This window comes from Paenibacillus sp. Y280, from assembly GCF_056786335.1.
The window spans coordinates 1-115,343 of record NZ_JBXCIW010000003.1 but is presented as its reverse complement, the minus strand read 5'-3'; the positions used below and the strand labels follow the sequence as shown (position 1 = coordinate 115,343).

General features: G+C 46.0%; 117 protein-coding genes and 4 pseudogenes (1 of these 121 running past the window's edge). 34 read left to right on the top strand and 87 right to left on the bottom strand.

Going from position 1 to position 115,343, the window contains the following annotated elements; all coding sequences use genetic code 11:
* The 4 genes from AC1TPC_RS05075 to AC1TPC_RS05060 form a co-directional block, all read right to left on the bottom strand.
* A protein-coding gene (locus AC1TPC_RS05075) for a methyl-accepting chemotaxis protein (RefSeq protein ID WP_482065768.1) crosses the window boundary here: on the bottom strand, nt 1-399 show its 5' portion. Its footprint begins 1,269 nt before the window's first position; only the first 399 of its 1,668 coding nucleotides appear in the window; the start codon lies at nt 397-399; its stop codon lies beyond the left edge, outside the window.
* A gap of 23 nt (nt 400-422) precedes the next feature.
* Nucleotides 423-1,415, bottom strand: coding sequence for a BMP family lipoprotein (locus tag AC1TPC_RS05070; RefSeq protein WP_482065767.1), 993 nt, complete (start codon nt 1,413-1,415; stop codon nt 423-425).
* Nucleotides 1,416-1,685: 270 nt separating this feature from the next.
* Nucleotides 1,686-2,258, bottom strand: coding sequence for a DUF305 domain-containing protein (locus AC1TPC_RS05065; RefSeq protein ID WP_482065766.1), 573 nt, complete (start codon nt 2,256-2,258; stop codon nt 1,686-1,688).
* Nucleotides 2,259-2,429: 171 nt separating this feature from the next.
* A complete protein-coding gene (locus AC1TPC_RS05060; protein ID WP_482065765.1) occupies nt 2,430-2,828 on the bottom strand; it encodes a hypothetical protein in 399 nt (132 codons plus the stop codon).
* A 323-nt stretch (nt 2,829-3,151) separates the two neighbouring features.
* On the opposite strand from AC1TPC_RS05060, the gene AC1TPC_RS05055 reads away from it, so the two are divergent.
* The gene (locus AC1TPC_RS05055) at nt 3,152-3,535 is read left to right on the top strand and encodes a hypothetical protein (RefSeq protein ID WP_482065764.1); all 384 of its coding nucleotides are present in this window, start codon (nt 3,152-3,154) and stop codon (nt 3,533-3,535) included.
* 444 nt (nt 3,536-3,979) lie between these two features.
* Here AC1TPC_RS05055 and AC1TPC_RS05050 read toward each other — a convergent pair whose 3' ends face one another.
* Complete coding sequence (locus AC1TPC_RS05050) at nt 3,980-4,354, bottom strand: RrF2 family transcriptional regulator (RefSeq protein WP_482065978.1); 375 nt, start codon at nt 4,352-4,354, stop codon at nt 3,980-3,982.
* Between the two features lie 109 nt (nt 4,355-4,463).
* Complete coding sequence (locus tag AC1TPC_RS05045; RefSeq protein WP_482065763.1) at nt 4,464-5,342, bottom strand: AraC family transcriptional regulator; 879 nt, start codon at nt 5,340-5,342, stop codon at nt 4,464-4,466.
* Between the two features lie 222 nt (nt 5,343-5,564).
* Here AC1TPC_RS05045 and AC1TPC_RS05040 point away from each other — a divergent pair, with 222 nt between their 5' ends.
* On the top strand, nt 5,565-5,993 hold the full coding sequence (locus AC1TPC_RS05040; protein ID WP_482065762.1) for a VOC family protein: 429 nt from the start codon (nt 5,565-5,567) through the stop codon (nt 5,991-5,993).
* 102 nt (nt 5,994-6,095) lie between these two features.
* Here the strand turns inward: AC1TPC_RS05040 and AC1TPC_RS05035 are convergent, their stop codons facing one another.
* The 4 genes from AC1TPC_RS05035 to AC1TPC_RS05020 form a co-directional block, all read right to left on the bottom strand.
* A complete protein-coding gene (locus AC1TPC_RS05035) occupies nt 6,096-6,272 on the bottom strand; it encodes a DUF7002 family protein (RefSeq protein ID WP_482065977.1) in 177 nt (58 codons plus the stop codon).
* A 165-nt stretch (nt 6,273-6,437) separates the two neighbouring features.
* Entirely contained in the window at nt 6,438-6,842 is a 405-nt protein-coding gene (locus AC1TPC_RS05030) for a rhodanese-like domain-containing protein (protein WP_482065761.1), read from the bottom strand.
* 39 nt (nt 6,843-6,881) lie between these two features.
* Nucleotides 6,882-7,382, bottom strand: a complete 501-nt coding sequence (locus tag AC1TPC_RS05025; protein ID WP_482065976.1) for a DinB family protein — start codon at nt 7,380-7,382, stop codon at nt 6,882-6,884.
* A gap of 32 nt (nt 7,383-7,414) precedes the next feature.
* The gene (locus AC1TPC_RS05020; protein WP_482065760.1) at nt 7,415-8,356 is read right to left on the bottom strand and encodes a catalase family peroxidase; all 942 of its coding nucleotides are present in this window, start codon (nt 8,354-8,356) and stop codon (nt 7,415-7,417) included.
* 318 nt (nt 8,357-8,674) lie between these two features.
* On the opposite strand from AC1TPC_RS05020, the gene AC1TPC_RS05015 reads away from it, so the two are divergent.
* Nucleotides 8,675-8,986, top strand: a complete 312-nt coding sequence (locus AC1TPC_RS05015) for a hypothetical protein (protein WP_482065759.1) — start codon at nt 8,675-8,677, stop codon at nt 8,984-8,986.
* 48 nt (nt 8,987-9,034) lie between these two features.
* Here the strand turns inward: AC1TPC_RS05015 and AC1TPC_RS05010 are convergent, their stop codons facing one another.
* Nucleotides 9,035-9,577: a DUF1697 domain-containing protein gene (locus tag AC1TPC_RS05010; RefSeq protein WP_482065758.1), complete on the bottom strand. Its 543-nt coding sequence runs from the start codon at nt 9,575-9,577 to the stop codon at nt 9,035-9,037.
* Between the two features lie 33 nt (nt 9,578-9,610).
* Here AC1TPC_RS05010 and AC1TPC_RS05005 point away from each other — a divergent pair, with 33 nt between their 5' ends.
* Nucleotides 9,611-10,093 carry a hypothetical protein gene (locus AC1TPC_RS05005; protein ID WP_482065757.1) on the top strand — a complete coding sequence of 161 codons (483 nt, stop codon included), beginning with the start codon at nt 9,611-9,613 and terminating at the stop codon, nt 10,091-10,093.
* Nucleotides 10,094-10,158: 65 nt separating this feature from the next.
* On the opposite strand, the gene AC1TPC_RS05000 is transcribed toward AC1TPC_RS05005, so the two are convergent.
* The 3 genes from AC1TPC_RS05000 to AC1TPC_RS04990 all read right to left on the bottom strand — a co-directional run bounded on the left by AC1TPC_RS05000 (nt 10,159) and on the right by AC1TPC_RS04990 (nt 12,389).
* Nucleotides 10,159-11,070: a hypothetical protein gene (locus AC1TPC_RS05000; protein ID WP_482065756.1), complete on the bottom strand. Its 912-nt coding sequence runs from the start codon at nt 11,068-11,070 to the stop codon at nt 10,159-10,161.
* Between the two features lie 75 nt (nt 11,071-11,145).
* Nucleotides 11,146-11,601 carry a hypothetical protein gene (locus AC1TPC_RS04995; RefSeq protein WP_482065755.1) on the bottom strand — a complete coding sequence of 152 codons (456 nt, stop codon included), beginning with the start codon at nt 11,599-11,601 and terminating at the stop codon, nt 11,146-11,148.
* A gap of 179 nt (nt 11,602-11,780) precedes the next feature.
* Nucleotides 11,781-12,389, bottom strand: coding sequence for an acyl-CoA thioesterase (locus tag AC1TPC_RS04990; protein WP_482065754.1), 609 nt, complete (start codon nt 12,387-12,389; stop codon nt 11,781-11,783).
* Between the two features lie 171 nt (nt 12,390-12,560).
* Between AC1TPC_RS04990 and AC1TPC_RS04985 the strand changes: the two genes are divergently transcribed.
* On the top strand, nt 12,561-13,469 hold the full coding sequence (locus AC1TPC_RS04985) for a LysR family transcriptional regulator (protein WP_482065753.1): 909 nt from the start codon (nt 12,561-12,563) through the stop codon (nt 13,467-13,469).
* A 239-nt stretch (nt 13,470-13,708) separates the two neighbouring features.
* A complete protein-coding gene (locus tag AC1TPC_RS04980; RefSeq protein WP_482065752.1) occupies nt 13,709-14,740 on the top strand; it encodes an HD-GYP domain-containing protein in 1,032 nt (343 codons plus the stop codon).
* A gap of 81 nt (nt 14,741-14,821) precedes the next feature.
* On the opposite strand, the gene AC1TPC_RS04975 is transcribed toward AC1TPC_RS04980, so the two are convergent.
* Both AC1TPC_RS04975 and AC1TPC_RS04970 read right to left on the bottom strand, forming a co-directional pair.
* Nucleotides 14,822-15,661 carry a vWA domain-containing protein gene (locus AC1TPC_RS04975; protein ID WP_482065751.1) on the bottom strand — a complete coding sequence of 280 codons (840 nt, stop codon included), beginning with the start codon at nt 15,659-15,661 and terminating at the stop codon, nt 14,822-14,824.
* Between the two features lie 237 nt (nt 15,662-15,898).
* On the bottom strand, nt 15,899-16,084 hold the full coding sequence (locus AC1TPC_RS04970; RefSeq protein ID WP_482065750.1) for an LrgB family protein: 186 nt from the start codon (nt 16,082-16,084) through the stop codon (nt 15,899-15,901).
* Between AC1TPC_RS04970 and AC1TPC_RS04965 the strand changes: the two are divergent.
* Both AC1TPC_RS04965 and AC1TPC_RS04960 read left to right on the top strand, forming a co-directional pair.
* A pseudogene (locus tag AC1TPC_RS04965) lies at nt 16,062-16,184 on the top strand (LysR family transcriptional regulator); the annotation flags it as partial. The gene AC1TPC_RS04970 and the pseudogene AC1TPC_RS04965 sit on opposite strands and share 23 nt — an antisense overlap.
* Before the next feature lie 156 nt (nt 16,185-16,340).
* The gene (locus AC1TPC_RS04960; protein WP_482065749.1) at nt 16,341-16,700 is read left to right on the top strand and encodes a hypothetical protein; all 360 of its coding nucleotides are present in this window, start codon (nt 16,341-16,343) and stop codon (nt 16,698-16,700) included.
* A gap of 131 nt (nt 16,701-16,831) precedes the next feature.
* Here the strand turns inward: AC1TPC_RS04960 and AC1TPC_RS04955 are convergent, their stop codons facing one another.
* Nucleotides 16,832-17,323, bottom strand: a complete 492-nt coding sequence (locus tag AC1TPC_RS04955; RefSeq protein ID WP_482065748.1) for a hypothetical protein — start codon at nt 17,321-17,323, stop codon at nt 16,832-16,834.
* Nucleotides 17,324-17,668: 345 nt separating this feature from the next.
* On the opposite strand from AC1TPC_RS04955, the gene AC1TPC_RS04950 reads away from it, so the two are divergent.
* A complete protein-coding gene (locus AC1TPC_RS04950; RefSeq protein ID WP_482065747.1) occupies nt 17,669-18,457 on the top strand; it encodes a hypothetical protein in 789 nt (262 codons plus the stop codon).
* A gap of 331 nt (nt 18,458-18,788) precedes the next feature.
* Here the strand turns inward: AC1TPC_RS04950 and araA are convergent, their stop codons facing one another.
* Both araA and AC1TPC_RS04940 read right to left on the bottom strand, forming a co-directional pair.
* Nucleotides 18,789-20,279, bottom strand: a complete 1,491-nt coding sequence (gene araA, locus AC1TPC_RS04945) for an L-arabinose isomerase (RefSeq protein ID WP_482065746.1) — start codon at nt 20,277-20,279, stop codon at nt 18,789-18,791.
* A gap of 182 nt (nt 20,280-20,461) precedes the next feature.
* Complete coding sequence (locus tag AC1TPC_RS04940; RefSeq protein ID WP_482065745.1) at nt 20,462-20,647, bottom strand: hypothetical protein; 186 nt, start codon at nt 20,645-20,647, stop codon at nt 20,462-20,464.
* A gap of 215 nt (nt 20,648-20,862) precedes the next feature.
* Here AC1TPC_RS04940 and AC1TPC_RS04935 point away from each other — a divergent pair, with 215 nt between their 5' ends.
* From AC1TPC_RS04935 to AC1TPC_RS04925, 3 genes are read left to right on the top strand one after another with little or no spacing between them, the layout of a single operon-like run.
* Complete coding sequence (locus AC1TPC_RS04935; RefSeq protein WP_482065744.1) at nt 20,863-21,729, top strand: class I SAM-dependent methyltransferase; 867 nt, start codon at nt 20,863-20,865, stop codon at nt 21,727-21,729.
* Nucleotides 21,729-22,472 carry an RluA family pseudouridine synthase gene (locus AC1TPC_RS04930; RefSeq protein ID WP_482065743.1) on the top strand — a complete coding sequence of 248 codons (744 nt, stop codon included), beginning with the start codon at nt 21,729-21,731 and terminating at the stop codon, nt 22,470-22,472. Before AC1TPC_RS04935 ends, AC1TPC_RS04930 begins: the two co-directional genes overlap by 1 nt.
* Entirely contained in the window at nt 22,462-23,730 is a 1,269-nt protein-coding gene (locus AC1TPC_RS04925; protein ID WP_482065742.1) for a CapA family protein, read from the top strand. Before AC1TPC_RS04930 ends, AC1TPC_RS04925 begins: the two co-directional genes overlap by 11 nt.
* A gap of 17 nt (nt 23,731-23,747) precedes the next feature.
* Here the strand turns inward: AC1TPC_RS04925 and AC1TPC_RS04920 are convergent, their stop codons facing one another.
* Nucleotides 23,748-24,152 carry a MarR family winged helix-turn-helix transcriptional regulator gene (locus AC1TPC_RS04920; protein WP_482065741.1) on the bottom strand — a complete coding sequence of 135 codons (405 nt, stop codon included), beginning with the start codon at nt 24,150-24,152 and terminating at the stop codon, nt 23,748-23,750.
* Nucleotides 24,153-24,356: 204 nt separating this feature from the next.
* Here AC1TPC_RS04920 and AC1TPC_RS04915 point away from each other — a divergent pair, with 204 nt between their 5' ends.
* Complete coding sequence (locus AC1TPC_RS04915; RefSeq protein WP_482065740.1) at nt 24,357-24,524, top strand: hypothetical protein; 168 nt, start codon at nt 24,357-24,359, stop codon at nt 24,522-24,524.
* On the opposite strand, the gene gyrA is transcribed toward AC1TPC_RS04915, so the two are convergent.
* The 17 genes from gyrA to leuC form a co-directional block, all read right to left on the bottom strand.
* The gene (gene gyrA / locus AC1TPC_RS04910; protein ID WP_482065739.1) at nt 24,505-26,967 is read right to left on the bottom strand and encodes a DNA gyrase subunit A; all 2,463 of its coding nucleotides are present in this window, start codon (nt 26,965-26,967) and stop codon (nt 24,505-24,507) included. The genes AC1TPC_RS04915 and gyrA overlap by 20 nt on opposite strands.
* 12 nt (nt 26,968-26,979) lie before the next feature.
* Nucleotides 26,980-28,950, bottom strand: a complete 1,971-nt coding sequence (gene parE / locus AC1TPC_RS04905; RefSeq protein WP_482065738.1) for a DNA topoisomerase IV subunit B — start codon at nt 28,948-28,950, stop codon at nt 26,980-26,982.
* A 46-nt stretch (nt 28,951-28,996) separates the two neighbouring features.
* Nucleotides 28,997-29,983, bottom strand: a complete 987-nt coding sequence (locus AC1TPC_RS04900; protein WP_482065737.1) for an ABC transporter permease — start codon at nt 29,981-29,983, stop codon at nt 28,997-28,999.
* The gene (locus tag AC1TPC_RS04895; RefSeq protein WP_482065736.1) at nt 29,976-30,929 is read right to left on the bottom strand and encodes an ABC transporter ATP-binding protein; all 954 of its coding nucleotides are present in this window, start codon (nt 30,927-30,929) and stop codon (nt 29,976-29,978) included. Before AC1TPC_RS04895 ends, AC1TPC_RS04900 begins: the two co-directional genes overlap by 8 nt.
* 62 nt (nt 30,930-30,991) lie before the next feature.
* Nucleotides 30,992-31,816, bottom strand: coding sequence for a GDSL-type esterase/lipase family protein (locus AC1TPC_RS04890; protein WP_482065735.1), 825 nt, complete (start codon nt 31,814-31,816; stop codon nt 30,992-30,994).
* Between the two features lie 570 nt (nt 31,817-32,386).
* Nucleotides 32,387-32,662, bottom strand: coding sequence for a YqkE family protein (locus AC1TPC_RS04885; RefSeq protein ID WP_482065734.1), 276 nt, complete (start codon nt 32,660-32,662; stop codon nt 32,387-32,389).
* 753 nt (nt 32,663-33,415) lie between these two features.
* Entirely contained in the window at nt 33,416-34,600 is a 1,185-nt protein-coding gene (purT, locus tag AC1TPC_RS04880) for a formate-dependent phosphoribosylglycinamide formyltransferase (RefSeq protein WP_482065975.1), read from the bottom strand.
* Nucleotides 34,601-34,734: 134 nt separating this feature from the next.
* A complete protein-coding gene (locus AC1TPC_RS04875) occupies nt 34,735-36,558 on the bottom strand; it encodes an ABC transporter ATP-binding protein (RefSeq protein ID WP_482065733.1) in 1,824 nt (607 codons plus the stop codon).
* On the bottom strand, nt 36,558-38,345 hold the full coding sequence (locus tag AC1TPC_RS04870) for an ABC transporter ATP-binding protein (RefSeq protein ID WP_482065732.1): 1,788 nt from the start codon (nt 38,343-38,345) through the stop codon (nt 36,558-36,560). Before AC1TPC_RS04870 ends, AC1TPC_RS04875 begins: the two co-directional genes overlap by 1 nt.
* A gap of 295 nt (nt 38,346-38,640) precedes the next feature.
* Nucleotides 38,641-42,300 (bottom strand): dynamin family protein, encoded by a 3,660-nt coding sequence (locus AC1TPC_RS04865; RefSeq protein WP_482065731.1) that lies wholly within the window; start codon nt 42,298-42,300, stop codon nt 38,641-38,643.
* A 10-nt stretch (nt 42,301-42,310) separates the two neighbouring features.
* A complete protein-coding gene (locus AC1TPC_RS04860) occupies nt 42,311-42,583 on the bottom strand; it encodes a hypothetical protein (RefSeq protein ID WP_053376335.1) in 273 nt (90 codons plus the stop codon).
* 5 nt (nt 42,584-42,588) lie between these two features.
* Nucleotides 42,589-43,284 (bottom strand): endonuclease III, encoded by a 696-nt coding sequence (gene nth, locus AC1TPC_RS04855; protein WP_482065730.1) that lies wholly within the window; start codon nt 43,282-43,284, stop codon nt 42,589-42,591.
* A 163-nt stretch (nt 43,285-43,447) separates the two neighbouring features.
* The gene (locus AC1TPC_RS04850) at nt 43,448-45,931 is read right to left on the bottom strand and encodes an S-layer homology domain-containing protein (RefSeq protein ID WP_482065729.1); all 2,484 of its coding nucleotides are present in this window, start codon (nt 45,929-45,931) and stop codon (nt 43,448-43,450) included.
* A 128-nt stretch (nt 45,932-46,059) separates the two neighbouring features.
* Nucleotides 46,060-46,641: a GerMN domain-containing protein gene (locus AC1TPC_RS04845; RefSeq protein ID WP_482065728.1), complete on the bottom strand. Its 582-nt coding sequence runs from the start codon at nt 46,639-46,641 to the stop codon at nt 46,060-46,062.
* Nucleotides 46,642-46,660: 19 nt separating this feature from the next.
* Complete coding sequence (locus AC1TPC_RS04840; RefSeq protein ID WP_482065727.1) at nt 46,661-48,070, bottom strand: N-acetylmuramoyl-L-alanine amidase; 1,410 nt, start codon at nt 48,068-48,070, stop codon at nt 46,661-46,663.
* Between the two features lie 157 nt (nt 48,071-48,227).
* Nucleotides 48,228-48,827: a 3-isopropylmalate dehydratase small subunit gene (gene leuD, locus AC1TPC_RS04835; RefSeq protein ID WP_482065726.1), complete on the bottom strand. Its 600-nt coding sequence runs from the start codon at nt 48,825-48,827 to the stop codon at nt 48,228-48,230.
* A gap of 28 nt (nt 48,828-48,855) precedes the next feature.
* The gene (gene leuC, locus AC1TPC_RS04830; protein WP_482065725.1) at nt 48,856-50,271 is read right to left on the bottom strand and encodes a 3-isopropylmalate dehydratase large subunit; all 1,416 of its coding nucleotides are present in this window, start codon (nt 50,269-50,271) and stop codon (nt 48,856-48,858) included.
* Between the two features lie 163 nt (nt 50,272-50,434).
* On the opposite strand from leuC, the gene AC1TPC_RS04825 reads away from it, so the two are divergent.
* Nucleotides 50,435-51,331: a LysR family transcriptional regulator gene (locus AC1TPC_RS04825; protein WP_482065724.1), complete on the top strand. Its 897-nt coding sequence runs from the start codon at nt 50,435-50,437 to the stop codon at nt 51,329-51,331.
* On the opposite strand, the gene AC1TPC_RS04820 is transcribed toward AC1TPC_RS04825, so the two are convergent.
* Entirely contained in the window at nt 51,328-52,128 is an 801-nt protein-coding gene (locus AC1TPC_RS04820) for a carbon-nitrogen family hydrolase (RefSeq protein WP_482065723.1), read from the bottom strand. The genes AC1TPC_RS04825 and AC1TPC_RS04820 overlap by 4 nt on opposite strands.
* A 142-nt stretch (nt 52,129-52,270) precedes the next feature.
* Here AC1TPC_RS04820 and AC1TPC_RS04815 point away from each other — a divergent pair, with 142 nt between their 5' ends.
* The 8 genes from AC1TPC_RS04815 to mtnB all read left to right on the top strand — a co-directional run bounded on the left by AC1TPC_RS04815 (nt 52,271) and on the right by mtnB (nt 60,214).
* A complete protein-coding gene (locus AC1TPC_RS04815) occupies nt 52,271-52,732 on the top strand; it encodes a hypothetical protein (protein WP_482065722.1) in 462 nt (153 codons plus the stop codon).
* Nucleotides 52,733-52,820: 88 nt separating this feature from the next.
* Nucleotides 52,821-54,011, top strand: a complete 1,191-nt coding sequence (locus AC1TPC_RS04810; protein WP_482065721.1) for an aminotransferase class I/II-fold pyridoxal phosphate-dependent enzyme — start codon at nt 52,821-52,823, stop codon at nt 54,009-54,011.
* A gap of 338 nt (nt 54,012-54,349) precedes the next feature.
* Complete coding sequence (gene proB, locus AC1TPC_RS04805; RefSeq protein ID WP_482065720.1) at nt 54,350-55,456, top strand: glutamate 5-kinase; 1,107 nt, start codon at nt 54,350-54,352, stop codon at nt 55,454-55,456.
* Between the two features lie 17 nt (nt 55,457-55,473).
* Nucleotides 55,474-56,724 (top strand): glutamate-5-semialdehyde dehydrogenase, encoded by a 1,251-nt coding sequence (locus tag AC1TPC_RS04800; RefSeq protein WP_482065719.1) that lies wholly within the window; start codon nt 55,474-55,476, stop codon nt 56,722-56,724.
* Between the two features lie 61 nt (nt 56,725-56,785).
* Nucleotides 56,786-57,655: a pyrroline-5-carboxylate reductase gene (proC, locus tag AC1TPC_RS04795; protein WP_482065718.1), complete on the top strand. Its 870-nt coding sequence runs from the start codon at nt 56,786-56,788 to the stop codon at nt 57,653-57,655.
* On the top strand, nt 57,652-58,881 hold the full coding sequence (locus AC1TPC_RS04790) for a 2,3-diketo-5-methylthiopentyl-1-phosphate enolase (protein WP_482065717.1): 1,230 nt from the start codon (nt 57,652-57,654) through the stop codon (nt 58,879-58,881). The genes proC and AC1TPC_RS04790 overlap by 4 nt, the downstream gene beginning before the upstream one ends.
* Nucleotides 58,881-59,564 carry a 2-hydroxy-3-keto-5-methylthiopentenyl-1-phosphate phosphatase gene (locus AC1TPC_RS04785; RefSeq protein ID WP_482065716.1) on the top strand — a complete coding sequence of 228 codons (684 nt, stop codon included), beginning with the start codon at nt 58,881-58,883 and terminating at the stop codon, nt 59,562-59,564. The genes AC1TPC_RS04790 and AC1TPC_RS04785 overlap by 1 nt, the downstream gene beginning before the upstream one ends.
* Nucleotides 59,561-60,214 (top strand): methylthioribulose 1-phosphate dehydratase, encoded by a 654-nt coding sequence (mtnB, locus tag AC1TPC_RS04780; RefSeq protein ID WP_482065715.1) that lies wholly within the window; start codon nt 59,561-59,563, stop codon nt 60,212-60,214. Before AC1TPC_RS04785 ends, mtnB begins: the two co-directional genes overlap by 4 nt.
* Nucleotides 60,215-60,558: 344 nt before the next feature.
* On the opposite strand, the gene AC1TPC_RS04775 is transcribed toward mtnB, so the two are convergent.
* Nucleotides 60,559-61,110: a hypothetical protein gene (locus AC1TPC_RS04775; protein WP_482065714.1), complete on the bottom strand. Its 552-nt coding sequence runs from the start codon at nt 61,108-61,110 to the stop codon at nt 60,559-60,561.
* 206 nt (nt 61,111-61,316) lie between these two features.
* Here AC1TPC_RS04775 and AC1TPC_RS04770 point away from each other — a divergent pair, with 206 nt between their 5' ends.
* Nucleotides 61,317-62,336, top strand: coding sequence for a MerR family transcriptional regulator (locus AC1TPC_RS04770; protein ID WP_482065974.1), 1,020 nt, complete (start codon nt 61,317-61,319; stop codon nt 62,334-62,336).
* A gap of 48 nt (nt 62,337-62,384) precedes the next feature.
* On the opposite strand, the gene AC1TPC_RS04765 is transcribed toward AC1TPC_RS04770, so the two are convergent.
* The 21 genes from AC1TPC_RS04765 to AC1TPC_RS04665 all read right to left on the bottom strand — a co-directional run bounded on the left by AC1TPC_RS04765 (nt 62,385) and on the right by AC1TPC_RS04665 (nt 82,559).
* Complete coding sequence (locus tag AC1TPC_RS04765; RefSeq protein ID WP_482065713.1) at nt 62,385-63,065, bottom strand: DnaD domain protein; 681 nt, start codon at nt 63,063-63,065, stop codon at nt 62,385-62,387.
* Between the two features lie 25 nt (nt 63,066-63,090).
* Complete coding sequence (locus tag AC1TPC_RS04760; protein WP_482065712.1) at nt 63,091-64,302, bottom strand: acetate/propionate family kinase; 1,212 nt, start codon at nt 64,300-64,302, stop codon at nt 63,091-63,093.
* Nucleotides 64,302-65,174: a 3-hydroxyacyl-CoA dehydrogenase family protein gene (locus tag AC1TPC_RS04755; protein WP_482065711.1), complete on the bottom strand. Its 873-nt coding sequence runs from the start codon at nt 65,172-65,174 to the stop codon at nt 64,302-64,304. Before AC1TPC_RS04755 ends, AC1TPC_RS04760 begins: the two co-directional genes overlap by 1 nt.
* A gap of 145 nt (nt 65,175-65,319) precedes the next feature.
* A complete protein-coding gene (locus AC1TPC_RS04750; protein ID WP_482065710.1) occupies nt 65,320-66,813 on the bottom strand; it encodes an AAA family ATPase in 1,494 nt (497 codons plus the stop codon).
* A 1-nt stretch (nt 66,814) separates the two neighbouring features.
* Complete coding sequence (locus AC1TPC_RS04745) at nt 66,815-67,345, bottom strand: hypothetical protein (RefSeq protein ID WP_482065709.1); 531 nt, start codon at nt 67,343-67,345, stop codon at nt 66,815-66,817.
* A 114-nt stretch (nt 67,346-67,459) separates the two neighbouring features.
* A complete protein-coding gene (locus AC1TPC_RS04740; protein ID WP_482065708.1) occupies nt 67,460-67,990 on the bottom strand; it encodes a cell wall elongation regulator TseB-like domain-containing protein in 531 nt (176 codons plus the stop codon).
* Nucleotides 67,990-69,291: an amidohydrolase gene (locus AC1TPC_RS04735; protein ID WP_482065707.1), complete on the bottom strand. Its 1,302-nt coding sequence runs from the start codon at nt 69,289-69,291 to the stop codon at nt 67,990-67,992. The genes AC1TPC_RS04740 and AC1TPC_RS04735 overlap by 1 nt, the downstream gene beginning before the upstream one ends.
* Nucleotides 69,272-69,928 (bottom strand): redox-sensing transcriptional repressor Rex, encoded by a 657-nt coding sequence (locus tag AC1TPC_RS04730; RefSeq protein WP_482065706.1) that lies wholly within the window; start codon nt 69,926-69,928, stop codon nt 69,272-69,274. Before AC1TPC_RS04730 ends, AC1TPC_RS04735 begins: the two co-directional genes overlap by 20 nt.
* Nucleotides 69,925-72,831 carry an ATP-dependent DNA helicase DinG gene (dinG, locus tag AC1TPC_RS04725; protein ID WP_482065705.1) on the bottom strand — a complete coding sequence of 969 codons (2,907 nt, stop codon included), beginning with the start codon at nt 72,829-72,831 and terminating at the stop codon, nt 69,925-69,927. The genes AC1TPC_RS04730 and dinG overlap by 4 nt, the downstream gene beginning before the upstream one ends.
* Before the next feature lie 16 nt (nt 72,832-72,847).
* Nucleotides 72,848-73,549 carry a hypothetical protein gene (locus AC1TPC_RS04720; RefSeq protein ID WP_482065704.1) on the bottom strand — a complete coding sequence of 234 codons (702 nt, stop codon included), beginning with the start codon at nt 73,547-73,549 and terminating at the stop codon, nt 72,848-72,850.
* A 122-nt stretch (nt 73,550-73,671) separates the two neighbouring features.
* On the bottom strand, nt 73,672-74,055 hold the full coding sequence (panD, locus tag AC1TPC_RS04715; RefSeq protein WP_482065703.1) for an aspartate 1-decarboxylase: 384 nt from the start codon (nt 74,053-74,055) through the stop codon (nt 73,672-73,674).
* Nucleotides 73,982-74,932, bottom strand: a complete 951-nt coding sequence (panC, locus tag AC1TPC_RS04710) for a pantoate--beta-alanine ligase (RefSeq protein ID WP_482065702.1) — start codon at nt 74,930-74,932, stop codon at nt 73,982-73,984. Before panC ends, panD begins: the two co-directional genes overlap by 74 nt.
* Nucleotides 74,929-75,843: a 3-methyl-2-oxobutanoate hydroxymethyltransferase gene (panB, locus tag AC1TPC_RS04705; RefSeq protein WP_482065701.1), complete on the bottom strand. Its 915-nt coding sequence runs from the start codon at nt 75,841-75,843 to the stop codon at nt 74,929-74,931. Before panB ends, panC begins: the two co-directional genes overlap by 4 nt.
* 257 nt (nt 75,844-76,100) lie before the next feature.
* Nucleotides 76,101-77,075, bottom strand: coding sequence for a biotin--[acetyl-CoA-carboxylase] ligase (locus tag AC1TPC_RS04700; RefSeq protein ID WP_482065700.1), 975 nt, complete (start codon nt 77,073-77,075; stop codon nt 76,101-76,103).
* A 41-nt stretch (nt 77,076-77,116) separates the two neighbouring features.
* Nucleotides 77,117-78,406, bottom strand: coding sequence for a CCA tRNA nucleotidyltransferase (locus AC1TPC_RS04695; RefSeq protein WP_482065699.1), 1,290 nt, complete (start codon nt 78,404-78,406; stop codon nt 77,117-77,119).
* A 32-nt stretch (nt 78,407-78,438) separates the two neighbouring features.
* Nucleotides 78,439-79,602 (bottom strand): N-acetyl-alpha-D-glucosaminyl L-malate synthase BshA, encoded by a 1,164-nt coding sequence (gene bshA / locus AC1TPC_RS04690; RefSeq protein WP_482065698.1) that lies wholly within the window; start codon nt 79,600-79,602, stop codon nt 78,439-78,441.
* A gap of 64 nt (nt 79,603-79,666) precedes the next feature.
* On the bottom strand, nt 79,667-80,362 hold the full coding sequence (bshB1, locus tag AC1TPC_RS04685; RefSeq protein ID WP_482065697.1) for a bacillithiol biosynthesis deacetylase BshB1: 696 nt from the start codon (nt 80,360-80,362) through the stop codon (nt 79,667-79,669).
* Nucleotides 80,359-80,781: a methylglyoxal synthase gene (gene mgsA / locus AC1TPC_RS04680; RefSeq protein WP_482065696.1), complete on the bottom strand. Its 423-nt coding sequence runs from the start codon at nt 80,779-80,781 to the stop codon at nt 80,359-80,361. The genes bshB1 and mgsA overlap by 4 nt, the downstream gene beginning before the upstream one ends.
* A 30-nt stretch (nt 80,782-80,811) precedes the next feature.
* Nucleotides 80,812-81,618: a 4-hydroxy-tetrahydrodipicolinate reductase gene (gene dapB / locus AC1TPC_RS04675; protein WP_482065695.1), complete on the bottom strand. Its 807-nt coding sequence runs from the start codon at nt 81,616-81,618 to the stop codon at nt 80,812-80,814.
* Nucleotides 81,619-81,623: 5 nt separating this feature from the next.
* Nucleotides 81,624-82,169, bottom strand: coding sequence for a tetratricopeptide repeat protein (locus AC1TPC_RS04670; protein WP_482065694.1), 546 nt, complete (start codon nt 82,167-82,169; stop codon nt 81,624-81,626).
* Nucleotides 82,170-82,223: 54 nt separating this feature from the next.
* Complete coding sequence (locus tag AC1TPC_RS04665; protein ID WP_169081701.1) at nt 82,224-82,559, bottom strand: nucleotide pyrophosphohydrolase; 336 nt, start codon at nt 82,557-82,559, stop codon at nt 82,224-82,226.
* Nucleotides 82,560-82,742: 183 nt separating this feature from the next.
* Here AC1TPC_RS04665 and AC1TPC_RS04660 point away from each other — a divergent pair, with 183 nt between their 5' ends.
* Entirely contained in the window at nt 82,743-83,606 is an 864-nt protein-coding gene (locus AC1TPC_RS04660; protein WP_482065693.1) for a YitT family protein, read from the top strand.
* 6 nt (nt 83,607-83,612) lie between these two features.
* Here AC1TPC_RS04660 and AC1TPC_RS04655 read toward each other — a convergent pair whose 3' ends face one another.
* From AC1TPC_RS04655 to AC1TPC_RS04600, 12 genes are all read right to left on the bottom strand, one after another.
* Nucleotides 83,613-84,485 carry a sporulation protein YpjB gene (locus tag AC1TPC_RS04655; protein ID WP_482065692.1) on the bottom strand — a complete coding sequence of 291 codons (873 nt, stop codon included), beginning with the start codon at nt 84,483-84,485 and terminating at the stop codon, nt 83,613-83,615.
* A gap of 42 nt (nt 84,486-84,527) precedes the next feature.
* Nucleotides 84,528-85,160, bottom strand: coding sequence for a DUF1405 domain-containing protein (locus AC1TPC_RS04650; RefSeq protein ID WP_482065973.1), 633 nt, complete (start codon nt 85,158-85,160; stop codon nt 84,528-84,530).
* Nucleotides 85,161-85,247: 87 nt separating this feature from the next.
* On the bottom strand, nt 85,248-86,117 hold the full coding sequence (locus tag AC1TPC_RS04645) for a c-type cytochrome (RefSeq protein WP_482065691.1): 870 nt from the start codon (nt 86,115-86,117) through the stop codon (nt 85,248-85,250).
* A gap of 18 nt (nt 86,118-86,135) precedes the next feature.
* Nucleotides 86,136-86,807 (bottom strand): menaquinol-cytochrome c reductase cytochrome b subunit, encoded by a 672-nt coding sequence (qcrB, locus tag AC1TPC_RS04640; RefSeq protein WP_053376377.1) that lies wholly within the window; start codon nt 86,805-86,807, stop codon nt 86,136-86,138.
* A gap of 16 nt (nt 86,808-86,823) precedes the next feature.
* Complete coding sequence (locus tag AC1TPC_RS04635; RefSeq protein ID WP_482065690.1) at nt 86,824-87,354, bottom strand: Rieske 2Fe-2S domain-containing protein; 531 nt, start codon at nt 87,352-87,354, stop codon at nt 86,824-86,826.
* Between the two features lie 241 nt (nt 87,355-87,595).
* Nucleotides 87,596-88,018, bottom strand: a complete 423-nt coding sequence (locus AC1TPC_RS04630) for a DUF2487 family protein (RefSeq protein WP_482065689.1) — start codon at nt 88,016-88,018, stop codon at nt 87,596-87,598.
* 195 nt (nt 88,019-88,213) lie between these two features.
* Nucleotides 88,214-88,396 carry an IDEAL domain-containing protein gene (locus AC1TPC_RS04625; protein WP_169081707.1) on the bottom strand — a complete coding sequence of 61 codons (183 nt, stop codon included), beginning with the start codon at nt 88,394-88,396 and terminating at the stop codon, nt 88,214-88,216.
* A 22-nt stretch (nt 88,397-88,418) separates the two neighbouring features.
* Nucleotides 88,419-88,925 carry a gamma carbonic anhydrase family protein gene (locus AC1TPC_RS04620; protein ID WP_482065688.1) on the bottom strand — a complete coding sequence of 169 codons (507 nt, stop codon included), beginning with the start codon at nt 88,923-88,925 and terminating at the stop codon, nt 88,419-88,421.
* 102 nt (nt 88,926-89,027) lie between these two features.
* Nucleotides 89,028-90,203 carry a hypothetical protein gene (locus AC1TPC_RS04615; protein ID WP_482065687.1) on the bottom strand — a complete coding sequence of 392 codons (1,176 nt, stop codon included), beginning with the start codon at nt 90,201-90,203 and terminating at the stop codon, nt 89,028-89,030.
* Between the two features lie 198 nt (nt 90,204-90,401).
* Nucleotides 90,402-90,980 carry a histidine phosphatase family protein gene (locus tag AC1TPC_RS04610; RefSeq protein WP_482065686.1) on the bottom strand — a complete coding sequence of 193 codons (579 nt, stop codon included), beginning with the start codon at nt 90,978-90,980 and terminating at the stop codon, nt 90,402-90,404.
* A gap of 71 nt (nt 90,981-91,051) precedes the next feature.
* Nucleotides 91,052-91,651, bottom strand: coding sequence for an anti-sigma factor (locus tag AC1TPC_RS04605; RefSeq protein ID WP_482065685.1), 600 nt, complete (start codon nt 91,649-91,651; stop codon nt 91,052-91,054).
* Nucleotides 91,648-92,244, bottom strand: a complete 597-nt coding sequence (locus AC1TPC_RS04600; RefSeq protein ID WP_169081711.1) for an RNA polymerase sigma factor — start codon at nt 92,242-92,244, stop codon at nt 91,648-91,650. The genes AC1TPC_RS04605 and AC1TPC_RS04600 overlap by 4 nt, the downstream gene beginning before the upstream one ends.
* 530 nt (nt 92,245-92,774) lie before the next feature.
* Between AC1TPC_RS04600 and AC1TPC_RS04595 the strand changes: the two genes are divergently transcribed.
* The 3 genes from AC1TPC_RS04595 to AC1TPC_RS04585 are packed head-to-tail and all read left to right on the top strand — an operon-like array spanning nt 92,775 to nt 96,635.
* Nucleotides 92,775-94,307 carry a spore germination protein gene (locus tag AC1TPC_RS04595; protein ID WP_482065684.1) on the top strand — a complete coding sequence of 511 codons (1,533 nt, stop codon included), beginning with the start codon at nt 92,775-92,777 and terminating at the stop codon, nt 94,305-94,307.
* Nucleotides 94,308-94,347: 40 nt separating this feature from the next.
* Nucleotides 94,348-95,442, top strand: coding sequence for a GerAB/ArcD/ProY family transporter (locus tag AC1TPC_RS04590; RefSeq protein WP_482065972.1), 1,095 nt, complete (start codon nt 94,348-94,350; stop codon nt 95,440-95,442).
* Between the two features lie 5 nt (nt 95,443-95,447).
* Entirely contained in the window at nt 95,448-96,635 is a 1,188-nt protein-coding gene (locus AC1TPC_RS04585) for a Ger(x)C family spore germination protein (protein ID WP_482065683.1), read from the top strand.
* 183 nt (nt 96,636-96,818) lie between these two features.
* Here the strand turns inward: AC1TPC_RS04585 and AC1TPC_RS04580 are convergent, their stop codons facing one another.
* On the bottom strand, nt 96,819-97,307 hold the full coding sequence (locus AC1TPC_RS04580) for a CBM96 family carbohydrate-binding protein (protein ID WP_482065971.1): 489 nt from the start codon (nt 97,305-97,307) through the stop codon (nt 96,819-96,821).
* Between the two features lie 141 nt (nt 97,308-97,448).
* A pseudogene (locus AC1TPC_RS04575) lies at nt 97,449-98,612 on the bottom strand (family 8 glycosyl hydrolase); the annotation flags it as partial.
* Nucleotides 98,613-99,154: 542 nt separating this feature from the next.
* Here AC1TPC_RS04575 and AC1TPC_RS04570 point away from each other — a divergent pair.
* On the top strand, nt 99,155-100,486 hold the full coding sequence (locus AC1TPC_RS04570) for an ArsB/NhaD family transporter (protein WP_482065682.1): 1,332 nt from the start codon (nt 99,155-99,157) through the stop codon (nt 100,484-100,486).
* A 361-nt stretch (nt 100,487-100,847) separates the two neighbouring features.
* Here the strand turns inward: AC1TPC_RS04570 and AC1TPC_RS04565 are convergent, their stop codons facing one another.
* The 5 genes from AC1TPC_RS04565 to sdaAB form a co-directional block, all read right to left on the bottom strand.
* Nucleotides 100,848-101,294: a MarR family winged helix-turn-helix transcriptional regulator gene (locus tag AC1TPC_RS04565; protein ID WP_482065681.1), complete on the bottom strand. Its 447-nt coding sequence runs from the start codon at nt 101,292-101,294 to the stop codon at nt 100,848-100,850.
* Nucleotides 101,295-101,357: 63 nt separating this feature from the next.
* The gene (locus AC1TPC_RS04560; protein WP_482065680.1) at nt 101,358-101,714 is read right to left on the bottom strand and encodes a DoxX family protein; all 357 of its coding nucleotides are present in this window, start codon (nt 101,712-101,714) and stop codon (nt 101,358-101,360) included.
* Between the two features lie 293 nt (nt 101,715-102,007).
* On the bottom strand, nt 102,008-102,226 hold the full coding sequence (locus tag AC1TPC_RS04555) for a hypothetical protein (protein ID WP_482065679.1): 219 nt from the start codon (nt 102,224-102,226) through the stop codon (nt 102,008-102,010).
* On the bottom strand, nt 102,213-103,133 hold the full coding sequence (sdaAA, locus tag AC1TPC_RS04550; protein ID WP_482065678.1) for an L-serine ammonia-lyase, iron-sulfur-dependent, subunit alpha: 921 nt from the start codon (nt 103,131-103,133) through the stop codon (nt 102,213-102,215). Before sdaAA ends, AC1TPC_RS04555 begins: the two co-directional genes overlap by 14 nt.
* Nucleotides 103,130-103,810: an L-serine ammonia-lyase, iron-sulfur-dependent subunit beta gene (sdaAB, locus tag AC1TPC_RS04545; RefSeq protein ID WP_482065677.1), complete on the bottom strand. Its 681-nt coding sequence runs from the start codon at nt 103,808-103,810 to the stop codon at nt 103,130-103,132. Before sdaAB ends, sdaAA begins: the two co-directional genes overlap by 4 nt.
* Nucleotides 103,811-104,144: 334 nt before the next feature.
* Here sdaAB and AC1TPC_RS04540 point away from each other — a divergent pair, with 334 nt between their 5' ends.
* A complete protein-coding gene (locus AC1TPC_RS04540; protein WP_482065676.1) occupies nt 104,145-104,267 on the top strand; it encodes a YjcZ family sporulation protein in 123 nt (40 codons plus the stop codon).
* 131 nt (nt 104,268-104,398) lie between these two features.
* The gene (locus AC1TPC_RS04535) at nt 104,399-104,569 is read left to right on the top strand and encodes a hypothetical protein (protein WP_482065675.1); all 171 of its coding nucleotides are present in this window, start codon (nt 104,399-104,401) and stop codon (nt 104,567-104,569) included.
* A gap of 210 nt (nt 104,570-104,779) precedes the next feature.
* Here the strand turns inward: AC1TPC_RS04535 and AC1TPC_RS04530 are convergent.
* Nucleotides 104,780-105,885, bottom strand: a pseudogene (locus AC1TPC_RS04530) (MFS transporter).
* Nucleotides 105,886-106,108: 223 nt separating this feature from the next.
* Between AC1TPC_RS04530 and AC1TPC_RS04525 the strand changes: the two are divergent.
* Nucleotides 106,109-106,930 (top strand): SDR family oxidoreductase, encoded by an 822-nt coding sequence (locus AC1TPC_RS04525; RefSeq protein WP_482065674.1) that lies wholly within the window; start codon nt 106,109-106,111, stop codon nt 106,928-106,930.
* 601 nt (nt 106,931-107,531) lie between these two features.
* Nucleotides 107,532-109,307, top strand: coding sequence for a glycoside hydrolase family 2 protein (locus AC1TPC_RS04520; RefSeq protein WP_482065673.1), 1,776 nt, complete (start codon nt 107,532-107,534; stop codon nt 109,305-109,307).
* A 53-nt stretch (nt 109,308-109,360) separates the two neighbouring features.
* Here the strand turns inward: AC1TPC_RS04520 and AC1TPC_RS04515 are convergent, their stop codons facing one another.
* Genes AC1TPC_RS04515 through AC1TPC_RS04505 form a run of 3 tightly spaced genes read right to left on the bottom strand, consistent with a single transcriptional unit; the run spans nt 109,361 to nt 110,635 of the window.
* Complete coding sequence (locus tag AC1TPC_RS04515) at nt 109,361-109,990, bottom strand: alpha/beta fold hydrolase (protein WP_482065672.1); 630 nt, start codon at nt 109,988-109,990, stop codon at nt 109,361-109,363.
* Nucleotides 109,938-110,273 carry a hypothetical protein gene (locus AC1TPC_RS04510; protein ID WP_482065671.1) on the bottom strand — a complete coding sequence of 112 codons (336 nt, stop codon included), beginning with the start codon at nt 110,271-110,273 and terminating at the stop codon, nt 109,938-109,940. Before AC1TPC_RS04510 ends, AC1TPC_RS04515 begins: the two co-directional genes overlap by 53 nt.
* Complete coding sequence (locus tag AC1TPC_RS04505) at nt 110,246-110,635, bottom strand: DUF5412 family protein (protein WP_482065970.1); 390 nt, start codon at nt 110,633-110,635, stop codon at nt 110,246-110,248. The genes AC1TPC_RS04510 and AC1TPC_RS04505 overlap by 28 nt, the downstream gene beginning before the upstream one ends.
* A 74-nt stretch (nt 110,636-110,709) precedes the next feature.
* Here AC1TPC_RS04505 and AC1TPC_RS04500 point away from each other — a divergent pair.
* Nucleotides 110,710-111,771: pseudogene (locus AC1TPC_RS04500) on the top strand (type I restriction-modification enzyme R subunit C-terminal domain-containing protein); the annotation flags it as partial.
* A gap of 25 nt (nt 111,772-111,796) precedes the next feature.
* Nucleotides 111,797-112,627: a type I restriction-modification system subunit M gene (locus AC1TPC_RS04495; RefSeq protein WP_482065670.1), complete on the top strand. Its 831-nt coding sequence runs from the start codon at nt 111,797-111,799 to the stop codon at nt 112,625-112,627.
* A 116-nt stretch (nt 112,628-112,743) separates the two neighbouring features.
* Here the strand turns inward: AC1TPC_RS04495 and AC1TPC_RS04490 are convergent, their stop codons facing one another.
* The 4 genes from AC1TPC_RS04490 to AC1TPC_RS04475 form a co-directional block, all read right to left on the bottom strand.
* A complete protein-coding gene (locus AC1TPC_RS04490) occupies nt 112,744-113,376 on the bottom strand; it encodes a hypothetical protein (RefSeq protein ID WP_482065669.1) in 633 nt (210 codons plus the stop codon).
* Nucleotides 113,363-113,854 carry an RNA polymerase sigma factor gene (locus tag AC1TPC_RS04485; RefSeq protein WP_482065969.1) on the bottom strand — a complete coding sequence of 164 codons (492 nt, stop codon included), beginning with the start codon at nt 113,852-113,854 and terminating at the stop codon, nt 113,363-113,365. Before AC1TPC_RS04485 ends, AC1TPC_RS04490 begins: the two co-directional genes overlap by 14 nt.
* A 129-nt stretch (nt 113,855-113,983) precedes the next feature.
* Nucleotides 113,984-114,658 carry a hypothetical protein gene (locus AC1TPC_RS04480; protein WP_482065668.1) on the bottom strand — a complete coding sequence of 225 codons (675 nt, stop codon included), beginning with the start codon at nt 114,656-114,658 and terminating at the stop codon, nt 113,984-113,986.
* Nucleotides 114,659-114,686: 28 nt separating this feature from the next.
* Nucleotides 114,687-115,172 (bottom strand): DUF7689 domain-containing protein, encoded by a 486-nt coding sequence (locus AC1TPC_RS04475; protein ID WP_482065667.1) that lies wholly within the window; start codon nt 115,170-115,172, stop codon nt 114,687-114,689.
* Nucleotides 115,173-115,343: the final 171 nt, after the last annotated feature.

The following is a 115,343-nucleotide window of genomic DNA, read 5'->3' as shown; positions in this document are numbered from 1 at the left end:
CAGTGATTGCCGCTTTGCTTCCGCACTATTCCCCTCGTTTAGCGCTTTGTCCGCATCAGCCTTTAGCTTCTGGAATTTCACCGAAATCGCGATAATTCTCTTCTGTTCATGAGGATCTGTGATCTGTCCGTTTAATGCTTCGATTTGCTGATTCAACTGATTGAAGATGCTTGTTGCTTCCGATTTATTATTTTCACTCGTCACGAAGGAAAAGTTGCTTAGTGATTGCTGACTCAAAATCATCGTTCCCTTTAGTTGTTGAATGTTCATCATCGTTTCGACTTGTCCATTGCTAGAGGTCTGCAAGCTCGTCATACGAACGATAATATAAACAATAATTAAAATTGCAGGAACTAAGGAAGCTAATGCGTTCATTAACAATTTTTCGCGAAGTTTCAATGTCCATTACCTCCATTTTCCGCTTAAGGCTTGCTTGTCGTTATTGTAATTCCTCCGCTGAGCAGTGTGCTTTTGAGGCTTTCAAACGTTTTCTTTTCTTCCGGCGTAAATGAAGTGATTCGGAGCGGTGCCATTCCTACGCCATTTTCTTTGAGCCCGTAAACGATCTGCTTTTCCGGGAAATTCTTCTCCTTGAGAAACGTTTCAACAGCGGAATAGATGGCGACATCCACATTTTTCATCATAGACGTAATGACCGCTTTTTCAGCAATAAAAAATTGATCATTGTCAACGCCAATAGCAAGCTTGCCCCGCTTCTGCTCCTCTTGCAGTACGCCTACGCCCGTATATCCGGCAGCAGCGAAAATAATATCGACGTTTTGATCATCATTCATTTTGGCTGCAAGCTGGCTGCCGAGCTCAGCATTGCCGAAGTCGCCGGCATATTCGACAATGACTTTTGCATTCGGATTCGCGGCCTTAACGCCGGATACAAAACCTTGACCGAACTTATGTATAACGGGAACGTCCATCCCACCGATGAAGCCGACCGTATCGGTACGTGTTTTCAATCCGGCGACAACCCCGACTAAGAAACTGCCTTCATCGTCTTTAAAGGTTAATGATGCAACATTAGGCAGCTCGGAAACATCGTCAATTAAAATAAATTGCTGTTCCGGATATAGCTCTGCTACCTTTTCCAAACTTTCTTTTACTGCGAAGCCTAGCCCTACAACCAGATCACATTGTTCGTTAACAAGCTCAGTTAGTCCTTGTTCAAAGCTTTCTATATCCGCCAATTCTCGATAATCTAATTCAATGCCTAGCTCGTCGCGCGCTTTCGTCAGTCCCGAGAAAGCCCCGTCGCTGAAAGATTGGTCTCCTAGACCGTCATTGGAAAGCATAATGCCAACTTTCAGGCGTTTGGGTGCGGCAGGCTCTTCCTTTAATCCGCATCCATTCAGTAAGATGGTCATCATAAGCGGGAAAAGAATAAGGAATCGAAATGATTTCATATTACTACATGCCCCCATTGAGTATAATGTCGAATTAAACAGAAAAATGTCTAATTAAGGTTATTGTAAGTTTTAATTAAGCTAGTTGTATTATGGGGATATTAAGAGATTGTAAAATCCGGGACTTTAGTGTCGATGAAGTGAGATAAGGGAATAGAACTTTCAGCTCAACTATTCCGCTCTAAGAACTATTTTTAATAGATAGCATTGCCCTTGAATTGAAAAAGAAGACCATTATTCAATTGAATAATAAGGCCCTCTTCTTGAGTTTTAACAGTTATCAAGCTGTAGAAGCAGCAATTTCATTTTTTCTATACCCTCAGACTGAGAAGTGATAATGGCATTTAGAATAGACTGAAGTGCTGGACAGATCGGAAACGCAAGCGCGTTGTTTGACATTTGAACAGCGCCCTCGTGGTGAGGAATCATTTCTCGTACAAAATTAGCATTTACACCATTCGTAACAGGAGCTGACGCCATTTTACTAAACATCGATTCAGCTATCTCATTGAAATGATTATGATATCGATAGAGATCGGGGTTCGTATTTGTCATCAAGCTGCAGCTATATTGTATGGCCTGCATGCTGGAGATGCTTTTTGTTTGTTCAGAAATAATTGATGTGGCAATACTTTGCAGCTCAAGATTTGTTGTGTACTTAAGTATATTGTTGGACATTTCAATCGCTGCAAAATGGTGAGGAATCATCTGCTTAATAAAGTTGCTCGAAATACTTGTAGTGAGGGGTACAATGGTCATATTCCTTATCATCGTACTCAAGATATTGTAGTAAGTTTCTAAATAAACACTAGTCACATGGCTTAATGCGTAATTTCTATTCATTAGGATGAAATCCCCTTTCAGAATAGTATATGCATGGCATGAATGTCCGGTGCTCCGGGACAAAGCTAAGCTGAGACAGATTGTTTTTTTCATTGTGACTTAGTTACGGTTTCTTCTATCCAGACCTAGGCGGTTCGGATCGTGTTATTCGTATCCTTTTCATTCTTCCTTCTAACGATATTTTTTAGAAACGATAAACTCTGTAATCGGAAGTGTTATAAATGCAAGCCCAATTGCGATGACTAGCGGAATATTTTTAATGTTATTTATTTCGAAAACTCTTTCCGAAACAATTAATACGATTAGCATGAATAGAAGTAATACATAATAACTTATTTTTGAACTTATCAATGTGATTTGTTTATCCAATTCATCCTTTTTACCTTCATGTTTTCCATTCTGTTCTCCCCAAGTCATAGATTGAAACAAAAATACAATGCCTAAAAAAACAAAAAAGATTGTGGAAGAATTTATTGTCTCCTTGGTCATCCATTCAAATACAGCTAAACCACCGGTGCTAATGATTATAATCAGAGAGCAGATAACACTTATTTTTTTTACGATTGTCACTTCTCACTCATTACTCCCTTCGAATGAAATATAAATAATTTCTCTATAGGAAGACCTAAGACTCTGGACAAAGTAAGTGCAAATTGTAAACTAGGATCATACTAGTTATTTGCGACAAGCCCTTCGTCTTTTTTGATCTCTAATGGTATTTTTCGACACAAACACCTGCATAATGGAAATATATTTTCACATTCAGAATAGCATTAATTGATAAAATGTCAAACATCTTTTACATAAGTTGCTTCGTTCAGCAACAAATATACGACCAAATCTTAGGAGTGTGAATAATGTCCAATACTCAACTCAAAAACGGAGAGCTAAACGTGATTTGCGCTGAAGATTGCGGAAATGCGCCTAAAAAAATGCTGATCAAGGATTTTAACATCGCTTTTGCAAATTACGATATTGGCTTTATTAATGAAAATATTTCGGGTGAGGTTCGCTGGAATTTAGTCGGTGAGCAGCTGGTTATTCAAGGGAAAGAAGTTCTAGCCGCAACGCTGGAACAAATGAAAAATAATAAAGCGATTGAATTACAAATCAATACCATCATTACGCATGGAAATACCGGAGCTGCAAACGGAATAATCAAATATGAAAAGTCCAAAACCTATGCTTTTTGCAATGTATATATGTTCAGCAGTGCAGCCAAAAATGCCAAAATAATAGAGATCACCTCTTACGTAATTGAAGTCCCGTCACCATAAGCTTCCCACATTAAAAAAGAGGCGGTCCAAAGCCTTATCATGGTTTCTTTCGTCCACTGTTGAAGTGAGGATTATAAAAGAGCTGAGCCTCCAACTCCACTGTCAAGGTGTGGTTGGAGGCTTTTTCAATTAAATATTTGAGTCTGGCTTATTCCGTATTTCGGTTTTGTGTCAGAGAAAGAGCGGACAGGAGATCCGTTATATTTATGTATTGACTATTTAGACGTAATAGGCGGACAGGAGATCCGTTATCTCCACTTAAACAAGGTTAAAATGGGGTTTTCTGAGTGATTAGCGGAACCTGAGTCCGCGAACGCCACAATAATCGTTGAATTAGAAAAAATAAAGGTTTCTCTGTCCGCTGAAGTCCCAGTTTACGCCTCCGCCAACTATGTGCTAAATGCGTATTGGTTTGACTGCTGTTGATAAGCGCTTTACTAGCGCCTAGATGTATATGGTTAAATCGCAAAAAAAATCAACTCTCTTCATCACATCAACAATGGTATACTGCTGTAAATATTCAATCGTTCTCTGCTCGGCTTCAAAGAGAATCTTCTCTAGTTCCGTATCCAACTGCTGTCCGGCTTCTCCACAATCCACATCGACTTCGGGCTCAGCAGCCGAGTATATCTCCCCTAGTGTAATCTGATCTGCGGATTTCCTTAATGTATATCCTCCCTCTCTCCCTCCCTTGGACTCTACGATACCTGCTGTCGCAAGCGCCTGCATCACCCTGCGTAAAAAAGTAGCATGCGAATTTACTTGAGTGGCAATCATCGCGCTTGATAAAATGTTGCCGCATTCCGCTAACCAAACGATCGAATGAACCGCCTTTCATGTTCAAGTTTCACTCCCCTCCCCATCTCCAAAAAAACAAGAGCAGATGAGTCCCATCTTCTCAGGAAAATCATCCGCTCTTATCGTCCACTTACATTCCTTTTTTTAAAACCGGTATCCATATTTCGCTTCTAAAAGCCGGTGAGCTTACATCCTTATGCTCGTTCCACAGAAGTTCTGGCCCCATTGTTTGTTCGTAATTTGAGGATGGGAACCATTCGGAATAAATGCGTCCCCACACCTCTTGAAGCGCAGCAGGAAACGGTCCAACCGCTTCGAATACGGCCCATGACAATGCAGGCACTTCAAGCTGGGACAAGTCAGCTGGGCACTCGCTCGTCGTTGCAACGCCGATATAATGATCAAGCTCCCCCTTTTCCTCCATTCTGCCTTCAGAAAAGTTGGTGGATGCGCTAAGCAAACCAAGCGGAGCGACATTTGACAAGCTTTTAAGCACATTAATCAACTCTTCATTTAAGCTTCCCCACATCGAAGCAATTTCCTGGTTAACGCCATGGAATACAATCGGAACCCTTTTCTTAAGCCCGATGATGCGAAATGCTTCTTTTTCTTCAATGCGATAGTTCATTTCACGGCCTCCTTTTATAGATAATTGAAAGCTCATTCGCGGAAAGGCTTTTAATGGCTGACCATTGTTTTTAGCATCCGTAGGATTTACCCCATGCAAGCTTTGAAAAGCACGTGTGAAAGAGTCCGGTGAGCTGTAACCGTATTTAATCGCAAGATCAATTATTCGAATGCTGCTGCTAGTCAGCTCGAGTGCTGCAAGAGTAAGACGTCTACGGCGAATATACTCCGATAGCGAGACACCCGCAAGGAATGAGAACATTCTCTTAAAATGGTATTCCGAACAATAAGCTCGCCTTGCCACTTCTTTAAAGTCAATCTCATAAGTGAGATTCGCTTCAATATAATTTATTGCTTCGTTCATGTTCTCAAGTGAATTCATCTAAAACCTCCCTCCCACACCCTTAGATTAGCATAAAGTTGCATCCATATATCCGACATTTGGTGCACAATAACGAAGGGTAATGATACGCATGACGGATGCTTCTATCAACCTGATTATTTACAATATATATGAAATCGTATATTTGAATTATTTCTTGTAAATGATACAATATGAAAGCGATATACCTATCAATACTAAACTATTGAGGAGTTGAAACAAATGGCTGTCGATCCGTATCTTAACTTTAATGGAAATTGTCGTGAAGCGGTTGAATTTTACGCTGAGGTTTTCGGAACAGAAGAACCAAATTTTATGACCTTTGGAGACACTCCGCCTAGCCCAGAATATCCTTTGCCAGAGGAAGCGAAAAGTTTAATTATGCATACACGCCTTAACATCGTAGGAAGCAATGTGATGTTTTCTGATGTTTTTCCAGGCATGCCTTTTGTTGAAGGAAATAACATTAGCCTCGCAATCGTCCACGAGGACGTAGAAGAACTCAAGTCTTTATTTCACAAGTTGAAAGAAGGCGGCAATGTAGTCATGGAGCTTCAAGAAACGTTTTGGAGCAAATGCTACGGCAGCTTAAAAGATAAATTCGGAATTGAATGGCAATTCAACTATGACAATGGTGAAATGAACTTCTAAATGTTTCCATACAGCTAGTTTCAAAAATAGGGTATAGTACTTTTCTTTTTTGAAAAGCGCTGTACTCTTTTTTATTTATCCGAGCTCACTCCTCGTCATCCCTCATACATGCTTGAATGTCAAATCTGCAAAAGCTCTGCCAGCGTTTTCCAGCGCACTGGAATAACGTTGCATTGGCAAAAACATATCCGGACTTTTCCTGTAGGAACAACGTGCTGGGAACCGTGGCGCGCTCCCCAAGTCGTATTTAGATAACTTCACTGCTTGATAATGCTCCAACAATAAAAGAATAGGTATCGAATGCAAGTATGGCAAACTCTAAATGCAACTGCTTGTGGATTCATTGATTTTTTTGGGGAAAATAAAACGGTTAGCAAACAAGAAAAGGAACTGCACACCGGCAGCTCCTTTTATTTGCGATATATAGCCTAATAATGAAGCCTATTATCCAACGGTCAGCTCTTCAACATCAAATCCGGCTTCTTTCCAAGCAGCTGTTCCGCCGTCGATATAAGCTACGTCTTGAAAGCCCATTTGCTTAAGCAGGTAGGCACCTAAAGCTGCTTGTCCGCCAGCACCGCATGTCACTAGGATGGAGCGATTTCTGTCTGAAAGCCGTTGATCCCGCAGATGCTCCGGCACACCTAAGTCCGCGCGGATGGGCAGCATGCCTAAGGAAATATGTGCGCTGCTTGGAATGAGACCGCATGCCCCAGCATCTACAGCATCCTGTACATCAATGACCAAAGTCTCAGGGTTAGAAAGCATTTTTTCTCTGGCTAGCTTTGAAGAAACTCCTGGTACTTGCTCCCGCGCTTCCGTTACCATATCTTTAAATGTTTTTGCCATTTTGGTTGCAGCTCCTTTTTGTATAATTGGACGATACTCTTATGCAGGGTATCCTCCGCCTGGCGGCGGCCAAGCTCCATTTATTCGGCGAAGCAGTACAATTTCACCCAAATGATAGGAATTATGTGAGGCAATATTGCGCAAAATACCTGCCTTCGTTTCCGTAGGATAATGTTCAATCTTCTCATCCAGCTGCGTCTCTCGAGCAATCTGGCAGGCTTTATCTACTCCATTTAGAAAATGCTGAACAACCGCTGCCCATTCCTCATCATTCTCCGGACGTTCCTCATTAGGCCAACTCTCCATGACATGCGATGGCAATTCAGGTTTGCCTCCCTCCAGGAAGGTTAACAAAAAGCTTTGCCAGTAGCTCATATGCTTTAATAACTGATAGATGGTGTAAGGTGCTTCGCCCGTTCGTTTGCCTGCTAGCTCTGCAGTAATATCAGGCAATGCTCTAGCAATTGGAATATGACCGCGCTCTCCTATTAGTGATTTCACTAGCGCTTCACCAAAAGCTTGATTGGATTCATTAAACATCATCGTTGTTTTCCTCAACCTTCTGGCAGGAATTATTTTTGACTGCGACGAGCATGTGATTCTGAGTAAGCAAATCTACGGAATAGAAGAATAGGATCATCCGAGCATTCAATCCCTGCGGTAAGAGAAGTCGGGTCAAAAACTCGCGCCTCGCACTCTTCTTCTTGATTTTCCAGTTCTGCTGTGATGGATAAGCGGCCAACCATTATTTCTTTGCGATCATCCGGCCAAGCAACGGTTGAATCGTCGGTAGGATCTCCCTCTTCACCAATCTGCAGATGCAAGGCGAATTCTACCGGTGATTTGCTTAAACGCTCAGACAGTTCTATATCCATATAGTTGGCAGCGCGCTCTGCAGCTTCTTCTTTGGTTAGTGTCGCTACACCCGCAGCCGGCTCCCAGCGATAGCGAACAGGTTGACGCTTTCCTTCACTGTTTATCAAGAAGAATGCATGAATGGCATGGTAGCGGATAGTTGCAAAGCTGGCAGGAGCAAGCACTGCTTTAGCTGTTACAAGGCCCGCTTGGCTCTCAGGATGCCTTTGCAAAAATGCTTTTAACTTCTCCTGATTTGGGGTGCCCGATTCAGGGTCGATCTCAATAGAACTAAGCAAGTCAATAAAGGCTTCAGCCGTTTTGGCAATGAAAATCGGTATCGTTGCTGATACCAGATCCGTCGTGCTTCCGTCAGGCAATTGGAACTTCACAGCCATTCCTTTAACTGGTGAAAGAGCGTCCGGTAAACCAGGAATTGGAGAACTATTGGACAAACGAACAACTGCAGGTACAGGTGTTGTTTGCAAATGTGCAGCAGTAGTTAGGGAACTGGCCTCGCCCGTAGGTGTGAAAACAGCTTCGTAGCATTTTCCTTTGGCGTGAGCGCGTCGATGGCGCGGATAGGTTCCAGCAACCTTCTCGATTGCTTGGATTGCCTCTTCCGCTAATTTGGTTTGTGAATTTGTTGTTTTCTCCATTTCATCATCTCCTAAATTAACCATTAAAGTCATCTTCTTCTTAATGGATTGTGTAAAATTTAATTTAATAAAATCATATTACATCATATTTATTCCAAATGTCAAGCAAATTACACTCATAGCTCCATTATCAATCAGGCAAAAAAGTAGCATGCCCTCAAGGTTAATAACCTTGCTAGTCAGCTCCAGCTTTTCTTCATCTATAAAGCAGCATTGCCTGTACAAAGGCCCTTTTCATAGATTCAGTACAAATGTACAAGCATAAATCTATCAATCTCCATATGATGCTATTAATTCTAATTAAGGGAGATGATCGAATTGCCAAAGAACAAAAGTGATGGCAACAGAACTGGCGGCAACAGAACTGGCGGCAACCGTACTGGCGGTAACAGAACCGGTGGCAACCGTACTGGCGGTAACAGAACAGGCGGAAACAGAAGTGGTGGAAATGTTCAACGTATCTTGTCTCAAATTGGTGTTGGTACTCCTAATATCCGTATTCATTTTGATGGAACTTTCCACACAGGCACTTTCTTAGGATTTAGCAATGGATCCGTAGTCGTTCTTGATAACGGAGTTCCGCGCTATATCAAGGTTTCAGCTGTAACTGCCGTCGATGTTGGCGTGTAAATCATCTCTAAAGGAGTGCCTGAGCAAGGCGCTCTCTACATATGCTTCTCAGCGAGCCTCCACAGCAGCTGCCATAGCGGCTAGCTTGAGGACTGTTTTCCAATTGCGGGCCGTTGCAGGCAATAGCTTCTGAAATTTTTTGGGGAGATTAGAATCGAGCATGCTTCTGCTGTAAAAGAAATAAATGTCTCTTCCATCAATGAGGTATTCGTCTTGATTAAGCTCAACTTCAGGGAGATTATCGATCACTTCTTGGGCAGGAGCCTTCTTTAAAAAGGTAAGATGAATGCTCTGTCCTTCTGTCAGCGCTGCAAAATCGAATGGGCATCTGTCGATAATGCTTGCAACCTCTGAGGACGTACGGAGAATAACAGCGATATTGAATTCGAAGTTTTTGCTGATCTCGCTCTCAATTCTCTCTTCCAGAATGCCCTCTGCTTCCTCCGATTCGAACATCACGTTACCGCTATTTATGTAGGTTTGCACACGTTCGAACCCCATCGCTTCGAACATTTTTTTAAGCTCAGCCATCTTAATCATATTGTGACCGCTGACATTAATTCCTCGCAATAACGCAAAATAAATGGTCATGCCTGTGCTCCCTCTCTTCCTTATGGAGATGTATTGGAAATCATCCTTATTATAACCTGTACACAAACGAAAGTCCTGCGGCGTTATTCGTCAAATCCTCCTATAAAAAGCCACGATCGTTTGACAGTCTTTTTCGCCGAAATGCTATATTCTTGTTTTGTTCCTATGCAAGGCGCGGCGGAAATATTCCAATTATTTTTAGAAAGAAAGAGGAGATGGATGATGCTAATTAAAAAGAAAACGGACATTGCTTTTATTTTAGAAAACTTTAACTCCTTGGCACAATGGGATGCTTCCGGCGAAAAGTTTTACTTCGTGTTTGCCGATCGCAAACGCGGAGGACAATGGACGCTCATGAGCTACCCGGAGGACCGTTTCAGTATACATGGGTTTGGACAGGATTATGTGGACGATGCCGAGTGCTTTTTTGAGGAGCAAAATCAAATTCATGCCTTTCTATGGGAACACCGAGCTGCATTCAATGCTGCCTTAAAACCATCAACGATGTGCAGCTAAATGTTTTGGCTCAAATGAAACAGAAAAACACACATCCATGACGTGTGTTTTTTGCTGTTTTATAATTAGACAGCAGCTGTCCCTTTATAGCTGAGTCTTTGCTGCAGCATGGAAGCCAATTCTTCCGTCGTATCCCACACAAAGGGTCGAATCGGATGAGCTTGGACGAGCTGATCATCGACGGCGCTGCGACTCACCGTCCATATGATCGGAATATTTTTACCTAGCGCATATCCTGCTGCAAAATAAACCTCTGCAGATTGATTAGTTAAATCGGCAATGATAAGCTTGCTATCCGAAATGTCCGAAATCGAATGATGCTCGCGATTATCCTGTTCGGATTGAACAAATAAACGCGGCAAATACCCGCATTGCTCGACTCTCGGGAAGATATTCTCCAGCCAATCGCTCCGCAGCCCGCTATCCTCTGGCAGAAGCACGAAGCAGGACTTTAATCTCCGGCCTCCAGCTCTAGCTGCTGCCTCGCTCCACCCTTTCTCCGTCAGCTTAAAGGTCATCCCTTCTCTAGCGACTAGCTGCGACTCTTTCAGCGTCTCAATGATGTATACGAGCTCCTGCAAATTCGGCGAATAGGTCAAGTTATAATTTTGCGACAACGGATGGATGACAACAGGCTCTAAAGGCCCATCCGAGCGCCTATATAAAAATTGAAGCAGACGACCAGCCTTTTCTTCAACGGTCACCGGTATTTTCGGAGAATTAACAATCGATTCTATATCATCGCTTGACAGTTTAACCAACACGCCGCAATCGCTTTGTTCCCGAATATATGCGGATAAGACCGGAAATTGCTTGCTTTTCTTCTGATACGAAATTGAATTAATCGCATTATAGCTGCCCTTCAACAGACTATAACCGCCGTCCGGCGCGCAGTAACAGCCCAAATAATGATCATGCTCACCCTTCGCCTCAATTGGCACGATCTCAGAACAGAACAAGCATCGTTTCTTTTCCATAATCGCAACTCACCCCTATACTGTATCTTTCGCACATCTTAACGGATATTAGGGGCAATGTGCGATTAATATTCTTTAATATGGGGTGGTAATATTTTCATTGCATGAGCACCTGCTCTCCATGCGATCACATTTGCAGCAATAATAGGGATAAAGCTCGGATTCATGATTTGGCACTGCTTCAACGATCATATTGTAAAGCACGTCGGCTTCCCCATGCTGAAGCTCCATATCACGATAGATGTCGCTTAAAGGCGGTGGATTCTGATTGTGAAAAGCAGATAAAGATACCGGTCCTATCTCCCAGCTGTTTGCAGCATATTTTTTCAATCGGCGCGGTGTAGGCTGGATTTCGCTATTTATTCGCACAATAATGATTAGAATTAACGATGATACAAGCATAACGGTTCCTGATTTCCAAGAATCCGTTAGTCCGAGTACAAGAACAGAGAAAATAATGGCTGGAAAAATAAACAGGAGCGAAAAAAGAGCGACAGCAAGCTTCACTAATATTCTCCCTATTTCGTCCATGGCTTACTCCTTTTTAATGAAACTAATGACTTTAACTCATAATATGCAGCAACAGGTTATCCCTATTTTCAGTTTTTGCATATGTCTTCTATGTGCTGAATCGAAACAAAACAGGCCACAGCGAATAAACCGCGGCAGCCTGCTTGAATCTTAATTCGCATCCAAATTTCAACCTATTGCTACCAATCCACGCCCCATGCTGACTCATATCCTTTATTCGCGGATGTCTGCGGCCTGGAATGAGCGCTTGATTCTTTGACAACTCGATCCGTACCCATAAAGCTTGCAAAATGTTTGCTTTCCTGTCTGCGGATCCGTCTTGCTTCCTTACGCTCTGGCGCCGTTTCATATAATAATCGCTCCTCGTCCGATTCCGCGATTACTCCCGGCACCTCCGTCGGCTTGTCGTCTTCGCCTAGAGCGACAAAGGTCAAGAAAGAGGTTGCGCATACTTTGCGACCGCCTGTTAACAAATCCTCGGTCACAACGCGCACAAATACTTCCATAGAGGTTTTATGCGACCAAGTGACGAATGCGTTCAAGCTTACGGCATCGCCTTTTTTAACGGGATAAAGAAAGTCTACCGAGTCGGTTGACGCCGTAACGACAGGCCGACGAGCATGCTTAGTTGCGGCAATCGTAGCCACATCATCTATATAAGCCATTAGCTTGCCTCCAAAAATCGTACCGTGATGGTTCGTATCCGGAGGAAGCACAATAGCCTCTTTTATGGTGAGTGAAGCTGATGCAGGTCTTGTTTGCAAGGGTAAAGCTAATTTTTCCAACATGTTCATGGTAACACCTTTTTTCTTTATTAAATTTTTCGATAACGTTAAGTTTACACCCGAATCACATATAGGTAAAATACATATATCGAATAGTTTTCATTCCTTTTCATTATAATTCCTCATTTTGTTGCATATAAACGATTGCTGCCCACAACTCAGGAGGCTGCCCCGATGGATCTTAAACATTTGAATTACTTTGTCGCCGTTGCTGAAGCCGGCAGCTTCACGCAAGCGGCACGCAAGCTGCATGTCACCCAGCCTTCTTTATCCAAGATGGTACGTCTACTGGAGGAAGACCTTGGGGTTCAACTGATCGACCGCTCCACCAAAAAGATCGAATTGACGGATGCCGGCGTGACCATTCTTCGTTCTGCCAAGCATATCATCCAATCATTCGAGCATATGTCCAGCGAGCTAGAGGAGGTCGTCAAATTAAAAAAAGGAATGCTTCGACTCGGCATTCCCCCAATGGTAGGCAGTTATTTTTTACCGTCCATTATTGAAAAGTTTTTGACCCATTATCCGCAAATTCGTCTGCAGGTCATTGAACAAGGCGGAAAAAGCTTAGAGCAGGATATTTTGCAAGGCGATCTCGATTTCAGCATGGTCATTCTCCCTGTCAAAGATGTGGAGAAATATCATGTCCTCCCCTGCATCAATGAAAATTTGCGGCTTGTCGTACATGCCGGGCATAAGCTGGCTTCTCTTCCATCCATCCGTATGGGTCAGCTGGAGCAAGAGCCTTTTATTATGTTTCGAGAGGACTTTACGATCCATCATCTGATCAAAGACCAATGCGCTGCTGCTGGCTTTGAACCAAAAGTCGTATTTGAAAGCTCCCAGTGGGATTTTATGACGGAAATGATTGCTGCAAAATACGGCATAACGCTGCTGCCTGAACGAATATGCCTACAGCTTGATCCCAAACGGTTCGCATCCTTAGCCGTTGTTCAGCCATCAATTCCGTGGCAATTATCGATGATTTGGCGAAAAGACAAGTACATGAGCTTTGCCTCCAGAGAATGGATTCGCTTCATGGAATCGGAGCTGCCGAATACAAATAATGAACTGCCCGAATAGGCCTTCTTGCCTACTTTATCAGATTGCGCAGCACGTTCACATGAAACCGATACCTTGTGTCTAAAATTGATATTAAAAAATTAAACTGTTGATAATTTGCAACACTTAAGTAAAATAGGTATGTAGACATATATATCCAATATAAATGAACCTTTTATCATAGGAATCAAAGGAGGCTTAAACCTATAACCAAGGCATTTAGAGACAGATGATATTTTACAGACAAGGGAGTTTAGGTGATGAGTACTCGGCAAAATGTTCAGCGTGCTGCAGAATTGATAGCTTTACTAGCTGCTTGTTGGTTAGCAGTGTATGCAAACAATGGAACAAGCGGTGTATGCGTGCATTTATTTTATTTTCCTACGATTTTGGCAGCAAGGTTCTGGGGTTGGCAAGGCGGTGTAGTTGTTGGTTTTTTTGGAGCGATTACAATAGGACCTTGGATGCAGCAAAATATTGATATGAACATAGATCAATTAACTTATAATTGGACGACTCGCATCTTTTTCTTTATCGCATTTGGTGCGTTAACCGGGGTATTGTTCTCCTCATTAAAAAATAGCAGAAACCAAATTCTGCTCCAAAATGCCGAGCTGGAACAAATGAACAAGGAAATCGTCAGTCAAAAAAACAATATCCTTCAGCAGAAAAATGATATTGAACTGCAGCGCAATGAAATTGAGACTACGAAAAACCAAATCAAACAGTTCGGCACGGAAATCATCAAAGCGCTGGCGCAGGCCATCGAAATTAGAGATCCATATACAAGCGGGCATTGTCAGCGTGTTGCGGAGCTTGCCTATATCATCGGTGAGCGTATGGGACTGAGTGAACGCGAGCTGCTGAGCTTAAAGTGGTCAGGCCTCGTACATGACGTTGGGAAAATAGGCATACCCGAGCATATTCTCAACAAAGATGGACGACTGACCGATGACGAATACGAAGCGATGAAACAGCATCCCGAGCTTGGCGTGCGCGTGCTCACCGGCATTCAATATGCTGAGCATGTGATAGATGGTGTTCTCCATCACCATGAGCGATTGGATGGCAGCGGTTATCCCGATGGGTTAAATGGCGATAAAATCGCATTGCAAGCTCGCATTATCGGAGTGTGTGATGTTTGGGACGCGCTTACCTCCAACCGATCTTATCGGAAGGCAATGTCAAATGAAGAAGCAATGACGATTATGAATGCCGGAAGAAACATCCATTTCGATGCTGAAGCACTCGATATTTTGATGGATTTTGTTAGCGAACAAGCTGCAAGTTAAAATCGTATTTTATGTATATACCTATTGAAATGGGCTGCGGCCAGCAAGTCATAATTGCTGGCCGCATTTTATTGAAAAGGATTAGGTTGATCGAATAATCCGCTTCTCTTTCGCAGCCTTCAGCCAGCTTGGAAACTCATTTAACAGCTGATCATACAAGATTTCATCTGATACTGCAGCAATATCATCCAAATGAATGAAATTAGCATTATCAACGATTCGACCTTCCATACTATCAAGCTGCCTCAGGACTTCAAAGTCAGAATGGCCGATGCCAACGAACTGCCAGAAGATAGGTTGAACCGCTGCGTTGAAAATGACCTTCTTGATTGGCTTCACTACGCCGCCATCATTAATGAATATAATAAAAACGGGAGTTTCACTATCCTCTTCCACCGTATATTTACGGATGACATCCTCCATAACCGGCGGCTCGTTGTTGCGGCTAAACTTATGAATGGCATCGTTGTTCATAATCTGATTTTGAACATAGTTCCCAAAGTCCTGTTCCGTTACCGATGGCAGCCGGCTAAAATGTGTATCGTACACCCATACGTCCAATGTCCCATTATCATCAAATTTGCTGGCAACAGCCAAAATACGTTCGACCACTTCCTGAACGGTTCCATTTTTGTATAACGGCAGCATGGAACCTGTTATATCAAGCACGATTCCGACTCTCGCTGTGACGTTCGTAAGCTTCTTTTTTTCCAACGTCATTTGAACGAGCTTCTTTCGCAAATCGATCGGTGTTAGGACCGCCTCTTCAATCGCAGCGGCAGCTTCCGAGTCATCTGCCTCGATTTCTAGCCCGAAGCTTGTACATAACGCTGCTAAGCCGCCATAAAAGCCGCCGCCAATCGCATTAAACTTCCATTCACCGTTATATCGATATAGAGGATTGATGCGCCGTTCAACCAAAGCGCAGGCTAATCGTAGTTAGCGCTCGTCCTTTCGTAACGTCAATCTTTTGTCCTTTTAACAGCAGCATACAGCCAGCCCCATTCATATGCTAGATTATTATTATTTGAAAGTCTCAGCTCAGATGAATACGAATCTACGAATTGATACCAAAAAATGACTCCTACTCCGATATTAATTCAATCCGTATGAGATATCAATATTATGCTTCTGAACGGACTTGGCGCTCACCTTTGGCTATCCAAAAAATCCTATCACCCAAGGTGTCGCAAGCAGCGTAACGAAGGCTGTGACCATCATCGCAATGCCTGCAACGGAGCCGGTAACCGCATCATATTCGAGCGCTTTGCTGATGCCGGCCGAATGAGCGCTTGTTCCAAACAGGACGCCTCGCGCAACCGTTCCACTCGTAGATCCGGTCATTCCTTGGCGTCTTGCCATGGTTTGGAAGCGGACAGGCTATCTCTCTTTGGCCACAAGAGAATGGATTTCGTTTAATAAGGAGCGTTTTGCCAAGCTTTAGCTTTCTATTAATATCTTAAATCTATGGCTAAAGCCCCCCTCCTATATATCCAATTCTTTTTAAGAATTCGTTTACAAAAGGACTATTTTATTATAGAATTCTTAATAACGAACGATCGGTTCGTAATTGATTATTGTCCGGGGAGGTGTTGATGTCATGCCCAAATTCCACAAAATCTTATGTCTGACTCTGCTGATAAGCGTATGTATGTTCCCGGCTTCCGCATTCGCTTCATCAAATAATGCAGCTTCAGAAAATAAGAAAAGCTTTCTATCCAATATTTTATCCGTGTTCTCAGGGTCAAAGAGCAATAGCAGCAACAATCAAAATAATAATAATTATAAACAGAATAACAATCATTCCAATCGATCCAATAAGCATAAGGTCGATAAAGATTGGGACTCCAAAGGTTGGTATGATTGGCGGGATGATGATGACTGGTGGGATGACATCTGTTGGTGGGATAAGAACAAAGGCGATTCCTACAAGCTTTGGGAGCGATTTTATTGTTATTAAACCGTCATTGTAGGAGAAACCGTTGGCTAAAGCCAGCGGCTTTCTTTATTCCCAATGCATGGAAGGTTACAAAGAAAGCGGCATAAGCCCCCTAAGGCTATGCCGCTTTCTTTGTTCGGTATTAAACGAAGCTATTCTAATCGATAGGCTTTGCAGTGCAATCTAACACCTAAGACAGCCACCCAATCGTCAAAAGCCCTCATCATTCGTCCGGTCCGTTTCTCATTCTTATAGCCGCGGTAATCCTTTAATAATGGAACAAGCCAGCTGCTGAGCGGTGATGCTGCATTTCCAATTGAATATCGGACCAAACAGCCATTAGCATGCGGACTAAGCTCATAATCATTGCGGTACCACCAGCCTCCAAATACCGTAAAATGCCCGTTTGCAGCATCGATATCCATATACGCGATACGAATGGCAGTTGACTCGTCGCCTGTATAAATCGTAAATAGCTGAGGGCCTCCTTTTACCTGCAAAGCCCCCTCGCTTCCGCTAGCACCTGTCAAGATAAGCGGCAAATGATTTGCCGTTATCCGTCCTGTAGGCATCGTAGATAAATAGCTGACAACCTCGTCATATGGTTTCTCTATCATTCCCGTGTAACTTATTATTTCTTTCAATGCGATAGCCCCCCATATGCATATATATCCTCATTTTGACACATATGATTAAGCTTACACTCGCACCTTAGCTCGATTTTCACTCCGTCTAAAGACTGATCTATTCAAAAAAGAAAAAAACCGTCCGAGCTTTAGCGGTCCAATGGCAATAATCGTAACGATCGATATCGAGCGCAAATTGTTATTGATATTTGCCATATTAAGAAAATTGTCCGTAGCAGTGCCAAAAAACACGACCAGCAGCAAAACGGTAATCAGCGTGCCATAACCGTCAATATAAAGATACCGACTTACATCCAAAAAAATGATAATATATAATGGGACAAACAGAAAGGCGGAGATTATATGGTACATAGCTTCATTATTGAGCCAATAACGTACATTGCCTTCGAAAACGAAGCAGAGCACATAGAAAAATGCAAGGAATGGGGCTTGCTGTCGGATAAGGCATCGAAGACCAAAGCTTTTTACTACAAAGGGAACGGGATGAACCTGCCCTGCACCATTATAGGTCATGTTGATAAGATGACTGCTGTTATCGCATTCGACAACGAGCAAAAGCATTGCATCCATCCTTCCTATCTGAAGGAAATGCAGGCATCGAATTATGGTCAAAAGAACGTGGCTGCCGCTGAGGAGATTTCGGGTACAGAACTAGAAGTGCAAGCAGTAATTGTGAGCAGTGAGGTTGAGCTCGTTTTGCCTGAATCAAAGCTAGAGCCGCTGACGGAGACAGCTTCTCCTGCGGAAGAAGCTAAACGCCAAGAGCCTGAACCAGAGCCTGCAGCTCCGCCAAAAGGAAAAGCAAAAAAAGAAAAAGCGCCTAAGCTGCAGCTTCCAGAGGAGAAGGTTAAAATGTCCGCTACGGTCAAAGACTTTACGACTGTTCCGAACAATTTCTCAGATACCGAGGATGAAGTGGTCATCTATGAAGCGGTATCGATCGCCGATCCGGCAGCCGATATAGGGGAAGCATGGTCCAGCCATAGCGCCACGCTCAAAAAATTAGAGCTTGAAATCGGGGATACGATCCATTTTGAAGGGAAAATAGTAGCTAAGAAGCTCACGAAGCACCCCATCCCTTACAAAATTAACAATCCTGCAAAAATACAAAAAGAAACATCCGAATCGTAAATGGGGCTGTCCCAAAAGCTGTATGCTCGCTCGGAAAATAGCTCGCTTTTGGAAGTGAAAAAATAGCGGTACAGGGGGCTATTCCTGTACCGCTATTTTTCTATTCAGGTCAATGGTTGCTTGGCTTCATGATATTGCGGGCAAGCGAAAGTCTCCCCATCTCCAGGCTTACCCATGGCAAGCCACGGAGCAGAAATCGGCGACAGCCCATCTTTTATCATCCAACGCCATAAGTGACTTTGCGGACTAAATAGTCTAATTTCTCATTCATACTTTCAATGCTATTGCCGATCGAATTGAGGGCCATCGGTATTCCGAGCTTGGTATGAGCTTAACGAATTCGGTAGCTAAGATCGTTCCAACGAAGCTCATTGCGAATGCCGCGAACCGTCAAATGCTTATCGATGACAACGGTTTCGATGCCAACTTGATCAGCCCAGTCCACAAGCTGCTCAGTTGTTACAACATACGAGAATACAGTATGGTGCGCGCCGCCGGCATAGATCCAGCTTTCAGCAGCATCGCGGAGCGATGGCTCCGGCTTCCATAATACACGAGCAACAGGAAGCTTCGGCATATTGTGAGTCGGTTTAACCGCATCTACTTGGTTAATGATCAAGCGGAAACGGTTGCCTAGATCAATGAGCGAAGCGTTAAGCGCTGAACCGAAGCGTCCGTCGAAAACGATACGCGCTGGGTCGGCCTTGCCGCCGATGCCAAGCGGGTGAACCTCGATTTTTGGACGGCTATCCGCAATCGTAGGACATACCTCAAGCATATGCGAGCCAAGAACCAGCTCATTGCCTTCCTCAAGGTGGTACGTGTAGTCCTCCATGAAGGAAGTACCTTTGTTGCTTGCGATCAGCTTCATCAGACGGGTAAGCGCAGACGTTTTCCAGTCGCCTTCGCCGCCGAAGCCATAGCCTTGCTCCATCAAGCGTTGAACCGCAAGACCTGGAAGCTGCTTCATGCCGTGCAAATCTTCAAAGGAAGTTGTAAATGCAGAGAAGCCGCCCTCTTGCAGGAACCCTTTAAGACCAAGCTCAATACGAGCCTGCTCGCCGATCGATGCCCAAGATGCTGCATTGCCGCGCGTCTCCGTTGAAATGTCGTACAGATCGCTGTACTCTTCCAGCAACTGCTTCACTTCTGCATCCGAAACCTCGTTCATGCGGGCAACGAGATCGCCAATGCCGTAGCCGTTGATCGACCAGCCGAATTTAATTTGCGCTTCGACCTTATCGCCTTCTGTTACGGAAACTTGACGCATGTTATCACCAAAGCGAGCAACCTTCAAATGGCGTCCTTCATTTACAGCAATAGCGGTACCCATCCAGCTTGCAATACGCGAGCGGGTAATGCCATCCTCCCAGTGGCCTGTTACTACTTTGCGCTCGAGGCCAAGGCGGGAGAAAATATGGCCATATTCACGGTCGCCATGCGCCGATTGATTCGTATTCATGAAGTCCATGTCAATCGTTTCCCACGGAATATCGCGATTAAATTGCGTATGGAGGTGAAGCAGCGGCTTGCGAAGCTCCGATAAGCCATGAATCCACATTTTAGCCGGGGAAAAGGTATGCATCCATGTGATAAGGCCCGCACAGCTCTCGTCCGCTTTCGCTTCTATACAAAGCTTATAAATTTCTTCAGGAGTTGTAACTACAGGTTTAAATACGATCTCGGACGTAAAAACAGAATCTTCATTCAATGCCGCCGTAATGATGCGTGCATGCTGTGCGACTTCCTCTAATGTTTCTGGACCGTACAAGTGTTGACTGCCGGTAACAAACCAAAATTGATATGGCTTAACTTGCAACATGGGATCGGTTCCTCCTTAAGTATACGCATAAATGCATAACGCACGCATTAACTTGTACGGACATTAGTGCTAGTTATCACGGGAATGACGGAGCACTTGTACATACAACTTGACGTACGTTTATCATATACCGAAAGGTTGAGGTTTTCAATATCATTCCTTATTAAAATTAAAATCCGTTCTTATATTTGCTCCAAACGATAGGTGTAGCCGCAGAAGGAACAGCGAAATAGAACGCTTTTGTCGCCAATCGTAAAGGTTAACCGCTCGTCGTCCTCAATCTCAATATACTCTCTTCCCTGCTCGTCCCGATCTCCGGTTGCAAACATTAACGTCTTATTTCCGCATTCGCATTCAAAGCTCATCATGATAAGGTTGCTCCTCTTTTGTTAGGGTTGGCATTCAAAAAAATCATCATCATCAGGCTGATCACGGCAATTCCTGCCGTACCTTTCCATTGCTTAAGAATAAATACCAGGCTCCATTTGCTTCGGTTTCATTGCTTCATCGTGTTAGCTTCGATATAATTAGCGATGACATTATTATATTACAAAAACAACGTCAAGGAAGGGTTACGAAAAACATGTACATAGCAGATAAATGGGTCGATTACGAGGTAATAGATACAGGAGACGGAGATAAGCTTGAGCGCTGGGGCAACTATACCCTTAGGCGTCCTGATCCGCAAATTATTTGGCCAATTGCAAATGAAACAGGTCTTTGGAAAAAAGCAGACGGTCATTACCACCGCAGCAACTCCGGCGGTGGTCAATGGTCGATGAGTCCCGCGCTTCCTGAACGTTGGACGATTTCATACGGCGAGCTTAACTTCCACATTAAACCGACAAACTTTAAGCATACCGGCTTATTTCCAGAGCAAGCCGTTAACTGGAGCTGGATGATGGACAAAATCAGATCGGCAGGCCGTCCTATCCGCGTGCTGAATCTATTTGCATACTCAGGCGGAGCTACCGTTGCTGCTGCCGCAGCAGGCGCTGAAGTATGCCACGTAGACGCAGCAAAGGGAATGGTTCAGTGGGCTAAGGACAACGCTCAGCTGTCTGGGCTTGAATCCGCTCCCATCCGCTTTATAACAGACGATGTATTTAAATTTGTTCAGCGCGAGCAGCGCCGGGGCAAGCAATATGACGCGATTATTATGGACCCTCCTTCCTATGGACGCGGCCCGAACGGCGAGACGTGGAAGCTTGAAGAAAACCTGTTTCCGTTTTTGCAGTCATGTACGTCTATTCTATCCGACAATCCGCTGTTTCTGCTCATCAACTCCTATACAACCGGCCTATCGCCTTCCGTGCTGCACAACCTGCTGCATATGACGATGAATGCCAAATACGGCGGCGAAATTAATTGCGGCGAGATCGGATTGCCGATTACAAAGTCCAGCTTAAACCTGCCTTGCGGTATATTGGGACGGTGGGAGTCTAAGTAATGGCCATTACCGTTTTATATGAAGATAATCATCTGCTGGCTGTCGTGAAACCACCAGGCATTCTCTCGCAAGAGGATGACACAGGCGATGCTGACATGCTGACGCTGCTTAAGCAGGATTTAAAGGAAAGACACAACAAGCCGGGAAATGTATTTCTCGGCCTCGTTCACCGTCTTGACCGCATGGTTGGCGGCGTAATGGTTTTTGCCAAAACCTCGAAAGCAGCCTCCAGATTGTCCGAATCCGTTCGCAGCCGCCATTTTGGCAAAACATATGTGTGTGTCGTTCAGGGTGTCCCAAGCAAGCCTCAAGCCCGTTTGAAGCATTATATTCGCAAGGATAATAAGCATAATCAGGTCACTGTCTATAACAAACCAGCGGATGAGGCGAAGGAAGCTGTATTAGATTATGAGGTCGCAGCAGTTAACGGTCGTTATGCCTTAATTGCAGTCAAGCTGCATACGGGAAGACCGCATCAAATACGAGCACAGATGGCGCATATCGGCTGTCCGCTCATAGGCGATCTGAAATATGGCGCAAAGCCAGCTGGTGGAATGAGCAACATCGCGTTGTGGTCAACCTCGGTATCCGCTCCACATCCAGTCACAAAGGAATGGATCAGCTTCCGTTCTATCCCAAGCGGATCGGATGCATGGACCTGGTGGTCTTCTGAGCAGCTTGAGACTGCCTCCAAAATGTTAAGCGATGCCTTACAGGAAGGACGATCGCCAGATGCGCCGTAAAAGGCACCGAAAAATACAAGCCGTTTTATTGGCATTAAGCTTAATTGGTTTGCTCATTATTTTTTTGATGCCGTCCATTGCCGACAGAGCTTCTCCACCTGCTGTTCCGGCAGCGACCACTGAAACAGCGGAGGATGAGCAGGCTGATATCACGCCATCGCCTTTGCCTTCTCCATCCCCTTCCCCTTCCCCCATACCGACGGAGCCGCCAAAGCCCGTATTTGCCGACGCGGTGTGGATGGCAGTAGGCGATGTCATGATGCATACGCCGCAGCTTCCTGGCGCTTATGACAAAGTCTCAAATCGCTACAACTTTGATCCTTTTTTTGCAGAGGTTAAACCTATTTTGGAGCAAGGAGACTGGGTCATCGCCAATCTGGAGACGCCGATTGCCGGTGTATCGTATGGCTATACCGGTTACCCGTCCTTCAATGCACCGATTGAGCTGGGCGAAGCGCTTAAGAATGCTGGTTTTAACTTGATCACCAACGCCAATAATCATTCTCTCGATAAAGGCGAATCTGGCGTGCTGCGGACGCTTGAGAACCTGAAGGCGCTTAATATTCCGTCTAAGGGAACAGCCTCATCGCAAGAAGAAGCGGATAGTCTCTTATTATCGGAGAAAAACGGCATTGTCATGGGATTGCTTGCGTACACCTACGGAACGAACGGCATCCCTGTTCCTGAAGGAAAGCCCTATCTGGTCTCGCTCATCGATGAGCAAAAAATGAAAGCCGATATCTCCAAGCTTCGGGAAGCGGGTGCCGATCTCGTTGCCGTCTCCCTTCACTTTGGCACCGAGTACCAGACTGCACCCAATGACGAGCAAAAACGTTTGGCAAGAGCGCTTGTCGCAGCGGGTGCGGATATTATTGCTGGCTCCCATCCCCATGTCGTACAGCCGTACGAGGTCGTAGAATCAGCAGAAGAGAATGGCCATGTAAGAAAAGGACTTATTATTTATTCTATGGGTAATTTCATTTCCAATCAGCGGGGCGAAACGAAGGATTACGGGGTTATTTTCAAAGTAAATGTTCGTAAAAATTTGACGGATGGTACCGTTGACCTTACCGAAATCGAATCGATTCCGACATGGGTGCATCGCTACAAGCCGGATCGTTCATTCCGCTATCGCATTTTGCCAATCGAAGAAACGATAGCCGCGGCAAGCGACACCTTGCTAACACAAGCCGATTACGATATGCTTCAAAAAAATTACGATTTGCTGCGCAATCGGCTTAATTCCATGAAAAAATAAATGAGTTAGCGGCAGACTTACAAATTCGCAACCTTGCCAAGCAAGTATACGAGCAGCTGTTGATTATGAGAAGAAATGCGGTCCAACGATTGTTCGATCATTTCGGTCCGAATCGTTGTACCGCGCTCCGCTTCCGCTTTGCCCTTCTCCGATACCGAGACCCAAACGATTCTTCGATCATTATCATCCCTTGTGCGTTCAATAAGCCCATTTTTCTCCATACGGTCAAGCAGCGTAGTGATCGCAGCAGGCGTGGTCGCTAAATACTGTAGCAAATCCGATGGTTTCATTGGCTGATTCTGCAGCAGCAGATCGAGCACATTCAGCTGCCCTTCCGTCAAAGGAGCAAGCGAATGCTCCAAATTGTTTTTCCAATCACGCGAAAGCTTCGTCCATAATCGTGTAAATTCTCCAGATACCATAGCTTCACACCCGCTCCCTGTCCATTTACATCTATTTGTTATTCATTATATCAGTCTTTAATGTCGAATTAAAGATTAACCCAATTAATAATTTGCGATATTAATCGATACAATAACGAACATTATGACAGCGTTAGACATACAATGTGGCGAAGGCCCAGAGCTATGTCTATTTTTGCTTAAACAGAAAGGAGCGTGAACCCAGTGGACGAAAGAAAAGCGATCATCATGCAAAAAATTAAAAGCTACGGCATCATAAAAGACCCACAATGGCTGGACCGCCCGGATGAGCTGGTACCATTGTGGGTCATGCTTGAAGCCATATTGGAAGTGATCGAGCGTTTTGACCCGCCTAATCGCCCTTTTGATTAGAATCTAACAGGGAGCGTGCTAGCGTATTCGTGATCACATCATTTTTCTCTACCGGGAACATGAGCTTGCCTATCGCTTTACGCTCTTCGATTGGCGCTTTGTCTGAGGTTGCAACCAGTCTCGCTCCAGATGTCGTAATCGCCACGATTTCCTTGTCTTCTTTGCAATAATAAGCTCCGACTAATGACGCGCCGTTTGGACGCACGCACTTGCCTTCTTTGAACTCGAACGTTTGAACGCCTTTGCCGCCTCTTCCCTGAATAGGATAATCCAGCAGAAGCGACCGTTTGCCATATCCGATATCGGTAATGACGAGCACTTCGCCCTCATCCTCAGCAACTCGTTCCGCAGCAATAATCTCATCGCCATCCTTGAGCTGGATGCCTCTTACGCCTGTTGCCACTCTGCCCATCGGATTAATCTCGGATTCTGCAAAGCGGATGCACATGCCTTGCTTCGTAATGAGCATGATTTGCTTTGTTATATCGCTAAGCACGACGCGAATAACCTCGTCGCCCTCAGAAACCTTGCATGCTGCAATTGCAGTCGATCTCGTTGTCGCGTATTCCTTGAGCTCCGTCCGCTTCACTTGGCCTTTTTTGGTAATGAAGAACAACGAAGCGCTCGATGCTGCAATATCCTTAATTGGAATGACACTCACAATCGAATCGTCCTTCGGCATTGGAACGACGTTTACAATGGCCGTTCCCGTGTCCTTCCACTTAAATTCCGGAATTTGATGGACAGGCAATAAATAATATTGGCCTTTCTTCGTAAACAGCAGCAAATTGTCAATCGTATTGACCTCAAGCAGCTCTCGTACGAAGTCGCCTTCCTTCACTCCTGCGTTTTGCCGCTCCCCGCCTGATCTTGTGAAGGATAACATGCTTGTCCGTTTCACATAACCGTCCTGGCTAAGCGTAACGAGAACATCCTCTGCCGTAACTAGCACTTCAAGGTTGACCTTCAGCTCCTCGATTTCTCCGCGCAGATCGGAACGGCGTTCAATGCCATATTTGGTTTGAATTTCAAGCAGCTCGTCTTTAATTACGCCAATCAGCTTCTTTTCGCTTGCCAAAATCGATTTCAAGTAAGCGATCTTCTTCATCGCTTCCTTCAGCTCTTTCTCAAGCGTCGTAATTTCCAAATTCGTTAATCGATAAAGCTGTAAAGTAAGAATCGCATCCGCTTGGCGTTCGGTGAAGCCGAACTTCGCAATAAGGTTGGCCTGCGCATCCGCACGATTCTTGGACGCTTTGATCGCCGCGATGACCTCATCCAAAATATTGAGAGCCTTAACGAGGCCCTCGACCACATGGGCCCGATCCTCTGCCTTTTCAAGATCGTATTTGGTACGGAAGGTCACTACTTCCTTCTGATGCTCGATATAGGCCGACAATATTTGCTTCAGTCCAAGCTGCATTGGCGTTTTGTTCACGATTGCGACCATATTGAAGCTGTAAGCGACCTGCAGATCGGTTTTCTTGAACAAATAAGCGAGTATGCCCTGCGCATCGGCATCCTTCTTGAATTCCACTACGATGCGAAGACCGTTGCGCCCGCTCTCGTCACGCACCTCTGCGATGCCTTCGACCTTCTTCTCCAGGCGAATGTTTTCCATTGCGGTAACTAGTCTGGATTTTACGACCTGATACGGAATATCGGTGATGACAAGCTGCTGCTTGCCTCCGCGCATTTCCTCGATCGCGGTTTTGGAACGTATATAAATACGCCCTTTCCCGGTTGCGTAAGCGTCCCGGATGCCTTCTTCGCCCATGATGATGCCGCCGGTAGGAAAATCCGGACCTTTCACGTAGGTCATAAGCTCCTCAAGCGTAAGCTCAGGGCTTCCCATAAGCGCGATACAAGCGTCTATAACCTCTCGCAGGTTATGGGGCGGTATTTCCGTGGCAAAGCCGGCAGAGATGCCGCTGGTCCCGTTAACGAGCAGGTTAGGGTACCGCGACGGCAGCACAACCGGCTCCTTCGTCGTATTATCGAAATTATCCTTGAATTGAACCGTTCTTTTCTCGATATCACGAAGCAGCTCCATCGCGATTGGCGATAAGCGTGCTTCCGTATAACGCATAGCCGCTGCAGGATCATCGTCCTGCGAGCCCCAGTTGCCGTGACCGTCAACGAGCGGATGCCCCATCTTCCAAGGCTGCGCCATCCGAACCATACCTTCATAGATGGATGAATCGCCGTGCGGGTGATAGTTGCCCATAACATCGCCGACCGTTTTAGCCGATTTCCGGTACTGCTTATCCGGCGTGTTGCCTGAATCGTACATCGCATACAGAATACGGCGCTGCACAGGCTTTAGGCCATCGCGAACGTCAGGAATGGCACGATCCTGAATAATATACTTTGAATAGCGTCCGAAGCGGTCTCCTACAACCTCCTCCAAAAACGCCGGTAAAAACTGTTCCAGCATACTCATGCAGAATTCCCCCTATTCCTCATACTCCATAAAGTCGACATTCTCAACGATCCACCGCTTGCGCGGATCAACCTTATCACCCATAAGCGTAGATACCCTGCGCTCCGCTTTGGCTGCATCCTCGATTTGCACTTGCAATAGCGTCCGTTTCTCCGGGTCCATCGTTGTCTCCCACAACTGATCGGGATTCATCTCGCCTAGTCCTTTATAACGCTGAAGCTCGTAATTTTTACCGTATTCCTTCAAATAGTTTTGCAGCTGCTCGTCCGTCCAAGCGTAACGAATCGTTTCCAGCTTTCCTGATTTACGAGTAATTTTGTACAATGGCGGCTGAGCGATATATACGCGTCCCAAATCGATTAACGGCTTCATATAACGATAGAAAAAAGTGAGGAGCAGCACTTGAATATGGGCACCGTCTGTATCCGCATCCGTCATAATAATAATTTTATTATAGTTGCATTCCTCGGCAGCAAATTCCGAGCCTACACCCGCGCCTATAGCCGAAATAATCGCTTTATACTCGTCGTTTTTCAATATATCGATCAGTTTCGCCTTCTCCGGATTCATCGGCTTGCCTTTAAGCGGCAGCAGTGCCTGATATTTCGAATCGCGCCCCTGCTTGGCAGAACCGCCGGCCGAATCTCCTTCCACAATAAACAGCTCCGTGCGCGTATAGTCTTTTGACTGCGCAGGAGTCAGCTTGCCATTAAGATTCGAGCTCTCGCTTTTTTTCTTGCCGCTGCGAATTTCCTCGCGCGCTTTGCGTGCCGCTTCACGGGCTTTCGACGCTTGAAGTGATTTCTTCAGCAGCATTTGCGCGATTTGCGGGTTCTCCTCGAGAAAAACCTGCATTTTCTCGGACACAATCGCATCTACTACGCTCCGGGCCGATGAGCTTCCAAGCTGATCCTTCGTCTGCCCGACAAATTCCACCTCGGACATTTTGATATTGATAACGACCATCATGCCCTCTCGCAAATCATTGCCCTCAAGGTTTTTGTCCTTTTCCTTGAGCATTGCCGCTTTGCGGGCATAGTCGTTCATCACGCGGGTATATGCTGTTTTAAAGCCGGTTTCATGCGTACCGCCGCCGCGCGTCGGAATCGAGTTGACGAATGAAGCGATCGTCTCGGTATAACCATCGTTATACTGAAGAGCGACCTCCACTTCAATCTCATCGCGCTCGCTCGCAAAATGAATCACATCATGCAGAACCGTCTTATCCTCGTTCAGAAACTGAACGAATTGACGTGCTCCCCCTTCATAATGAAACACATCCTGCTTGCCGTTGCGATCGTCTTTGATCGATACCTTTAGGCCAGAGTTCAAAAACGCGATTTCCTGCAGACGTTCGGCAAGCGTATCGTAGCTTAGATTTGTACCGTTCTGGAAGACTCGTCCATCGGGCTTGAAGGTAACCTTCGTGCCTGTCCGATTCGTAGTCCCAATTACCTCGAGACCTCGAACCGGCTCCCCGACATGCTCCCGGCCAGCCTCATCCACCCAATATTCAAAGCGCTGCCGATGGATTTTTCCGTCGCGATAAATATCGACCTCAAGCCATTCCGACAAGGCATTCGTAACCGATGCGCCTACGCCGTGCAAGCCGCCGGATTTTTTGTATCCCCCGCCGCCAAACTTTCCGCCCGCATGCAAAATCGTAAATACGACCTGCGGCGTCGGTATACCGGTCTTATGCATGCCGGTTGGTATTCCCCGCCCATTATCATGAACGGTTACTGCGCCATTCTTGTGCAGCGTTACTTCTATTGCCGAACAAAATTTAGCCAAATGCTCATCAACCGCATTATCGACAATTTCCCATACAAGATGATGCAGTCCTGAACTGCTTGTACTGCCTATGTACATCCCTGGTCTTTTGCGTACAGCGGTTAATCCTTCAAGCACCTGTATATCATCGGCCTCGTAGTTCCTGTCTGCGGCCGCTGTATTTGCAAAGAGATCTGTTTGCTCTGACATGAGCGTCCCCCAATCTGTAATCACGTTTCCGTATCTTCAAGCTATTTTAATTCAAGATGTCCTGTTTCGTAAAGACGCCAAAGGACAAGACTACCGCAACAATGCCCCAAATCGCAAGCACCGCAAGGGAAAACGGCAATGACATTCCTTCTATGGGCGGCGGTGAACCATCCAGATAAGCGGTAAGCTTCAGATTCACGGCGAACAAATATTTGGCGCTTGTCCATGATGAAGTCATTCCTGATAAAATAGTACCCGTAATGACAGCTGCCATCATCGTGACCATGCTGGCAGTCGTGCTGCGAATGAGCACGGATGCCATAAAAGCCAGCAGCGCAACCGTCATCGCGGAAAACCACGCTAAACCCGATTGCATCCATATATAAATCCACTGGGGCACTGCATGCGCATAAGACGAATCAATTGTTGATCCAATCATTTGGAACCCGGTAAACACAGGCATCGTCCAGCCCGAGTAGCCAAAGAACAAGCCGGAGAGCAAATAACATAATAAAGCAGTTATGACGATCGTAAGCGATACATACAAGGTTAACACAATAAGCTTGCTTAGCAACACCTTCCACCGTTTAACCGGCCTCGTGAGAAGCATTTTAATCGTGCCCGACGTCCGTTCGCTCGATACGATATCGGCTCCGAGCGCCAAGACGAGCATCGGAATAAACAACGTAACCGCGTTATCGAGAAAGCTTCGAGTAAAAGTTGCACCGTTTGGAGCGCTTGGATTGACATCATGATCCAAATAATATTGCAGCTGCTGCACGGCAGCTCGTCTGCTCCGTTTCCACTCTTCCGGTATGCGGTCGCTTGAGAGCGTATTCTCCAAATCGGTTATTTGCTGCAGTACTTGATTGCGCCAATCTGCAAATTTTGCTTCGTTGTTTTGGACAACCTTCAGCTCAGCGTAAGTAAAAATCGGAATAAGCGCAAGCAAAATAAGGACGATTACGAAAAATCTTTTTTTCTTCCACACTTTCAGCATCTCGTTTTGGATGAGCGGCATTAGACTAACCACTTGCTTCACCCTCCGTCAACGTTAAAAAAAGCTCCTCCAGCGTAGGCGCTATTTGATGAACGGACATCACCCCAATATGCCGCTCAACAAGCTGCTCAACACTTCCCGGTATTTGATCCGCAGCCATAACAGTAATAAAGGCATTCGGCATATTTGCCAGCATACTCTCGTCAAGCAACTGGGAATCCCGCTTAATAAATACAATTTCCCGATTGCCCGCAAGCACCTGCTTGCCTAGCTCCGGCTTATCAAGCTGCCAGATCACATAGCTGCTCGCCTGCTCTACAAGATCGGCCACCTTGCCTTCGGCAAGCACAAGGCCTCCGTTGATAATCGCCACACGATCGCATAGAAGCTGTATTTCGCTGAGCAGATGGCTGGAAATAAAAACGCTCATTCCTTGATCCGCAAGCATTCGGACAAATTCACGCAGCTCCTTCATTCCTTTTGGGTCAAGCCCATTCGTCGGTTCATCCAAAATAAGCAGCTTTGGCCTGCCCAGCAGCGCTTGCGCGATTCCAAGCCTTTGCCGCATGCCAAGGGAATAGGTTTTTACCTTTTCATGAATTCGCCCCTCCAGCCTAACGATACGAATGACCTCCCAAATGCGGGCCTCATCCACCCCTTTTATCATTCGCGCAAAATATTCAAGATTTTCGAAGCCGGTCAAATACGCATACACCTCTGGATTCTCAACGATGCAGCCAACAAGCGCCAACGCCTTCTCCGGTTCCTTCTGCACGTGATAACCGCCAATATACACCTCTCCCGCGGTTGGTTTTATGAGATCAACCAGCATCCGGATTGTAGTCGTTTTGCCGGAGCCGTTCGGTCCAAGGAAGCCAAATATTTCCCCTTCATTCACTTCGAAGCTTACGTCATGAATAATCGTTTTACCGCGAATTTTTTTGTGCAGCCGATTGACGGATAGAACGGGTTTCATCATGATCTCCTCCTGTTGGGGCATTTCGTACCAGCTATGTCCACTCTTGAGCGCAATAAAACCTTCTAATTCAAGGAATCCAAAATACGCGAAGCTATTTTCCCGTAACCTTGATGATTGGGATGAAAATGATCATTAGAAAGATAATCGCCGATTTTTCCCTCAAACAAATCATAGGTTGGAATCATGATCATATTCGGATAGCTGTGAAGCAGCGTATAGGCCTCTTCATTCCACTGTTGCACCTGAATGCTTCCGATACGCAGCTTCTCAATATCGTAGAACGGATTGTATAAGCCGACGTAAACGATTTTCGCAGTGCTGTTGATCTTGTGAAGCACCTTAATGACCCGCTCGAAGCGATTCAACACAGCAGGAAGCTCCTTCGTTCGATCAAGCATGGTGAAGGCCGTAAGCTTGCGTCCCGCATTCCTTGTACGCGCATGATGAAATAAATCGTTTCCTCCAATCGTCAATAGGATCAAGTTTGCACGCTTCAGCGCATAGGCAAAGCCGCTGTCACTTTCTAGACGTTCTGCAAGCTCATCGGCACGCAGCCCGTTTATGGCAAGATTGTTTACGATTGTTACCGGTTTATTCCACTCACTGCGAAGACCTTTGGCTACTTGCTTCACATACCCTTCGCCCGTATGATCGCCAGTTCCCTTTGTAAGCGAATCGCCAAGTGCAACTATTCGAATTTCCGCCGCATCTTTAAAGGAGTGAAATGCTGGAAGAGCGCCCTCTTGCTTCCACCCATTCGTATTCATCTCTTGCTTCAAATCAGGATAAAGGGTATCTTTGACTGCCCACCCGAAGCCAATGAACAGCAACGCTGTAGCGCATATCGACGATACGGCTAATAAACGCCATAGCATAGCAGCTTTCAAGTGAAACCTGCCTCCTCCCTTTAGCTGTGCAAGCATGCATGGCTCTAATAGTTGTTGTTAGCATGTTTTGCAGATAAATGGGATTTATGTATGCGTCGCTAAAATTTATTTTGAAAGTCGATGCTTTAGCGACTTCCTCTTTCTCGATCATTGTTAGAGTTTGACATATCTCGACTACCTTTTGTAATATGTATTACGATTAATAAACATAAAATGATATGATGAGGTAGCCAAATGAACGCAAATGAGCGTATAGATTGTATGAAATGCAGGCATTTCTACGTCACCTGGGACCCTGGCTCGCCCAAAGGCTGCAAGGCATTTGGCTTTAAGACGAAAATGCTTCCGAGTACAATCGTTCTACAATCCTCAGGCAAGCCTTGCTTGCATTTCGAGACTAAGCAACAGCAGCAATGTTAATGAACTTTTAATGTGACTCAAAAATGATGCCATTCCTCAAATTTCCAAGCAACTTTTCCCGTTAACAGGATTTACAGACAATAAAACAAAAAGCACCCAAAGGGTGCTTTTATAAAGCCATGCGCTCGAATAGGCAAGCTTATCCAACTGCTATTTGTGTTTAGACCAGTTCGGATCGCTATTTTCAAGCAAATACGAGAAATCATTTTCCAGACGTTTTTGCTCTTGTTTCTTCTTCTCTTCTTCCTGCTTGCGAAGATCCTCCTTGCGTGATGCTTCCGCTTGCTTCATCTCGTCCGCTTGGGCTTTGAGCTTGCTGAGCACGTCGCTGCCCAGTAAATCCTTAAGCGTCAGACCATTGTCAGCCTCTTTCTTTGGAGCTGCCTTTGGCGGTGCCGACGCTGCTTTCTTCTGTTTCTTGCCCATTGCGATTACACCTGCCTTAAGAATTCATACGGTTCGTCATTCATGCATACAGCATTATATGCTAAAAAATAATCGTTAATAATAATAGCTTTCATCTGCTCACCTTGCAAGTATCAACTGAATTTTATTCGATATCATGCTAGCAAAAAGGAGCTGTCCCAAAAGCGTTCGCACGGAATGGGAACATCTTATCACAGCATACAGCATTCATTGTTCTAACCCGTAAGTTTGAAATAAAAGGCTATCTCAAATCCAGTTTTTGTGGAACTAACAGGAAAAACTCCATCTATTTTCCTGATAAGACGTCAGTTCGTTCATTTAGCTGGAAAACCTCCCGTTAATCGGAGCACTTTCACCGAAATAGGGTCAAAAGCGAGATATTAACGGGAGAAAATCCATCTAAACCTGATTTTTGCAAAAAAACGCCTATAATAACGGGAGTTTTTCCCGTTCATGCTGCCTCATGAGGGCTCCGCCCCATGAATGATTGAACCCGAGACTACAGAAGAACGGGGGATTCCGCCGATTTCTGTTTCGTGGCTTGCCATAGGTAAACCTGGAGGTGGGGAGACTTTCGACTTTCGCCTGCCCATAATCTCATGAAGCAAGCAACCATAGACCTGAATAGAAAATAGCAGTACAGGAATAGCTCCCTGTACCGCTATTTGTTCATGTCTTCCAACATTCCATGCAAAGCGAGCTAGCTTCCCAGCGAGCATTCTACTTTTGGGACAGCCCCCTCTTATGGACTACTTATTCGTTGCCATACTCGATAAAGAGCGATTCAGCTGCTTTCCTTGCCAAATCACGCGCTTGCTCGACGTTTGAAGCAGAGCTAAGCGCGACCGCCATGCGCCGTCCAACCTTCGTTTCTGGCTTGCCGAATAGTCGTACCTGCGTGTTCGGTACCGACAAGGCCTCCTCAATGCCGCCTATGCGGAAAAAGCCGCTCTCCCGATCTGCTTTGAGCGTGTGCGAAGCGCCGGGCGTCAGCAGGCGAATCGTCGGAATCGGAAACCCTAGAATGGCTCTTACATGCAGCGCAAACTCAGATAAATCCTGAGTAGCCATCGTCACCATGCCCGTATCATGCGGACGAGGCGACACCTCGCTGAATAATACGCCGTCCTTCGTAATGAACAGCTCTACGCCGTAAATGCCGTAGCCGCCTAGCTCATCCGTAATTCGCAGAGCAATCGCTTCCGCTTGTGCGATTTGCTGCTCCGTCATTTCATGCGGCTGCCAGGATTCAATATAATCGCCGTCCTTCTGAACATGACCGATCGGCGGACAATAGCTCGTACCGGAGACAGATCGCACAGTGAGCAGCGTAATTTCGGATTCAAACGTAATGAAGCCCTCAACGATAATGCGCTGCTTCTTCGCACGTCCGCCCTCCATCGCATAGTTCCAGCAAGCTTCAAGCTCCGCTTCAGAGCGGCAAACGCTTTGCCCTTTGCCTGAAGAGCTCATGATCGGCTTAATGACGCATGGGAATCCAAGTGCTTCGGCCGCTTGTCGCAGCTCGTCCAGCGTGTCCGCAAACTGATAAGGTGCAGTCGGAAGCTCAAGGGTTTCAGCAGCAAGGCGGCGAATACCCTCGCGGTCCATCGTCAGCCATGCAGCCCGTGCCGTTGGAATGACGCGATGCCCTTCCTTCTCCAGCTCCAGCAGCGTTTCCGTCGCAATCGCCTCGATCTCAGGAACGATAAAGTCCGGCTGCTCCTTCTCGATAATACGGCGAAGCTCTGCTCCGTCAAGCATGTCGGTCGTATAGCTGCGATGAGCAACCTGCATTGCCGGCGCGTTTTCATAACGATCTACGGCAATCGTCTCGATACCAAGCCTTTGTGCCTCCAGCACAACCTCTTTGCCAAGCTCGCCTGAGCCAAGCAGCATTATTTTACGAGCATTCGATGATAACGGTGATCCATACATAAAGAAAAAGAACCTCCTGGAAGCAAATCGAATCGTTATCCGCAGCTGCAGCTGGTTTGGACAAGCGCTTCGGTTCGTTTTTTCTTCCATTGTGGAGGTTCCTCGGTTAAAAATCAACCATTTTATGTTGACGATTATAGAAAACGGTACTGTGCTTCTATCAAGCCGTTGTAAACACCGCGCTTAGCAATAAGCGTCTCATGATTGCCCTGTTCCACGATTTGGCCATGGTCAAGCACAATAATTTCGTCAGCGTGGCGAATCGTCGATAAACGGTGTGCGATCATGAAGGATGTGCGCCCCGCAAGCAGCGCTTTTAACGCTTCTTGAATCTTAAGCTCCGTTTCCGTATCGATGCTTGCTGTCGCTTCATCCAGAATCAAAATTTGCGGATCGGCTAGCAGCGCGCGCGCGAATGACAGCAGCTGTCGTTGTCCCATGGAGAGCACATTGCCTCGCTCCTCAACCTGCGTGTCATACCCGTCAGGCAGTCCCATAATGAAATCATGGGCATTGACCGCTTGTGCCGCCTTCACAACTTCCGCGTCTGTCGCGTTCAGACGACCGTACCGGATATTGTCGCGGATCGTGCCTGCAAAAATAAATGTATCCTGAAGCACGATGCCGACCTGGGAGCGCAGGCTCTCTATGGAGACATCACGGATATCGATGCCATCAATGAGCACGCGTCCTTCAACAGGATCATAGAAGCGGCATAGCAGATTGATGATCGTGCTTTTGCCAGAGCCGGTATGACCGACGAGCGCGATGGACTGACCCGCTTTTACGTCAATCGTTACGCCCTTCAATGCCGGTCTGCCCTTCTCATATTCGAACACGATGCGGTCAAACTTCACTTCGCCTTTAATTTTTGGCAGCGGCTTCGCTTCCGTCAATTCGGCTACAGTAGGCTCTTCGTCGATAAATTCGAAGATTCGCTCTGACGATGCCATCGCAATGAGCAACTGGGAATACATTTGGCCGAGACGGTTGATCGGGTCCCAAAAGTTGCCGATATAGTTGGCATATCCGACTAGCAAACCGACAGTGATCGCTTCCGTTTGAATGAGATGTGCGCCGTACCAGAACAAAATAAAAGTTCCGATTGCCGAAGTGATCTCGATTACAGGTCCAAAGGCTTGGTTTAGCGCAGAGGCTTTGTTCCAAGACTTCACATTGATTGTATTCATATGATCAAAGAAGCTCATATTGTCTTTTTCTTGGACATATGCCTGTGTTACTTTCATCCCTTGAATGCTTTCATTCAAGTGGGAGTTGATGCGGGATTGCTTCATCCGCACATCCTGCCAAGCAAAACGGATTCTTTTGCGCAGCGTCGTTGATACGAGGAACATAAGCGGCACTGTAATCATGACCGCAAGTCCCAGCTTAAAGTTCCATACTAGCAAAATGATGACGATACCAAACAGCTGGACACAGTCCATCAGCAGGTTGACGACCCCGTTCGTGAATAGGTCCTGCAGCGCATTGACGTCGTTCGTAACCCGAACGAGCACTGAACCTGCCGGTCGTTTGTCGTAGAAACGGAAGCTCAGCTTTTGAATATGCTGGAACAAATGATTTCTAAGATCGTAAATGACGCTTTGACCGATAATATTCGTATATTTGATCCGGTACGTATTGGATGCCCATTGGATAACATATAAAACGAGCATGATTCCAGCAAAGATGAGCAGCTTAGGTACGCTTGTAGCTCCATTCTCGGGAGCAATTGCTTCGTCGATTGCAAGGATGACGAGCGCAGGAACGCCTAGGCGTGTCATCGTACCTAAAATCATCATAAATATGACAGGCATTAATTGCTTGGAGTATGGCTTCATGTACATGAACAAACGGCGTAATTGTCCCCAGTTAAACGGTTTTTCAATAAGCTCGTCGTCTTGATAGATGAAGCGTTCGTTTTTATTGCTGGCCTTTGCTTTGACACTCGTGCTCATTATACGGTACTCCCTTTCCGATCATGCGCTTGCTCGACCAATGTAGAATCATCAAGCGGATAGTCAGCATATTGAATGTTGTAAGTATCGCGGTACGGCCCCTGCTGCTTGATCAGCTCTGCATGCGTACCCCTTTGAACGACATGACCATTATCCAGCACGACAATTTCATCGGCATGTCTGAGCGAGGATATCCGGTGCGCGATAATAAAGGTAGTGCGGCCGGCCATCAGCTCCTTGAAGCCTGCTTGAATTTCGTGCTCCGTTTCCATATCAACGGCGCTTGTAGCATCGTCCAAAATAAGAATGCGCGGGTTTTTGATCAGCGCTCTTGCAATTGCGATCCGTTGCTTCTGGCCGCCGGATAAGCCCATCCCTCTCTCGCCGACGATCGTATCATAGCCAAGCGGCAGCTCCATAATGAAATCATGCGCTTTGGCAAGCGTTGCTGCATACTCGATTTGTTCCGGCGTTACATCCTTCACCCCGTAAGCGATGTTGTCACGGATCGAAGCCGAGAACAAGAACGTCTCTTGGAATACAGGTGCAATCAAGCGGCGCAGGCTTGCGACATCCAGGTCGCGAATATCGATGCCATCGAGCGTAATCGTACCGTTTTTGACGTTATAGGCTCTCATGAGCAATTGAATGATTGTTGATTTGCCTGAGCCCGTTGCACCAAGAAATCCGATAACAGAGCCTGCTGGCGCATCGATTACAAGATCGGTTACCGCAGGCGATTTGTCGGGATAGCTGAAGGTGACATGATTAAAGCGAACATCGCCTTTCACCGATTCATTCGTAACTTCAATGGCATGCTCCGTGTTTTTGACATGAACATGCTCGTTAAGCAAGCCAAGCACCCGCTCGCCTGATGCTTTGAACTGCGTGTAGTTGTTGATATGGAACCCAAGGCCCCACATCGGACCGATAATATACCAAATCAAGCTGAAAAATGCGACGAATTCGCCGAGCTTCAGTGAACCGTCAATAACAAGAATACCGCCAGTAACAAGCAGAATGACAGCGCTTAAGTTGGCGACAAGCTCCATAACGGGGAAAAATTTAGCCCAAATCTTGGCAGCGCCGACTTGGTTCGTCTGATAAGCTTCGCTGCGCAGTGAGAATTTCGACACCTCATGGGATTCGCGAGCAAACGATTTGACCGTTCGAACGCCTGTAATGTTCTCTTGAACCGCTGTCGTTAGGTTGCTCATCGCTTGACGCATTTCACGGAATGCAGGGTGAATGTTGCGTTCGAAGCGAATGGCCGCAAAGCCGAGAAGCGGAATCGTCACGAGCGTGATGAGCGTGAGCTGCCAATGGATCGATAGCATCATTGCACCGCCGAACACGATCATAAGCACCATGTTCAAAATTTGCGCAAAGCCGAAGCCGATAAAGTTGCGGATCGCTTCCAGATCCGCTGTCAGGCGAGACATGAGATCTCCCGTCTTCGCTTTGTCATAATACTGAAAGGAGAGCGTTTGCAGCTTGTCATACAAAGCGTTTCTCATACGGAAAGCTACTTTGTTGCCAAGGCGTCCGCCAAAAAATCCGTGTAAAAACTGCATGCAGCCTTTAAAGCTGACTACTCCTACTACCGTAAATGCAAGCGCCGGAACTAATTCGAATTTCTCTGGCATGATGACATCATCAATGAGGTATCGCAGCAAATTCGGATAGACAAGTCCGAGCGCCGTAGCGCACATTAAGCATAAAATGGAGGAGAATAAAAATTTTCGCTCCGCCCAATAGAATGCTTTCAACTGCCTTAAAACGTCCAAGTAAATCCATCTCCCCGTATCTATTTTGTAAGTATGAATGAATATTATCAGCATCGTGAAATGCGAGCAAACAGTATAAATATGCATATATGTGATAGAACCCGCTTAAATCCGCATTATGGAAATTGTAAACGGTTAATGCTCCCAATTGGTCCTAAATCATGACAAATATGTGCCTATTGCTCACTTTTTGCACGGAAACACACTAAAATAAAAAATGCTTTTGCAGGCGCGATTAGCACCGGCAAAAGCATTCAGCTAGTAATGCGATAGAACGATCGACATTCATTGACGATTAGAGATGAATCAATTGATTATAGAGCAGCTTGAGTTCAGTCGTATCCGCGTTTCCAGTCAGCGAGCTGCGCTTGCCGCTTTCGTATGCCAGCATATCCTCCTGCAGCTTGCCCCCAGCTTGAACCGCAGCCTGCTGCCAAATTTGCTCGTAAAGCGATGTCCAAAGCGCCGTTTGCTCGGCCATCCATCCATTTAGCGAAGGAGCAAGCAGCGTCTCAAGCTCTTTGCGAAGCAAGGACTTGCCCTCGCCTTCAAAAAATTGCCGAGGCGATTTAAAGCGGCTCCAAAGAAGCTTCGAATCGATCGCGTCTGCTTCCCATGCAGCAGGCTGCTCCGGTGTTGGCAAAGCAGATGCAACATAAGGGATTGCGCTGTAAGCGGCGATTGACGCCTCCAAGCGCTGCGCTGTGCTGAAGTACAGCTTCTGAAGCAGCGAATGAACGCCTCGCTCCATCCGCAAGGACGTGGCCAGCATCTCCTGCGAGAGCTCCAGCTGGACAAGCCGCTGCAGCTCAAGCCACGATGTCCAAATCGCTTTGCGCAAATCACGCCCATCATCCTGCAGCGACGCAGGGTTGAACGCAAGATTGTAAAACTCGCCAAAGCGATATTGAATACGCTGCACGACATAATACAAGAGCTCGCTCAGCTCCTGCTTAAGCTGCTCAGGCATAGCTCCCGACTGCAGCGCTCCGATCTCGCTCGTCGCATCGTTAACAGCCTGTTTAAGCGTACTTAGCTCCGCTTCCCTCGCTGCCGCATCGCCCTCAGCGCTTTGAAGCCAGCCTGCAACGGTTGCAGCCGCACGTTTCAAATCCTGCTCTGCTGCATCGATAGCAAGTCGACCGAGGTCGTTCTGAATAAAGGAAAGGAATGATTGCTCGAATTCCTCCATGCCAGAGCGTCCGAGCAGCTCAGCGTCGCCGCTAAGCTTGCCGTCAAGCGCCTGCAGGCTTGATACAGGGAATAGGCGCGGCGAGCGAATCGCATGCTGCAGCAGATTCGTTTCCACGTGCTTCAATACGCCGTCAAGCTCCTCTTGATCCGCTGCCAAATCGGCCGCGTTCACGAGGAAAAACATTTTGTCGAGCTCGAACTGATCCTTTACCCTGCCAAGCTGCATCAGAAACTGACGGTCGGCTTGGGAGAAGGCATGGTTGTAATAGGTTACGAACAGAACGGCATCCGCGTTCTTGATATAGTTGAAGGCTACGCCCGTATGTCTGGCATTAACCGAATCCGCGCCAGGCGTATCAACAAGTACGATGCCTTGCGCCGTTAGCGCGCAATCGTAGTGAAGCTCGATCTCGCTGACGAAGCAGGAACGGGATTCCTCTGCGACGTAGCGCTCATACTCCGCTTGGTCGACCGATAGCTGCTGACCCAGCAGCAGTTCATGCTCTGCCCAGCCTGCGCGGGCTGCGCGCAGGAAGCTAAAGTGCGGGCGGCCGCCAGCCCCGATGGAATCGGGGGTTAGACGGTCAATCGCCCGCATTAGGGCTGTGGCATCCGGCAGATGCTCGGTGCCGGCCTTCTCGCCGAGCAGCGCCAGGGAGTAGCGCAGGTCGTCTTCAATCGCGGCGCGCGTCTTCATGACGATGCGCGCTGTGCCGTGGCCGTGCTCCGCCGTAGGGGGCACGAGCCGGTTGATCGCGGCGGTCGTCGGATTAGGCGAAACCGGAAGCACCGGTTCGCCGATCAGCGCATTCGCCAGCGATGATTTGCCGGCGCTGAAGGCGCCGAACAAAGCGATGGTGAAGCGGCTGTCCTGCAGACGCTTTGCCTTATCGCGCATCGCATGCGCCGCAGAGGAAAGCGAAGCGTGCGGCGCCAGCAGCTCCGCTGCGCTCGTTAAGCGCGCAGCAGCGCTGTGCTGCTGCGCCAGCGCGGCTCCGCCAGCCAAGGCGCTCCGCCCTGCTGCCTCGCGCCTAGGCGCTGCTGCGCTGCCGCGTCCGCTTTCGCTCGCGAGCGCTTCCCGCGCCGCCGCCACAGCGCTGGCCGCGGACACACCCGCACCCGCACCAGCTGCGCGCGGTGCAGGCAAAGCCGGCCTAGCCGGCGCCTCAGGCATCGCTGCCGCCAGCCGCGACTCATGCTCATCAGCGCGCTTCGCAAGCGCAGACAGCGCACCAATAGCGCCAGCCTGCGCGCGAAGCGCCGCAAGCTGTGCCTGTGCCTCAGCGGCGGATGCTTCGCCTACCGCCGCCGCATGATCCGCCAGCGTATCGATCAGCTCAAGCGCCCGCTGGCGATAAACCGACTTCACATCCGCGGCTAGGTCGCGGCTGTACGTCATCGTATACTCGTTCCCGACGACGGCTCCAGCTTTAACCCGCGCCAGCAGCCATTCCGAATCCGGCAGCCAAGCAAGTGTCCGTGCGAGCTCTGCTTCCAGCCGCTCGCTGTCATACCCGATACGCTCTGCCTCCACGCGCAGCAGATGCTTCACATGCCAATCAATTGAAGCGCTGATTAAGCTGTTCAATTCGTCGCTGAACGCCTGCAGGCGCCTTTCCTGCTCCGCAGCCGTCTTCGCAGCCGCGAACAGCAGCCCCGCCTTAAAGCCGGGCTTGCGGCTCTCCAAAAACGTTTGAGCCAAATCACGCAGTCCAGCAGGCGTAATATTCGCATTATCGAGCAGCGTCTGCAGCTCCTTGCGAAGCTGCCCGCGATAAACTACTTTTTCATTTGCTATTTTGCCAATAAGCTTCTGCAAGCGGTCCATTTCACTTGTTACAAGGGCAGCAGCCTCTTCGCCGCCTGCTTCTTCGAGCAGCCGTTCCCGCTCAGGCTCCCGCTGCAGCTCGCTCCACTTCAAATGGCCCGCCGCGACATGGCGCAAGGAGGCATCTACGCTGTATACGCTCAGCGGCCCCCGAATCGTTTGAAGCAGCTCCAGCAGCTCCAGCAACGACTCCCATTCCTGCTCCGGATGTTCTGGCTCGCGCAACGACAAATAAACGATCCCCGCTGGCTCCAAATGCCAAGCGTGAAACGCATCTTGTACGCTTTGCCGATAGCTGGCGAAGGAGAGCTCGCGATCGCGGTGCTTATCAATCTGATTCACGATAAAGTATAGAGGCTTGCCCCAATCCTTCAACTGCTTTGCAAACGAAAAATTGATCTCCGATTGCACATGATTATAGTCCATCACATAAAACACGACGTCTGCAAGATGCAGCGCCGATTCCGTAGCCATTCGATGCGCGTCGTCGGTCGAGTCGATGCCAGGGGTATCGAGCAGCACGGTATGATCGCCCAGCAGCTCGCTAGGGTAAACGATAGATACCGATGTGAACTGTTCTCCGTCTACGCAATAGCGGTCCAGCTCATCGATTGGAACCTCCGCTTTTGTTGCTGCGCCGCCGCGAAGCGTCTCTACTGCCGCGTAAGCCCGATCGCCGCCGCGAATCGATACAACGTTGGCGCTGGTCGGAATGGGGCTTGACGGCAGCAGCTTCGCTGCGCATAAACGATTGATCAAGGTTGATTTGCCAGCCGAAAAATGTCCACAAAAAGCGACAGTAAGCCGACCTTCGGTCAGCTTACTGTTTAGCTCCTGTGCTTGCTTGGCATGTATGGCATCTCCTGCGGCTTCCATCAAGCCTGCTGCCTCGGATATAGCTCTTTCTATGCTTTGCACCGTTGATTCTGTCATTAGCTTCTCCTTAAACGGCTTGCTCTTCTTCAGACGGCAGGCAAATTTCAAATACGTTGCCATGCTGCAAAATCATAATGTTGCGCTCTTTATCTCTCATCACGACAACCTCTGGCTTTACGCGCATACGCTCGATGTACTGTTCAGGCACGTCGCCGGAGCCGCTCACTGTAATGCCTTCCACTACTAGATCTTCGTTCTCCTCCGGCGGAGACTCAAGCACCTGCTCGTAAATATCGGAAAAAAGCTCAAAATTGTTTGTGTAAACGGAAATACAGTTCATTTTCATCATCCTTCATTGGCTATTTTAGGTTTTATACTCTTATTTTTTGTTTTAAAGCCTGGCTTCATACGTTGTTTTCCTTCTTTGCACAAATCAAGCAGCGGACAAATCGGACACTGCGGGCTTTGCGCTTTGCAATGATAGCGGCCAAAGAAGATAAGCCTATGGTGAGTCAAGGTCCACTCCTCGCGCGGCACGAGCTTCATCAGCTTCTTCTCAACCTCCAGCACCGTATCCTCCTGCTTGGCGAACCCAAGCCTCTTCGACACGCGATCCACATGCGTATCAACGGCAATGGCTGGAACGCCAAAGGCGTTGGACATGACGACGTTAGCTGTCTTGCGGCCTACGCCTGGAAGCTCAGTCAAGCCCTCATGGCTCTCCGGCACTTCTCCGCCATACTTATCGATGACGATGCGGCATAGCTTTTGTATATTGGAAGCTTTGCTGCGAAACAAACCGATTCGGCGAATGTCTTGCTCAAGCTCCTCCAGCGGTACGCTCAAATAATCCTCGGGACTCTTATATTTCTCGAATAAAGACACCGTCACTTTATTGACCGTTTCATCCGTGCATTGCGCCGACAGCAGAACCGCTATCGTAAGCTCGAACGGATTGCTATGATTAAGCTCGCAGTGCGCATCTGGAAACATGTCCGCAATGATGTCCAGTACATGACGCATTTTCTGTTTCGCGCTCATCGTCCTCTCCCCTAATCAAACACTATCGTTCAAAGTGTAGCGAAATTTGTCACGCTTCGCAACCGTAATCAAGCATATTCTATAAAAAAACTGCCCCTAAGGGCAGTTTTTTCACAAAAAATAAATATCTCGGGCTGTTATCGCCGCATTTTTACGTATTTCTTTATTTGACGATTGCAATCACATTGTTTCTAAAGCTGTAAATCGTAATCTTGTCTCCTGCTTTAAAAGCCGTTACCGCAGCCGCATTTCCGTTCACGATATATTTGGTGTTGCTCATGACATTAAAATAATTGCGGTTATCCGTCGTTGATGTAATTTCCGTCCAAATTTGAGCTGTAGTCGAATTGTAGCTTGTAAATACGCGGCTCTCGCCGATCGCAGCCGTAATTTGAGTTTTGACGCCATCCGGCTTCTGAATCTCAACATAATCACCTACAGCCAGCAGGCTTGTTGCATTGCCTAGAGAAGTTCCCTTGATGATCTGAAAGCCTGCATCGCCATTAAAAGCTAAGGTTTGACCTGCAAGATCCACGATCGTCACGCTGTTTGCTGTAATGGACTGTATCTTGCCAAAAGTAACAGGTACTACTCTTGCTGATATCGCTTGTTTTCCGATATAGCTTACAGTGATCATTGAGCCTGGGGCAACTTGGTCCACAGTCAGCTTAGCGCCTACTTCGTTCACCAGCTCTGTACTGAGTACTGACAAATCAAAAGCTGGAGTCGCAGCATTTTTAATACGAAGTCTTTTGTATACCGTATCGATAGATAAAACCTCATACTGCGTATTCGAATGAACCTTAATTGTGGACACTCGATCCTGCGTGCTGCCTAATTCAAGCGTAAGCTTATCACCCGCTTTTAAATCACTATAGCCTGCATTATTAATAGCTGAATGTTCTACCGTAGCGGTGTTGTAAGGAACAGAAATTGAAGCACCGCCATCCAATTTCACCGTCATCAAATTGGAGTTGGCATTCAAAGAGACAAAAGTACCTACATACTTCGTTACGAATTGAAGCGATATAATCGAGTTGCCTGTGTAACTAATAACGATCTTACGGTTTTGCGTCAATAGGCTGCTTGCAGAAGCCAATGTTAACGTGCTGCCATTGTACTCAATCTTTGTCTTATCTGTAAAATACAACGCTTGGGCGTTGCTGCCTTCCGCGTCAAGGACGGTCAGCAGTTTTTTATCATAAAGAAAACCTGCTATTTGTGCTCCTGCAATCATTTTTACATTGCGCTTCGCAACTTTTACTTTCGTAACCTGATCCTTATCATCAAAGGTAACCTCAACTTCATCGGCTCCCTTGATCAGATCTTGAACGGACGCGCCTACTACACCATCTATTTCTACGGCAACCGTTTCAGCCATAAATTTAGATACAAGCTCGGAGTCTGTCTTAATCGTGATGAGCTCGCCGTCAGTCCCATAGAACGTGCCGCTCGCTTTTGTCGTTGACGCTTGCGGGGCAGCAACAATTTTAATGGCCAGCGGCGTTTCACGGAAATTGTCCTGGACGATGCTGATTTGACTGTCTCTCTTAATTGCGCTTAATGAGAGAGCATTGCCTTCCGTGTCAGCAACCGTTAGCGAGTCGTTATAAAAAACTTCAACCGGCTTATTGTCTATCCAAATAAATATTTTTTTCTCAGCTGCAATTAGTCGATCAAGCGTTCCCGTAATGGTTTTTGTATATTGCTTGTCGCCTTTCACTTCCACGTATTTCGCTTTGCCGTCTTTGGCAATGACCGTTACATCGCCATACTCTACCAATTGCTGCTTCGTAATCGGTGTCTCTTTATCGGCATGATAGAATAGCGTATCTGCATCAATGGTGTAGCTTGTTTCCTTCTTATCGCTATAGATCGCAATTGATGAATCCGTAATATGGGAAGCGATTCCGGTTGCTTGTCCTTCATAAGCTACTGAAAATAGCTTTTCTGCGCGAGAGAACATCGTTGCAAGACTCGCCCGGTTCACATTCACTTTCGGTTCGAATTTTGCCGGCGTTACGCCTTTGACAAGATCAAGCTTTAAAGCCGCATTCACATATCCTTTATAAATCGAACTAATTTGTGAATGATCGGAGAAGGAAGAATCTGTATTCTGAAGCTGCACCGCTTCCTCATCCTTCTCGATCGCACGAACCAGCAGCTTTGTTACCCATTCGCGGGAGGCTGGCTTCGTGCCCCAAGCTACTTTAGAATCCTTCGCAGCGAGCTCGAACTCCTCTTTCTGATCGAGCAAGCCTTCCTCGAAGGCAAGCGTCACATACGCTTTAAAGAAATTGCTGACAGCAAAGGAAGTCGGAAAGCCGATATTCTCGCTTTGATCCGCTTTTTTATCCAAGCCAGCAAAGCGCAGCGCCATGAGCACTGCTTCCTGTTGGCTTACATTTTCGCTTGGACGGAAGACGAAAGAGCCGCTGGTCGTTGTGTACCCTTCAATAATTCCTTGCAAAGCAAGCTTTGCGATATGCTTCTCAGCCCAGTGGCCGCTGCTGATGTCTTTAAATGGTGTTGAAAGTATGGAGGTCGCAGCACTAATCTGCGAAGGAATGATTACACCGCTGCCAGCAACCAGCGAAAAAGCCAGTGCTCCGATTAAGATCTTTTTGCTTGCAAATTGCAATGTCATAGAACAATATTCCCCCTGAGCGTTTATAATGATTCATGCAGAAACGACTTCGCTAACCTTATGCAGGGGCGGAGCCGTTTCCGAAATAAATATAATGAGTTGAACAATCTGCTTTGTAGCACATAACGCTATTGGTTGCTTGCCGCTTCTTCTCGCTTCATTGGATGCTCTAATTCAACATGTCCCATTAGCGTTTCGATCTTCCCGCCATCAACCAGCAGCTCAATGGCTTGTACAAAATTGAATTGGAACAATGTTTTTTGGAGCGTCTCCAAAACCAGCTGCTCGCCAGGAGCTCCAAGGCGTGCCTCGTCCGGCAAATGAATATCGAGCGTAACAAGTCCATCAGCTAGTTCTACGGATTTAATTTCAATAGGTTTCCATAATACCAGTTCATGCTCGCCTGCATCCTTTTGCAATTCAGCAAGCGTTGCCTTTACTAAATCAATATCCTCTTCATAAGACAGCTTAACGGAATGCTCAACTGTTTCACTAAGCTCAACATCGGTTAAGTAAATGGTAGCTTCGCGTTCGTTTAAAGCCGGTGTTGGCTCTGGAGAAGGCGTTGCCGTTGGTGCTATTGTACTCCCCGGGTTATTATCCGGCTTGTTTTCGGGGTTATTTTCTGGCTTGTCCTGTACACCACAGCCTACAATCGCAGCAGATAAAATGATGACAGCAAGCAGCCCGCGTGCTTTGAAATTTTTCATTACACTGAACACCTGCTTTCTATTTTACGTTTAAGTACTCTATTATTCCTGCTACTAATTCTGCAGCGATACGGTTCTGAGCTGCATCGTTAAAAAGGATTTTTGCATCGGAGGTGTTGGATAAAAATCCGGCTTCAATTAATACGGCAGGCATAGTGGTTTGCTTAATCACTTTATAAGCTTCCTTCTTGACTCCGCGGTCTTTAATGCCAGTTCCCGCTATCAAATGCTTATGCATGACATTAGCAAGCGACTTGCTGTTTTCCCGGTAATAGTATGTTTCGGCGCCGGATGCTGAACTTCCTCCGCTATTGGCATGAATGGACAAAAACAAATCTGCCTTCAGGTTCTCTGCAAATTTTATGCGGTCATCCAAGGAAGGATATGTATCGCCCGTTCTCGTAAAATGCACCTTGATTTTGCTTTCTTTCTCAAGCAGCGCCTTCATTTTCAAACCAACACTTAAATTAAATTCTTTCTCCCATTTGTTCAATACGCTTTTCGCGCCAGGGTCCGAGCCCCCATGACCAGGATCGATAACGACGTCAAATACGTCATTGGAAGCTGGCGGATTTACAATCGGAGCGTTAGGATCGGCTGGAACATCCGAAATGGCCATAAAGCTCATTTGGATTTTCCCTAAATCTTCTGTCAGGACATAGCCCGCGTTTTCACCGATTTCAATAACCAATCTTGCTGTTTCCGGCGAGCTTGAAAATAAGGAGTAACGGAACTTTTGCAAATAGGTGCTGTCTGATACATTAACCTCAATTTGACCGCTCAGAAGCTGTGTAGCCAAATCCGTAGAATATGCTGTGTTCGGAAAATCAAATACGACACGCTTCGGATTTTCGAGCAGCATCGGCTTGTTCGCTTTGACGACGCCTTCATAATTAATCGTCAAGCTGCCGCCGCCATCATAAGCTACCTCTGAAATCCAACCTGCAGTTTGGTCGGTTACAGGAGGCACTGTCGGATCTGTCGGATCTGTAGGCTCCGTCGACTGTTCATACATATGTACTTCCTTCTCGGTAGCTTTCCACTCAAAATTGAGGCCAAACTGCTCGCCTATAAATCGAAGTGGAACTAATGTCGTGCCTTTAATGATTGATGCAGTGGTATCCATTTGTACCATTTGGTCATTTACCATCGCCACTTTGTCATTCAGCTTTAGCTTTATAACATCATTGCCATGATTGACCGTCGCTGTTTTGGCCGTATTATCCCAAGAAATTTGAAAGCCTAAGCCCTCTGAAACCGTCCGCACAGGAACAACTGTCGCATTGTTTATGATTTGCGGATTGACATCAGTTTTTAACAGCTGGCCATTCAGAAAAAGCTTTGGGACGACCTCTGCAGCTTGTCCTACAGAAGCGAACATCGTGAATAAGACCGACATAAACAACAACATGGATACAGATTTCTTCATTTCCCACCTCGATGACTGGAATTGCCCGCATCGAATGAGTGCATTCGACTTTAACAGACTAAATTATAGACGCAGCTTGTCAGAAAAAGTTGCGTGAAAAGGAAAAAAGAGGACGATCCGCCTATACCGGCTGGATCGTCCTCTTTGCTTCATTAAGTTAGCCTAAGCGAGCTGCATGCTTCTGCTCGTATGCCGTAATTTTGTCTTCATGTTGAAGAGTCAAGCCGATATCGTCAAGGCCTTGCAGCAAAAATTGACGACGGTGCTCATCAAGGTCAAAGTCGATCGTTAAGCCATGCTCATCGGAAAGCTGTTTGTTTTCCAAATCAACAGCAAGCTTGTAGCCATCGTGCTTAGCCGTGCGCTGGAAGATCTCTTCCACTTGCTCTTCGCTTAGCTTGATTGGCAAAATGCCGTTTTTGAAGCAGTTGTTGTAGAAAATGTCCGCATAAGACGGAGCGATGATGACTTTGTAGCCATAGTCAAGAATGGCCCAAGGCGCATGCTCACGGGAAGATCCACAGCCGAAGTTCGCACGGGATACGAGTACAGAAGCGCCCTCGTAGCGTGGTTTGTTCGGTTCGAACTCCGCGTTCACATCACCGTTCTCGTGAAAACGCCATTCAAAGAATAGAAACTGGCCGAAGCCGCTGCGCTCAATGCGCTTCAAAAATTGTTTAGGTATGATTGCATCAGTGTCGACATTGACCCGGTCGACCGGGGCGACGATGCCTGTAAGTTGTTTAAACGGTTCCATATCGGTTATACCCCTCTCTCGCGTTCAATTAGTTCAACACTTCGGATTTAATTTCCCAATCGCGTACGTCTGTGAAATGACCTTTAATCGCTGCAGCAACTGCCATAGCAGGAGAAACAAGGTGCGTACGTCCGCCGCGGCCTTGACGGCCTTCGAAGTTACGGTTGGAAGTCGATGCGCAGCGCTCGCCCGGTTTCAATACATCCGGATTCATCGCAAGGCACATGGAGCAGCCAGCGTCACGCCATTCAAAGCCTGCCTCTGAAAAAATTTTGTCCAAGCCCTCTTTCTCGGCTTGAATTTTTACGCGGCCTGAGCCTGGAACGACGATAGCCGTTACGCGGTCGCTAACTTTGTAGCCTCTTGCGATTTCAGCTGCTGCGCGCAAATCTTCAATACGGCCATTCGTACATGAACCGATAAATACATAATCAATTGCGATTTCGTTCATTGGCGTACCTGGCTTCAAATCCATGTACTCAAGAGCGGCTTCCGCAGCTTTACGCTCATTCTCTGTTGGAAGATCAGCAGGGAATGGAACTTTAGCTGTAATGTTTGTTCCCATACCCGGGCTAGTTCCCCAAGTCACTTGCGGGATTAGAGCGTCTACATCGAAGTGAACGACAGTGTCGTACTCTGCGCCTTCGTCAGTAGTAAGCTGTTTCCAAGCTTCAACCGATTCGTCGTAGTTAGCCGGCGCATATTGACGACCGCGAAGATATTCAAAAGTTGTTTCGTCCGGAGCGATAAGGCCTGCGCGAGCGCCTGCTTCGATAGACATGTTGCAAACGGTCATACGCTCTTCCATCGTCAAGCTTGTGATCGCTTCGCCAGTAAACTCAATGACGTAGCCTGTTGCAAAATCCGTTCCATATTGCGCGATTACGCCAAGAATCAAATCCTTCGCTGTTACGCCCGGCTTGCGAGTGCCGTTGAAGCGAACCTCAAGCGTCTTCGCTTTCGATTGCTGCAAGCATTGCGTAGCCATAACGTGCTCAACCTCGCTCGTACCGATACCGAACGCCAAAGCGCCGAATGCACCGTGAGTAGAAGTATGGCTGTCGCCGCAAACGATCGTTTTGCCTGGGTGCGTAAGTCCGAGCTCAGGGCCCATAACGTGAACGACACCTTGGTCGATGCTGTCTAGATCAAATAGCTTTACGCCGAAATCTTTACAGTTTTGCGTGAGCGTGTCGATTTGCTGCTTCGAGATCGGATCTGTAATGTTGAAGCGATCCTTCGTTGGTACGTTATGATCCATCGTAGCGAAAGTAAGGTCCGGACGACGTACTTTGCGCCCCGACAGGCGCAAGCCTTCAAACGCTTGCGGCGACGTTACTTCGTGAACGAGCTGCAAATCGATATAAATAACACTTGGCTTGCCTTCTTCTTGATGAATGACGTGATTTTCCCAAATCTTCTCAAACATTGTCTTTTTCGTCATTATATTCACCCCATCGTTTCATTAAATCTTCTGCTTTTCTTAACTGAACCTACTATAGCATTTCTTTCTTCATTGATCCAAGATATAATATCTATAACGACTATAGGTAATAACTATAATGGAAGTTTCGTTGATCTCGAATAAGTATAGAAGGGAAATAAATATGGAATTAAGACAATTAAATTATGTCATCCAAATCGCCTTGGAGAAAAACTTTTCTCGCGCTGCGGAGAAGCTGCATATTGCACAGCCCTCTCTGAGCCAGCAGCTGTCTAAGCTAGAACAAGAAATTGGCGTGCTGCTCTTTCGCCGAACGACCAATTCCGTTGAACTGACACAGGCCGGTCAAGTATTTGTCGACAAGTCGCAAGCTATTCTAGATGCCGTCGAGCAGCTCAAGCAAGAGATGGACGATATGGCGCAAATGCGGCGGGGTCGCCTTGTCGTAGGCACGCTGCCCATTACAGGCTCGCATATCCTGCCGTTAGTCCTTCCGGTCTTCGGCGCGCAATACCCGCAAATCGAGGTTGTACTTGTCGAGGATACGACAGCCAAGCTGGAGCAGCTTACAGCGAGCGGCGGAACGGATTTAAGCCTGCTGTCCCTGCCTCTCATCGACAGCTCGCTAAGCTATGAGCCTTTCTTGGAGGAAGAAATTTGCTTGGCCGTCCCTCCCCAGCATCCGCTTGCTAAGCGCGTGGATCCAATCGATATCTCAGAGCTGCAAGAGGAACCGTTCATAGGACTCAAGCGCGGTCAAGGCTTCCGCCAAATTACGGTTGATTTATGCGAGCAGTCAGGCTTTTCTCCGCAGATCGTGTTCGAGAGCAGCAACATTGAAACGATACAATCGCTTGTAGCCGGCGGTATGGGAATTGCCTTTGTCCCGCAAATGCTGACGCGAATCAAAGGCTCTGAATTTGCGCCCGCTTATTTGCCGTTAAAGTCAAAACCGACTAGGACGCTGGTGGTCGCCAGCCGGAAGGGACGCTATCTATCGAAAGCTGCCGATGCCTTTATCCGTACATTGAACAAGACGGTCAGCAGCATCCATAATTAAGCCTCATATATAGAAGGTCTACGATCTTCAAATACCGGAATTTTCGAACGAACCGAATCAACTAATGACAGATCAATATCCGCATAAAGAATCGTTTCCTCTTCGCCGGCTTCCGCAATCGTCTCTCCCCAAGGGTCAAGGACGAGCGAGTGTCCGAAGAAATGAGCATCGCCGCTTTTGCCCATTCGGTTGCAAGCAATAACGAACATTTGATTTTCGATGGCGCGTGCTGTAAGCAGCGTACGCCAGTGATGAAGGCGCGGATGCGGCCATTCTGCGGGTACGAACAGCAGCTTGGCTCCGCCCAGCGCAAGCTTCCTTGCAAGCTCCGGGAACCGAATATCGTAGCAAATCATCATCCCTGCGTCTGCGCCTTCGATTTCAAGCCTCCCCAGCTTTTCCCCTGCTGCCAAATATTTCTCTTCATCCATAAGACGGAATAAATGAATTTTGGAATAGTCGGCTACGACGTTGCCTTCGCGATCGAAGGCATAAATCGTATTAAGCACTTTATCTTTCTTCAGTTCCGCGATCGAGCCACCAATAATGTGAACGTTATGCTTTTTGCTGAATGCAGACAAAAAGGCTTTCGTTCTTTCTCCTTCATGATCTGCTATCGACTGGATTTCTGTTAATGCATACCCCGTATTCCACATTTCCGGAAACATAATGATATCCGGCTTAGGCAAAGCGCTAACTGCTTCCTCCAGCATGCTCGCCAGCTTCGCGAAGTTCGCTTCTGGATTTCCCGCCTCTATATGCATTTGCAGCAGTGCAAGCCGCAATTGATTACTCATCTGCCATTCCTCCAGTATACCTTTTTCATCTAAAATAATTGCTTATTTTCCCTAATGATACCCTGTCATGGTTCTGTGTCAAGATGGGAAACGTAACAACAAGTTCTTTACCACATTACAATAGAGAAGGAGAATGTCTGTTATGCTTCCAAAACGAATAGCCGCGATACTTGTGTCATGCTGCTCGCTTTTTCTGTTTGCTCATGTTGCTGCCGCCCATCCTGCCCATGTCGCACCCAGCTCTGAGGTTGGTCTCAAGCCTGTACAGGTATTCGATGTAGCTGCCGGCAAAGTGATCAAAACGATCCCGAATGATGCAGAGTATCAATCCTTAGCAGGTTCATGGATCGGCTCCATTACGGGACTCGCACCCCAATTGACAAGCGACGAAAGCTGCAGCTATGTATATCGGGTACCGCTTGAGAAGGCCGTGACGATTAAAACGGGGGACATTACGGTTACTTCCGATGATCTGTTTTTATTTTACTGCAAAGACAAACCGCCGCTGCTGCTCGTATTTGACGAGAAGCGCAGACCGTATTTGTTCTTGTTCAAGGCAGATATCAAACCGTTTATTAAAAAGATCGGCGTTCCCGCTACTTAGGGCATAATGCTTCTCATCTCCCCACATTCGTGCTACATTAAAGCTATTGTCTAACTAGATAGCGATTTTTCATGTGGAGTGTGAGGGAATGGAAACACAAATCGGGCAACACCTTATTCAACCTGCAGATCGGATGAATGGACTTCCGACGCAATTTTTTGCCAAGCTGGTCGCCAAAGCGAATGCCCAAACGGCCAAGGGACGCGATGTCATCAATTTGGGACAAGGCAATCCGGATCAGCCGACCCCTCCCCATATTGTTGCGAAGCTGCAGGAAGCTGCTGCTAATCCGCTTTACCATAAGTATCCGCCGTTTAGCGGCTACCCTTTTCTCAAGGAAGCTGTTGCTAAGCGTTACAAAGAAGATTATAACGTAGATGTAGATCCAACGACTGAAGTTGCCATTTTGTTTGGCGGCAAAACTGGACTTGTCGAAATAAGCCAGTGCCTTCTGAATCCCGGCGATGTATGTCTTGTGCCAGATCCCGGCTATCCGGATTATTGGTCGGGCGTCGCGCTTGCGGGAGCCGAAATGGCCTTTATGCCATTAACGGACAAAAACGACTATTTGCCGGATTACGATGCCATAAGTCCAGAGCTCGCTGAACGAGCCAAGCTGATGTTCATGAACTACCCGAACAATCCGACAGGCGCAGTCGCGAATGCTGCATTTTATGCGGAAACGGTGGAGTTCGCCAAAAAGCACGGCATTGTCGTAGCAAGCGATTTCGCTTACGGCGCTATTGGCTTCGATGGAAATAAGCCGTTAAGCTTTCTTCAAACGCCAGGCGCTAAGGAAGTTGGCGTAGAATTTTATACGCTATCCAAAACCTATAATATGGCTGGCTGGCGCGTAGGCTTTGCGATTGGCAATTCAGAAATCGTCAAGCTTATTAACTTAATACAGGATCATTACTACTGCAGCTTATTTGGCGGTATTCAAGAGGCTGCCGCACTTGCTTTGACCGGCCCGCAGCAATGCGTAACCGAGCTTAAAGCAATGTATGAACGCCGTCGCGATGCTTTATTCGCCGCGCTTGATCGTATTGGCTGGAAAGCCGCTCGTCCGGGAGGCTCTTTCTTCTGCTGGCTGCCCGTAGCCGAAGGCTTCACCTCTGAATCGTTTGCCGATTTGCTGCTGCAGGAGGCAGACGTCGTGGTTGCTCCAGGCGTAGGGTTCGGGACGCATGGCGAGGGGTTTGTTCGTCTCGGCTTGCTTACGAATGAAGCACGCTTAGAGGAAGCGGTCGAGCGGATCGGAAAGCTGAATTTATTTTAGTACAAATCGGCCATTTGACTTTCTTTACAGCGGCATTGGATCGTGATATGCTTGTAGGAATTGAACATGAAACGTGATGACGGGACAATTAAGCAAGATGGGTCGCGATCAGAGAGTAAATTCCATGGGCTGCGAGAATTTACCGAAGGCCGCTTGCTGAACCTACCTCCGAGCGGCCGGCGATGAGCCGGACAGCGCCTTCTGTTACAGGCTTAAGCTGGACGATCCTACTTGTAGAGATCGTCAACAAAGGTGGTACCGCGGAAGCTAAGACTTTCGTCCTTTATGGACGGAAGTCTTTTTTGTTGTCACGAAACAAGCATAGGATGGGATTAACAATGACAGAACGTATAGTCGTAAAAATTGGCAGCAGCTCGCTCACGTCTGAGGAAGGCGGCTTAAACCGCGAACGCATTCAGTATTTCGCTTCGGAACTCGCGATGCTTCACCAAAGAGGCAGCAGCGTGATGCTCGTGACATCCGGCGCAGTCGCAGCAGGTTTTCGTCAAATCGGTTATAGCGTTAAGCCGAAGATAGTGCATGAGAAGCAAGCCGCGGCCGCAGTCGGTCAAGCGCTGCTTATGCAGGCATATCAGGAAGCTTTCGGCGGATACGGCATCGTAGCCGCACAGATATTGCTGACGCGGGCTGACTTCTCCAATCGCCGCCGCATCCAAAATGCGCTGATGACAATTGAAGAGCTTTTGCGTCTTGGCATCATCCCGATCATCAACGAAAATGATACGGTTGCAACAGACGAGCTTATCCTTAAATTTGGAGACAACGACAACTTATCCGCACTAGTCGCGGCCATGACGAAAGCTGCCCAGCTTGTGATCATTACCGATATGGACGGCTTGTACACCGAAGATCCGCGCAAAAACCCGCAAGCGGTCAAAATCGAGCGCGTTGACCAAATTTCCGACGATATTATGAAGCTTGCTGGCGGCGCTGGCTCCTCAGTCGGCACAGGCGGCATGCGATCCAAAATCGAAGCTGCGCGGATTGCCATGCGAGGCGGCGTGCATGCCTTTATCGGAAAAGTGCAGAAGGAAGGTGATTTGGCACTCGCCGTTGAAGGAAATGGCCGCGGCACCTATTTCGATACGAAGCTGAACAGCCTGCCGATGAAGAAGCAGTGGCTTGGCTTTCATTCGATGCCGCAAGGCAAGGTTGCCGTCGACGATGGCGCAGTGAACGCTCTGCTTGAAGGCGGCAAGAGTCTCCTGCCCGCTGGCGTTACGGATGTTCAAGGCGAGTTTCTGCCTGGCGACGTTGTTGAAGTTACCAATCGCCATGGCGAAACGCTTGGCCGCGGCGTCGTGAATTACGCCGCTTGGCAAATTCAAGCGGTTGCCGGTCTGACCACGGAGGAAGTGAAGCGCAGGGTCGACGTTTCCCGTATCGAATTTATTCATCGCGACGAATGGATTACATTGAAATAATAAGGAGGCTTCCTATTATGACCAGCGAAGTTAGACAGAAAGCAATATTAGCACAGGATGCAGCAGCCATTATGAATCGATTGACGACAGACCAAAAAAATACAGCGCTTATACATATGGCTGACGCCCTGCTCGCCGAGCAAGCTGCCATTATTTCCGCAAATGAGCTTGATTTGCAGCGCGGACGCGAGCAAGGCACAAGCCCTTCCCTGCTCGACCGACTCGCGCTTAATAGCGACCGTGTAGCCGCAATTGCTGAAGGACTTAGGCAAATCGTAGAGCTGCCAGACCCTGTCGGCGAGCTGCTTGAGCATTTTGACCGTCCAAATGGGCTGAAGGTTGAAAAAGTAAGAGTGCCGCTCGGTGTTATAGGCATGATCTATGAGGCGCGTCCGAACGTAACCGTCGATGCGGCTGGCCTTTGCTTAAAAACAGGCAACAGCGTCGTCCTTCGCGGTGGATCGGCAGCAATCGAATCGAATCGCAAAATTGTAGAGGTACTCAAACATGCACTTGCCGCAACAGCTATGCCAGCCGATGCCATTCAGCTTATCGAGGATTCGGATCGCGCTTCGGTTAACGAAATGCTGAAGCTCAACGGTCTGCTCGACGTTGTTATTCCGCGGGGCGGCGCATCGCTTATTCGCAACGTAGTTGAAAATGCAACGGTCCCAGTCATCGAAACAGGCGCTGGCATTTGCCATACATTTGTGGATGCAAGCGCCGATTACAATATGGCTGTCGAAATTGCCTTTAATGCAAAGGTACAGCGCCCTTCTGTATGCAACTCCCTGGAAACTCTGCTTGTTGAGGAATCTTTTGCCGATAAGCATCTTTCACAGCTTGCTGATCGCTTCATTCAGGCTGGGGTTGAGCTTCGCGGCTGCGAGAGAACCGTTGCTCTGATTTCTGGCGCCAAGCTTGCTACGGATGAGGATTATAGCACAGAATATAATGACTATATTATGAATATACGTGTCGTTCCGCATCTTGACGCTGCTCTTGCTCATATCCGGCGCTTCGGCACCAAGCATTCCGAATGTATCGTAACGGAAAATGCGCAGCATGCTGACCGTTTTATTCAAGAAATTGATGCTGCAGCCGTTTATCATAATGCCTCCACCCGCTTCACCGACGGCTTCGAATTCGGCTTCGGTGCGGAAATCGGCATTAGCACGCAAAAGCTGCACGCACGCGGACCAATGGGCTTGCCTGCCCTGACTTCGACTAAATACCGGATTTATGGGACTGGTCAAATACGAGGTTAATGCTGCATGCACAACGGCAAGCTAAATAAAATTCAAAATGAAATGACGGAGGTATACAACAATGACCCTACTGACACAAGCTGGCATTGCCAGTCTGCAAATCTGCTTCTATGGCGCCGGATCGATGGCCGAGGCGATCGCACGAGGATTAATAAACAAAAAGCTGGTTGAACCAAGCCGCATCTCCATGCTTAATCGGCAAAATGAAGAGCGACTTAACGAGCTTAATGAGACTTATGGCGTACAAACGATCGTTCAAGGCTCAAGCAACGAAGCTTACTTGCGTGAAGCGGATATTATCTTTTTGGCGATGAAGCCGAAGGATGCAGCCGCTGCTATCGCTTTTATTCAGCCTTTGGTTTCGCCAAAGCAGCTCATTATTTCGGTAATCGCAGGCTTGTCCATTAACGCAATCGAGAAGCTTCTTGGCGGGAAAGGTGCAGTTGTCCGGGCAATGCCGAACACTTCAAGCACGATAGGTCTTGGAGCTACCGGGATCAGCTACTCGAAGAGCGTAACTTCGCAGCAGCAAATCGTAACGGAGGCGATCTTCAGCTCCATCGGCATCAATGCCGTCGTTGATGAATCGCTGCAGCAGGCCATAACCGGCGTGTCCGGAAGCGGACCTGCCTATGTGTATTTTTTCATGGAATCCATGATTGCATCTGCTATCGAGCTTGGCATCTCCGAGGCTTCGGCTAAAGAGCTAGTCGTTCAAACTGTTCTTGGTGCGGCGGAGATGGTCCGATACACTGGCGAAGAGCCTGCAGAGCTGCGCCGTAAAGTATCATCGCCTAACGGCACGACGCAAGCTGCCATTGAGCTGATGGCCGAGAACCATTTCCTAGAAACGATCAATAAGGGCGTAAAACGCTCTGCCGAACGCGCAGGCGAGCTCGGAGCAGATATTGAGAGGAGCATTACGGAATGAACGGAGTATGTATCGCAACCTATCGTTCCTATGACGATAAAGCCGATTTTAACAAAAAGGCGCTTTCGATAGCAGTCGGCTTGACGGTTGGCAGCTGGACAGAGCTTCCCGAAGCGCAAAAAGCGGATATGGAGAAGCATCTTGGCAAAGTGCTGTCCGTTAACGTGCACGAGCCGGAAAACGCATTCCCAGGCGAGCGTTATGCTGACATTCGGATCGCTTATCCTGACATTAACTTCAGCCGCGATCTGCCTGCCCTTCTCGTTACCGTGTTCGGCAAGCTCTCGATGGATGGCAAAATCAAGCTGCTTGACCTCGATGTATCGGAGGATTTTGCTTCTGCTTTCCCTGGACCGAAATTCGGCCTAAACGGTGTTCGCGATCTGCTTGGCGTTGCGGAACGGCCGCTTCTGATGAGTATTTTCAAATCGGTTGTCGGGTACGATCTTGCAAATCTGCAGGATCAATTCTATAAACAAGCGCTTGGCGGCGTTGATCTGATCAAGGATGATGAGATTCTGTTTGAAAATCCGCTTACGCCGCTTGAGAAGCGTGTTGAAGCTTGTATGGACGCCGCACGCCGCGCGGAAGCGGAAACGGGCCAGAAGCTGCTCTATGCGGTTAATTTGACCGGACCTACGTCTCAGCTTGCCGCGAATGCACGCAAAGCAATAAACGCTGGAGCCAACGCTTTATTGTTCAACGTTCTTGCATATGGCTACGATGTGCTTCACGAGCTTAGCAGCGACAAAACGATAAATGTACCAATTGCAGCGCATCCCGCAATGGCTGGCGCTATGTACCCATCGCCGCATTACGGCATTAGCGCCTCGCTCCTGCTTGGGAAGCTCATGCGTCTAGCAGGTGCAGATCTCGTCTTGTTTCCGTCCCCTTACGGCTCAGTCGTAATGCCGAAGGAAGAAAATTTGGCAGTTAAGGATGCTTTGCTTGAGCCGCTGCATGGCCTGCGGACCAGCTTTCCCGTACCGTCTGCGGGTATTCATCCCGGTCTTGTTCCGCTTATTCTAAAAGATTTCGGTACAGATGTAGTCGTTAATGCCGGCGGCGGCATCCACGGCCACCCTATGGGCACGGCTGCCGGTGGACAAGCCTTCCGTCAAGCTATCGCTGCTGCATTAAACAACGTGCCGCTTCGCGAAGCAGCAGCACAATCAGGCAATGAAGCGCTGCAAGCGGCTATAAATGCTTGGGGGATCAAAGAGTAATGAGTGCCATCAATTCAACTAAGAAACTCATCGTGTTCTGTGATTTTGACGGCACGATTACTGTTAATGACAACATCATCGCTATCATTAAACATTTTAACCCAGAAGGCTGGGAGAAGATTGCTGAGCAAACGATTTCGCAGGAGCTGACGATCAAAGATGGTGTCGGACAATTATTCCGCCTTCTCCCTGCTTCCATGCAAAAGGAAGTCATTGCATTCAGTATATCCAACGCGCGGATTCGGGAAGGATTCAGTGATTTTCTTGCTTTTTGCAAAGAGCAGGAGATTGAATTTTTCGTTACGAGCGGCGGCATCGACTTTTTTGTTTATCCGATTCTTGAACAGTTCGGCATTCCAAGTGATCATATCTATTGCAATGGCAGCGACTTTAGCAGCGAGAGAATCGAAATATTGTGGCCAAATCCATGCGATGAGCACTGCAGCAACGATTGCGGCATGTGCAAAACGACCATTATGCGCCGCTTTCCGGCCGATCAATACGAGCGGATTATTATCGGTGACAGCGTAACTGATTTTGAAGGTGCAAAGCTCGCTGACGTTGTGTTCTCACGTTCCCATCTGACCGTGAAATGCAAGGAGCTTGGGCTTGTGCATCATGAATATGAAAATTTCCATGACATTATCCAATTTATGAATGCTGAAAGGACGACTTCGAAATGAGCTTTCAACAAATCGCCTTAGAAGATAAACAACGTGCGCTTTCCGAGCTTCGCGACGTAAAGGAGTTATTCGCCTCGCGCGGCTGGTTTCCAGGAACAAGCGGCAATCTATCGATTCGTGTCGGTGATTTCAAGCCCGATGATTTTCAATTCGCAGTTACGGCAAGCGGCAAGGATAAAACCGTTCATACGCCAGAAGACTATTTGTTCGTTGACCAAGACGGCAAGCCTTGCGAGGCTACTCGCCTCAAGCCATCGGCAGAAACGCTTATCCATTGCGAAATCTACAAGCTGACTGGCGCAGGCGCCATTTTTCACGTTCACACCGTCTTCAACAGCGTTATCTCTGAATATTTCTGGGATCGCAAGTCAGTTCCGGTTGACGGCGTTGAGCTCATTAAAGGCTTTAACATCTGGGACGAGGAAGCGCATATCGATATTCCAATCGTCTCCAACTTCGCTCACATCCCTTCTATCGTACCTGAAGTTACGGACCGCATCATTCCTAACATCCCAGGCATCTTGCTGCGCAAGCACGGCATTTATGCTTGGGGCGCCAATGCTTTTGAAGCAAAACGCCACCTTGAAGCGTTTGAGTTTATTTTTGAGTATGTATACCGTTTGGAGCTGCTGCAGCGCGGCAATCGCTAATTTTTCAGAACAATACTAGTAGTAAAACAGGCGTCTCATCAGCAGGTTTGGTGATGGGACGCCTGTTTTTTTATAACTGCTGCAATCCAAATAACCCCTTCTGGCTGCAGAACAAAGTAACTCACCTGCTCAACAAAGCAACACACTGCACAAACTACAATAGAAACCTTACATGACTCACAAATTGAAGAGCTGCGTTGCAGAAACGCAGCAGAACCCGCTCATTAGTAGTATACGAGGCTGCTTTAAGGGATTCTGTTGCACAAATTGCAACGTTTATCGAGCAGCTAAGCTACCGTCCAAACATTGCATCATCGTCATCATCGCACTGTCGCTAGCCATTTTCACTCTTTTACAATTGAATCTTTGCTCTCTATTTCAACTATTTCAACAAATTGCTGCGGACAAGATCGAATATAGGAGGCGATTAGCTTCAACGAATGAGGAGCGACTTTTAGGAAACGCTCAAATAAATGATTCACAGCGCTTAGCAGTTCATCATCACGATCCACATCGCTTAGCGCAGCGGCACTCCATTGCAAGCCTAGCTTGGCATTTCGCGCCCCAAGAACTTTTTTCGTGTCCTCAAGCAATTCAAGCATAGGTGCATCACCAAAGAATCGAAGCCCACCTGTTACTCCAGACCAGTAACTCGGCTTATCCAGCAAATACGATATCCAGGCATAATACTCACTTCTCGAATGTTTGGCATGATCATACATCACTCTGAACATGCACAACGCCTGCTGTCCCAACGTGAGCTGGGAGATTGCAGCCGTTTTAACTGAAGCATCTTTTCCACGAATTTGTTGAAAAGTAGGCTCCATGCATGCCCATCCCAATCTTTCAACATCCAATGAATCGAATTCCTTCTTTCCAATTGCAACTAATGTCATTCAATCTCTCCTTTTCCATTAACTAACTTCCTGAAATCCTATGCATAATTGAGGTCTTACACCGATGTCACTCAAAAGAATACGACAGAAATAATCAGTTGTAAATAAAAGGATATTCATTATTAAGCTCGCTCAGTATAATTACATATTGACTTTGACGTAACGGAAATGTTCATAATGGCATGAGGGGGTTGATCGGTTTGAAGGTGCATGAGGCTGCCAAGCAGCTCGGCGTTACGCCGCGCACGCTGCGGTTTTACGAAGAAAAAGGGCTAATTAGTCCTAACAAAGCTTTAGAAAATAATTATCGATCCTACTCCGATGGAGATCTTATTCGGCTTCGCTGGATTATTTCGCTGCGAGAGCTGGGGATGCCTATAGCGGCAATTCAAGAGGCGCTATCTGTCTTGCATCAGCCGGAAGCCTTTATACGCAAAGTTGACGGAGCACGTGCCCAATTGTATGAACAATGGATTACGACGACTAAATCGCTCCAAGCACTAGACGAAACGATCATGGCATGGCAGAGAGGCGGCGAAGCCATTCTTACGCAGGCGGAGAGCGCTGCCGAGGAAATGAAGCATAACCGCATTCTGCGAGCGTCCTGGAGCGATCAGTGGAATTATGATGAACTGGCGCTCAGCTACGGCTACAACGCGCCAATGGTGTCGCTTGAAGGTGTACTGTCAGAAGAGCAATATCACCAAACGCTCTTAAAAACAGTCGAATGGCTGGATCCTCGGGCAGAAGAGCTTGGCCTCGAATTAGGAGCAGGCAGCGGAAACCTATCCGTACTATTAGCTTCAGTCTGCTCAAGGCTAACCGTCGTAGAGCAATCAGCAGAAATGCTCGCGATACTGAGAGAGAGGCTGCCTCAAATCGATGCGAAGCAGGGCAATTTACTCGCCCTTCCATTAGCTGCTCAAAGCTATGCCTTTATTGGATGCAGCTTCGCCATGCACCATTTGACTCCATCCCAGCAGCAGCTGGCTTTGGAAGAGATGGACAGAGTGCTTCTAAACGGTGGGCGTCTTGTCATTAGTGGACTAATGGCCCAGTACAATGAATGTCAGTCTGATTCGAACAATCAGCTCTCCGCTTTCCCTGCCAACTGGACGCCAATCTTTGCTTCAGCTCTTGTTCACTGGCTTGAAGAAAGAGGATATTTAACGGTTACCAACAGCATAAGTCCGAGTTCATGTCTCCTATATGCCAGCAAGCCATAATTCTGCTCATGGATCATATATTCCAATAAAAAAGCTAAGCCTCATGGCTTAGCCTCTTCCTCCGCGAAACTTTTGCGCATGAGCGCGCGCCTCATCGGCATTCGTCACCCGATTGCGGCTCCATTCAATCAATATCCGGTCAATGTATCGCAAGCTTAGCTTGCCGGCGAAGACCGCTTCTTTGAGCGCAAAACGAATGATTTCATCGGTATAACGATCATGGTCAAGCCAGCCGGAAATCGTCTCGCATTCAATTGGGGACAATAGTCTCCCAAACTCTTGCTCGAAAACGCTAAATAAATCCGATGATGACACGGCTTGCGGCTTCAATGGCTGACGCTCAGCCTTCTTCGTCTCCCGCTTCTGCTCCGCTGTCAAAGCAGCAGCTTTCAGCAGCCAGCCCGTCCAATTGTAGCGCTCCGACTGCATGCCTGTCCCGATGTCGACATATTCATCAATCGTCAGAAAATCATCCTTCATGAGCCGCCCAAGCATTTGGCCAACCTCTCGGCCCGTCAGCCCCATCCGATCTGCCAGCTCCTCCGGCGTCGGAAAATCATTCCTATCCGCTTCCATATATACCATGATTTGAAGCAGCAGCATCGCCTCAGAGTCCGACAAATCAAGCTGGCGGTATGTGCGCAGGAGCATCGCAGATACATGAACGCCGCCCTCCTGCAATGCAGCGGCCATTCCATGCGAATACGCCTTCCATATCTCGTTGTTCACTGCCGGCTGCCTCCTATACTAACCTTTATGACAAGTTCGCTTGGCGAACAAGATTGTACGTGTCTCTCGCGATTAACAGCTCTTCGTTAGTAGGAACGACAAGCACTTTTACGCGTGAGCTGTCCTTAGTAATTTCACGCGCATCCTTGCGGCGTTCAGCGTTGCGTTCTTCATCAAGCTCAATTCCGAGGAATGAAATGCCTTCGCATATTTCTTTGCGCAAAGCTGCTGAATTCTCGCCGACGCCAGCTGTAAACACGATGGTGTCCACGCCGTTCATCGCGGCAGCATAAGCGCCGATATATTTTTTCACCCGATAAGCATACATGTCGAAAGCGAGCCTCGCATTCTTATCACCGTCAAGCATCGCCTCGGTAACCTCGCGCATGTCGCTGCTTATACCGGAAATAGCCAGCATCCCGCTATGTTTGTTAAGCATAGAATTAACTTCATTTAATGTCAATTCTTCTTTATTCATCACGAATGGCACAATTGCCGGATCGATATCGCCGCTTCTCGTACCCATCATTAGCCCTTCCAATGGAGTCATGCCCATGCTCGTATCAAATGATTTTCCGTCTAAAATAGCCGCTAAGCTTGCGCCATTTCCGATATGGCAAGTAATCATTTTGAGCGATTTCAACGGTTTCTTTAAATAATCAGCAGCCTGAGCGCTTACATAAGAATGCGAGGTGCCATGAAAGCCATATCTCCGAATTTTGTGACGGCGGTACAATACCGTCGGGATCGGATACAAATAGGACGTGTTCGGCATCGTCTGGTGAAATGCCGTATCGAATACGACTGCTTGAGGAACATTAGGAAGATTCGTTTCTACCGCAGTAATCCCCATCATATGCGCAGGATTATGCAGCGGAGCAAGATCGAACAGCCTGCGAATTTCAAGCTTTACATCCTGCGTAACAAGCACCGAGTTGCTGAATACTTCACCGCCGTGAACGACGCGATGGCCAACGGCATCAATTTCATTCAAATGGCTGATAGCACCAAACTCTGGATGCGTCAGCATATCCACTACGCGCTTAACCGCGGTAACATGATCCAATATTTCACTTACATGGCGCACCTCGGGCTTGTCGATTGGTTCATGCGTGACGATGGAGGAATCCATCCCGATGCGCTCTACTCTGCCGCTCGCAAGCACCGATTCATCCCGCATGTCGTAGAGCTGATATTTTAACGAGGAGCTTCCTGCATTGATGACTAATACTTTCATTAGATCCGATCCCCATCCTTATCGTATTTGAAGAAGCCTACGCCAGACTTGACGCCAAGATGCCCGGCACGGACCATTTTTTTCAGCACGATGGATGGACGGTATTTAAGCTCGCCATACTCGCGGAACATACGGTCCAGCGCTGCCAGCACAGAATCAAGGCCAAAGCGGTCGCACATTTCAAATGGACCATGCTGGAACGAATAGCCGATCCGCATTGCATTGTCAATATCCTCCGCAGATGCAACGCCCTCCTCAAGCACATGCAGCGCTTCATTAATGAATAAGCAGATGAGGCGCGACGTTACGAAGCCCGGGGATTCGAATACCATGACACCTTTTTTGTTAATAACCTCTTCTACAAAATGCTTCGTATGTATAAAGGTTTCCTCTGATGTCTTCAGACCTCGAACAATTTCAACCAGATCGATTTTGAATACCGGATAGATAAAGTGCATGCCAATAACACGTTCAGGGTGCTTCGTTACACTGGCAAGCTCCGTCAGGCTCAGCGTAGACGTATTGCTTGCAAGAATAACAGCAGGTCCGCATATATGGTCGATATGCTCGAATACCGCTTTTTTCAATTCCAAATCCTCTGTTATCGTTTCAATGACAAGCTCGCACTCGGCTAATCGATCATAGCTGGTTGTTGCCTCAATTTTATTCATGATCAGCTTCTTCTCGGATTTCGTGAGCGCCCACTTCTCGATTTGCTTATCCAGACTTAATTCTATCATTTGTTTACCATACTCAAGACGCTCATCCGAGTGCTCGATGATGATAACATCCAATCCTTTCGAAGCAAGCATCTCTGCAATGCCTTGCCCCATTGTTCCTACCCCAACCACGCCTACTGTTTTTATATGCAATGTAATAGCTCCTTTAAAATGGTGAGTTTGCCTCGTAAAGTAAAAGCATTCTCTGCAAATATAGTTCAACCTTATTATAACGGTTTTCATCAAAAAAAGAAGGCGGACAGACACTCCGCCTTCAAATTGTAATATTGTAAACGCTTTATGCTGCTGAGTTTGACTTAAAGAGGCTTCTAAACTCATCTCCGCTTAGTGTTTCCTCTCGAAGCAGCGTTTCTAGCGATTGTGTAAAGATAGCACGCTTCGACTCAAGCGTCGCTTTCGTTTGCAGCATCAGCTCATCTAGAATCTCGCGGTTGATGTTCGCATAAGCCTCCTTGGTTATCATCGATGCATCAATAATGCCAAGATCCGTTAATCCGGATTCAACCAGCGTTTTGACAATGCTCATCGATTGCTCAAAGTCGCCTCGCGAGCCTGTGCTTCGACCGCCGTAGAACATTTCCTCTGCAGCAGCTCCGCCTAGCGCAATCATAATTTGACCATTGAGGAACTGCTTCGTATAAAGATACTGATCCTGCTGCGGGTTGTGGCGTACATAACCTAGCGCTTGTCCGCGCGGCGATAACGCAACCTGCGATACGCTTCCTGGTCGAACAACCTCAGCCATAATGGCATGTCCAAGCTCATGGAGCGCGATGCGCTCACGTTCTTCCTTCGTAGCTTCCCGATCCGTCTTCTCGCCCATCATGACTTTATCTATGGCCATAGAAAGATGGTTTTCGCCTATTTTGTCGCTGCTTTCCCGCATCGCATATATCGCCGCTTCGTTCATCACGCTCTCAAGCTGAGCGCCTGAGAAACCAAATGATTCTTTTGCAATACGATCCAAGTCAACATTCTCGTCCATTGGTTTATTTTTTGCATGGATGTTCAAAATATGCAGCCTGCCCTTCTTATCCGGCAAATCGACTCCAATATGGCGATCGAAACGGCCTGGACGCAAAAGCGCGCTGTCGAGCATTTCCTTGCGGTTGGTAGCCGCTATCAACAAAATACGTGGCGACTCATTTGCATAGATGCCGTCCATCTCCGTCAATAGCTGATTTAAGGTTTGGTCATATTCACGCTGCTGGCCGCCGTCTCTTTTGCCGCCAATAACCTCAATCTCATCGATAAATATGACCGCACTGCTTTTTTTCGCTTTATTCGCCTTCGTGCGGGCATCCTTGAACAAATCACGCACACGTCCCGCACCTACGCCGACATACATCTCTACGAACTCACTGCCCGAGGCAGCCAAATAAATCGAATCCGTATACTGCGCAGCCGCCTTTGCAAGCAGAGTCTTGCCTGTTCCTGGAGGACCTGAAAGCAAAATGCCTTTCAGAGGCCGGATGCCGAGCTTAGCAATCTGCTCTTGATGAACAAGAAAATCAAGCGCCTCTACAAGCTCCTGCTTTGCCCGCTCCTGCCCTCCAATTTGATCGAAGGTTAGTGGTGTCGACTTCGCCTCTGTGCTTCGCTTTTGGCTCGACATAGCCGTTAGCTTGCCTTTGCCTCGCGCTGCATAGACTACCACAAAGCCCAATACGCCAAGCATCAGTATGGGAAAGATATTTTGTCCAATAAAAATTAAAAAAGCAATGAGTACAGGTACAATTCCGATTGCGATTTCCACTCCGTATTTTCTCATATTACCATGCCTCCAATTGAGCTGGCGTACGTGGAAGCACAACATATTTTACTGCTTCTTTATTCGTAATCGTTATATATACGTTGTTATCATCCATCACTGTTGCAATTGTTACATCCTTCATCGCTTTTGCTGCTTTGTTCATTGCTTCTGGAATGCTCGAATACGTTTTTGTTTCCATCGCTTCTGCAACCTCGAACATCGAGGAATACCATAGATCATCCAGCTGCTTGCTGGATTTTTCTTTTATATCCAGCACTAGCTTGCGGTCACCAAACACGTTTTTGCCGTTTGCAGAAATATTCTCGTATATATCTCGGATGTTAGCATTTGGCGCCAACTCCACCTGAATAGTCACTTGTTCGCTGTCCATTACCGGTTTGCCAGACGATACTACGCCTTGCACTTCATTAACAACCTGCTCCAATGGCGCTGCTACAGCAACTTGATTATAAATGGCCCAGCCGCCAAACAAAACGGAAGCCGAAATTGCAGCGGTAATGATTACCGGCATCACACGTGGTTTTATCATAATGAAATTACCTCCCGCAACTATATATTGATCTTTCCGTATATCAATTCCGCTATACGAAAGTATATCATGTTAAGCTGCGAGATTCGTCCATCAATATAAGGAAACGGAGCCTTAGGGCTCCGTTTTGGCAGGCAATTTATAAGAATCAATGAAGGTTCCGTCATCAAAGCTATAGAAATCGTACAAGATATGCAGAGGCTTCTGGCCATCATCATAATAGACTTCCCAAATCGGTTTTCCACCAAGCAGGCCAGGTTGAATTCGTTTAATGTTCGCGTCTGGCTTCTCGTTATTAAACGAACTTTTCAGCGTTTGCTCCGACACGGCATCATCCGCATTAATGATCTTGGGCAATTGATCTTCGGTCAGCCATACGAATACCTTATCATCCGCTTGATTTACGCCTTCAACAACCCAGCTCTCTTTGCTCCATATATGATGATAGACATTATTAATAGAAGCTAGATCAGCCGCTTTTGTTGCTTGCTCCTTGGCATCCTTTATGGCTGACCACTCTGGACCTTGTATATCGCGAAAATAAATAAAGAAAAAGGTGATCAGCAGCAAAAGACTAGCGACGATCAAAAACAACCATTTCTGCAGCGTCATAAACGGCGGACGTTTTCTAGCGATTACGCGCATTAGGCTTGCAGCAAGCGATCGAAGCTCGCTTGCGCCTCGTAACGAATTTTCTCCTCATCGAGGAAGGTGCATTCGCCGAATTTGAGTACTTGCCGCCCGTCAATCCATACATGCGCAACGTCGCGTCCGGATCCGGAGTAAACCAAATGCGAGATCATATCCGTCTTCGGATAGAAATGCGGCTGCTCGATGTTAATAGCGATAAAATCAGCCTTCATTCCTTCTTTCAAGCTGCCGATTTGATCCTGCTGCCAAATGGATTTGGCTCCGTAGACAGTACCCAGCTTTAATGCCTCAATTGCCGGAATTGCGGTTGGATCGCCTGACACGCCTTTGTGCAGCAGAGCAGAGAACCGAATTTCCTCAAACAAATCCAAATTATTGTTGCTTGCGACACTGTCCGTTCCAAGCGATACGGTCACGCCGGCACGAAGCAGGTCGGGTACGCGCGCGATGCCGCTCGCAAGCTTAAGATTGCTTACTGGGTTATGCGATACCGCTACCCCCTTGGCAGCAAGGATCTCGATCTCAGCATCGTTTAGATGCACGGCATGCGCAACGAGCGCTGGGCGCGAGAAGAAGCCAAGCCGCTCCAAATGCTCAACGGGACGAACGCCGTAATCTCTAACATTTTGCTCAACCTCAGCTAATGTTTCGGACATATGCGTATGCAGCGGCAAGTTGTAATCATGTGCAGCCTGGACAAACCGTTCAATATAATCCGGCGGACATGTATAAGGCGCATGCGGAGAAATCATCGTTGTAATGCGGCCATCCGCTTTGCCGTTCCAATCGCGCGCGAATGCGATTGCCTCAGCAAGCTTTGCCTCTTGAACGTCCGGCGGGCATAGGCCAATTACACCTCGTGTCAATACGCCGCGGATACCGCTCTGTTCTACCATTTGTGCAACCTGATCCATCCGATCATACATATCGACAAAAGCCGTTGTACCCGAGCGGAGCATTTCAACAATAGCAAGAGCGCTGCCGGCACGCGTATCCTGATCGACATATTTTCCTTCCATCGGCCACATTTTCTGCTCTAGCCATACTTGCAGATTCTGATCATCGGAGTATCCCCGCAGCAGGCTCATCGCCGCGTGGCCATGTGTGTTAATAAGGCCTGGCATAAATGCCAGCTTGCTTCCGTCGATTTTTTGGACGCCTTCTGAAAGCTGTACAGGCGCTTCCGTACCTATGTAGGTAATCCGGTCATCCGTAACGACCATATGTCCCTTAAACGTTGGATTTGCATCATCCATCGTAACAAACAAACCATCTTCAATCCAAATCTGACTCATCCTTGGACTCTCCTTCTCTAACTAAATAGTAAGCTAAGCTAAGCAGCTCCTTAGTGAAATCCGCGTTATGTATCCGAATTTCATCCGGTACGCGCAGGATGGCAGGCGCAAAGTTCAATATCCCCTCTACGCCTGCCTCCACGAATTGATTGGCGACATTTTGTGCTTCAAAAGCCGGCACCGTTATAATGCCAATTCTAATCTTTTGCTCCGAAACGGTATTAACCAATTCGCTCATAGGCAGCACGATCAAATTGTTAATGCTCGTTCCGATTTTGCTTGGGTGCACATCGAATACGGCCGTAATTTGCATGTTGTCCTTCGAGTATTTATTGTAATTGCATAAGGCATGTCCTAAATTGCCGGCTCCCACCAATGCAACCTTGATCGTCTGATCAACCTTCAAAATCTGCCGTATCTTTTCAATTAAATAAACGACGTCATAGCCGACACCCTTGCGCCCAAAATCACCGAAATAAGCAAGATCCTTACGGATTTGAGCAGGATTTAGATCAAGCTTCACGCCTAATTCTTGTGATGAAACGGTTTGAATTTCGCGATTATGCATTTCGTTCAATACTTGGAGATAAATCGGGAGCCTTCTGACTACGGCCTCCGATATTTTCGTTTGCTTCATCGCTTCTCCTCCTCAGCACTAGACGCAGCTTGACTCAACTGCGGAACTTCCTGCTTTTCTTCCGACAACCATTCCCGCATCCGTACAATCATTTGATCCGTATGCATCGTTTCGATTTTTGGACCCGGCAAGGAATATAAGAAATGCTTCCCATAGTACGTATCAATTACCCTCGTATCATATATGATTACAATACCCTTATCCTGCGATGTTCTTACAAGCCTTCCGAAGCCCTGTTTAAAGCGTATAACCGCTTGAGGAATAGACAGCTTCATAAATGGGTTTTGCTTTTGACGCTGCAGCATTTCAGCCTTGGCCTCTGCTAATGGATGATTCGGCGGCTGGAATGGCAATCGAACGATAGCCAGGCAAATCAAAGCTTCGCCAGGAATATCTACACCTTCCCAGAAGCTGCTCGTACCAAGAAGAACAGACTCAGGCGTCTGGCGGAATCGTCTAGTGAGCTTTGTACGGTTGCCGCTGTCGATGCCCTGTCCGAGTACTTGAATGCCTGCTGCGCTTAATTGATCCTTAAGCGGCTCATATACCTGCTTAAGCATCCGGTAGGACGTAAACAGCACGAGCATTCTCCCGTTCGTTTCCTTTGCAGCGTCTGCGAGCGATTTTACAAGCATATCCAAGTAAGAATCATCTACAGCAGCGCCTCGCAGCACCGGAAAATTACGAGGTATGACAACGAGTGCCTGCTCCCTATAGTTGAAGGGCGAGGGAAGCTGTACGGTTTTAAGCTTTCCTTGCTCTTCATAGCCAGTCAGCCCGAGCTGCTCTGATGCATATTGAAATGATTTTTGCACCGATAACGTTGCTGACGTCAATACGATGCTCTCTTTTACATCAAAGAAGTACTTTTGAAGCTGCGCGCTTACATCTACAGGAACGCCATACAATTGTACAGACCGATGACGGTAAGTGCTGCTCGCCTCGATCCAAAATACCGAATCCGCAAGATCAAGCTTTATAAAGGTCCGCAGCTCATCCTTAAGACGCGATAAATCGCGAACGGCTCCGTTAAGATCGGTAATGATCGCTTGTACGCCAGAATCGTCTACACGGTCTTTAATATCGGTAACCATCTTGTCTACAGTACGAACTACACGGTTAAGCTCGGTATGTAAATTCTCTTCAACTGTAACGCCATCTTCCCAGCTTGCTGGAAGCTCGTTTTTCTTAAGGCGGCACACGGACTGCCCGTTTTCGGTTGGACTATCCGAAGAGGTAGACGTAAAGCTATAAAGCATTTCAAATAGTTTATCCCAGTGCTCCTTAATCTCTTGAAAAATAGGAATAACCGTATCAATCGTCTCCAGCCAGGAAGCTTGGTGAGCGTCATCCTCGTACATAAGCTTCTGACGCAGCGCAGGCAACAGCCCTGAACGATTGTCCTTGAACAAGCGAAGCACAGCCTGTGTCAAAGAAAAATAATTGATTTGCATGCCGAGATGCTTGCCAGCCACCTCTTCAACATGATGCGCTTCATCAATAATAAGATGAGAATAGGCCGGAAGCAAACGATGATCGGCTTGAACGTCCGTAAACAGCATCGAATGATTCGTTATCGTAACGTCCGCAATATTCGCTTCATGCTTAGCACGGTGATAGAAGCATCGCTTGAACCATGGACAAGCCCGATTCAAGCAAGAATCCGTGTCGCTTGCTACCGTTGACCAAAATTCGGCGCCTTTGTTGCCAAAGTTAAGCTCCTCCTGATCGCCTGTCTCCGTCTCGCCAAGCCAGACAACCATCTGTGCTGCAGTGACCGTGTCCTCAATTGGCGAAACAAGGTCTTTGGTATTTACTTTTCCTTCGAACTTGCGCAGACATAAGTAGTTGCCTCTGCCCTTGAAGATAGAAGCTCTAAATTCGAATGGCAAAATGTCCTCGAGAAGCGGCAAATCACGCTGTCTCAGCTGCTCCTGCAAGTTGATCGTATGCGTACTGACGACAACCTTCTTGCCGTTCTGAATGCCATAGTAAAGGGCAGGAATTAAATAACCGAGCGATTTTCCTGTACCTGTTCCCGCTTCGATAAGCAAATGCTGATTTTGATTGAGCGCGCCGAACACTTCTTTAAACATCGATACCTGCGCTTCACGCTCTTCATAATTTTCGAACTTTTGCTCAAAGCGCTGCCTGACGTCAGCCAAATAATTGTCGAAAGATACATCCGTTAATGGCAAAGCGTCGCTGCTGCCTGTACGGGCAGGCTGCTCATCGCTCCATTCTCTTACCTTCATCGCAAATTGATTGAAGTAATCGTATTCATTCGATTCAAAGACGGTACGATACTCCATCTGCTGCTGCGTATGCTTAATAAACCAGCACAAATCGCTGCCATCGTCTACAAGCGCAGATAGCCGCTGCAAAGTGAGCAGCGGCAGTTTGCGAAGCTTTGTAATCGTTTCGATAAGCAATAGCGCGGTTGCCCTTGCATCGCTATCGGCACGATGATGCTGATCATGCTGTATTCCGAACAGCTCAGAAACGGCTCCGAGCTGATACGTATTTATTGTGGGATATAAAATGCGAAGCAATTCAATCGTATCCAGCCTTCGGCCGTTAAAGGCACGCATGCCGCAGCGGGCTAGCGCTTGATTCAAAAAGCCGGCATCGAAGCCAACATTATGAGCAACTAGCACTGCATCATCCAATAACGGAACAAGCTTGGCGATGACCTCTTTAAGCGTTGGCGCATCCGCAACGACCGTTTCATCAATGCCTGTTAATTGTGTAATGAAAGTCGGTATTGGGATGTTAGGCCGAACAAAGGAGCTAAACGTATCGATGATTTCAAGCTCATCAGAAACGATGACCAGCCCAACCTGCAAAATGTCATCCTCCGAGCCATTTCCCGTCGTTTCTAAGTCCAATACTGCAAATTTCATTCATTCCCCGATCCTCTCACAAACAGCACAGCTCCGTGCTTCCGAAATATAACGATAATTGCTTGGGTGTTTCTTGGCAAGACTTCAAATTGTTAAGCGGATCTTTGAAGCTTGGACATACATCGTAAGCCTTCATGAATAATTGCTCCGCTTGCGCCAAATTCATATGCACCGCTTGAATGCACCCTAGCGCATTATAGCCCATAGCCAGCCATTTGGGGAAGTCCGTCAACGCAATCAGCAATTGAAAATGGCGCTGTGCTTCACTCCAATTTTGAAGATGCATCTGGGTCATCCCCAAAAATAGTCTAGCCAAATTACATTCCGGCGATTGCAAAATAGCCGTTTGAAATTGTACCGCTGCGTGCGAGAACATAAATAACTTATAATAGCCTTGACCTTTGGATATAATTGCTGCAAGCTCATTTGGTATTTCTAAATCGGCTAAACTACAGGGTACTGCTGATGAAGCAGGCAGGCTTTGCTCTGCAGCTTCCATCTGTGGCTTCGGAGCTGTGGCAAGATCACTTTGCTGCTCCTTGAAGACAGCAAATTTCTCCTCGAATTCAAGCCACTGCTCTATAAATGTATCGCTAACTTTTTTCAATTGTACCATTTGTTCTTCGTAATGCTGCTTTTCCTTTGCACCTGCACCCTCATACTGTTCAATAATTTGATCAAGCATGTCGTTCATGGATGAAAACATATGCTGGAACATACCGCATCCCGCCTTCGCCAGAGAATTAAGGAGTGTTATGTTCATTTTTTGTTTAAACGTCGCTTTTCATACGGTGTCCCAATCGTTACATAACGGAGGGATTAACGTTGCCATTTCGCAAGTTACAGGATTGTCGCATGCAGTTCTTCATTCAAAATCTGCAGAGGATGATTATTGGCATCGAGAATGGTGACGATTGGCTTGTGCTGCTTAGCTTCTTCATCCGTCATCATCGCATAGGAAATAATAATAACCTGATCGCCTGGCTGTACCTGCCTTGCGGCTGCTCCATTCAAGCAAATAACGCCTGAGCCGCGTTCGCCGGTGATGACGTAAGTCTCGAAGCGCGCACCGTTGTTGTTGTTAACGATCTGGACCTTTTCATTTTCCCATAGGTTGGCTGCATCCATCAAATTTTCATCGATCGTAATGCTACCTACATAATTCAGGTTCGCTTCTGTAACGGTTGCCCGATGCAGCTTGGATTTCATCATCGTTCTGAACATGCTCATTCACCTCCGCTGCCTGTAGTAATTGATTATCTATAAGACGAGTTGCGCCAAATTTAACGGCAAGCGCCAATATTAAAGGCTGATTAATGGATGCGATAAGAGCAGATGCCACCGGTGCCTGCAAGGAAGGATAATAAAGCAGTTCCACATAATCGATTACCGCTTCGCTTGCTTTGCTCAATTGAACCTTTACCTTTGCCTGAAGGCGTTCAACCGTCAGATCCGGCTCCGCCATCCAATCAGAGGCTTCCTGTAGCGTTCTGGACAAAATAACGGCCTGACTGCGCTGCTCGGCGTTTAGGTAAACATTCCGAGAGCTTAGGGCAAGACCATCCGGCTCGCGCACGATTTGGCAAGGTACGATCTGGACTGGGAAGTTAAGATCATGGACCATTTGTTCAATAACCGCTACTTGCTGCGCATCCTTCATGCCAAAGTAAGCCCGATCTGGCGAAACCAAATGAAAGAGCTTGCTGACAACCGTTCCTACTCCATCAAAATGCCCTGGTCTTGACGCCCCGCATAAACGATCTGTAACTTGATTGACGATGACCGTCGTGAGCGGCTTGTTAGGGTACATTTCCTCGACGGAAGGCATAAATACAATATCAACACCGCATTCCTCAGCAATAGCCAGATCCCGTTTCTCATCGCGCGGATAGCGATCCAAATCCTCATTTGGCCCGAATTGCAGCGGATTAACGAAAATACTCAGAACAGTAACATCACATTCAGATCGTGCTTGACGCAATAGCGAGGCATGACCCTCATGCAAAAAACCCATCGTTGGAACAAGCCCAACATTTTCATTCTCTTTGCGGAGGCTCGTCAATTGCTGCTTCAGCTCTGCTTTCGTTCGGCAAATGATCATGGCAGTGGAACCTCCTTCTTTGGCTGGCTGTTATCAGCTTGCCCATCGTTCTTCGCATTGGTGTCAGCACCGCCGTATAAAGAAGGAAGCGCTGCTGCAGGCTTTGCTGTGAACACATGCTCTTCTGCAGGGAAAGTACCCGTTTTTACTTCATCGACATAAGCTTGAATGGCATTTCTAATTGTGGTACCAATATCTGCATAAGTTTTCACGAATCTTTTCTCAAAGTATGGCGATGAATATTGCAAAATATCATGATATACGAGCACCTGTCCATCACAGCCGCGTCCTGCCCCAATTCCGATAACCGGTATGGTGAGAACATCGCTGATCATGGTGGCCAGTGATTCGGTTACAAGCTCAATTACGATACTGAATGCACCTGCTTGCTCCAGCGCCTTCGCATCCTTGATAAGCTGCTCGGCTTCCGAATCAAGCTTGCCTTGCACCTTATAGCCGCCCAACTGATGGACGGATTGAGGCGTAAGACCAATATGGCCCATTACGGGAATGCCTGCTTTCACGAGCGCTGCTACGTCAGAAGCGATCTCTTCGCCGCCTTCAAGCTTTACCGCTTGAGCGCCGCCTTCTTGCATAATCTTTGCTGCATTGCGCAGCGTTGACTCGCGGCCGATGCCATAAGTCATAAACGGCATGTCGGCTACGATGAACGTTTGCTGGGCTCCCCTAGCAACCGCTCTTGTATGATAAACGATATCGTCGATCGTTACGGGTATGGTCGTATCATAGCCAAGCACGACATTCCCGAGCGAATCGCCAACCAAAATAACATCGATTCCTGCTTCTTCAGCAAGCTTGGCTGAAGGATAATCATAAGCTGTCAATACGGAAATCGCATTGCGGTCCTGCTTCATCTTCTTCAAATTCGTAATTGTCAGTCGTTTCCTCATCAGCTTTCATCCCCCGTTCAATGATAGGATAAACACAAAAAAACCTTTTAGCCGCTGCTAAAAAGGTCCCCAAACTGAAAAGGAAACGTTTGCTTGTTGTGCTTCCTTCTGTCTCGGTCCCTTCGGCTCAGAGCAGAGTGTGCATTCCCAACCATTTACTTATTTTTTTGTTCGTCATCAGTGCAGCTTCCATTGAATACCGCCTGATGAATATAGTTTACCAAACTTTTTGCAATTCGTAAACGTTCTGAAATCCACTATAGAGGTTCGCCCATTTCTGCTGAGAATACAGGCTTCACCGTACCATCCGACAGTTCGATTCGAATAGCGCCGCTTTCATCAAGACCAATAGGAATGCCTGTAATATCCCCTTGCGGCGTTATGAGCCGTGCTGGCTTGCCAAGCGATACCGACAACGCTTCCCAAAGCGTGATAATTGGACTAAAGCCCTGCTCCTGGTAAAGAAAATAAAGCTGCTCCCACTCCTTCAGAAAATCGGCGATGACATCCTCACGTATCCACTTGTGCCCAGCATTAATGCGAAGAGACGTTGCCTTCTCCAGCAATTCCGCAGGATAATCGTCTTGCTCTAGATTAACGCTAATGCCGATGCCGGCGATTACGTATCGAAGCCGTTCATCCTCAGCAGCAGATTCAAGCAAAATTCCGCTAATTTTTTTGCCTTCGATGAGCAAATCGTTTGGCCATTTGATGCCGATAGGCAAGCTGGTAATCCGCTTAAGACTTCTGCATAGCGCAACAGCCGTCAACAAGGTTAGCTGCGGCGCAAAATGAATCGGCACGGATGGTCGCAGCACCATGCTCATCCAAACCCCTTTGCCGCGGGGCGATACCCAATTGCGTCCCATCCGGCCACGTCCGCTCAATTGCTGCTCAGCGAGGAACAGCGTCCCCTCTGCCGCTCCTTCTTCAGCTGCGGCACGCGCAAGATTTTGCGTCGACTCAACCGTTTCGAAATAATGAATCGTTTTGCCAAAAACGCTTGTTTCCAAGCGATTAGTCAACTGCTCTACTGAAAGGTAATCCGGAACGCTAACAAGGCGATACCCAAGCCGTCTGGACGCTTCAAATTGATATCCCGCTGCTTCTAGCTTGCGGATCTGCTTCCAAATCGCGGTTCTGCTCACGCCGAGCTCTTGGCTCATGCTCTCTCCTGATATGTACTCACCCGGCCTGTCCTCAAACAATCGAAGCAAGGATTCATGATTCAAGTTATTCCACCTCCTATTGAATTCACAGCAGGACTGACTCCTTAGTCCCTCTCCTTATTCCACAGCGTTGCTTGCTGAAGAAGGGCTGCCTTATTATTATCAAGCTGTTCTAGAGCTGCCATAAGCAGCAATCGACCCAAATAATCGCTTACCCAAGGCCCAGGTTCCCTTTGCAAATGATTCGTTAAATCTCTACCGCTTATTTTAAGCTGTTTGAGCGTTGATACAGGAATAGCTTCAAGCCATCCGTTCAAACGGCTTAGAAGGTCAATTGAGAAGGTCTGAGAAGCTGGATTGACCTTGCGCATGATCTCAAGCCATTCACTCGCATGATGCTTCCCGTAACGGATAATGACATCCAGCCAGCGGGCATGCAGCTCGCGTTCATTTACTTGCTGTGAGATGCTTTGCATGGCCTTGTGGATCTCTACGATCGTTGAAATCACTTTGCTGCGCGTATTCGAGAATCGAAGCACTTGAAGTGCTTGCCTTGCAGCATCGATTGACAATCGCAAGCCAATAGCAATCGCAGCCCAGCGCAAATCGACCGACTGCAGCTCATGCAGCCTACTATACAACCTCTTCGCTTCTGCTGTACGATCAGCTTCCTTCAATGCGAATGCTGTTTCATCGAGCAAAGGTTCCTTTATGTGAAAAAGCAATCCGCTAGCAGCCGCATAATGAAGCGCTCTCTGCGGAGCGGCTCCTGCGAGCATTTTATCAAGCTCGACCTGCACGCGTTCCATTGCGATAAATTTCAACAATTCGCGATGGCGTATGATGGCTCTCCATGTTCGAAAAGCAGGCGTAAGCCCATATACTCCGATGAAACGAACGGCTCTAAGCATGCGCAGCGCATCCTCTTGGAAGCGAGCCTCCGGATCGCCCACCGAGCGGAGCGTTTTATTTTGCAAATCATAAATTCCGCCATACGGATCATAAAGCTCCCCGTCCTCGCCAAGCGCCATAGCGTTCATCGTAAAATCCCGCCTTAATAGATCGCCATCCAGCTCCGTAATATAAAGCACGCTCTCTGGTTTGCGATGCGCCTCATAAGCGGACTCCTGCCTAAACGTCGTGACTTCATAAGTAATGTCGCCTTGGATAACCGTAATCGTACCATGCTGCAAGCCCGTTGGTATGCAGCGCTCAAAGAGCTCGAGCACCTGCTCCGGACGGGCTGAAGTAGCGATATCGACATCTTTAATGGTCAAGCCTAATACGGTATCCCGCACTGCGCCGCCGACAAAGACGGCTTCGAAATGTTGCTCTCGAAGCCGCTGAACGATGGGCAATGCGGATAAAATCGGTTCTGGAAACGAAAGCCGCATAACACTCACCTTCCTTGGCAGCAGCTTATCGATTAATCGCTGCACACAGCAATCGGCAAGTCTGCCTCAATGCCAAGCACCCGATAATAAATTTGCTCATATTGCGTAGTAATGACATCGTTGCAAAACTCATTTCTTGCTCGGAACATGCAGGCTTGTTTAAACTGCTTATGAAGCTTCTCGTCAGTAAGCAGCCGCTCGACATTTTTGGCCATATCCTCTACGTCGCCGATAGGCGACAAGAAACCGGTCTCCCCGTGCGTAATAAGCTCAGGAATGCCTCCTGCATCCGAACCGACCGTCGGAACGCCGCAGGCCATCGCTTCAAGCGCTACTAAGCCGAAGCTTTCCTTCTCTGAAGGAAGAAGCAGCACATCTGCCATCGAAATGACCTGTGCAACATCCTCCTGCTTCCCAAGGAAATGAACCCGATCTTCAAGGCCAAGCTGCATGATCCGATGCTGAATTTTGGACAGCTCCGGACCTTCGCCTACGAGCAGCAGCTTTGACGGAACCTTCTCCGTTACGCGGGCGAAAATATCGACCACATCGCCAACACGCTTCACTGGGCGGAAGTTAGAAATATGCATTAAAATCTTCTCGTTTGGCGCCGCGTAGTTAGCACGAAGCGAAACCGCATCACGTGGATAATACACGCGCTTATCGACAAAATTATACGTTAAATCGATAGGCGTCGTAATATCGAGCAGCTGCCTTGTTTCATTGATTAGATCCTTCGACACGGCTGTAACAGCGTCGCTTTGATGAATGGCAAGGCGAATCAGATTTTTTAACGATTCATCCTGCGCCAGCACAGTTATATCGGTACCATGCAGCGTCGTCACCGTCTTAAGCCCATCCCCGTTCATTTGCTTCGCCAAATAGGCACAAACCGCATGGGGTACTGCATAATGTACATGAAGCAGATCAAGCTGCTGCATTTTTGCCACCTGCGCCATCTTGCTAGCCAAAGCTAAATCATACGGCGGATAACGGAACACATAATAATCATTGACTTCAACTTCATGGAAAAAAATATTTTTATTAAAGTGACCTAAACGAAAAGGAATACTGTGTGTTATAAAATGAATTTCATGGCCGCGTTCAGCCAGAAGCTTGCCTAATTCGGTAGCCACGACTCCCGAACCGCCCAAGGTGGGATAACAGGTTATGCCTATTTTTAATTTTCTCGCCACGGTTGTCGCGCCTCCTGTGTTCATCACGTATAACTATTGTATTACACAAGAGCTGTACGAATTGTCAAAAAAATTGTACGGCGTGAGGGCGTTTCAAAGCAAAGCCCTCGGCATACGCCCAGCCTCTTGCTTGTCCAAGCAGCGAATCACGCGCTTCCACACGCTCCACATAACGATTTGTGAGCGGCGTCGCCACACGATCTGATCCGGCTGCTGCATCAAATTGCGAACGATAAGCTAATAGCGCGTTACGCTTAGTTTCATGGAAATCACTAATATCAACGATTAAGGACACTTGGTCCGCGTCATTTATATAATAATAAATAAGCTGCGAGACTTGCACCGCAGGCAGCTCAGGCAAATACCGTCGAAGCTTAGCATTAAAGACGGCCTCCTCAATCAATTGGCTGGCTGCCATATGATCAGGGTGACGGTCCACCCAATATGGCGCAAATACGACACGCGGTTTAAGTGTACGAATTTCAGATACAATTAGCTCAATTTGATTTCTGGAAGGCTCTAAGCCTCGATCCGGCAGTCCAAGATTTGACCGCATGCTAAGCCCAAGTACGCTTGCGGCGGCAGCCGCTTCTTGCTTGCGCAGCTCCACCGTACCGTTGGAGGACATTTCGGCCTCCGTTAAGTCACACACGCCAACCTTGAAGCCAGCTTGTACATGCTTTGCGATTGTCCCGCCCATTCCAATCTCGGCATCGTCCGCATGAGCGCCAAAAACGAGAATATCAAGCGCTTCTGTCATTCTTCGATACCGGGTTTATATTTGTGAACAAGCTCGCGCCATCCGAAATCGCCGCGCTCAAGCGCCTTGACAAGCAATTCCGCTGTCGCAACGTTAGTCGCAACCGGAATGCCCTGTACGTCGCATAGACGAAGCAAAGCGATAATGTCCGGCTCATGAGGCTGAGCCATTAGAGGATCGCGCAAAAATATAATTAAATCCATCTCGTTCTGTGCCACTAACGCTCCGATCTGCTGGTCGCCGCCGAGCGGACCCGACATGAACCGATGGATGGACAAGCTTGTTTGCTCCATAATGCGAGAACCGGTCGTACCAGTCGAATAAAGCTTATGCGGCACAAATACTTTCTCATATGCGATTACAAAATTTACGATTTCCTCTTTCTTGCGATCATGTGCAATAAATGCAATGTTCAACATGCCGTTCCCCTCTCCTGCTGCCTGATAAAACTAATCCATAATATGTTCGAAGCCGTAGATTAAACCGCTGTAAGTCATAACCTTCTTCACCGCTACATTGACGCCTGGCATATATCCTGCGCGATCATATGAATCATGGCGGATCTTAAGTGTTTGACCGTTGCCGCCAAATACAACCTCCTGCTGTGCAAAAACACCTGGAAGCCTTACGCTATGTATACGGAATCCATTATAGTAGCCGCCGCGCGCGCCTTCTATTACTTCTTCCTCCTGTGGATTGCCTTGACGCAGCTCCTTGCGCACCTGCGAGATCAGCTCTGCTGTTTTGATGGAAGTGCCTGAAGGCGCATCCAGCTTCTGATCGCCGTGATACTCGATAATTTCCACATGCGGCAAATATTTTGAAGCCTCAGCCGCGAATTTCATCATTAATATTGCTCCGATAGAGAAATTTGGCGCGATTAAGCCGCCGATCCCTTTCTCTTGGCAAAGCTCGTCCAGCTCTTCGATTTGTTCAGGCGTAAATCCGGTTGTCCCGATAATTGGACGAACGCCAAATCCAATTGAAGTTTTAGTATTGCTGTAAGCTGCCTGCGGTACCGTAAAATCAACCAGCACATCGGCTTGCGCACTGCTGAGCGCTTCTTCAAGCGTAGCGCTTACGATAACTCCGGTATTAGCCTTTCCGGCAAACAAACCTGCATCAACAGGACCGGCTGAAGGAGCGACAGCCGCTACCAATTGAAGCGTCTCGTCCTCCAGCACCATTTTGACAACCTCGCGCCCCATTCTCCCGCTTGCGCCAGCTACTGCTACTCGTATTTTTTGTGTCGTCATGCTTATCACCTGTTTCTTTTTCTTTTTTGAACATTTATGCGCATATGCAGCATGCGCCGCTTTCGATTTACGTCGGCAAACAGCCTTCTAGCTGCCGAATGGCTTGGATCAAGCCGCATCGCTTCTCTTGCGTTGCTTGCCGCCTTATCATATTGATTAAGCGCAGCATATATCACACCAAGCGTATAGAACGCATCAAAGCTCAAGGGGTCAAGCGTACTTGCACGATCCAAAAGCTCCGCCGCTTCGACCAGCTTAGGCGGTACCTTCGCTAACAGAAGATCCGCTTCAGCAAGAAGGATTCTAGCTTCAACCGTTTGCAAATGATATTTGTATTCGGCATGCTCGGGATCGAGCCTTAATGCAGTCTCCGCGTACTGCATGGCTTTCGCCCATTTTCCGCTGCGCGCGCATGATACGGCGCATGTATGATAATAAAAAGCATTGTCTGGCTCAGCTTCTATCGCTTGCTCGAACCAATATATCGCTTGCTCGAAATCGCTGTTAAAGATGAATTCATAAGCTCTCTTGATGCAGCTCTCTCCATCCATCCGCCCATCCTCCTTGTACACAGGTTGATGGTACAGCATATGTTGGGAGCTTGTTTACAGTTCGGTTATTTTCTTCGTCCACCGATTTGCATCGCGAGTCGCAAATTTATGCATAACTTTATTATGCGCTTCCGTTAAATCAATATTGAGCGAATTTGCAAAGCAAGAAAGAATAAATAATATATCGCCCAGCTCCATCTCAACGGAATTATCCGCCTCATCGGCCTTTTTGGGCTTTTCCCCATAGAAGTGGTTCACTTCGCGAGCAAGCTCTCCTACTTCCTCTGACATTCTGGCCATCAGGGCAAGCGGGCTGAAGTAGCCTTCTTTAAATTGAGAAATGTAATCATCTACTTCTCGCTGAATATCTGACAATGTTTTTTCCGACATCGATACATTTCCTTTCTGTCGATAGCTATACTCCCTTATGTTAACGTAAAGACATATTTAAAATCAATGTTTTTCGAATGACGATATTAAGCCATACTACTTGTAAGTAAATGTTGACCAGTCGCTAATTGCATATGGTTACGATAAGGATTCATATCTGTACGGAATAGGAAGTGGTCCGGAATGGCTAAAATGCTGCAGCAATTGCGTTTGATAATACCCATAATGATCGGCACCGCAATCTATGCTTTCGGACTGCATTATTTTGTCATTCCGAATCAATTAATGGAGGGCGGCGTAACAGGCATTGCCATTCTGCTCAATTATGCGGCCGGCTTCCCTCTTTCCGTCTCGACACTAGTACTTAACATCCCCTTGTTCTTTCTCGGCTGGAAGGCGCTTGGACGCGGCCAAATGATGTATACTCTGATCGGGGTCGTCTCATTATCCTTCTTCCTCGCGCTCATTGAGCAGCTGATTAACCGCAACTGGATCGTTCCATTCCACAGCACAAATGATTATATGCTCGTTGCTCTCTATGCTGGCGTATCGCTGGGCATCGGCCTTGGAATCGTTTTTCGTTTTGGCGGAACGACAGGCGGCGTAGACATTATCGCTCGGATCATTTCACGGTCAAAGGGAATGAGCATGGGACAAATTATTTTGTCATTTGATGCTGTTATCATTGGTATTTCTTTGTTCTATATTACAATCGAGAAGGTCCTTTATACGCTTGTAACCGTGTTTATCGCATCAAAGCTGATTGACTTCATTCAAGACGGCGCATATGCAGCCAAAGCCTTTTCCATCATATCTGAGCACGGAGAAGCGATTTCCAAAAAAATTACGATAGAGCTGGATCGCGGCGTCACTCTTATTCCAGCAAAAGGCGCTTTCTCCGGCCAGCAAAAAGAGGTCGTCTATTGCGTCGTCCAGCGGCAGGAAATTCACCGTCTAAAAACGATTGTTCGCAATATCGACCCCAGAGCTTTTATCGTTATAAATGAAGTGCATGATGTGCTTGGCGAAGGGTTTAAAGAAGATTAACCTTCCCTACTTCGGTACCTTCTTTACGCCAAACGGATTTGCTTTATATTTCCTCCAACCTGAATAGGTGAGTATGGCGGATATAAGAGCACCTAAAAAAAGCGTCCAGCTAAGAGGATTGGAGGTTGGGATTGCTGCTACAGTCGGCAATGCATCCTCTCGCCCGCTCTGATCAAACAAGCGAATGAGCGATTCCTTTAGCGCCGTCAGGGAGCGGTTAATCATCGCTTCGTTTGTAATATTATGAATATTAGCTTCCAGCAGCTTATTTGTATATTGTATTCGTTCAGTCAGCTCTGTCTCCCGCTTGCTGCCATAAAGCATGTCCATCGCCGGTTCAATCCGCTTGGCATGCTCCTGTAAGCTTGAAAGTGTTGCGCGAGCCGCTATCGCTCCATCGTTCGATTGGCGTTTCCACGCTTTCTCTACTCGCGATAAATCATCCAACATGACTCGCTCGTATTGCAGCCATAAGGCATGCTCAGGCCGAATGAGCGCATCTGCAGCCAATCTTATGCGAGCCGCTTCCATTAACCAGCTTGTCCTGCCTGCACCGCTTACAAGCGTTTGCTCGATCGCGTTTAAATCCTGAGCGACAGCTGACCAGCCTTCTGGATTTCCTGCTGCTTGCTTTAGCCCGCCTTCAATAATGAGCTTGAGCTGCTGAACATATTGAAAGCTTGTCTGACGGTTATTTGTGTAAGCTGCTTCATATAATGAGCTTGCCATTTCATCCATTCGCTGCAGCTGCTTGTATGGACTTGATGATAACAGAGGCGCATTCAGGCTAATCGATGCGCTGCTGCCCCATACTGAACCGGCATAACCAATCGTCATGACAATACATATGACGAATGGAACAATAAATCGTATCTTCATGGACATCCCCCCATAGATCAATCTATGAGGGGATGTAGAGCGTTATACCTTCTTTCTAAAACGCCACACAAGCAAAGCAGCGCCTAGGCTAAAGAGGGATAAACCATATGTAAAAGCACGTACAGCTGGCAAATCATCATGCAATTGCTTCGCTAGATACGGGAAGATTCCAAATGTGTAGTCCATCGTATCATTTAGAAGCAGCCAGCAAGCAGCCAATATTAGAGACAAAACCCCCGCCTTCATAAAACGGAAAAAGAGCAAAGCTTCGAAAGCCATACCTAAATGGGAGGCAATGAGCATGTAATGCTGCCAGTTCAGTTCAGCGCCCTGCCACGCTCCCGCTGCGATCATGGAGACGGCCCATATGCCGTATTTAACGGAGCATACGACAGCCAATGCTTCTATCATACTGCGGCCGACCCTTACAAGACCATATGACCTATGAGGCGGAAACAATAAATAGAGAAGAGCTATCGTAAAAAACAAGCTTGCCGTCGGCGAATCGGGAACGAATACAATTTGCCATACGGGATGATTATCCAGCGTATCTATAAGTTGCGCTTCGTACCATATGTATCCATAGATTGTCCCACCCAAATTGACAAGAAAAAGCAGCCACAAAAAAGGCCGGCTAAGCAAAAATTCGCGGCTCCAGAAATAAGTGAGCATGATGAACCACTACTCCTTCGACATAAGCTGGATTGTTCAATTCGAGAAAAAAACCTGACCGTGTAATACGATCAGGTTTTTATAAACGGTTTATTCTGCAGCCGCTTTTTGTTTGGATAACCAAGTTGAGAGCTGGTCGATTTCTTCGGCAGACAATTTTTCAGCAAAAGGCGGCATGCCGTTACGACCGTTCGTAACTACTTCAACAAGCTCTTCCTTCGACAATCTGTCGCCTACGCCAACCAAGCCTGGCACTGAGCCTTGACCCTTCAGGTCTGCTGCGTGACAGCTAACGCATTGCGCTTGCTTAGCGATGTCCATTGCTGGATCATTCGCATCAACAAGAGAAGCTTCAACTGTTGGTTTCGTGTAGTTCGGACGCTCTTTACCTGCTTCCGCAGCTTCGCGAGCTTTCTCTTCACGTTCATGATGCTCTGGCACTTGACCGTTGATTTCCAGCTGGTGCTGGTAGTGGTCCCAAGAAATAACTGTCAAGTACACGCATGCGATAAGCGTTAGCCCCATTAATGAGGATGCTATTGGACGACGGTAGAAGCGACGCTCCTTGCCTGTGTCCAAAAACGGTGCAAGCAGCAATGCGCCGAACATAACACCCGGTATACCTACCGTACCAAGCAAAATGTAATCTTGCGATACATATGGGTATTTCAAAAATTGATACAAGAACAAGAAATACCAGTCCGGCATCGGTATGAAAGCCGCATTCGTTGGATCTGCTGGATAGCCAAGCGGAGCCGGCTCTGCAATAACCCATACTAGAAAGCCGACCAACACAACGCAGCCAACCATCCATTCCTTAAGCAGGAAGTTCGGAATAAATGCTTCCGATTTACCTGGGAACGATGTATAGTCCGGAGGAATATTCGGATGGTTGCTTTTCTTAACACGCGAGTCGCCTACAAAGACAACCTTCTCATTCGAATTATGACCATGCGCCATAAGTAAGCCTCCCTTCGCTTAAAGTGGTCCCGAAATACCTTGTTTCCGAATCATGATAAAGTGCGCTGCCAACATGGCAATCAACGCGCCAGGCAAGAAGAATACATGGATCGCGAAGAAACGAGTTAGCGTCTGCGCGCCTACGATATCGCCCCCGTATAGGAAGGAAGCGAGATATGGTCCGATTACCGGTACGGATTCAGCAATTTGGACACCAACTTTTGTTGCGTAGTAAGCTTTGTTATCCCAAGGCAGCAGGTAGCCTGTGAACCCAAGGCCTAACATAATGAAGAAGATCAGCATTCCGACAACCCAGTTCATCTCGCGCGGTGCCTTGTAAGAACCGGTAAAAAATACTCGAAGGGTATGTAGGAACATCATTACAATAACTAAGCTTGCCCCAAAATGGTGCATGCCTCGAACGATTTGACCGAATGCAACCTTGTGCTGCAGGTAATCAACGCTCGCATAAGCGTTAATGATGTCTGGAACATAATACATCGTCAAGAACATGCCGGACAAAATTTGAATAACTGTGATGAAAAACGTCAAGCCGCCGAAACAATAAACGAACGCAGAGAAATGATGCGCCGGGTTGACGTGCTCAGGCACTTCATGGTCAGCTACATCTCTCCATAGCGGCGTAATGTCAAGACGTTCGTCGATCCAGTTGTATACACTTTTAAACATCTGCAATACGCCCTCCTTACGTTCTTGTATTCGGCATTACTGGACCCAAGTATACGAATCCGTCTTCAACCTTCACTTCGTATTCATCCAATGGATTTGGTGCAACCGTAATGTTTTTCCCATCTTTCGTGTAGCGGGCATCGTGACAAGGACAATCGTATTCATTTTGACCCTTCGTGTTCCAGCCAATTGTACAGCCCAAGTGCTTACAAACTGGAGAAAGTGCAAAAATTTTACCATTAGCATCCTTTGAAATCCAAGCTGCAAGCTCAGGATCACTTACGTACCAACCATCGACCTGATGAATTTTAAATTTAAATTCTTGCGGTTCGTTCGTAATTTTGCTCTCTTCCACAACTTTTACGTAAGTACCCTCACCCTTCTTCACAAGGAGTGGGTCCACTGCAAAACGAACCATTGGCAATACCGCGCCACCCATCATAAATGCAGTTGTGCCGCCGAGCGTATATGACAAAAATTGACGCCGGGACATTTCTTTGCGCTGAACCGGTCGATGCGCGGTCTCGTGTTGTTCATGGTTACTCATCTTCTGTTCTAACCCCCTTTGCCAACCATATCTCGCGTCTTGCCGCAGGGCAAAAACACATGACGAACTAGGACATAACTTATAATAGCCTAGGTGCTTGGGAGCGTCAAGAATATGGCTTCATATTTGAACGTTTATCAATTTATCGTTCAATAATTTGTTATCATTTTGTCACATTTGACCTTGTCTGGCATTTGTTTTCCCCAAATTTTGATCATATTATACGGCAAATTCAAGAAGTTTATGTAGCTTGTCCGCTCCATAATGATCGAATACTATTCGATACATCCGCTTGAAGCGGCAATTGGCCTTCATCTGTCGGCCGAAAGCATAGATCAACAGACGGACTATCGACGACGAGCTCCATATTTGGCGTAACTACGATGACGTAACGGAAGCCTGCCTGCTTCACCGATGCGCACCACTGCTCGACATGAGCTGCAAAATTTTCGCTATCGCAAACGTAATGCCAGGCTGGATAAGTGACCACTCGTCCTTTAAACGGTATTTCAATTAAATCGAGCAAATCCCTAAGCCGCTCAAGCCGCTCTGTCGCCTCGTAAGGCTGCATTGGGTCAACCATTCCGGTTACCGGCAGCAGGCAGGTGTCCAAATAGGGACTAAGCTCCTCCCACTGCTCCTTCGAAATTTCACTGAACTTCATCCTTTAACACTCACTCCTTACATAATAACAGCATTCACCAACATGACTGCTTCTATGTTAACTTTATTTCTGTGGATTGCCAAATGCTATATTCCGAAAAAAAAGCTTTCCTGCCCATGAAGTGAACGAATACGTTCACTTAGGAAGGAAAGCTTATTGCGATCATCGCCAAAAAATAGTCTAGTACGACGAACGCTATTTTTTGAGAGCATTCAACTGTTTCGCGAGACGGTAAAACGTATCCTCGTCACCTGCGGCCAGTGCTTTGTCTATTGCCGTATAGATTTGATTGGTTTGAAATTTCAATACCGCATCGTCCAGCACAAATTCTGCGGCCAAACCTAGCATCGCTTCATACGCTACTTTCATTTTGTCCATAGGATACACCTCCAAACCGGCGTTAAGAGATCCTATATTCTATTCCCTTTGTCACGTAGCTCTCCATCGTCTTTCTCATGCGCTGTAGATCGTCCTCTGTCAATTCTCTTACGACTTTGGCGGGTGAACCGATAGATAGAGTATAGGGTGGTATTTTTTTATTCTCTGTAACAATCGAACCGGCTCCTATTAAAGCATATTCACCAATGTCTGCGCCGTTAAGTACGATTGCCCCCATTCCAATTAATGTGCCTTTGCCTATCGTGCAGCCGTGTATAATAGCGGCATGTCCGATAGATACCTCATTATCTAGTATTAAAGGCTGATTTGTATTCAAGTGACCGACGACACTATCTTGTATGTTGCAGCTGTGACCAATCTTTATAGGAGCGAGATCTCCCCGCAGCACCGCATTAAACCAAACGGTGCTTTTCTCCCCGATCGAAACATCGCCAATAATCTTGGCGCCTTCTGCTATGTACACATCATCATGAATGTTTGGCATTATGCCTTTGTAAGGTATCAACATCTTTTTATCCGCTCCTCTGCTCCTTCAAATATAAGTAGTACGCCAAGCTTTATCCTAAACTCTAGCTTATATTTGAGTGTACACCAAGAGCGGATAAAAAAGTCATCGCAGCGTTATCGGTCCGGATTCCTCTATGCTGACGCCAGACACGATGGCTCTGCCCGCTTTCGTCATTTTTACAACAGTCCCATAGACGGGATGCTCGCCAAGCCGCAGCAGTCCTAAATGAACCATCATCGTCATGACGCGCTGTTCCAGGATCGTATTTGCATCGTCATAATAGTAAGGCTTAATGAACGGAACGAGCACGCTTCGCAGCGATTCCACAGTCACCCATTCGTCTGCAAGTGCGTGGATCCAATGTACGAGTGATAGCAGATGCGTAATCGGTGACTTATATAGCTTCAGCCAAAACCGATAGATATGCTCTCCTTCGCCAGAAGGCTTGTTTAATATGCGTTCCTCTCCAGCACCGGTGACCGTCAGTATCGATTCATTCTCGCTAATATACTTAGCGTAATAGCAATAATCGTAGATGAAAGACATTCGATTCGGATACTGGTTGAAGTGCCTGCCATAGCCAAAGCGCCAAGCTCCTTTGGCTGGAAGCTCCTCCTGAACGCCGAACTGATCAAGCAGCTGAATCGTAAATCTTTTGTACATCGAGCCATCTGCCGTTAGCTGAACTTCATTGTGCCGTATGTAATGAAGCAATTGTGTCATATCTTCTTGAAGCAGCATTTGCTCATCCCGGTAAACAGGCGGCTCGTCGGTGTATTGCAGGTTCGCGGCAAATCGCTTTGCCAGCGTATTGCGAAACCTGGCTTTCATATCGATGGGCACCTGGAACAAATACCTGCTCGGACCACTGAATCCGTTAAACAACCAGCCCTGGTGCTTAAACTTTGCAATCATTTCCCTTGGGCTAAGCGGTTTATCGACTGCTTCCGCCTGTTTTTTTGCTCGTTTTGATTTTTTGGGCGGCTCTGGCTCCGGTTTAACAGTTTCTTCCCCGAATCTGCTTTGCTGCACACGAGCGATCAAGTCCTCCAGACTAAAGGAGTTTCGCGCTTCGAACAGCAAGGAATTCAGGAAACGTAAATCCTCCAGCTTCATGCTGCTTATTTGCGCTTCAAAGACATCATTCCGACTTACGGTAGAGAGAATGGACTGTATCAAATCGTTTTTGGAATTTCCGTTGCACTCGCAACGGTAAACATCAGCAATTCTGCTAAGCTGTTGAATGTCTGCATAACCTAGCATATCCGATAAATTCATAGCTCTCTCCTTTCTGCAAAAGCCGCTTTATCTGCTGCTATTGGCCCGAATCGTAAGCGTACTGTGTAATGGATAAGCGTCAATTAATATCATTATGGGAAAATATCTATTTTTTTATAACCTAGTTTGCGCGGAGTTTGAACAAAAAAAAGAGTCTCGCCTTCATAGTGATGAAGTCGAAACTCTTTGACGATCCGTTTATGGATTTAAATGCAAGGTGCAGTTGTAGAGCTGCGGATGCCATTTCTCATTCCTATGCTCTAAAATCGAGTAAGAAAGGTTGGATAAATGCTGATCTTCAAGCTCTGTGCAAAGCTCTGCCAGCAATTGCGCAAGGAAGCTGCCATGAGATACAACGAGCAAGTTCCGGTCAGGTTGCTCAACCTGCCATTGTTGTAGTGCGCATATGCCGCGGGCTCTAACATCAGCATCCGGCTCAACACCCTCAGCTGCGTTTCGCCAATCCTTGCCCCAGCGAGCATGGCGCTCCTGCTCCTTCGTTCCTTCAACCTCACCAAAGTAACGTTCTCTAAGTCGCGGATCGCTATCCAGCAATGGCAGCTCCAGCTTCTCCGCTATGATCTGCGCGGTCGCGTATGCACGCAATAGATCGCTGGACACGACAGCATCCCAAATTCGTTCTTCACCGCTAAGCCGCTCAGCTAATGCGATGGCTTGCGCTATTCCCTCTTTATTAAGCGGTATATCGGTCTGTCCTTGAATTTTCCCTTCGGCATTCCAATCCGTCTTGCCATGACGTACTAATCCAATCAACAATTCTATATCCAGCTCCTTTTTCATGATAGATACAACAAAAAGCTCCCGAAGGAGCTTTACGAAAAACACCATTAACTGCGCGTTCTTGACAGCCAGTTTAAAATAAGCAGCGTCATAATAATGCCAAGCAATGACAATGCCACATAGTATTGCGGAAAGGCAGGCATAACCTTTAGAACAAATGGATCACTGATGCTGGCAACTGGAACCTCAGCATAAAATCCAGCAGTCACTACCCCTTCGCCAGAAGCGTTCGCCGTATCCATCAATCCGCTTAGCTCGGCAACTTCCGCTAGAGAGCCTCCCTGGTTATCAAATATGAATACAAAAAATGCACTAGCAAACATAGCCATGCAAGCTGCAATGATTAACGCAAGATTTCGACGGAATGATTTGGAGAAATGATAGCTTTTGTGCGAAACAGGCATCAACCAGGATTCCTCCGCATAAATGCGATCCATTACGCTGCGATTTACATGCTCGGTCGGACCTAAAGTATCCTCTTCCTCCGAAAGAAAGCGGATCATATCTTCGCTCTCTTCCCAAAGACGGAACTGTTCCGCACATTCCGTGCATTCCTGCAGATGAGTGTCTATCGCCAGACGATCCTCATCATGCTCAGATAAATCCCAATATTCGCCGAATTTGTCTTGCGCATCGTTGCAATTCATCTCGTATTCATCCCTTCGAATTCTTCCATCATCGGCGTTTGTCCGAAATATGGCTCTAGCTGCGTCTTTACGCTTGCTCTGGCTCGGAAAAGCAATGATTTAACAGAACTGACCGTTTGTCCCAAAATATTAGCGATTTCTTGATAGTCCAGCTGGTCATATTCCCGAAGAATAAGTGCTGAGCGTTGTTTCTCTGGCAGATTGTTTATCGCTTCGCGTACCATTGCCATTCGTTCATTCCGCAAAACATGCTGCTCCGGTACCGCATCAAGCGCAGCAACAGGCTCGAATCCGGATTCATCAAGCGATACATGTGCTGATTTTTGCTTGCGGAGCTCGCTGAGCACCGTATTTCGAGCTATCGTATATAGCCATGTCGAAAAAGAAGCATCCAGCTCACGAAACGAATGTAGACTGCGATAGGCTTTATAAAAGGTTTCGGAGCACAAATCCTCAGCCAGCAGCTCAAGCTTCGCACTCTTCAGCATATGATATATAAAAGCTAATATTTTACGTTGATAGCGCCGCATAAGCTCGGAATACAGCTCGACATTGCCATCCTTTATCTCACGTATTAATTGGGAATCAGTCATGACAGGCGAACCTCCTCCACCTGCGGATTATTCCCGGACCGCCATATTACATTGTACCGGCCGGGGAACGAAAAGTTGCGGTCATTATCATAAAAAATTCTAAAAATACGAGTATACATATTATTCGTGTCTCAAAGGCAAATTCCTGCTTCATTCGACAAAAGGATAAAATACAATATTTTTACAAAAAACGATTAGCTTTTTTTCATTTCCTTCCCCCTCAGGCAGACGCATTACCCTTAAAAAGTATAATAGCCTTACAACCTATGTATGCCTTTGTAAAGATAAAAAAACGTTCATGAGGAGCTTGACGACCCTGAGACCTGTCAGTCGCCGCGGGATCAGCGATCATCCGAGCAATTCAAAATGTAAGGAATCATACCTAACGGATTACAAATCCTTACAAAGATGATTAATTATTTTGCATAAATTAGACGTAATAAATCAATAATACCAAGGAAATCTAATACATTTCTTTGGAGAGAAGGAAGATTACCATTATCCGTTTCTTTAAGAATAAACAAAAAAAAATGCTCCCTCAGTCTGCCACAACATTAGATTTTGATAGCCCTGTTGAGTATTTAAGCCAAAATATTGTTGAGAATGAGACGCTCTTTAAAGATGTATTTCGCAATTGCTCCGACATCCAGCTCCGCCCTATTCAGATCCATGAACAGTTGAAGATCTTGATCATTTTTGTAGAAGGTCTAATTGACGTTCAGACTCTGGATAAAATCATTCAAAAACCGCATTTATTCCAAGATAAGATGCAAGGTGATATCGCTGAAGAAATAAAGAAGGAAGCGACCGCAATTGCTTCAACCAAAACAGCAGCAACGACATCCGAAATCATTAAAGCGATCTTAAAAGGAAATGTTGCCATTCTGATTGATGGTGAAGCAACCGCATTGCTTGCTGATATCGCAAGCTCTGAGAAGCGAGCTATTCAAGAGCCAAGCTCCGAGGTAACTCTCCGCGGACCGAGGGAGGGGTTTACAGAGTCACTGCGGGTGAACACAAGTCTTGTCCGAAGAAGAATTCAATCACCGCGCCTGAAATTGGAATCCATCATTATCGGAGAGCTATCCCAGACGGTTGTCTCAATCGCTTATATTGAGGGGATTGCCCAGGAATCAATCATTGATGAGGTGCGGGAAAGACTGTCTAAAATTGAAATTGATGCCCTTCTTGGGTCAGGATACATTGAAGAATTTATTGAGGATGCCCCTTTCTCCCCGTTCCCGCAGGTGCAAAATACGGAACGGCCCGATGTGACTGCGGCCGCCCTGCTGGAAGGTAAAGTTGCTATTATGGAGGATGGCTCTCCTTTTACGCTAATCGTTCCAATGACGTTCTGGGTGTCGCTGCAATCGGCTGACGATTATTATGAGCGGTTCTTCTATTCGACGGCCATTCGCTGGATCCGCTATGTTCTATTATTAATCTCGCTGTTATTGCCTTCAACTTATGTAGCGATCATTTCCTATCATCCGCAGCTGATGCCGACAAATCTACTGCTCAGCATCGCCGTCGCAAGGGAACCAAGTCCATTTCCAGCCGTTATTGAGGCGTTTATTATGGAATTTACATTCGAAGCCTTGCGTGAGGCAGGAGTTAGGTTACCAAGAGCTGCCGGCTCAGCAGTCAGCATAGTTGGTGCGCTGGTCATCGGGCAGGCTGCTGTACAAGCAGGCATCGTCTCTGCACCTATGGTTATCGTTGTAGCGGCTACTGGTATTGCATCATTTACAATTCCGCGCTACAACTTTGGAACCTCGTTCCGTTTGCTCCGTTTTCCGCTCCTGATTTTATCGGGAATGATGGGTTTTTTCGGCATTGCATTCGGAATACTTTTTGTGCTGATTCATCTTGTCAACTTAAATTCATACGGCGTACCGTACTTCTCTCCGGTTGCTCCCAGGTATAATGGCGATTTGAAGGATGTACTCGTGCGCGCGCCGCGCTGGGCTATGTTTAAACGTCCGGCATTCTCAAGAAAAAACAAAAAACGTCTTTCGCCAAGTCCGATGCCAAATACGAAGCCTGCTCAAGACAACGAATGATGCATCTCACTACAGGAGAGAAGGAATAAAAGTGAAGAATATGAGTTTATCTGGAAACCAGCTTTTTTGGTTGATCTTTACGATGCAAACGGGAATGTGTCTGCTGCTTAGCATCACACCGACCATCAGTCATGCTCATCAAGATGCTTGGATTTCCGTTTTGGTCGCAGGCTTAGGATCATTAATCGTAACCTGGATTACAGTCACGCTGTGTATGCGCTATCCGAATTTAACACTGATCGAATTTAGCCGCACCATTCTCGGAAAGTGGTTAGGAAGCTTGATTGTCATTCCTTACTTGATCAAATGGTATTCTATTTTAGGCGCTATTTTGCGGCAATGTTCCGACTTCCTGCATTTGATGTTGTTTGATAGAACTCCCTTTTGGGTGTTGATCTTAATGATCGTAATACTGCTCGTATACGTTACGATCACAAGAGGTGTAGAAACCATCGCGAGATGTGCAGAAGTCATTGGGCCTCTCCTGATCGTAACCTTGTTGATTATTTTTATCCTTTCCTTCAAATACATGGATTGGCACAAGCTGCTCCCGGTCTTGGTTGATAACAAGGCTATCGATATTTGGAAGGGATCGCTGCCTCCGATGAGTTTTTTTGCCGAGTCCACTATTCTGACCATGCTGATTGCATTTATGACCAAACCAGCTGCTTCTATGTCAAAAGCACTTCGTGGTTCAATTGTCGCCTTTATGATGATATGGATCATTACGATATCTGTTGTCATTTCATTTGCCCAATTGGCTGGAGGAATGAGGTATCCTTTTTTTGTAATGACCGGCTTTATTTCAACCATGGAGTTTATTCAAAATATTGACGCTTACGTTGTAATTATTTGGTTCTTCAGTGTATTTATTAAATTGGCCTTGTATGTTTTCGCTGCAAGCTACGGTACGGCGCAATGGCTGGGCATTAAAAATTGGAGAGCGGTAATATGGTTCGTCGTAGCGGTCGGCTATGTTATTGCGGTCTCTTTCAAAAATGTCGATCAATCCTCCATCGATTATCCGACTATGTACCGAATCCCATTTGATTTTCCAATTACGGCAATCGCCATCCCTGTTCTACTGCTTGTGGTGAGCCTTTTTCGCAAAAAAACGGCAAAAGAAGGAGGTTGACCTGCTTGAGAAAAGTCATGGGATTCGCCAAGCTGCTTCTCTGCATATCTATGATCTCTTTAACCGGCTGCTGGGATCGCAAGGAGCTTAACGATCGTGCAATCCTACTGGGATGGGGAATGGACTACAAGGATGGCAGTTACCATGCTACAGCTCAGCTAGCGACAACATCTCAATTCAGTGCAGAACAAGGAGGAGCAGGTAAAGGAAGCTCATTTGTCACTTCGGTTGGAAAAGGAAAAAATATTAGATCTGCCGCTGACGATATGGATTTAAGGCTGTCTCGTTCTTTGTTTGCGGGACATCGGAGATCGATCTTGATTGGTGAAGATCTTGCTAAGCATGGAATTGCTAAAGTTATCGACGAATATTCGCGCTATATTATCGTGCGCTTGCGTACCGATATATTTATCGTAAAGGGCGGAACCGCTAACGATATACTTAAACAGCAATATCCATTCGAACGGGTTCCTGTTTTAGGTATTTTCAAGATCCACTCTCATCTCGTCGCAGGAGCCGAAACCGCTTTGCGGGATTTTTTGATTGCCGCTTCATCGGAAGGAAGTACCCCGGTATTGCCGGTGCTCCAGATATTGAAAAATGTAGAAAAAGAAAATAAAAAAAATAAAGCGAATGAATCAACTATTCTTTTTGCCGGGATCGCAGCATTTGATGATGAGTTGAAATTAATCGGATATCTGGATGCTAAAACTAACGCAATGCGGCATTGGATTATGGGGAATATAAAGGATTTATCTTTGACGCCTGACGTTCCAGAACAAAATGGCAACATGTCCGTCGACTCTAGGCAATTAAAGAGTGATGTCTCAGTTGCACTTAATGGAGATAACGCTACCATCAAAATTCGGCTTTCTGGCAACGGAAATATACTCGAGAACAACACGGATCTGGATCTCGCTAAGTCTTCCAATATTTTGCTCATGCAGAAAGCTTTAAACAAAGATATCGAAAAGGAAGCGTTGAAGGCGGTCCAAAAAGCGCAAAAGTTAAATGCTGATGTTTTCGGGTTCGGTCAAATCGTACATCGAAAATACCCGCATCGCTGGAAAACGATGCAAAAAGATTGGAAACAAACGTTTGGCCGAGCAAAGATTGAGGTTACCGCGAATATAGTCATTAGGAAGACGGGGCAAATCGGCAAACCTCTTCGTTTGAAACCGGAGAAGCATTAATGCATGCTGACCGCTTATAAAATCCGACCATTCAGACGATTGGAATCACGCTGCCATTTCAATATAAACCGATAAAGGGCAGCTCCGCAAAATGAAACGGGCTGCCCTTTTTTAGTACAATTACCATTTCGACTTACGAATGTTTACAATTTGAACGTATTTGCCTGAAGTCAATTGAACTGTCTAGCCTCCGTTGATGATAAGCACCGGACGCCGTGACGCTGTCGTATTCTCTTTAGAAGCGATATCAGCTCCCGCATCCTCGGTCAGTCCGATTATTCGGAACGATATAGTAGTGCCTGATGAACTCTTAACGAAGGAGGTAACATCCAAATCGACATAAGTCCCTCCTGAGCTCGCGGTTGCTGATCCTAAGGCCGTACCTGACGTTGTTGGCTGATTCGAATAATTAATCGTTGATTCCGTCCAAGAATTCGTCGTTATTCCTATTGCCTGCAATGGGAACGAGCTAGTATTGCTATGAAGACTGTTCACATATACCCTCAATACAGCAGAGTTCACTGCACCTATAATGGTTGATTTATTGAATTTCAAATACGCGTTCCGATCAAAGGATGCATTCGTTGTTCTTTTCTTAATGGTGAGGGTCGCTTGAGTGCCATAATTATCTCCGCTATATGTGCCGCCTCGTACAAAGCTATCTTCCGTCACCGCAAGGCTTGCGCCTGGATTGTTAGGACCTGGAGTAGTGGTTGGACTTGGTGTTGCAGTCGGTGTTGGTGTTGCGGTTGGTGTTGGAGTCGGTGTTGCCGTTGGGGTAGGTGTATTCGTTGGACTAGGCCCTCCGCTTCCTGGTTTCCACCAGTTGCCTGAGATATAGAGCAGGTTAAGCAAGTTAAAAGAATCGCTAAAATAGCTGGATTTCGCATTCTTCATCCAGTCCCAGCCTGCGTTGACCCATGCCTGATGACTTGTGCTCGTTGTCGCAGCAGAAATCAATGGCGCGGTAAATACGGCTTCACTATACGAGTTGAGAGCTGTACCGCTTAACGTATAGCCTGCTTTAACTCCTGATGGAGAACCGCCTGTCTTGCCTTTGATCCATACCGCCATTTTATTAGCGATTGTTTTGGACCTTGTGTCTCCATAAAGAGCGTAATCCATTACGATCCGCAGTGGTACGCGAGAAGCATTATAATAGAACTGATTCGTTTCTTTAAATTCATCCAAATAATTCTCAGGTGCCGGCTTAGCTGGATTACCTACAATAAAATCAGAAATCAAACCCGTAGACGGTGAATACGTATTGCTGACTTGCGAATAAGCCGTATACAAGCTGTTAATAACATTTATCCAGGTTTGATCGCCTGTAACATCATAAAATGCGCGAAGATGACTCAGCATCCAATCAGATGGTCTTGAATTTGCTGCGCTCTTCGTATCCCAATCACCAAGATTCAGCCGATTGCCGTTTGTAACGTTGCTGGATTTGATTGCATTAATCATTTTCTTGGCTTCATTCAAATAATGGACAGAGCCGCTTGAGCCCCATTGATTATGCGCCAAAACGAGTGAGTAAGCGATGTCCAAATCTCCATCCGTTGCGGAGCCGAAATGGCCTTGCGCATTTTTGCTGTCCGCAACTACCCAGCCCATTAAGCTTGAATTGCCAGAGCTTTTGAACGCTCTTGCAGTTTTGAACATTCCGTCAAAGATAGTCTTTGCATTTGAATCATGTCCTGCCATCAATACGGTGATAACCATTCCGAAGCCCTGACCCTCAGAGGTACCCAGCGGATTGAAGCCATCCGCACTGCCTGTAATGTCTCCTTTTACGTAATATCCACCAGGAAGAGATGACAAGTTGTTTTTGACGTACTTGCCTTTCCAGTAATTATAATACGATGAGACTGAAGAGTTCATTGATGATTGACTGACATGGTTAGGTTTGATAATACCTGGATAGCTGACCTGCTGTGGGAACGGTCTCAATTCTCCAGCAGCCCGTACGGTTTCTTTGAACGATGAAGGAACCTGAGACATCCCTGCCACGATGATCGTTGCAAGCCCGATTACTGCCGCCTTCTTAATCGTACTACCCAAACGAAAAACGTTTTTGTACATCATTTCGCCTCCTTCAATAATTTAAGCGCTTTAACTTTGGTTAAAAATAAAAGCATTCTTACTGTGCTTTTTTTCTCTTCCCATTCATTTAAGCGCTTTCGATACAAAGTGTATCACAAAGTAAACTGGTTGAAAATGTCTTTTTTAATGATATTTATGAATGACATCCAATGATGAAAATAGTCATCTATCCATTGTCGGTAACTATCATTACGAGACAAATATCTTCAATTGATACTCGCGCATTTTAATAGGAATAGGGACATTGGCCAGTACGAATGATCTGTCTTGTACGTATACATACATTATATTAATACTATTAAATACAACGATAGAGGAGGCTATGCCTATTCCCTAGCAAAGCAACTGGGACGGAAGTAAGCGTGATTAACTACCTAGAGAGAAAACTTCTATCCACGAAATGAGGTTTAAGCATGCACGATTTAATGATTATCATCACACTTTGTTCCTTCCTCTTAACGATTGGCTTTATATTTTGGCGTCCCCATGTTAACGAAGCGATTCCAGCAACGATTGGCGCTTTTTTTGTTCTTCTCAGCGGCAGTGTTTCTCTAGCAGATCTTGGACAAATTACAGAAACGATAAGCGGAGCCGCTATTACCATTATGGCAACCATTGTTATGGCTATTGTATTAGAGAGCTTTGGCTTCTTTTATTGGGCGGCAGAGCTTCTTACGAGAAAAGCAAAAGGGTCCGGCATTCGTCTGTTTTGGTTAACGAATCTATTTTGTTTTCTCATGACCCTCTTTGTCAACAATGACGGAAGCATATTAATTACAACACCTATTTTATTGCTTTTGCTTAAAAATATGGGACTAAAAAATGCGCAAAAAATACCTTATCTATTATCAGGCGCTTTAATTGCGACAGCATCAAGCGCTCCCATCGGCGTTAGTAATATCGTAAATTTGATCGCATTAAAAATCGTTCATATGGACCTTTACATGCACACAGCGATGATGTTTGTCCCAGCATCTTTAGGGCTTATCCTTTTGACCTTGCTGCTCTTTCTTACGTTTTACCGCATTCTCCCCAAAAAACTGCCAGAGGTTAAGAAATGGAATTTGATCCCTGGAAGCCATCCTTTAAAAGAAGTCGTCCAACTTGAGAACCGCAACAAATTTATGCGCAACATCCTCATTTTCGTATTTTGTGTTCGAATTAGCCTATTTGTTGCCTCCTATCTCCACTTCCCGATCTCGTTAATGGCAGTAATCGGATCATCCTTGTTGTTAATATGGCGCTGGTACTATTTGAAAATCCCACCATCCGATATGCTGAAAAAAACACCATGGTATATTCTCCTCTTCGCCTTTAGCATGTATGTAATCATTTTCGGCTTAAACAATATCGGATTAACAGAGTGGCTTGTTGGGCTTCTACAGCCATTTGTATCAAGCAGTTTGCTGAATGCTAGTGTATTTATGGGTATTTTGTTAAGTATTCTATCGAATCTATTTAACAATCATCCTGCTTTAATGGTGGGAACGTTAACCTTGATGGATATGGGACTTGATCCATTAACGCTAAAAATCGCTTATTTAGCGAGTGTAGTGGGCAGCGATATCGGTTCACTTCTATTGCCAATCGGAACGCTTGCTACTTTAATGTGGATTCACATCGTTAGAAAAGGCGGAGTAAAAATAACCTGGGGTCAATATTTGAAGGTCACTGCGCTCGTCATCCCCATTACCGTCATTATCACTTTAGTCCTCTTGTCGTATTGGGTTTCATGGATGTTTTAATGAAGAAACTTAACGTAATAACCTTTGTTTCAGTACCCTCAAGCCATGCATCCTATTTTATAGATAAAAAAAAATGACCTCCCAATAAGGAAGAAGTCATCAAAAAGAGGTTCTATGCACATCTTATTTTATGCGAAAAGGAATGGAAGAGTATGGGTTCTTTGCGTGATTCAATAAATCAATTAAAAAAATACGATTGTATAGCTGATTCCAAACAACAGCCCGCCAAGCGCAAATGCACTTGACGGGCATATTCAACTTGTGAATATGCCGTATATAGGCTACGACTGGCATATATTCCCTATGCATTTTCTTGTGCAAATTTTCTTAATCGCATTCAACTCTTCGGATCTCAGCTTTTTCAAAGCCCCTGTGCACCAAGCCCAATTTTCTTGAGAAGTTGGATCAACTGAAGCTTCTCCTCGTTATCGATAAATGAAATGTTTTTGGATATAATCTCAACATGCTTGGGGAAAATCTCATTAAATAACGCTTCACCCTTCTCCGTAAGGGTGACATTTGAAGTCCTTCGATCCGTGGGACTTGGCAGTCGTTTTACAAAGTCGTTTTTTTCCAGCTTATCTACCACATAAGTAATACTTCCGCTTGGAATCGAGAAAATTTCACTAATTTTTTGGATAGGATGCGGCCCTTTGTTGTAGAGAAGTTCAAGTATCATAAAATGGTCAGGACTGATTCCGTGACTTTCAATATCACGCTGTACATTATCAAATATTGCTTTGGATGCTTTAGTCCAAACCCGGAAGAGTCTTAAATCGAGCTCGCTTTGTTCGTCTCCTTGGTACATTAGAATACCTCCTTTAACCTATTCATCATCTGATCGGATAAGGAGAGATTAGTTGCTTAATCCTTATCCAAACGATGCATTCCAATTCAAAATGAGGACAATTAAGGATAAAATCATCAAAATGATGGGCATACCCGTTTTGGCTATCGGATCCTTTACTCGTAAATGCGTAACAATAGCTCCAACCATAATAATGGCTAGCACTATTCCAGCGATAGCTGCCAGCATGTGATTCCAAATTCCTGCTATGATGAGTGCGGCACCGCCTATTTCGAGCAAGGCTGTTAACATTCTAAACCATTGAGGCAAGCCATAACGCTTAAATTCATCAACCATTTGCTTGGAACCGAGCTTAGAAGCTCCAAAAACCAAAAAACCTAAACCTAAAACAATTTGAAGCACAATCGATACCATATTCATTTTATCTCACTCCTTATTATTTTCCTACTAGTAGATATACTAATATTATATATCTTATGTTTAGTATAATATTTATCCTAACATTAGAGTAATTAGCTGTCAACTACTTTCGGATCAGACATCGATTTCCTCCCAAATCTTAATAGTGTTTTCTCAGACGAACCTGTAAAAATTTGTTTAATCGTCCAGTGTCTTTGTAATATATTACTGATTCACCTATTCCGATTGGACAGATGGTTAGGCTACAAATATGTAATTTGTTCGATCACCGAATGAATATGTTATTTACGCTTTCAAAAAAGTTGTAATAATTCAATAAAAAATGCCCCCTGACCGCTATGGTCAAAGGACACACGTTTTCGCTCTGATAAGCCAGCAACAGCAGTTGATGTCTCTCCTTCCTCAAAGCTGAGCTCACGATACTGATGAAGCTTTCTTCGTAGATCGATTATCTCGTTCGCGATTGCTCTACCCGCAGGAAGGAGATCATATTTAGCGTTAATAGCCATCATCCTTCTCCTTCATAACAGCATGAGAGTTCTTTCTATCCTTTGCCAGCTGTTCGATGATTTGTTTCCCAGTTGGCGTTTGTGCCAACCCTCCTCCAGCCGTTTCACGATGAATGTCCGGCATGGCGCTCCCTACCTCAAGCATAACTTGTATGATCTCGTCCGAGGGAATGACGCTTCTTACGCCTGCAAGCGCCATATCGGCGGCAGCTAGCGCATTCACTGCCCCAAACCCATTGCGGACAATACATGGGATTTCCACCAAGCCGCCAACCGGATCGCAAATCAGGCCAAGCGTGTTTTTTAAAGCGAGACCGACTGCGTGAACCGCTTGTGCTGGCGTCCCTCCTTTCAGCTCAACAAGAGCACCCGCTGCCATGCCGATTGCAGAGCCGATCTCTGCCTGACATCCGCCTTCTGCTCCGGATATAAAAGAGTTGTTCGCGATGATATAGCCTATCGCTCCGGCACAAAACAATCCGTTCACCATATGATCGTCATCCCAGCCAAACCGCTCCTGGCTGCTGACGAATACGCCGGGAATGACGCCGCAAGACCCGGCAGTCGGCGTGGCGACGATACGCCCCATTGAAGCATTCACTTCAGAGACCGCAAGGGCATATGCCATTGCTGATCCAGCGAACGGCTCCAAAGAAGCCACTGGCTTTCGTGTATATGCATACACCCGTTTCGCGTCTCCGCCAGTCAGACCGCTGCGGGACGTTTTTTCCGATGAGATTCCTTTCACTGCTGCATCCTTCATGATGCCGTAATACTTCATCATTTTGTCCCATTCCTGCTCCTCCGTCCGGCCGGATTCCTTCGCCTGGTCCTCCAGCATAATCCGGTAGATCGGCTTGCCTTCATTTTCGCATACGAGCGCCAGTTCCTTTAAGGTTCTGAATCTCAAAGCGGAACACCACCATTCAAATCGATGTAATTAAGGCTATTCACATAATCCAGCCGGTTGATCCTCACAAGCAGATCCTCCCGCAATTCGCCATCTGTCTCGATAACGGTCGCGGCTTGCCCGAGTCTGCCTTTGCGGTCCACATCCATATAGCCTATATTGACATTGGCCTCGCTCAGCAGCCGCGTGATGTTCGCAAGCACACCGGAATGGTCGAGATGATAGATGATAAGTGTCGGATAATTAGCGGTAAATTTGAGATCAAAACCGTTAACTTCTACCACTTCAATATTTCCGCCGCCGATTGAGCAGCCTGTCATTTGAGAACATTTCGTTCCTGAAAGCAGCTTAATCGACAAGGTGTTCGGATGAACGGCAGGCCCGCTGCCCGTCTGAAAAGTGACCTTCATCCCAAGCGAATCGGCTAGCTCAAGCGAATCTGGAATCCGTTCGTCATCCGTACTGAACTGAAGCAGTCCCGCAATTACCGCCAAATCCGTTCCGTGGCCGCTGTAAGTTGCTGCCAATGAGCCGTAGAATAATATATCTGCTTGCTCAGGCTGTTCATCAAACAGCCCGCGTGCCACTCTGCCCAATCGGACGGCACCCGCCGTATGCGAGCTAGAAGGTCCGATCATGCCAGGTCCAATGATGGAAAACACATCCTTAAAACGCATATCACATTCAATACCTCCTATGAAAGCCGGCTGGGGCGCCATCTTGATTGCTACGACAACGGGAATATCTGCGAATGAGCGCCAGAAATCGAAGCTTCCTTTAGATTGATCTCATTCATTATCAGTCTTGCCAAAAAGAGCGACCAGTAGCATTTTTTTCATTTCATAACCCCTTCCTTATGCATGAAGTTCGTAGCCGCTTCCCTTTGTACGAGGCAAAACGGCTGCATGGGCATATGACCTTGATTAAATGTATAGGGTACAAACATCCAATCATCGCTAACCTATTCAGCATAATCTACAGGGTACTCAGTATCAGGGAGGTGAAAGTTTAATGTCTGGATTCGTTGGTGGTGCAAATAATAGTATTGGTTTTATCCTTGTCCTCTTCATCTTGCTAGTGATTATCGCTTGTAGCTGTGGAATTGGTGGGTTTGGTGGGTTTGGCGGTTGCTAATCGATAAATAAATATTAATCCCGCTTTGGGCTAATGACAGTAACCAAATATCTCTGTAACAAACACCCAATCCATTCGATACACTCATGCATAAGTTACAGAGTACCCAATACGTAAGGAGGTGCAATGAAATGTCCGGTCAAGTAGGTGGTGCTTTTACAAACCTTGGGGTTATTCTGGTGCTTTTCATATTATTGGTGATTATCGCTTGTAGCTGTGGAGTAGTTGGCGGCAGCAGCTGTGGCGGTTATGGCAACAACGTCGGCGGCGCAGGCGTTGGCCCATACGGCAAAGGCTACTAATTAATCCACTGAATGTCATCCGTGCATTCAGATTGCACAACTTCTTTTAAATAGAACGCAGAAAAAGACCCCTTGTCTGGGTCTTTTTCTTTTTAAAACTATTCAGAAGCTGTATGAAAAACATGCGATTTTCCCCTACATAAATGGTTCTAGCTTTGTTTCATGGATATGCATGCATTTACCTGCTTTTTTCGCATCCATATAATCATTCTAAACGGCTTCGTTGCTAACGATATGCGTTTTCCCATATATCCGATTTAGGATAAAGCCAAACAACATGCCAAGGAAAGAAATCGCAGATATCGTTAGATAAAGTGTTTTTGCACCAAAGGACCCGTAAATAAACCCTCCTAAGTAGGAAGCGAGTATTCCTGAAATTCCGAAGAACAGAAGCGCTAGCACCGTCTGGCCAGTGGCCCGCCATTCTATAGGAACGATGCGATAAAGGTATTGAATCGCCGCTGAATAGAAGATCGGGAAAGTAAGCACTTGCATGATTTGCAAATAAGCAAGCAGATGCGGATCAGTAATCCAGGCTGACAGAAAAAAGCGAATGAAAAAGAAAATGGACGCGAATGAAATGAGCAGCATTTCCTTGCCTTTGCGCAGCCACCAGAAGCTTAAAGCAAATACAATAATCTCACTGCCAGCCGCCAAAAAAAGGATTGTCCGATCAGCTCAGGAGTCCCTCCAAGCTCGCGAATATATATGCCGAGAAACGTGTCGTTCATCCGAGCGGGTACCGAACAAACAAAAACAAGCAAAAGAAACATGAGTGCCTCCTTGTTGCTTATAAAATGTTTGAGGCTGCTTAAAGAAACCGGCTTCCCTGTAACCGGTACATCCGACATTTTCCAGCTAATAAACAAACTGATGAGACCAATGCCTACAAAGAGCAATGATAAACTATGCGCGCCGAAATAAGACATAACGTATCCTGTGAGCAGTGAGGTGACAGCATAGCCTAATGCTCCATATGTACGGATTGATCCATAGCTCACACCAGAAGCTTCGGATATCGAGAAATTCAGGCTCTCCAGCAACGGGTCGATCGGCATAAGAAAGAAGTACAGAAGCATAGCGAATAAGATAAGCATAAAAAAAGTACTGGAGTTGTACAAAAAATAACCGGTCACGCTTGAGATTAATACCAATAGGAGAAGTATTTTACGAATGGTCCTCGTTTTATCGCTGATCATGCCCCATAAAGGCTGGGTAATAATAGTTATAAAACCACCGGTTCCAATAATGAAACCAATTTGTGAGGGCTGTAAGCCCTGTTCTGCAAGGTAAACGGGGAGAAATGTAATAAACATAGAGAGCAGTGCAAAGTACAAAAAGTTAAAGCTTCGCAACCATTTTAATGCATTCATGAAATTTAAAGCACCTCAGATAATGTATAGTTTGTTTGGATATCTAATTAGTATATCAGATGACGCTCGCTATTTATCCTTGATTCATTCGGATTGGGATAATTAGAATAAATAAACCATTCCATGGAACACTAATTCGGATAATTCTATACTTAGGAGGGATTTAATGATGAACGTTACTGAAGAAAAACAGCAACAAACGGCAAACACGCTTCGTGTAAAAGATAAGGTTGCGATTATTACCGGGGCTGGTTCTGGCATCGGCCGAGCAGCTGCATTGCTCTTGGCTAAGCACGGAGCTAAAGTATGCCTTATCGATTTAAACAACAACCGCAGTGAATCAGTTGAGAATCAAATCAATGAACTCGGCGGAGAATCGTTATTTATTGATACCGATGTGTCAGACCCCGATCGCGTAAATCAGGCGATTCAGTCAGCAATGAAACAATGGGGCCGCATTGACATCGTATTTGCAAATGCAGGAATCAATGGCGTCGTCTCTCCTATTGAGGACCTAACGCCGGAAGCATGGGATCACACGCTGACGACCAATTTAAAAGGAACATTCCTGACCGTTAAATATGCCATTCCGCATATGAAAAAAAACGGTGGAAGCATCATCATTACCAGCTCAATTAACGGCAGCCGTAAATTTTCCGGGTTCGGCATGTCAGCTTACAGCTCCTCTAAAGCAGGCCAGATTGCTTTTGCCAAAATGGCTGCACTTGAATTAGCGAACTATAAAATTCGGGTTAATGTCATCTGTCCGGGAGCTATCCAAACCAATATCGGCGAAAGCACGAAAGAGACGCCACAATTGGATAAAATCAAAATTCCAGTTAAATATCCTGAAGGCAGCCAGCCGCTAGAGCATGGACCGGGACAGCCTGAGCAGGTTGCTGATTTGGTTTTATTCCTTGCATCGCAGGAATCGAGCCATATTTCAGGTACTGAGATATTTATTGATGGTGTAGAAACGCTTCTATAGTTGGAGGAATGTGATGGAATGAAATGAAATGAGGAGCGCGAACTAATTGCGCTCTTTTTTTAATTATTGGCTATGTTAAACGACATCGTTGATATTGGATGAATTTTGTAGCTGTTAAAGACGATGATGCTCGATTAGTTCATCCATCAACATCTGCATTTAGTCAGTTTACAATGTCGTGGAAATAACAGGAAAAACTCCCGCTAAAAGTACCGCAATCACTAAGCGTTCAACATAGATTATTCAGTATTAAATTCCACTGTGAAAATTCAATTTTGCCATAAAAATATTAGCATGCAACATTTTATGGATTAAAGAAAGTAACAAAGTTGGCAAAATGTACAATGAAAATTATATTTTCCTCGGATAAATTCATATTCCTATTCGAAATCGGAGCATCTTTATAGAATTTGGATTTCACCAATTTAACGCATTTCAAGATAATAATTAACTTTAAAGTTATTCTAAATATAGAAAACTGGCTAAATTCTAATTGTTGACAACTATATAATCGTTTTCATATACTATTTTTGAATCAAAATCTTTAAATAAACCTAATATAGTTAACTTATTAATTAATCATTTTCAGAGGAGGATTATAATGACAACAGCAAAACAGTCCTTCCCACGTCCAGAATATCCGCGTCCGCAGATGGTTCGCTCCGAGTGGATGAACCTGAACGGCGAATGGGAATTTGAAATCGATCATGGAAAAAGCGGAAAGCATCGCAATTTGTTTGAGGCCTCAGCCTTAAAGGAGAAAATACTCGTTCCTTTCTGTCCGGAGAGCAAGCTATCCGGCATTGAGAACAAAGATTTCATGCCTGCGGTCTGGTATCGTAGGGAAATAGAAATTCCTGCCGAATGGCATGGCAGCCGTATCCTCGTACATTTTGGCGCAGTTGACTACGAAACGGAGGTTTGGATAAATGGTATTTCCGCAGGCACCCATCGCGGTGGTTATGCCTCCTTTTCGTTAGAAATCACTCACCTGCTTCAAGCCGGCATGAATGTATTGACTGTATGTGCTGAAGATGATCAACGATCCGGCTTGCAGCCTCGAGGCAAACAGTCTGGTTTGTATCATTCACACGGATGCGATTATACGAGAACGACGGGAATCTGGCAGACCGTATGGCTGGAATCCGTGCCCGAGCAGTATATTCAGTCCTTCAAATTGACACCGGATTCTGATAACCAGTCCCTCCATGTTGAGGGTGAATTCGTCGGAGCTGACGGATTAACTTTTTCTGTAGAAGCACAGTTCGGCGGCAAAAGGGTAGGTTTACAGACTGCTGTAGTGAATGGCAAACAAGGTCGATTGTCGGTGAAGCTCTCAGAAAGCCATTTATGGGAAATCGGATCGCCCAACCTTTACGACCTTACATTATCCTTACAGTATAACGGGAAAGCAATCGATTCCGTAGAAAGCTACTTTGGTCTTCGCTCCGTGAAATGGGATAACAATGCGATTCTCATTAACGGTAAACCCGTTTTCCAACGTTTGGTGCTGGATCAAGGCTTTTACCCGGAAGGAATTTATACCGCTCCTACTGACGAGGATTTAAAGCGGGACATTGAATTGTCTATGAGTCTTGGCTTCAACGGTGCACGTCTGCATGAGAAGGTGTTTGAAGCTCGTTTCTTGTATTGGGCTGACCAATTGGGGTACATCGTGTGGGGCGTACATGCGAACTGGGGACTCGATATTACAAACGCACGAGGGCTGCAGCAATTTTTGCCGGAGTGGATTGAAATTGTAAAACGAGATTATAATAGTCCTGCTTTAGTAGGCTGGTGCCCGTTCAATGAAACCTGGGATGGACCACAGGGAGCCCGCCAAAATGATGAGGTGCTGCGGATCACTTATCAGGTGACCAAATCACTTGACGCAACTCGTCCTGTCATTGATACAAGCGGCAACTTCCATGTCATTACTGATATATTCGATGTACATGATTATGAGCAAAATCCAGAAAAATTCGCCCAAAATTACAAGGCTATGCGTACTGGCGGAGAACGGTTCGTCACCTTCCAAAACCGACAGAAATACGACGGTCAGCCCTACTTCGTTAGTGAATACGGCGGCATTTGGTGGAATCCAGGTCAAGCTGATCAGAAGAGCTGGGGCTATGGCGACCGTCCGAAATCAGAAGAAGAATTTCTTTCTCGCTATGAAGGCTTAACTTTAACGCTGTTAGAAAATCCATACATCTGCGCATTTTGCTACACACAGCTCTACGATGTCGAGCAGGAAGTAAACGGCCTCCTCACATACGATCGTCATCATAAATTCAATCCTGAATTGATCCGCCGTATTAATTCGACGATTGCGGCAATCGAGAAGCAGACTGTAGACACTGCTAAAATAAAATAGACTTGGATACGTACAACAAGCCATTCCCTAGGGAATGGCTTGTTGTACGAAATTCAATGTTCATGGCTGCCATTTAGATAACTTATGATTTCATGGTTAATGCGACTCGCTTGCTCATGATTAATGCCGTGCCCTGCATTTGGAATAATTTTATAAGAAATTTGGTTCATCTCCAGTTCCTTAATAGCTGCAGGGTAATAAGACAATCGGTCGTACTCTCCAATTAAAAAAAGAGCTTTTTTCTTCAAGATCAAAAGCTCATCCTTCGTGAAATTTCTATACTTATGATACATCATCGATCTATTGTTAAAATATTTTAGCAGGTAAGTCCAATGAACCATGATATCCTCATTATTTTCAAACACCATAGAAGTATTGGGAGCACTTAGCTTTCTGAGTAATTTTTTCGTTGTTTTTTCGGATACAGGAAACAGTGCTTCAGGCAGAAAAAGCAGAAGCATCCTGATCATATTTACTTTGACTCCCCCTGCCATCGCAACTATCCTATTAACCTTATTCGGATTAGTGATCGTATAATAACTGGCAAGATAGGACCCATTGGAAACGCCTGCGATATGAATCAAATCAAGACTAAAATACTGAAGTAATTCGTCAATCCATGTGGCTTGGTCAAAGCATGCTATTGTAGTTGTTGTTCGGTTGGCTTTTTCCAGGTCCTCCAATGGTATCAACTGCAAAAATATAAAAATGCTTAGACAATTCAGCGATATTATAAATCCACATCAAAGCAGAATTATCACCGACCCCATGAAATAATAAAAGCGGAGGTTTTTGTGAATCTCCTGCAATAATGACATGCGTCTGACCAAAGGTTGTCGGAACTTCCTCTTCCTGATAAGAAACTCCCCATTGGTTAAGCAATCTTTGATAGGACTTCAATACAAGTTCCTTACCCGCTTCCTTTTTAAATGGCTCTGTTAATGTTGATTGTTGATTATCCTCCAAACTAATCCACCACCGTAATAAGTCTCTTTTTCAACGTTCAATTTAACACTTTTATTTGATTCGGGGAACCCTGGTTCTTCATTTAAAATATATAGAGTATTCTCATCTGTCCATTCCATAGAAAAGTTTCTATTCGCATCACTATGGTAAACAAGCTTCCTTTTGTTATCATCATGATAAGTAATCTCTACCCATAAATTAACTCCACCAGCGGCGCCTCCATAAGTTTTATAGTATGCATTAGCAGTATATTTGTCGGTCGGGGATTCCACAGGTCCTTTATAAAATTCACCTTCAAGATTATCAAATGTAAAAAAGTATGTATTGTATACAATTTGTGTTGAAACGATACCAATACCTATGAGAGTTGCAATTAGCAGTTTATTGGGAAAAGGCTTCTTTTTGATAAAGAAAACAAATAGTTTGAAACAAAAGTATGCGTCAAGCCCTTGTAAACGTGAATGCGGATTTAGTTGCTAAGAACTCTAAGTACGTCATGCGTATTACCGGCGATAATGAGGAAGGCAAAGCAGAATTAGATAATTTCATCGATCCAAACGAGCCATATCCAGTTCTAGTTACGACAAGCAAACTTATGACCACTGGCGTTGATGCAAAAACATGTCAGTTCATTGTTTTGGATTCAAATATCAGTAGCATGATCGAGTTCAAACAAATTATTGGCCGCGGTACTCGAATTAGAGAAGATTTTGGGAAGTTATACTTTACAATTATAGATTTCCGTAATGTTACTAAACTTTTTGCCGATCCTGAATTCGATGGTGATCCTGTAATTATTATGACACCGCCTCCTGGAGGTGAAGGTATCCCTCCTGAGGATGACCCAGATGGTGGGGACGATGGCGGAACGGTGGATGGTTTTAGTGGTGGTACTGAAGGTGATCCTCCAAATGGTGGTGGAGAGGGGCCTGAGCCACCTTCCAAATATTATGTGCATGATGTTGAGGTCAAAGTTCTAAATCAGCGAGTGTATTATTACGACAAAGAAGGTAAACTCATAACCGAGTCATTGATAGATTACACGAAGAAAAACGTGAAGAATGAATATCAGTCTTTGAATGATTTTCTAACTAAATGGAATGATGCAGAAAAGAAGGATGCGGTACTAAAAGAGTTAGAGGCTCAAGGCATCTTACTTGATGAACTTCAGGATGAAGTTGGTAAGGACTTAGACCCATTTGATCTAAACTGTCATGTGGCGTTCGATCAGCCGCCTCTCACACGCCGAGAGCGAGCCGAGAACGTAAAGAAATGCAATTATTTTGCCAAGTATAACGATCAAGCGAAACAGGTTTTAGAAGCGTTATTAGAGAAATATGCGGATGAAGGTATTGGGAACCTAGAGAGCATTGAAATACTAAAGATTCCTGAGTTCCAGATGTTTGGTTCACCATTAGAAATCGTAAAACGATTTGGTGGGAAAAGCGGCTATATGACTGCAATTAAAGAGTTAGAAAAAGTAATCTATACAGCATAGAAGCATTCTGGGAGGATAATCAATAATGTCAGTTTCAACAGTAATAAAGTCAGTTCAAGATACTATGCGCAAAGATGCAGGTGTCGATGGAGATGCCCAACGTATATCTCAGTTAGTATGGATGGTTTTCTTAAAAGTGTTTGATGCGAAGGAAGAAGAATGGGAATTAATGCGCGACGAATATAGAACGATTGTGCCAGAAGGATTACGTTGGCGCGATTGGGCTGCCAATGACGAGGGCATGACAGGAGATGGACTTCTCGACTTCGTTAACAATACCTTGTTTAAACAATTGAAGGAATTGGAATTAGATGAATATAGCGATCCAAAGGCTTTTATTGTGAAAGCTGTGTTTGAAGATTCCTATAACTATATGAAGTCAGGCACTTTGATGCGACAAGTGATAAACAAGTTGAATGAGATTGACTTTTCCGCACAGGAAGATCGTCATATGTTTAACGACATCTACGAGAACATATTGAAAGACCTTCAAAATGCTGGTAATGCCGGTGAATACTACACTCCCCGTCCTGTTACTCAATTTGTTGTAGATATGGTTAACCCGAAACTGGGAGAAAAAGTTTTGGACTTCGCTTGTGGAACAGGTGGTTATTTGACCAGCACAATCGAACATTTTAAAAATACAGGTCAAATCAAGAATATTGAAGCAAGCCAGGTTCTACAGGAAACAATTATGGGTATTGAGAAGAAACCTATGCCTCATATGCTCGCTATAACAAATCTTATTTTACATGATATTGACGCACCTAAGATTAAGCATGATAACTCTCTTACTCGGAATGTCCGGGATTATCGGCCACGAGATGGGACGCTTACGTTACGGCGGGTAGATTAATATAGAATGGTCCACTATATATTATTATAGTGGACCATTTTATATTAAAGCTTTAGTAATTGCATTTCAGGAACTCGCCCTACATAAATAATTAGCGTTTTTGTTGCCTTGTGAAACTAGTTAGTTACCTTTCCTATATAAATGTCACTAGCACTTTCATAATTTATTTCGATGGTATTGCTACCTATCTTTTTGCTTGCTTTGTAAGCTGTTAACTCGAGTTTAGCAGTATCCCCAAATGAAATAGGTGACCAATAAAAGGTGTCTCCTGATTTTACAGTAATATTTTTTCCTAATTGTTTTACTTTTGAGTTTATTGGGGTCCAACGTATAAGTTCTCCTTCAGAAGAACTTATTTTTATTTCATCTGCTTCTTTGCAGGTGATATTGATTGGAAGACCTGGTACATTGCTCATGAATCTTGAATACTTGCCAAGGGGAAATTCCACTTCAGGTTTCACCAGGATTGTATATTGATTTTCTGCATAAGCTGTTATTATAAATCCACTGAATATGGAAGATTGATTACTTTGATTATTATCTGTCATAATATATGGCACTCCTACAATTAGAAGAGTTGAAATAAGTAAGAAGGTGGGAAATGCAATTTTAACTGTTGTAATTTTAAATAAGTTTCTAAAGTTGGAGCTCTGGCTAGCGGTAGCCCTCTTTATTAATAACTCTTTAAGTTGATTGCTTACGTTGATTTCATTCATTGCATTCTTATACCTAGTTTTAAACTTCATCATCAAAACCTCCTAGTATTGATTTTTTTAGCTGTTCTTTTGCTCGTTTCAACCGTGTTCGTACAGTCGCTTCTTTTACGTTAAGGATTCTAGAGATCTCTAAAGTGTTGTAGCCTTCATAATAATACAGATGAATTACTAATCTATATTTCTTGGGGAGTAAAAGAACATAAGACATAACTTCTATATTTTCTGGTTGCATAATCGCTAAGGGAACTACTTCATGAGGTAAGAACCATCTTTTCCACGGACTTCTAAATAAATCTAGACAAGCATTAACAGTAATCCGGATTATCCAAGCTTTCTCATGTTCAATATTCTCAAAAAATTGAGGACGTCTATAAAGTTTAATATAAACCTCCTGGCAAACATCTTGAGCATCTGCTAAATTACCAAGATGACTTAGTGACAAGCGGAGAATCATATCGGAGTACTGGTCAATTAAATTTAAAAGATATTCATATTTATAATCTTCATCCATTCTCAAGTATTTCCCTCCTTCTACTTATAACACGTTTGAAAATGCTATTATGTTTCAACAACCAAAAAAAATTATATGATAAAAAAAACGGACTTCTCTTTAGAGATGTCCGTTTTGCTATACTTTTGTTTAGATTTTTGACTCAACATATTCCTTAAGTTTGCTTACTTTGTTCTTATTGTCTTTTGCCCAACTTTGATCCACTTTATCAGAAGTACCAACGGTAAGATCCTTATTATCTTTGACAAGTTCTTTTACTGAAAGATCAAGCTCTGTATTTCCATTTTCGATTTGCTCGAGAATAAACGGTAGAGCAGGTGTTCCTAACTCTACTAGCTCTTTATTCTTTTCTTCTTTAGACTTTTGAGACTGAACAATATTCTCAACTTTGGATGGGATAGCTTTAAGGTGATTTTTTAATTTTTTAGAAAACTCATCACCTGTTTCCCAAGTACTTTCTCTTTGTTTCTTAAGGTCAATCTTTGCAATTTTTTCAGCTGCGATGGCTAGGATGTAATCATTGAGTCCACTTCCGGGAGATTCATCAATCTTTTGTTCAATTACAGGTAGAGCATCATCTCCGAGATTTACGATATTCTGAAACTCGTTACTGTTCTTGATATAGTCGTAAGGATTACTGCTATGTGCAAGTTGAGTTTTGTTCTTTACTTCTTGTTCCAGTTTATTATTAAATTCTTCTAAATTGCTATCAATCTGTTGTACAGTTGATGCATCTGCAGAAAAGTTGTATAACATAGTGATGCTAAAAGCTGCAGCAAATAAAGATACAAAAACCTTTTTCATTGATTACACCTCTATTTTAGTTTAGTAATTATCCAACTTTATAGGTTTTAACCTTATTGCCATAATTTCCGCTGTAAGGATCCCACGATAGTGACTGAAGTACTTCTAGTTGCCCCCATTTAGAGTTTACATAGTTGTTGTCAGAAGGTCTTCCGAAGTGACCGATACTCGAAGTAGTGCCGTAGGAAATAATCCTTGTATCAGTAGATGATCCTGAATTATTGGGGATATATCCCTGCCAAGATAAATATGTATCTACTGTTGCAGATGATGGGTTATTTGCGCCCCATGGCCAAATCCACGAGTGTGTGATATGCATTGCATAGGCAAGACAGTTGTAATCAGGGTTTGCAGCAGCTAGGTATGAGTAATTGTTAGCTGTCTTTACTAGCGAATCGTATGTTGCTTTTGGTTGTGAAAACTTTGTCGCATCGTAAGCTGCAAGTGCGGATGAGCTACCTGCAACTACTGCAGTTAATGCAATTACTGTTGTGATAATCCTCTTTCTAATCAATGTTTATCCACCTCTTTTAATTTTTTCCAAACCAAGAATGCATATTTATTTTATCCTGAATCCGTGATATAAATATCTGATTTCCATAGATTGAAAGAGTATTATGGAGTAAAATAGAGATAACAGCTCGTTTGTTGCTGTTTTCAAAATACACCTATGAGGTGAACTCCA

Bases quoted from the DNA above. Each gene is read 5' to 3' on its own strand.
- AC1TPC_RS04480 (WP_482065668.1), bottom strand. From the start codon at position 114,658: ATGAAAAAGGTTTTTGTATCTTTATTTGCTGCAGCTTTTAGCATCACT.
- panD (WP_482065703.1), bottom strand. From the start codon at position 74,055: ATGTTCAGAACGATGATGAAATCCAAGCTGCATCGGGCAACCGTTACA.
- qcrB (WP_053376377.1), bottom strand. From the start codon at position 86,807: ATGTTTAAAAGTGTATACAACTGGATCGACGAACGTCTTGACATTACG.
- AC1TPC_RS04590 (WP_482065972.1), top strand. From the start codon at position 94,348: ATGAGTTTATCTGGAAACCAGCTTTTTTGGTTGATCTTTACGATGCAA.
- AC1TPC_RS04990 (WP_482065754.1), bottom strand. From the start codon at position 12,389: ATGTTGGAAAAATTAGCTTTACCCTTGCAAACAAGACCTGCATCAGCT.
- AC1TPC_RS04555 (WP_482065679.1), bottom strand. From the start codon at position 102,226: ATGATGGCTATTAACGCTAAATATGATCTCCTTCCTGCGGGTAGAGCA.
- AC1TPC_RS04560 (WP_482065680.1), bottom strand. From the start codon at position 101,714: ATGAATATGGTATCGATTGTGCTTCAAATTGTTTTAGGTTTAGGTTTT.
- AC1TPC_RS04895 (WP_482065736.1), bottom strand. From the start codon at position 30,929: ATGATGAAACCCGTTCTATCCGTCAATCGGCTGCACAAAAAAATTCGC.
- AC1TPC_RS04925 (WP_482065742.1), top strand. From the start codon at position 22,462: ATGCGCCGTAAAAGGCACCGAAAAATACAAGCCGTTTTATTGGCATTA.
- AC1TPC_RS04860 (WP_053376335.1), bottom strand. From the start codon at position 42,583: ATGAACTGTATTTCCGTTTACACAAACAATTTTGAGCTTTTTTCCGAT.
- AC1TPC_RS04490 (WP_482065669.1), bottom strand. From the start codon at position 113,376: ATGATGAAGTTTAAAACTAGGTATAAGAATGCAATGAATGAAATCAAC.
- AC1TPC_RS04655 (WP_482065692.1), bottom strand. From the start codon at position 84,485: ATGAAGATACGATTTATTGTTCCATTCGTCATATGTATTGTCATGACG.
- AC1TPC_RS04660 (WP_482065693.1), top strand. From the start codon at position 82,743: ATGGCTAAAATGCTGCAGCAATTGCGTTTGATAATACCCATAATGATC.
- AC1TPC_RS04730 (WP_482065706.1), bottom strand. From the start codon at position 69,928: ATGAAGCAAACGAAAATATCGGAGGCCGTAGTCAGAAGGCTCCCGATT.
- parE (WP_482065738.1), bottom strand. From the start codon at position 28,950: ATGTCAGAGCAAACAGATCTCTTTGCAAATACAGCGGCCGCAGACAGG.
- AC1TPC_RS04760 (WP_482065712.1), bottom strand. From the start codon at position 64,302: ATGAAAGTATTAGTCATCAATGCAGGAAGCTCCTCGTTAAAATATCAG.
- mtnB (WP_482065715.1), top strand. From the start codon at position 59,561: ATGAGCTTTCAACAAATCGCCTTAGAAGATAAACAACGTGCGCTTTCC.
- AC1TPC_RS04595 (WP_482065684.1), top strand. From the start codon at position 92,775: ATGCTCCCTCAGTCTGCCACAACATTAGATTTTGATAGCCCTGTTGAG.
- AC1TPC_RS04525 (WP_482065674.1), top strand. From the start codon at position 106,109: ATGATGAACGTTACTGAAGAAAAACAGCAACAAACGGCAAACACGCTT.
- AC1TPC_RS04865 (WP_482065731.1), bottom strand. From the start codon at position 42,300: ATGACAGAATCAACGGTGCAAAGCATAGAAAGAGCTATATCCGAGGCA.
- dinG (WP_482065705.1), bottom strand. From the start codon at position 72,831: ATGAAATTTGCAGTATTGGACTTAGAAACGACGGGAAATGGCTCGGAG.
- AC1TPC_RS04850 (WP_482065729.1), bottom strand. From the start codon at position 45,931: ATGACATTGCAATTTGCAAGCAAAAAGATCTTAATCGGAGCACTGGCT.
- proB (WP_482065720.1), top strand. From the start codon at position 54,350: ATGACAGAACGTATAGTCGTAAAAATTGGCAGCAGCTCGCTCACGTCT.
- AC1TPC_RS04800 (WP_482065719.1), top strand. From the start codon at position 55,474: ATGACCAGCGAAGTTAGACAGAAAGCAATATTAGCACAGGATGCAGCA.
- AC1TPC_RS04565 (WP_482065681.1), bottom strand. From the start codon at position 101,294: ATGTACCAAGGAGACGAACAAAGCGAGCTCGATTTAAGACTCTTCCGG.
- AC1TPC_RS04625 (WP_169081707.1), bottom strand. From the start codon at position 88,396: ATGGACAAAATGAAAGTAGCGTATGAAGCGATGCTAGGTTTGGCCGCA.
- AC1TPC_RS04520 (WP_482065673.1), top strand. From the start codon at position 107,532: ATGACAACAGCAAAACAGTCCTTCCCACGTCCAGAATATCCGCGTCCG.
- leuC (WP_482065725.1), bottom strand. From the start codon at position 50,271: ATGACGAAAAAGACAATGTTTGAGAAGATTTGGGAAAATCACGTCATT.
- AC1TPC_RS04995 (WP_482065755.1), bottom strand. From the start codon at position 11,601: ATGGACGAAATAGGGAGAATATTAGTGAAGCTTGCTGTCGCTCTTTTT.
- AC1TPC_RS04670 (WP_482065694.1), bottom strand. From the start codon at position 82,169: ATGGATGGAGAGAGCTGCATCAAGAGAGCTTATGAATTCATCTTTAAC.
- AC1TPC_RS04630 (WP_482065689.1), bottom strand. From the start codon at position 88,018: ATGAAGTTCAGTGAAATTTCGAAGGAGCAGTGGGAGGAGCTTAGTCCC.
- leuD (WP_482065726.1), bottom strand. From the start codon at position 48,827: ATGGAACCGTTTAAACAACTTACAGGCATCGTCGCCCCGGTCGACCGG.
- AC1TPC_RS04820 (WP_482065723.1), bottom strand. From the start codon at position 52,128: ATGAGTAATCAATTGCGGCTTGCACTGCTGCAAATGCATATAGAGGCG.
- AC1TPC_RS05065 (WP_482065766.1), bottom strand. From the start codon at position 2,258: ATGAATAGAAATTACGCATTAAGCCATGTGACTAGTGTTTATTTAGAA.
- AC1TPC_RS04695 (WP_482065699.1), bottom strand. From the start codon at position 78,406: ATGCGGCTTTCGTTTCCAGAACCGATTTTATCCGCATTGCCCATCGTT.
- AC1TPC_RS05020 (WP_482065760.1), bottom strand. From the start codon at position 8,356: ATGGAGAAAACAACAAATTCACAAACCAAATTAGCGGAAGAGGCAATC.
- dapB (WP_482065695.1), bottom strand. From the start codon at position 81,618: ATGACGACACAAAAAATACGAGTAGCAGTAGCTGGCGCAAGCGGGAGA.
- AC1TPC_RS04935 (WP_482065744.1), top strand. From the start codon at position 20,863: ATGTACATAGCAGATAAATGGGTCGATTACGAGGTAATAGATACAGGA.
- bshB1 (WP_482065697.1), bottom strand. From the start codon at position 80,362: ATGACAGAAGCGCTTGATATTCTCGTTTTTGGCGCTCATGCGGACGAT.
- AC1TPC_RS04720 (WP_482065704.1), bottom strand. From the start codon at position 73,549: ATGTTCCAGCATATGTTTTCATCCATGAACGACATGCTTGATCAAATT.
- AC1TPC_RS04815 (WP_482065722.1), top strand. From the start codon at position 52,271: ATGCTTCCAAAACGAATAGCCGCGATACTTGTGTCATGCTGCTCGCTT.
- AC1TPC_RS05045 (WP_482065763.1), bottom strand. From the start codon at position 5,342: ATGAATTCACTTGAGAACATGAACGAAGCAATAAATTATATTGAAGCG.
- AC1TPC_RS05010 (WP_482065758.1), bottom strand. From the start codon at position 9,577: ATGACCATTTATTTTGCGTTATTGCGAGGAATTAATGTCAGCGGTCAC.
- nth (WP_482065730.1), bottom strand. From the start codon at position 43,284: ATGAGCGCGAAACAGAAAATGCGTCATGTACTGGACATCATTGCGGAC.
- AC1TPC_RS04825 (WP_482065724.1), top strand. From the start codon at position 50,435: ATGGAATTAAGACAATTAAATTATGTCATCCAAATCGCCTTGGAGAAA.
- AC1TPC_RS05030 (WP_482065761.1), bottom strand. From the start codon at position 6,842: ATGGCAAAAACATTTAAAGATATGGTAACGGAAGCGCGGGAGCAAGTA.
- panB (WP_482065701.1), bottom strand. From the start codon at position 75,843: ATGAGGAAACGACTGACAATTACGAATTTGAAGAAGATGAAGCAGGAC.
- AC1TPC_RS04930 (WP_482065743.1), top strand. From the start codon at position 21,729: ATGGCCATTACCGTTTTATATGAAGATAATCATCTGCTGGCTGTCGTG.
- AC1TPC_RS04940 (WP_482065745.1), bottom strand. From the start codon at position 20,647: ATGATGAGCTTTGAATGCGAATGCGGAAATAAGACGTTAATGTTTGCA.
- AC1TPC_RS04845 (WP_482065728.1), bottom strand. From the start codon at position 46,641: ATGAAAAATTTCAAAGCACGCGGGCTGCTTGCTGTCATCATTTTATCT.
- AC1TPC_RS04885 (WP_482065734.1), bottom strand. From the start codon at position 32,662: ATGGGCAAGAAACAGAAGAAAGCAGCGTCGGCACCGCCAAAGGCAGCT.
- AC1TPC_RS04750 (WP_482065710.1), bottom strand. From the start codon at position 66,813: ATGAGAAAATACGGAGTGGAAATCGCAATCGGAATTGTACCTGTACTC.
- AC1TPC_RS04980 (WP_482065752.1), top strand. From the start codon at position 13,709: ATGAGTACTCGGCAAAATGTTCAGCGTGCTGCAGAATTGATAGCTTTA.
- AC1TPC_RS04535 (WP_482065675.1), top strand. From the start codon at position 104,399: ATGTCCGGTCAAGTAGGTGGTGCTTTTACAAACCTTGGGGTTATTCTG.
- AC1TPC_RS04485 (WP_482065969.1), bottom strand. From the start codon at position 113,854: ATGGATGAAGATTATAAATATGAATATCTTTTAAATTTAATTGACCAG.
- AC1TPC_RS04970 (WP_482065750.1), bottom strand. From the start codon at position 16,084: ATGACCGGATCTACGAGTGGAACGGTTGCGCGAGGCGTCCTGTTTGGA.
- araA (WP_482065746.1), bottom strand. From the start codon at position 20,279: ATGTTGCAAGTTAAGCCATATCAATTTTGGTTTGTTACCGGCAGTCAA.
- AC1TPC_RS05040 (WP_482065762.1), top strand. From the start codon at position 5,565: ATGGCTGTCGATCCGTATCTTAACTTTAATGGAAATTGTCGTGAAGCG.
- gyrA (WP_482065739.1), bottom strand. From the start codon at position 26,967: ATGAGTATGCTGGAACAGTTTTTACCGGCGTTTTTGGAGGAGGTTGTA.
- AC1TPC_RS04920 (WP_482065741.1), bottom strand. From the start codon at position 24,152: ATGGTATCTGGAGAATTTACACGATTATGGACGAAGCTTTCGCGTGAT.
- AC1TPC_RS04840 (WP_482065727.1), bottom strand. From the start codon at position 48,070: ATGAAGAAATCTGTATCCATGTTGTTGTTTATGTCGGTCTTATTCACG.
- AC1TPC_RS04570 (WP_482065682.1), top strand. From the start codon at position 99,155: ATGCACGATTTAATGATTATCATCACACTTTGTTCCTTCCTCTTAACG.
- AC1TPC_RS04960 (WP_482065749.1), top strand. From the start codon at position 16,341: ATGCCCAAATTCCACAAAATCTTATGTCTGACTCTGCTGATAAGCGTA.
- AC1TPC_RS04635 (WP_482065690.1), bottom strand. From the start codon at position 87,354: ATGAGTAACCATGAACAACACGAGACCGCGCATCGACCGGTTCAGCGC.
- panC (WP_482065702.1), bottom strand. From the start codon at position 74,932: ATGATCATTTGCCGAACGAAAGCAGAGCTGAAGCAGCAATTGACGAGC.
- AC1TPC_RS04735 (WP_482065707.1), bottom strand. From the start codon at position 69,291: ATGAGTCAGATTTGGATTGAAGATGGTTTGTTTGTTACGATGGATGAT.
- AC1TPC_RS05000 (WP_482065756.1), bottom strand. From the start codon at position 11,070: ATGGAAAAGAAACGATGCTTGTTCTGTTCTGAGATCGTGCCAATTGAG.
- AC1TPC_RS04875 (WP_482065733.1), bottom strand. From the start codon at position 36,558: ATGAGCACGAGTGTCAAAGCAAAGGCCAGCAATAAAAACGAACGCTTC.
- AC1TPC_RS04775 (WP_482065714.1), bottom strand. From the start codon at position 61,110: ATGACATTAGTTGCAATTGGAAAGAAGGAATTCGATTCATTGGATGTT.
- AC1TPC_RS04790 (WP_482065717.1), top strand. From the start codon at position 57,652: ATGAACGGAGTATGTATCGCAACCTATCGTTCCTATGACGATAAAGCC.
- AC1TPC_RS04950 (WP_482065747.1), top strand. From the start codon at position 17,669: ATGGTACATAGCTTCATTATTGAGCCAATAACGTACATTGCCTTCGAA.
- AC1TPC_RS04620 (WP_482065688.1), bottom strand. From the start codon at position 88,925: ATGTTGATACCTTACAAAGGCATAATGCCAAACATTCATGATGATGTG.
- AC1TPC_RS04810 (WP_482065721.1), top strand. From the start codon at position 52,821: ATGGAAACACAAATCGGGCAACACCTTATTCAACCTGCAGATCGGATG.
- AC1TPC_RS04985 (WP_482065753.1), top strand. From the start codon at position 12,561: ATGGATCTTAAACATTTGAATTACTTTGTCGCCGTTGCTGAAGCCGGC.
- AC1TPC_RS04645 (WP_482065691.1), bottom strand. From the start codon at position 86,117: ATGGCGCATGGTCATAATTCGAATGAGAAGGTTGTCTTTGTAGGCGAC.
- AC1TPC_RS05025 (WP_482065976.1), bottom strand. From the start codon at position 7,382: ATGTTTAATGAATCCAATCAAGCTTTTGGTGAAGCGCTAGTGAAATCA.
- mgsA (WP_482065696.1), bottom strand. From the start codon at position 80,781: ATGTTGAACATTGCATTTATTGCACATGATCGCAAGAAAGAGGAAATC.
- AC1TPC_RS04740 (WP_482065708.1), bottom strand. From the start codon at position 67,990: ATGCGCGTAATCGCTAGAAAACGTCCGCCGTTTATGACGCTGCAGAAA.
- AC1TPC_RS04785 (WP_482065716.1), top strand. From the start codon at position 58,881: ATGAGTGCCATCAATTCAACTAAGAAACTCATCGTGTTCTGTGATTTT.
- proC (WP_482065718.1), top strand. From the start codon at position 56,786: ATGACCCTACTGACACAAGCTGGCATTGCCAGTCTGCAAATCTGCTTC.
- AC1TPC_RS04665 (WP_169081701.1), bottom strand. From the start codon at position 82,559: ATGTCGGAAAAAACATTGTCAGATATTCAGCGAGAAGTAGATGATTAC.
- sdaAB (WP_482065677.1), bottom strand. From the start codon at position 103,810: ATGCGTTTTAAGGATGTGTTTTCCATCATTGGACCTGGCATGATCGGA.
- AC1TPC_RS05070 (WP_482065767.1), bottom strand. From the start codon at position 1,415: ATGAAATCATTTCGATTCCTTATTCTTTTCCCGCTTATGATGACCATC.
- AC1TPC_RS04540 (WP_482065676.1), top strand. From the start codon at position 104,145: ATGTCTGGATTCGTTGGTGGTGCAAATAATAGTATTGGTTTTATCCTT.
- AC1TPC_RS04615 (WP_482065687.1), bottom strand. From the start codon at position 90,203: ATGAATTTATCGGATATGCTAGGTTATGCAGACATTCAACAGCTTAGC.
- purT (WP_482065975.1), bottom strand. From the start codon at position 34,600: ATGTATGGATCACCGTTATCATCGAATGCTCGTAAAATAATGCTGCTT.
- AC1TPC_RS04495 (WP_482065670.1), top strand. From the start codon at position 111,797: ATGTCAGTTTCAACAGTAATAAAGTCAGTTCAAGATACTATGCGCAAA.
- AC1TPC_RS04745 (WP_482065709.1), bottom strand. From the start codon at position 67,345: ATGATAAAACCACGTGTGATGCCGGTAATCATTACCGCTGCAATTTCG.
- AC1TPC_RS04600 (WP_169081711.1), bottom strand. From the start codon at position 92,244: ATGACTGATTCCCAATTAATACGTGAGATAAAGGATGGCAATGTCGAG.
- AC1TPC_RS04605 (WP_482065685.1), bottom strand. From the start codon at position 91,651: ATGAATTGCAACGATGCGCAAGACAAATTCGGCGAATATTGGGATTTA.